Genomic DNA, 104,797 nt, shown 5'->3' with positions numbered 1-104,797 from the left:
ATGTTATCGGACATGTTTCATAGCCTCCTTTGGTTCGATTTTGTGTGGTAACTTGATTTTACCAAACGGCTATGGACACGTCCATTTTTCGTTATTTTGTTTTTGCGAAATTAATTATACGTTATCTTGTACACTATTGCGTCACTGAAACTTGAATTTCCTATGTCAAATTAGAACAAAAGCAATGACGAATTAAGGCCGCCATTGCTTTTTTATAAAACTATTCTATTTCATAAACCATTTCAGAGAATGCATCCATGTACTGACGAAACAGATCAACACTGATCGTCGATGCCCCTGAGTCGATTTGATCATACAATTTATCGGCTTCTGCAGATAGTTTATTCCATACTTCTTTAATGGCTGAGTATTCATCGTCCAATCCATTAATAAATTCATCATATTCTGGTTTCTTTTCCATGGATTTCCCCAACTGTTGTATGGTCAATTCTACATCCAGTTCTTGATCCATTGAACCTTTACCAGTTTCTAGAAAATATGAAATATCTATAAACCCATCATTCCAAAGATCTCCAATGATGTAGTTGTCGATATCATACAAGGCATAAACTGGATCTGAATCATCATCCATTTCAGCCTCACCGGAATCCTCGAAAATTGAGTCTGCATCATTCAACCCTAAACTTACTGCATTTAAAAGATCGTCATTCAACTCGGAAATATACCAAGTCTTTTCTTTCAAAATAAGTGGTAAGGTGATTGTTTTATTAGCTAAACTCTCTGTACTCGACTCTATTTTCTCCTTTAACACTTTCTCAAAAAGTTGATTTGTCTCTTCCTCTGTCATTTCAACTCCCGAAAAAAGCATTGAAAATGCCTGCATAAATACTTCTCCAATTGTTTCTTTGAAAATTGGAAGGGTGTTAACATAAGATACATCTACTGTCACGGTAGCTTTATCTTCGTTTACTTCAGTGTTTTTTATAGTGTAATCCAACTTTGAAGCATTCGTTTTCAAATAATCAATAAAATATTCAGAAGCGGGCAACGTATCTTCACTTACTTCGCCTGTTTGTAATATTTCATCCATTTGGGGCAGCTCCATCTTCGTAGCTGGATCCACGTTTTCCGCCATAGATTCTAAATCTAAGACTTTAGCTGCTTTAAAAAAATTTTCCACAGTTGAATCTGGTTTAGGTTGAGATCCACAACCAGTCATTATTAGTGCCAATACTAGAAGCAAAATCATTGCAATCGATTTTTTCATTAGAAAACCTCTTTCCTCTTTTTCTTTGAAGCATATTGGTGTCATTTTTCAAACGAATTCTACGCTTAGATACAAACACCTTCGATGTCTAAAAGAAATTTCATACTTGATATCAAACTTATACCCGTATTAATTATATCCTATTTTTTTTACATAAAAACAAAAAATGAGAATAAACTGAGTTTGTAAAAATTTAGTCCTAAATATAGAAGTATTGATTGTTGTTTTTGCATAATCCTAGCTATGTAAAAAAGCCTTATGTAAAGCACGCAGCTCCTCAAAGGATAAATCTTTCATCTTGTTAATATCCAAAGCAAAACATCCCCCTTTGCCCAATTAAATCTGCTAATCCTCGTCGTATTCCTTAGTAACGTCAATTCCAAATAACATCTGGAACTCATCGAAGAAGTTATATGGGTATGAGTTATCACCATTAAATCTTACGGGTCTCTGGCCATTATTGTATTTAAATTCCAAATCCCATTGGGTACCGTCGCATACCGTATATCCGAAGCGTTCGGTTGAATATCGTCTGCGCCACTCCCCAATGTGAAGTTCCTTAAGTGTCTCGATAAAAGTGATCTTTGTGAAGGGTTCTTCGTTATCATCATCCCATAAAGAGAGTGGTTCTTCATCTTCCCATAATTTTGTGTAGGCTTTCAATCCATCTCTTAGTTCTACAACATAGCTCCTGTAGCCGCCAAAGTAACCTCCAATACTAAAAGTAATTCTACCGATGGCATCCATATTCGCATCAAAGTCCACAGTCTTTTGTTCTGATTTTGATAAGATATAAGTTCCACCAGCTTCGTCATAGGCTTGTCTGGCTCTTTCCAGGCATTCACGAGTCCAGTGAAGTCGTGTATCTTCACTTGGATGTACGATTTCTTTAATACCATATTCCGGATTTTCCATGGTATTTTTGAGATATCCTATTTCTTGCTTAAGTCCACGAATCGCGGTCATTATCTGTTCTTTAGTTTTTCCTTTAAGATACTCTTCATAATAACTTTCTGGACTAAGCATCATATTGAGCCGCCTCCTTTAAAGTTAGCCTTCTAAATCTTTTTGTGTATTTGGGGAAATTTACCACTAATCATCTGTTATTATATGTCAAGTTTTTAATTTTTACAATGTTACAAGTTTATTCCCTGTAAAACACACTTTTATTTATTTAGGTTCTTGCTTCGTGTATATAGAAATTTTTACCATCTATGGACGCAGAATTACGAGAAATTCTTACCAACTGCAGATCTTTAAACTAACTCCAAAATAAAAAGCCGCCCCACTCATAATTATGAGTGAGAACGGGTTCTTCCAGGCTGTTTGAGCTTACAAACAATATTTGTACATCTTCATCACGAGCTTCTAGATCCAAAAGTGTTACCTCCGACAGCTTTACTGCTGATCCGTCTGTAATTCTAAAACTTCAGCTTTTTTCTGTAAAGTGAAGCGGAAATATTTTTCAAATTTATTCCCCAAAATTTCTCCAAATATCGCCCCTCCCAAAATAAATAGGGCACCTATTATCTGGGAAGGCAGCATTGATTCTCCAAGAATAAATACGGACAAAACAACTGCCGACAAAGGTTCAAGATAGCCAAATATGGATACTGTCTGGACCGGCAGATGTCCTATGGATGAAAAATACAAATAACATCCTACGCCTGTGTTTATCAAACCGAGGATCAATATAGGAAGTAGATCTTCGCTTTCTACATTGATCACCAAACCCTGCTTTATGGATACAAAGACTGCCAAAGTCAAAAAGCTTATGAACAATTGGAGCGTGGAGTTTTCAAGGCCCGTAATTCCCTTCGCTTTTTTATTGAATATGACCATAAGAGCGTATGTCACTGCAGACATCATTCCGCATATCATTCCCCATGTGTTTTTATTCTCTCCCAATGCCCCTCCGTTGATCAGAAAAATACCTGCCAAAACCACTAGAAACCCTATTACTTTTGGTCTGGTCAATTTCTCTTTAAATAGAAAGGGCGAAAGTACCATGACTATTACCGGTCCGCAGTAATAGGCCAATGATGCTATGCTCACACCTATCTGCATGTATGCCTCATATAGGAACATCCAACCTGCCCCCATTGCCACACCACTGATAACTAGAAAAAAAAGATCTTTCTTCTTGTTCCAAAATGTAAATCTATTTCGCATAAATAAAAAGATACCGATCAAAAACAAACTTCCGATCAACGTTCTAAACAGAACGATTTCGTAACTGGTCAGTGAAATGTAACTTGCCACGATTCCATTTGATCCAAAAAGCAGCAATGCAAAAATGTATTTGAAGTATGCGTTTCTCTCTTGTTTAGATTTCATGAATATTCCCCATATCTCTTGTATTTAATCTGATTGTATTATAATATAATTTTATAAATTACGATAACGAATCTTTGTCATGTTAAACATTACAAATTCAGATGCAAGAGGGTGGAAATATGGACATAAATATTCAAAAATACCTGGCTTTTATCAAGACCGTGGAATGCGAAAGTTTCACCAAAGCCGCAGAAGCATTAGATTATTCCCAGTCAGGAATCAGCAGGATGATCAAGGATTTGGAAGTGGAATGGAACGTTTCTCTCCTTGAACGAAACAGGACCGGTGTAAGATTGACATCGGACGGTCTTAAACTCTTGCCCTACGCCAAGAATGTCTACGAGGAATACAGGAAGCTGCAGATGCAGATCGATGAGTTGAACGGTCTTCAATCGGGATTGATACGGATAGGGACTTTCTCCAGCGTTGCCACACACTGGCTTCCCAACATCATTAAGGAATTCCAAAAAGATTATCCAAACATTGACTACGAACTGCTCTTGGGAGATTACACTGAAATCGAAGATTGGATACAGGAAGGCCGGGTGGATTGCGGTTTTCTCAGACTGCCCACTTTTTCAAATTTTGAAACCATCTTTCTGGAACAGGATAAATTGATGGCGATCATTCCTGAAGGACACAAATATGCAAATCATAATGAATTTCCTGTGACTGCCCTTTGCGACGAACCTTTCATGCTCCTTGAAAAGAGTTCGAAGGCAGAGATCTCAGATATATTTGAAAGAAACCACCTGGTTCCCAAAGTGCATTTTACAACCTGGGACGACTACGCCATCATGTCAATGGTCGAAAGCGGGCTTGGCATCAGCATACTGCCACAATTGATCCTAAAGCGCATACCTTACAGGATAATAGCCAAAGAACTGGATGTGTCGGCATACAGGGATATAGGAATTGCTCTAAGAGATAAAAAAACCGCTTCCCTTGCAGTCAAAAAATTTTTAGAGTACTTGCAATATAGATAGAGCTTTTTTATTCATATGGGATGTTTAAAAACATGATTTTCGAAGTGCTTTCGCTTTAAAAGAAGCTTACATTTATTTTGAATCAATCAATTCTGCTTCACAAGCTCGATAGTCTGAGAAGCCAGTTGAATCTCCTCTTCGTACTTATCCAGTTCTTCAAGAAGACGGGTAAAAATAAGATCTTTTGTGATCCTTCGTTCTTTTATGTCGACTACATAACGCAGGGAAAATTCTATCCAGTTGTCATCGAATGTCATGAATATTTGATTTTCGAGTGTGGCATCTTCCAGTCTGAATTGCCTTCGCATTTGAAACCAAGCATCTTTAGCCTGTGTTGAAACATCGCCTAAAATTTCAGCTGACACATCTTTTAAAATCTTCCTCACTAATTTGACATCGCTACCGAAATGAATGGGCAAATGTATCTCATCCCATACAAAGTTGAAGTTTGCAGAATAGTTGTAAACCGGTGATGTAAAAATAAAGCTGTTTGCAACCCGGACAATCCTGCCATTGTACTGATCACCGTCCACCCAGTCTCCCATTTCCATCAAAGTGGTTCGAAGTATGCCCAAATCGATGACATCACCTTTGATACCACCTAAAAGTACACGGTCTCCCACTTTGAAAAAGTCCCCAAAAAGTATTGCAAACCATCCGGCAAAACTCACTATTACTTCCCTAAGTGCAAAAGTGATCCCTGCACCTGCCAATCCCAAAGTAGTGTATAATCCTTGGAATCTATCGCTGAATGTAAAAATAAACATTATAAATATCACAACATAAATGGCATTCATGACTATTTTCTTCGTGAAATACCATTTGTCCTGCTCCTGCAATCTAGAATAAAACTTGTTGAGGATCCGTTTTGTGGCTATATATATTACAATGGCACTTATCGTAAACGTTAATATCCTTATATATATTGGATCGATAGAATCTATAAATTCTCTCATGGGTTCCTCCTTCAAATCAAACAAATGAAAGTTTGTGGACACGATGTTCACTAAATAAATATACTCGATTTAATCCTCTAAGCAACGTTATTGTTCTTATGTTAATTTTTCTCGTTAAACGCTAGTCTCAACAACTTTAAAAAAGTCAAAATTGCTAGGACCCCCAAAATAATAGTGATGATCTGTATCACAAAGATCAGATGCATATCGTATAACAGCCCCATAATAAAGGCACCTGACATAAGAGCCAAACCGTATGTTGCATTAAACACTCCATAACTGGTGCCTCGTTTGTAAAAAGGTGATATGTCTGAGATAGCCGATCTCATTAAAGTTTCATGTGTCCCCAATATAACACCAAAGAACACCATACCTGCCAATACTGCCTTCGGACTCTCCGATAGAGTAAGAAAAGGCAATATCATGGTCGTGACTGGGATAATTATCAACAATTTCAAGCCTCCGCTTTTATCGCCGCTAACTGATTTTGTCTTATCATACAGATGTCCCACAATTAGTGATGTTACGGCATCCACTCCCATCGCTGCTGCATAAACCATGGTGATCTCACCGTCATCCATTATCCCCATTGATTTCACATGGTAACCAGTAGTGGAAAAATTAACCAAGCCCATCGTGCATAAAAGAGTAAACAAAGTATAAATCCAAAATATTTTTGGAAGTTTCTCCTTTCGATAATCACGAACATTTATTTTTGGCATTAATTTATCATGCTGAATCTTCCTATTCGCATATACAAGAAAAAATATAAGGGCGATAAATGGAATAATCAATAATTTGTAAGCACTTTGATATTCTTCAATTCCTTTTCTCTTAGTCAATGCGAAAACCAACGTAAATATCAACGGACCCAAAAAAGCTCCCAACTGATCCAATGCCTCTTGTATTCCAAAGGCTCGGCCCACCCCTACTTGATTTTCAGCAACAGAAGATATTATCGTATCTTTTGCCGGATTACGCAGAGCTTTTCCTATTCGCTCGAGCAGAACCAATGTGACAAGCATGTTCCAACTAGTAAACAGACCCATCAATGGAACCGCCAGCAACATTCCATAGCCGACCAACATAAAGAGCCACTGCCTCCCTGATTTATCTGAAAGAACTCCAGCCAAGAGTCTCAGCCCATAACCAATAAACTCACCTATTCCAAAAGCCAGACCTACAGTAGTTGCACTGACTTCGAGAATATTAAAATACTGGCTATTGGCGCTTCTAGCCGATTCATAAACCATGTCTCCCAACATGCTGATGATACCGAAAATTATAATAACCCGGTAGGCGGCATTTTGGGATGTTTTACTAGTAATAGACTTTTTATTCATGCGCTCTTCATCCTTATCATTGAATAACTGAATTTGAGCCAGATATTTTCGTACTAAGTGTTTATGCATCTGTTTTGTTAATTACCCAATTTACAAAAACTTAAAACTGGAAGCATTGATGTTGTTATAGGATCCGTTAATGTTATAATTATTGTATAGATTGTAATTATCAATTACAATCATGAAGCAAAATGCTAGGTACATTGATTTCAATTTTGATAAAATGAGAAGAAAGGTGGGATAACATGCAGGTAGAAATTGGCAAAAAAGCTCCAGACTTTAACATTTCTGATTGGCAGGGAAAAGATTTTACCCTATCAAGTTACCTTGGAGAAAAAAACATATTCTTGATATTCAACAGAGGATTTGTTTGACCTTACTGCCGAGCGCATATGGCGCAGTTGCGTCAAGATCATTCGAAGTTTGTAGAAAAAGACACAGTCGTAGTTGCAGTAGGTCCAGAAGATACAGATACTTTTGCAAAGTATTGGGCCGAAAACGATATGCCCTTCCCCGGGATTCCCGATCCGGATCATACTATTGCAGACTTATATGAACAAAAGGTAAGCATCATAAAGCTGGGTAGAATGCCAGCCCAGGTTATCATAGACAAACAAGGTATTGTTCGCTACATCCATTACGGAAATTCAATGAAAGATATACCACACAACAAAGAAGTTTTAAAAATCTTGGATGAACTGTCTTAATTTCATTAAAAAACAACCCTGAAGCAAAAGTTACAGCATGCTTTCAGGGTTGAGTTCGCTTTGAATGAATTCAAATTAAATTTAGTTTTGCCTTGCGCTTCAAATCCGCCAATCTTTCCGAAATATCCTGGCTTCCCATAAAACTGCCACTCTTATTATTTGTTACAACGCAGGTGACTGTCATTAATGGAAATTTGTCTAATACACCCTGCCTATTATGAACTATAATGTATCCTTTTTTAATATCTCTTTCATTATAAAATTTTAGTACGTCTGTTTCAAATTGCCTTTTCAAAGTTTCAAAATCTTTCAACCCCATTAATCTATCAAATACTACTACAAAGTCGTCTCCACCAATATGTCCTACAAACTGGTCAGGAAAATATATTCCAATAGTTTCACCCAGCATCTTTATGATCAAATCACCTTTCTCAAACCCATAATAATCGTTGAATGCTTTAAAATTATCAATATCAATATAGGCAATACTTCGATTTTTGCGATCATTAAAGCATTGAGCAATCTGTTGTTCAATAATCATATTGCCCGGTAATCCTGTCAAAGGATTCTGATGTTTCGCTGATAATATCTCCAGTTCGGTTGTTTTCTGCAACAAATCTTTTATTGTGACTGTTCCATAATATTCATCGTCATAAGTTACAACAATAAAATCATAAAGCTTATTGTCCGGACGAGCCATTGCAATTGATGATACTTCTTTTACCGACATGTTTAAATCTACTTTTAGAAATTCTGTATCCATTATTTCAGAAATTTGCTTGTTCTGATAAAGTGTATAACCGAATTGACCACTTAGCTTAAGAGCCAAATCCTTTGAAGTTACGATCCCAACAGGTATACGATTTTCAACCACACACATTCCGAACTGGTTAGGATTGTTATTGAAAAGAGAATAAATCAATGATACTTTATCATTTGGATGTATGATTTCAGTCGATGTACTTAAATGCTTAATGTGGATATCGGTAGTCATCTAAAACTTCTTTCTACATATACGCAACGTGTTTAAGTGTCACTTCCAATGATTCAATTACAAACATGTCATTTTTGCAGTTCAATTTCGCTTGCGAAATAATCTTCTGTGAGATAACATGAATATATGCTCTAAGTCATATTGTTTAATTAGGAAAATTACCTTTTAAATCTATAACTATCTAGGAGGAAAAATGATAAAATTAATGGCCGATTCGACTTGCGACCTTTCTGATGAAATACTTCAGCAATACGACATCAGCATAGCGCCCCTGACAGTAACCATGAATGGTGAAACTTATAGAGACCGGATCGACATCACTGCTGACGAATTCTACAGCATGATGGAAAATCTGGAAAATCCTCCTACCACAGGAATGCCAAGTCCTGCTTCCTTTGTGGATATAATTAAGGATGCTGTAGACAAAGGTTACAGGGAGATCCTATGCATATGCATGTCCAGCGGAACAAGCGGCTCGTATCAATCGGCTGTTTTAGCTAAAGATTACTATTATGGAGAATTCCCTGATTCCCAAATCAAGATCCATGTAGTAGATTCCAAATCCATGAGCCACGGTAGCGGATGGCTCATTATGAAAAGCGCACGCCTTAGAGAAAAGGGTGCAACATTTCAGGAACTTGTAGACTTCAATGAAACATATAAAACCAACGTAAAGCATTTTCTGACTGTTGACGATTTAAATCATCTTATCAGAAGCGGAAGACTCTCAGGTGCCAGTGCCATTATAGGCAAGATGCTGAAATTGAAACCCATCATGTCCATGAAGGATGGCAAAGGCGCCATTGTGGCAAAGGAAAGAGGGCGGAGAAAAGTTCTTTCCCACTACATCAAGGAATTCAATAAGAGAAACGACGAAGCTCTGACTGATTTCGTCATCATCGGCTATACAACAGACAAGAGCTACGCAGATAATCTTAAAACCAAGATTTTGGAAGAAACTTCTTTCATTGGCGATATATACATAATGCAAATGGGTGTAGCTGTAGGAACCCATGTGGGTCCTGGTGGACTATCCATGTTCTTTATGGAATCTGGCCATCGCAAGGATAACCTGCTTGTTAATGAAGTGGAAGCACTGATGGAAATGAAAGAGAATTTCCTCAAGAAATTTTCAAATAAATAGCTATAAGCAAGAGAAAACTAACTTATAAAACCATGAGCTACTTATCCTAGATCAGTAGCTCACTTGATTTAATATTTATTTTTATAGCGATTTTACTTTACCCAAATCCTGTGGGATTTCATTTTTAATAACACCTATAAATTTAAATCAACGTACACAATTTAAGTTTAACAATTTTTCTAATCTTTGATCTTTTTGATATAAAGTTAGTGTGGAATCTCCAATTCCTTCCACTTGTGTTTCCAAGCCACTTGCCACTTCTTGAACTTTTTTGACTATTCGCTCAGCCACTTCGCTAATTGCTTCAGTTCCTTCCATTATTCCCGTAGCGTCAATATCTATATCGTCATTGATGTGATCAGAATTACCACTTATCCTTATAACTGGAGTTATGGCATTGTTAAAGCCGGCGGCACCGGTTGTCCATAATATCATATGAGCTCCAAAAGAGCTGAAATTAACACCAGAACCACCGCATAACATAGTAGCTTCCGATAGATAAAACCCAGGTTTACTAGGAACATCAATGAAATCCTTGTTTATTTGCAAAACATCAACTATTTCTTTGGTTCCAAATTTATGGAGCGCCCCAAAAGATTTTTCTTCAATAGTTGTAACTCCGCCAACACTGTTACCAACGCTCATTGTCTCAACATCTGTTCCTTCAACACTCCATCTAATTCTTTCATTTTCTATCAAAGTGTTGATTTTGTTTTTTATTTCTTCAGAATCAGTTCTTTTGATCAATGATTCTTCACAGCCTTGCAATTCAAACAACTCTCCGCCAATGCAAGTACAACCCATATCTACAAGCTGATCTACTGCAGCACCAACACTAGGATTTGAAGCAATTCCTGAACTAGTATCTGTCCCGCCGCATTTAATGCCAATTACTAACTCACTGATTGGAAACTCCTCTTTTTCTATCTTATCTATTTGTTCCTTCATGGCCTGAATCTTCGCTATACCGATTTCTATCGATTTTCTAGTTCCCCCAACTTCTTGGCTTGTCAATGTATCAACTGATCTACCTGTTTTCTTGATTTCATCTGCTATCTGACTTGGATCAATGCTGCCACATCCCATTGAAATCACAAGGGCTCCCGCAACGTTAGGATTTTTACCGTTAGCTATCATTTGATTTAGAGTTTCTTCATTTCCACCTAACATACAAGTGTACCAATTTGTCAAGACAACAACATCTTCAAATTTTTTAGCAATATTTCGAGCAATACCATCACAACACTCATCTACTGCAATGATCAATATTTTATTTCTTATACCTACTGTTCCATCTGGACGTCTATACCCTTTAAATTTCATGTTATACCTCGATCTCATGTTTAATATTCATTTGTTTTAAAATCTCTTTTTTGAAGGCTAGGGGTATATCAACCACTAAGCTCTTCACATTGTGCACATGTACTAATTCTCCAGCCTTGATGTCTTTTGTGCTTTCTCCGATAACTCCGCCATATTTGATAACTTTTTCTCCCTTTTTTATATCAACTATAGCGATTTTATTCCCAAATGGTATATCTTCAAGAACTTCAATTTCACATAACTTTTCGTTTTCCGAAGAAAATACTTGAGCTATCTCGCCTTTACTAGACACTTTAAGATTCGTAGCAACCATGTCCATTGGGTCCATAACAATAAAACGCGACATTCATAAACCTCCTTCTTTACTATTACATTCATAATTTCTTATATTTTTTTAAAAGAATCTTTAATCCCAGTTGTAGACAAGCTTCCGTAATCTTTTACCATCCACTTCATCCACCCGTAAATCAAAACCATCATAACAAATAGAATTGGTACTCCTGTTATAATTGCTGCTGTCTTTATAGTGTTTAGATTTGCACCGATAAATATCATAGTCAAAGGTACTAAAGCCAACATAACACACCAGAATAGTCGGTGAATAGGATGAGGCTCTTCATTTCCTTGTAATCCAGGAGTAGCTGTTGAAGCCATTGTGAAAGCTGCGCCATCTAATGTTGTAGCAAGGAATAATACAGATATTATACTGAAAAACACTAGGAACAATCCGCTTAAGGGCAATGTTTGAACAACTGCAACTATCGCACTTGTATCATTCCCTTCAGCTAACATGCCAACCATATCTACTAAGCCTCTGATTTGTCTGTCAATTGATAAGCTAGAAATTACACCAAAGAAGAAGAAACAACCTGCACTTCCACTAATCAAAGTATTCATAATTACTGAACGCAAAGTACGGCCTTTGGAAACTTTGGCAATAAATATTCCTGTAAATGGTGCATAAGTGATCCAATATAACCAATAAAATATTGTCCAAGATTGTGGGAAACCTGAATTACCAATTGGATCTGTAAACAGACTCATTTGAACAAAATTTTGAATCATAAGCCCAAAAGAATTTACAGTGTTTGAAACAATAAATAGCCCTGGTCCTAATATCATTATAGCGATACAAAAACCGATTACAAATTTGACATTCAAATTTGAGATCATAGCCATACCTTTTTCTATTCCGATGTATGAACTTAAAGAATAGACCACAGATATTGCTAAAATCAATATAACATTCATTCCGAAACTTGGTTCTATTCCCAAGACTGTTGATAAAACATTTGTTACCAATGGTACTGAAACTCCTAAAGTTATACTTAATCCACCAAAACATATAAAGATGAACATAACATCAATGATCCTGCTGATAATGCCGCCTCTTTTAACCCCTGTGATTTCGCAGACCATAGCACTAAGGCTCAGACCTTTGTTTTTTCTAATGTAAAAATGATAACAAATCGGCAATCCAACAAGAGCATATAAAGTCCAAGCACTAAAGCCCCAATGGAACATCGCATACGGTGTAGCCATTTCAAATGCTTGCTGAGAATTTGCCGCGATTCCTAATCCTGGAGTCCCAATATAGTAAGCCCACTCGATAAAAGCCCAATATACAGTTGCCGATCCTAGCCCACAACTAATCATCATTGCTACCCATTTAAAAGTAGAATATTGGGGTTTTTCATCGCCCAGGCGAATACTGCCGAACTTACTTGCAGCAACAAAAGTAAGTAATAATACCCCTAAAAACGTAAATACTAGAGTTACTGAACCAAACCATGTCGTTAATGTACCAAAGATTTTGTTTGCTACTGCTTCACTTTGCTCTGGCATAGCATATAAAAACCCTACTATAATGGCTACTAGGGTCATACTAAACCCAATTAATAACTTATCAATTTTTTTTGTCATAATAATCTCTCCTTTATTGTATTTAAAATATGCGATATTTCTCAATAATTTCTTCGTCCAATATTACTCCTAAACCCGGACTATCTGGAACTTCAACAAATCCATCCACCATCGCAATTTGATTTTTTACCAAATATTTGAAGATTGGACTAGTACTTTGAGAATATTCGATTAAATCTCCTTCTTTACAGGATGCTAAGAAATGAACAGTTGCAGCTAATAATATTCCTGTACTAAAACCATGAGGGACTAATTGTACTCCCGCCATCTGAGCTATCTCATAAATTTTCTTCATTTCAGTAATTCCACCACAACGAGTAATATCAGGTTGAACAATATCAGGATTACCGTATTCTATGAAGTTTTTAAATTCAAATCTAGTGCTTAATGTTTCTCCACCAGAAATTTTGGTTTTAGTGTTTCCCGTCAATTTAGAATATCCTATTAAATCATCAGATGAAACAGGTTCTTCGATCCAGTTAAGTTTAAATTCTTCTAGCTGCTTTGCCCTCGTTATTGTATTACTATAAGTTTTCCATAACGAAACTAAATCAATGGCTATCTCTACATCAGCTCCTACTGCATCTCTTACAGCTTTTATAACTTTATAATCATGCTCAGGATCAACGCCAAATTTGCCACCACCGAATTTCAAACTACTGAACCCTTTTTCTACTAATTCTTTTGCCAAAGGCCCGTTTTCTTCAGGTTTATCTACGGGAATAAAGGTTCCATAAGTTTTGATTTTATCTCTGTATTTTCCCCCTAATAATGTATGTACAGGTACTCCATAATATTGACCAGCAATATCCCATAAGGCTATATCGATTGCGCTTATGGCATGTATCCCGGCACCTCTTCTCCCAATATAATTGGATTCCTCATACATTTTATTCCACAGCCGTTCAATTTCCAATGGATCTTCTCCCAATAATATTTCTTTTAGTCCCTTACTTGAACTGTGAGATTGGGGTGTTTCAATCAATGCTTTAATAACATGTGGTGAACTATCCGTTTCTCCAATACCGGTAATACCCGTATCCGTTTTGACCTTAATGATTACTGCGTCTTCACCCCATTGACAATCTTCATTGATTTTCGGAATTCTAAGGCCAATAACTTCAATATCTGAGATTTTCATTTTACCCTCCTTCAATTAGATGTTAAATTCAGAGTAATACTTTTTCACACTTACTACCCACTCCCCTCCTTATATAAAAGCAAACTATTACCCTATACCAGATACATTGCAATTATCATGCCAATTTCCCACTCTATTTTTTCCATTAATTCAGGGATTTAATTCAGAAAAGCTATATTTTCTTAGGTTTGTAATTCTTTTTTCAAGATTTTTTGCTTCAAATATTTTTCAGAGTCATTAGCGACTCAAAGACTTTTTTACTTCTAAAAATGATAAAGCTCAAATACGCATTGAATTAATGCGTATTTATAAAAAATAGCAAGGTTGAGTTATGAATAACTCAACCTTGCCATTTTTGACTCGTATTTATATTTATTTAATGTATTTTCTTATTAATCTAGATGCTCTTGATTGACTTATACCCAGTTTTTTTGCAACTTCTCTGGTGGTTTTTAATTCATCATAAGTTTTTTTGACCATTTTTTCTTCAACAATAGATAACATTTCATCTAAATTATCAGAACTTTGTGTCATACATGAATCTATTTCAAATAATTTTTTGGGGATATGCTCCGCTCTTATAACTAGATCGTCTATTATCACAACAAGTCTTTCTATTACATGAGATAGTTCCCGTACGTTTCCTTTCCAAGAATAATTAGTTAATATATTCATAGCTTCATCCGAAATTTTACTAGCTTTGTGATAATTAGCGTTAAATCTATTTAAGAAGAAGTTCGCTAGTTCTTTAATATCTTCTGGCCTCTCCCTTAGTGGTGGTATTTCTATTTCAAATACATTTAGCCTGTAATATAGATCTTCCCTAAATTCTTTAACTTCCACCATTTTTAGTAAATTTCTATTGGTAGCTGCAATGACCTTTAAATCTACTTTGATTGGCTTTATCCCACCAACAGGATAGAATTCCTTTTCTTGAATAAATTGTAATAATTTCGATTGTAAGTTGTATGGTAATTCTGAAATTTCATCTAAAAATAATATGCCCCCATCAGCAATTTTAATGAGACCATCTTTACCACCTTTTTTTGCCCCCGTAAAAGAACCTTCAACATAGCCAAAAAGTTCTGTTTCTAACAGATCCTTATGAATTGCAGCACAATTAAGGTGAACAAATTTCTTATTATATTTTTGACTCTTCTCAAAAATATACTTTCCTATCAGAGTTTTTCCTACCCCTGTCTCCCCTAAAATCAAACATGGAGCTGGTATATCAACAATTTGATCCGATGTTTCAATGACTTTTCTCATCTTTTCGCTTTTATATATTAGAGGATCATTATTGTCCCATGACCTATATCCTTTTTCTTTCGAATTGAAAATTTCATTCAGGTAATCGATCTGCTTGTTTGAAAAATTATCTCTAACACTCATTGCAACGTATTCTATTTCTCCCTTTTTATCAAAAAGAGGAACAGCAATTGTTAAAATTTCAGAGCCCAAGTGAGTCATTTGTTTTAACATGGTCGCCTTTTTTTCTCTATAAACATATGGCAATACAGAATTATCCCAAAAACGACTCTCAAAATCCCAGAAATCATGTCCTATCATTTCTTCTTGTCCCAATCCATAATGTCTTTCACAAGCTTTATTAATATAAACTATTTTAAAGTTGTTATCATAGATAACGATCTCATCATATAGCTCATCAATTATTTTTCTAAATTTCTCTTTATCGATATTTCCAATCATAATATGGCCTCCAATCTTCAAAAATATTTTATTTACAAAATAATATTTCAGGCTACTATCATCGCTCCAGCATATTTTTGTAAAAATGATTTCATTTTCTTTATTTAAATTTTGTTTTACGATTCAAATTTGATTATAACATATTTCTGATTCCGAGCATGTAGGCTTTCAAAATTCTATCTTTTTTTCGAAAAAAAATGCGGCTATTATCCAAATTAGCCGTATTTGCATTAAATATCTCCACGTAAAAAAGCCATAGATCATCAGCATACTAATACGCCTAATATCTATGACTTTAAACTACTCACTTTGTTACAGGAATAATTTTTAGTTACTCCCACTCAATAGTGCTTGGGGGCTTGGATGTGATGTCGTAAACTATTCTGTTTACATGGTTTACTTCGTTTACTATTCTGTTGGATATTCTTTCCAATACATCGTGCGGGATCCTTGCCCAGTCCGATGTCATGCCATCGGTACTGGTTACAGCTCTAAGACCTATTGTATAGTCATAAGTTCTCTCGTCACCCATTACTCCAACGCTTCGATTTCCTGGAAGAACTGCAAAGTATTGCCAGATTTGATTGTCCAAACCGGATTTTTTGATCTCATCTCTAAATACCCAGTCTGCATCTTTAAGGATGTCCAGTTTCTCAGGCGTTATCTCACCCATGATCCTAATTGCCAGACCTGGTCCCGGGAAAGGCTGTCGCCATACCAAATCGTGTGGTATTCCTATTTCTTCACCAACAGCCCTGACTTCATCCTTGAACAAGTCTCTTAAGGGTTCTATCAGCTCAAAACCAAGGTCTTCAGGAAGCCCGCCTACATTGTGATGACTTTTTATTACAGCTGCGTCTTCTGTACCACTTTCAATAACGTCCGGATAAATTGTTCCTTGAAGAAGATAATCGATTCCCTCAAGTTTATGGGCTTCTTCTTCAAAAACTCTTATAAATTCTTCTCCGATGATTTTTCGTTTGGTTTCAGGATCAGAAACACCTTTCAGTTTTCCAAGGAATCTGTCTTGAGCATTGACCCTGATAAAGTTCATGTGGAAACGTTCCTTGAATATTTTTTCAACTTCGTCTCCTTCATTCTTTCTCAAAAGGCCGTGATCTACGAAAATACAATGAAGATTGTCACCTATTGCCTTGTGCACCAAAACTGAAGCTACTGAGGAATCTACACCTCCGCTCAATGCACAAAGCACCTTTTTGTCTCCAACCTTTTCCTTGACCGCCTGAATCTGCTCTTGTGCAAAATTTGCCATGGTCCAGTCTCCTGAGCAACCACAGATGTCATAAAGAAAATTATGAAGGATCTGTCTGCCAAACTCTGTATGCTCCACTTCCGGATGGAATTGAACCGCATAAAGTCCCTTTGAATCATTTTCCATTGCTGCCACCGGGCAGGTTTCCGTTTTTGAAGTAACCGAAAATCCTTCCGGAACTTTTTCTATATAATCGGTGTGGCTCATCCAACACGTTGAGCTCTCTCCCACGCCTTTTAAAAGCTTGCTTTCCTTTGTTATGTGAAGTTCCTTTTTTCCGTACTCTCTAATATCCGGCTTTGCAACGACTCCTCCCAACATGTTGGACATAAGCTGGGCTCCGTAACAAATTCCAAGTACCGGGATACCCAATTCAAAGATTTCCGGATCGCATTTTGGAGCCTTTTCTCCGTACACGCTCGAAGGGCCACCTGTAAATATTATACCCTTGGGATTTTTACCTTTTATTCTTTCGATGGATGCACTGTATGGCAGTATTTCGCAAAACACATTTTCTTCTCTTACCCTTCTGGCTATGAGCTGGTTGTACTGTCCACCAAAATCCAATACTATGATCAGTTCTTGACTATCCATGTTTTCCTCCTGTTTAGAATCCCGCACTATTGTAGTTTGGCGGCTCTTTTACTATTGAAATGTCGTGTGGATGGCTCTCTTTGAGTCCCGCTCCTGTTATTTTGATAAATTCGGTATTTTCTTTCAGTTCCTTGATGTTCTTGACACCACAGTATCCCATACCGGCTCTGAGGCCACCAACCATCTGGAAAACACTTTCAGACAAGGGTCCTTTATAAGGCACTTTTCCTTCTACACCTTCCGGCACAAGTTTTTTTGCGCCTTCCTGGAAATATCTGTCGGAGCTTCCGTCTTTCATTGCAGCTTCAGACCCCATACCTCTGTATGTCTTAAAACTTCTACCTTGATATATCATCATCTCCCCAGGACTTTCTTCTGTTCCTGCGAACAAACCACCGATCATTACAGTATCTGCACCTGATGCAATAGCTTTTACGATATCACCGGAATATTTTATGCCGCCATCAGCTATAACAGGAACTCCGTACTCTTTAGCGACTTCAGCACAATCCATTATTGCGGTTATTTGTGGAACTCCAATTCCAGCTATTACTCTGGTAGTACAGATAGATCCTGGTCCGATCCCTACCTTCACTGCATCTACCCCAGCTTCAATAAGATCTCTTGCTGCAGCACCTGTAGCAATGTTTCCTGCAACCAATTGAATGTTCGGAAATTTCTCCTTAATGGTTCTTACCGTCTGGATAACTCCTGCACTATGCCCGTGAGCCGTATCCAATACAATTACGTCAGCATTGGCATCAATTAGAGCTTTTGTTCTTTCAAGAGTCTCGCTATTCACGCCTACTGCCGCACCTACCAGCAATCTGCCATTTTTATCTTTGGCAGAATTAGGATATTTGATGGCTTTCTCTATGTCCTTGATGGTAATAAGTCCCTTTAAAAATCCTGATTCGTCTACGATGGGGAGTTTTTCGATTTTGTGATGTTTTAGAATTCTTTCCGCTTCCTCCAGATTTGTTCCTTCCGGAGCAGTTACAAGGTTTTCCTTTGTCATGGCATCTTTGATTTTCTTGAAGGGATCATTCTCGAATCTAAGGTCTCTATTGGTGATTATTCCGACCAATTTGCCATCTTCAGTTATAGGCACACCTGAAATTCTATATCTTTCCATTAGTTCCAGTGCATCTCCGATGATGTTTTCCGGATGAAGGAAAAACGGATCTACTATAACTCCATGTTCACTTCTCTTTACCTTGTCCACTTCCATGGCCTGATCTTTGATATCCATATTCTTGTGGATCACGCCAATGCCCCCTTGTCTGGCAATGGCAATGGCAAGCTTCGCCTCTGTGACTGTATCCATTCCAGCGCTGGCAATAGGGATATTCAGTTTTATGCCCTTTGTGAACTGTGTTCCAGTCTCAACCTGATGAGGTAGAATCTCTGACTTTGCCGGTACAAGAAGCACATCGTCAAAAGTAAGTCCCTCTCTAATCAATTTACTCATTTCTTACCTCCTGGATTAAATTTTATAACCGATCGACGCTCGGCAACTGATTGCAAAAAAGACAAATAGGCCGTTTCTATTTGTCTCTAAATAAATGTGAACTCAAACCACCTTATAGTCGTAGAATTTACGGTTCTGCGGTAGAGACTCTCAGGCCATATCCCTGATTTTATATAAGAAGGTCTTTCTCTTTATGTTATATTTTTATAAGTATAGTATTGTTGATTTTATTTGTCAACTAGATGGGATATAAATGAATATTCTGAATATTTACTTATATGATGTAAACACGAAAATTTGAATTTTATGAAGCGAAAACAGCCCCGTAAACGAGGCTGTTTTCTACATGTATGGTGAGCATCCAATACATGCTTGTTGCAATCTAGGGAAAATCATTGTCACTAAAAGGGAAATTTGTGACTATGGGATTGCCGAATATTATTCTGTCAACATTTGTCTGTATTGCATGTAATCTTCTCTTGTGTCTTTCAATAATGATATCGCATCATCTTTCAACAAATAATCAACCGGTTGCTTGTAACCATTTAACAAGTCTTTTTCATAATCTGCATCAGATGCGATTTGTTCGATTACTTCATTCATCTTTTCTATGATCTCAGCATCAGTTCCTTTTGGGAAAGCAATTATGTATGGTTTCTCCATTACCATATCTATACCTGATTCTTTAAAAGTTGGAATATCGCCTAGATTTTCATTCCTATCATTGTTGTATTGAGCTAAGATAACCAAATCACCGGTTTCTGCGTAATCTTTAACAGCTCCGTATGTAATTGCAGCCAAATCAACTCTCCCACCAAGCATATTGGTGATTTTATCTGAGGCAGAACCAATGTCAAGTATTCTTAAATCTATATCCGCCTTATCCATTAACAACAAACCCTGAAGGTGAGAATATCCTCCGAGCTCAGAAGCGTATGTAATGCTTCCTGGTTCCGCTTGCGCTTTTGCAACTAAATCTTCTACGGAAGTAATTCCTGATTCCTTGCTTGCTACAAGTACTGTGCCTTTATCTACTGCAGGAATACCAGCAATGTCAAATTCATCCATGCTGTAATCTATCAATTCTGCTACTTCATTAATGATCATTTGTCCTGTATGACAGAAAAGCATTCTATAACCGTCTGGGTTAGAATTTTTTACCTGACTGGTTGCTACACTTCCGCCGCCACCCGGATTGTTGGATACCACCATGGATTGACCGGTATACTTTTCAAAATAAGTTGCAAATGTTCTAGCATTGAAATCCGTATCTCCTCCTGCTCCTGCAGTAACGACAACTTCTATTGTCTTATTAGGCCATTCAGATTCACTAGATCCATCATTTGAAGCACCTTCTCCGCTTTCACCGCTACATCCCGCAAATAGCATTGCCAAAATTCCTGCAATCAACAATAATGCAAATAACTTCTTTTTCATCTTCCTTCTCCTCTTCATAAATATATTTAAGTTTTTAACTCACCTTACCAACGCAGGTTTTTTGGAATCAAATTTCCAACCTGGTATAACAAATTGCATTGCCATCGAATCATCCCTGTCATGGTTCTCCATTTTATTGTACAATTCGTTGGCTTTCATAACTTTATCCATATCTATGTCTATTCCCAAACCTGGCTTGTCAGGTATCTTGATTTTGCCATCCTCTATCTTCATTGCATTAGTACAAAGATCCTGCCCGTCCTGCCATATCCAGTGAGTGTCCATCGGGGTGATGTTGCCCGGAGCTGCAGCTGCACAGTGAGCAAAAATTGCCAGCGAAATATCGAAATGGTTATTTGAGTGAGACCCCCAGGTCAATCCCCAATCATTCAATACCTGTGCCATTCTGACACTGCCGTTCATTGTCCAAAAATGCGGGTCTGCCAGAACGATGTCAACTGCTTTAAGTGCAGATGCATGATAAAACTGTCGCCAATCCGTTGCTATCATGTTGGTAGCTACTTGAAATTGCGTGGCATTTTTAAATTCGCACATAACTTCTCTGCTTGAAAATCCATTTTCAGGGCCACATGGATCTTCCACATAAGTTAAGATGCCTTGTTTGTCCTTACACAGTTCTATGGCTTCCTTAAGGCTCCAGGCACCATTTGGATCAATATTTATCCTGGCATCCGGCATTTCACTCTTTAGTGCCTTTATAGCCTCCATCTCTTCAGTTCCCGGCAACACACCTGCTTTCAACTTGAAATCTTTGAATCCGTACTTCGCCTTTGCTGCTTTTGCCTGGCGAACTATGGCCTCAGGAGTCAATGCTACCTGTCTTCTTATTTTGAACCAATCGTCGCTGGAATCACTTTCATCCAGATAAGGAAGATCCACTTTGTCTTTGTCGTGTATATAGAACAGATAGCCAAGTATGGTTATTTCATCTCTTTGCTGTCCATCGCCCAAGAGCGCACAAACCGGAAGATTCATAAATTTTCCTAGAAGGTCAAGCATTGCACATTCAACGGCTGTCTCTGCATGAACTACAAATTTCAAATTTTTAAGATCAAGACTCTGCAGACCCTCTCCGTCATTGTTCGATGATGTGAAGCCCTTGTTCTTTATAGTGTTTACAACGGTTTTATAATTTCCAATTTCCTGACCCACCACGTAGTCTCTATAGCTTTCAAGAGCTTTGGCGATATCGTCTCCCCCGTGTACTTCTCCTATTCCAGTATTGCCCGTTTCATCAGTCAATATTACCAGGTTCCTTGTAAAATATGGCGCATGAGCTCCGCTTAATGTCATAAGCATGCTGTCATGACCGGCAACCGGTATCACTTTCATATCTGTGATTACGGGAGTTCCTTTTTTTATCATATTCTTCTCTCCTTGTTCCATTATTGATTTGCCATTCTTCTTCTTTGTTTGATTTCTTTTATTATAGTAACTGCTAAAAATATCGCAGTTGCAATCAAAAATGCTCCTGATATCGGATTTGTTATAAATCCAGAAAAACTATCCTGGCTCATCATCAATCCCCTTCTTAAATTTGTTTCAGCCATAGTTCCTAAAACGAACCCTATAACAAAAGGCGCCTGCGGCACTTTAAATTTAACGAAGAAATAACCTATAACTCCAAATACTACTACAGCCCACACATCAAATATTCTGCTTGAAAGCCCGAATGCTCCTACAACACAAAACACAAATACTATTGGCAATAATATATGTCTTGGAACCTTGAGTATCTTTGCAAATATTCGCATACCGTAAAATTCGACAATAAGCATCATAACTGCGGCGACAATGCACGCTATAAATATCGTATAAACAAGGTTCCCATAATTTACGAACAACAACGGCCCCGGCGCAATCCCGTGTACCATAAACGCCCCTAACAGCAAAGCAGTAACGCCATCTCCCGGTATACCCAATGTCATTAAAGGTATCAATGCTCCACCAACTGAAGCGTTGTTTGCTGACTCAGACGCTACAATCCCATCTATGCAGCCCTGACCGTATTTTTCAGGCTTTTTGCAGCTGTTTTTTGCAACTGTGTAAGATACAAGATTTGATGTCCCGGCACCGATCCCTGGAAGAATTCCAATACCCAAACCTATCAACGATGACCGCAATCCATTTGGAATTTGTTCAATAAACTCTTTAATGCTAAATCCAAACCCTTTAACTTTCATATTTACTTTCGCAACGTCTGTCTTACCTTCGAGTCTACTGGTTTCAGCAATTTTTATAACTTCCGAGACCGCAAAGAGTCCTATCATTACAGTCAGTATGTCAAAACCATCATAAAGTTCCACAGATCCAAAAGTAAATCGTCTTACTGCATCAACTGGCGCAATTCCTACAGTTGAAAACGCAAACCCTAAAACTCCTGAAAATATTCCTTTAACCATAGAACCGGTTGAAAGAGTTGCTATAAGCATTAGTGAAAAAACAGCAATGGAAAAATATTCATGTGGCCCAAATTTTATTGCAATCTTGGCAACAGACGGCGCAATAAAAATCAATGCAATTATACTTATTATCGTTCCCAAGAATGAAAACACAACTCCCACGCCTAATGCCTTGGCACCTTCATTTTTTTCCAACATCGGATGACCGTCCAAACAGGTAGCTATTGATGCAGGTGTTCCTGGAATTTTAAGAAGTATTGCAGAGATCAGTCCGCCTGAAACGGACCCTATATATAAAGCTATTAAAACTGACAAACCTTGACCCGGATCCATACCATAAGTCAGGGGCAAAAATAGTGCAATAGCCATTACTGATGACAAACCAGGCACTGCTCCGAAGATGATACCAACTATTGTACCGATCAGCATCATCACCAGAACAAACGGTGCAAATACGTTGGCTATCCCTACTGAAAAAAGTTCTAACACTCAAAACCCTCCCTTTAAATAAAAGTCACAATTCCTTGCGGCAACATAATTTTCAAGCCATATCTAAAAGACATATAAACGAGTAATGATACCAATATTGCTATGATCCCATTGATCACAAAATATTTTCTGCCTTTCATGTCATTTGGAGCTAGGATCGAAAATTGTAAAAACAAAAATATTATCGTGCTTAGTAAAAATCCAATCTTATTAAATACTGCTATATAAACAAGAATCAAAGACGACGTTTTCACGACTGTTCCCGTATCAATGGACTTCGATTCTTCTTCTTTAGATTTAAGTTTGAGAGTCTCAAAAATTTGTATCCCACCCAATAAAACCATCAAAAATCCAAGAATTTTCGGTACAGTCCTTGCGTCGACCACACCTGGTTTACTTTCTATTTGATAAGTCATAAATAAGTAAAACGCACCAAGTATAACTATGATAATTCCAAATGCTATTTCTTTTTTCTTGCTTAAACTCATAGGAAATATCCTCCTTTTCTAAATTTAGAATTTCAATTGCCTTGTATGATGATCTTGAATTTAGTATACTATCTTAAACGATAATAGACCAATTCGCAGTTTTAATCGTTGTAATCAGTTTCACTAATAGTTCTTTAAGGAGATATTATGGATGTAAGATATTTAACTTATGTAATAGAAATTGCCGAACAGGGAAACATGACGAAAGCCGCTGAGAACCTTTTTGTATCCCAATCATCCCTGAGCCAGTATCTTTCCAAATTGGAAAGCGAACTTGGAACACCGCTGTTCGACAGGATGAAGGGAGAGTTGAGGCTTACGCAGGCAGGCGAAATGTACCTGGAAGCGGCAAAATCAGTCATCAACATTCAACGGAAATTGTATCAGAATTTAAATGGTTTGTCCGATACGGGTAAGATAATACTGGGAATCACATCCCAATGGGGCCTTAAAATGATGACAGAGATAATTTCCAAATTTAAGGATAGATTCCCCAACGTCACACTTGAAATAATCGAGGACAACGTAATACCCATAACCAAGCTGATCCATTCGGAAAAAGTCGATCTTGCGCTTATGGCGGCTAATGACTGCAGTGAATTTGGCGATCAATGTGAAATACTTAGAAGAGAGGAAGTAGTATTCGCATTGCCCAATTCCCACAAATTTTGTGCATTGCATAGAGATGATTTAAAAGATATTTCTCAAAATGAATTGAAAGAACTATTTAAGGACGACAGTTTCATTTTGTCCAAACAAGGCTCAACAATACGCTTTATTGCGGACAAAATACTAAAAATGAACAATTTTGTTCCGGATACTGTTTGTGAAATGAACAGTATGGTCGCAGTCAGGGAAATGGTCTCAAAGGGTATCGGTGTTTCCTTTATCCCTTCAACCTGTGCAGAACCCAATCACAATGTGACTTACTTCTCGTTCTCTCCAAAAGTATTCAGATACAATATTATTGCCTACCGAAAAAATCTCGTTTTGAATAATCCGGAAAAATACTTGATAAACCTATTTAAAAATTATCAATTGAACACATAAGCGAAGGCACAGCCATTTGGCTGTGCCTTCCTATTATATGGGGGGTAAGTATGAATTTGTTATCTGACCAGACAAGGTCTCTTGTTGTCAAATTTCCAGCCTGGAATCAAGAATTGCATTCCAATAGCGTCATCTCTGGCTCCCAAACCTTCCTTAAGGTAGATTTCGTGCGCCTTTTGAACTTCTTCCATGTCGATCTCCAAACCGAGACCCGGCTTTGAAGGAATCGACAAATGGCCGTCCTCAATTTTGTAAGGATCTTTTGTAAGTCTTTCAATGCCTTCCTGCCAGATCCAGTGAGTATCTATTGCCGTTACATTTCCCGGTACTGCAGCGGCAACTTGCGTGAACATGGCAAGTGATATGTCGAAATGATTGTTGGAGTGCGAGCCCCATGTAAGGCCAAATTCATTGCACATCTGTCCAACCCTTACCGAACCGGACATTGTCCAGAAGTGTGGATCTGCCAAAGGTATGTCAACTGAATTCAATGCTACTGAATGCTGCATTTGTCTCCAGTCTGTAGCGATCATGTTTGTTGCTGTAGGCAGACCTGTAGCCTTTCTAAATTCTGACAGTATCTCTCTGCCTGAGAATCCTTCTTCCGCACCACATGGATCTTCGCAATATGTCAAAATTCCATGCATGTCTTTACATAGCTCTATGGCATCCTTCAACAACCAACCTCCGTTTGGATCTAAAGTGATCCTTGCTTCGGGAAATCTCTCTTTTAGCGCCTTGATGGCTTTTATCTCTTCTTTACCTTCAAGAACGCCACCTTTAAGCTTGAAATCATTAAATCCATAAAGTTCTTTGGAAGCCTCCGCCAACTTGACTATTCCTTCAGGTGTCATGGCTTCTTCATGTCTCACCTTGTACCACTCGGTCTGTGCATCTTTGTTTCTAAAGTATGGAAGGTCCGTCTTGTCTGGATTTGCTATATAGAACAAGTAGCCTAAGACCTTAACCTTTTCTCTTTGCTGTCCATCTCCCAACAGCGCCGCCACAGGAACCTCAAGGTGTTGTCCCAAAAGATCCAGCAAGGCTGATTCGATGGCGGTTACAACGTGTATGGTAGTTCTTAAGTCAAAAGTCTGCAATCCCCGTCCACCGGCATCTCTGTCGCTGAAAACCTTTTGAACTGTATTCATTATGTTTTTGTAGTTGCCTATGCTTTTTCCGACCACATGCTCTTTGGCATCTTCCAAAGTCTGTCGAATCTTTTCACCGCCAGGAACTTCACCCAGGCCGGTATTTCCATTTGTATCTCTCATTATAACTATGTTCCTGGTAAAATATGGAGCATGTGCCCCACTTAAGTTAAGGAGCATGCTATCTTTACCTGCTACAGGTATAACCTGCATTTCAACAACTGTTGGTGTGTTGCCCATATAAAATCTCCTCTCAGTGCCCTTTGATTTTCCCTAATCTCTAGTTACTTCAGCGTTTGCGATTTTTTCGTAGAACTTGACTATGCTTGAGTGGTCTTCCACGCCACAACCGTCAAGCTTTATGGCTTGCATCATTTCCATCAACAATGCCGACAACGGAAGCGGTGCTCCGACGCTTCTTGAAGTCTCCAAAACATTTGTCAAATCTTTTATATGAAGATCTATTCTAAATCCAGGATCGAAAGTTCTGTCCATCATCATAGGCGCCTTCGCATCCATTACAGTACTTCCTGCAAGTCCTCCTCTGATCGCTTTGTAAACAAGGTCAGGGCTTACTCCAGCTTTTTTTGCAAGGATCATGGCTTCTGATACTGCTGCAATATTGATTGCAACTACTGCCTGATTACAAAGTTTTGCAATATTTCCTGCTCCGATTTCTCCAACGTATACCGCTGAACCTCCCATGTTCATAAGAACATCGTAGTACTTGTCGAAAGTTTCTTTCTTTCCGCCAACCATGATGGCAATAGTTCCATCGATAGCCTTTGGTTCTCCGCCGCTAACGGGTGCGTCAAGCATGTCCATTCCCTTTGCAGCAAGACCTTCAGCTATCTCTCTGCTGGCAAGTGGAGCTATTGAGCTCATGTCGATCAGAACACAGCCTTCTTCAGCCGCCTCGATCAGTCCGTTTTCACCTAAAGCTACAGTTTTAACATGCGGTGAGTTTGGAAGCATTGTGATCACAACTTTTGTTTGCTTCAAAAGCTCAGCAGGAGTTTCAGCACTCTCAGCTCCCAGAGCTTTCAGCTCCTCCACTGAATCTTTGTTAAAATCCAAAACAACAAGCTCGTGACCTGCTTTTATCAAGTTTTTTGCCATGGGTTTTCCCATGATACCCAGTCCAATAAATCCTAATTTCATAATTGATCTCTCCTTTTTATTTATTTAAAATTTTATTTATTTATTATTTACACAAAGCCACCATAACATCATTAACATTTGTACCGGTGGCTCCGGTTATAATCAAATCTCCCCCGGCTTTCAAAGCAGTGTAAGAGTCATTCATATCCAGGTAAACTTCAGGCATGATCCCTGTCATTCTGATCCTTTCAGCGCTTTTGCCGTCAACTATCCCGCCTGCAGCATCTGTAGGTCCGTCAGTTCCGTCGGACCCCAATGAAAAGAACACGGAATCTGTTATACTTTCGATCTCGATGGCTGCCGCCAAGGCTGCTTCCTGATTTCTCCCACCTTTTCCTTTGCCCATGATCCTGACCACCGTTTCTCCGCCGGCAATGATCGCGCAAGGCAATTTGGGTGCATATTCGCTGGGTTTTTCTCTTTTGGCTTCTTTTATTATTGAAGCCATGAATCTTCCAGCATCCTTTGCTTCACAATCCAGACTTGAAGACAGAATCAGAGGTTTGTACCCTAGCCTTTTTGCGCTTTCGGCCGCTGCCTTGCAAAGGGCAGTCACACTTCCAGTGACATATGATTCACAATTATTGATTTCCTTGGGGGTTTCTATCATTATCGCCTTCTGTAAATGATCTTCGATTTGAAGACCGTATTTTTCTATGATGTCCATAGCCTGGTCCGATGTAGTACAATCCGGATAAGCCGGTCCTGATGCTATTGAATCCAAATGGTCTCCCAGTACATCTGAAAGTATTATGGAGTAAATCTTTGCATCTCCACACGCAAGTGCAAATCTTCCACCTTTGACTGCAGAAAGATGTTTTCTCACAGTGTTTATTTCCACTATGTCCGCTCCACATCCCAGCAACTGATCTGTAACATCCATAATATCTTCAAGACTCACCCCTTCCAAGGGCTTCTCAAACAAAGCGGATCCACCGCCTGATATCAAAAATATAACTTGATCTTTATCACTCAGCGTTTTCACCATATCCAGAGCCTTTTGAGCACCCATGGCTGAATTTTCGTCCGGGATTGGATGACCTGCCTCTATTATCTCGAATTTTTCAATATCTCCTTTGGAGTGATCGTACTTGGTTATGATCAAACCTTTTACGATTTTGTTCCCCAAGGCATCGCTTGTCGCTTTAGCCATGTTCCAGGCAGCTTTACCGATGGCTATAACGTATACGTTTGTGTTGAATTCCTTGTCATCAAGGGCTCTCCTTACTGCCACGTCGGGTAGTACGGCCTTTATGGATTCTTGTATTACCGTCATTGCATCTTCACGAACATTTGCCATATTATCACCTTTAATCATGGCCGTTAGATTAAATCTAAGTCAGCCAATACCTTTTTTAACTCTGCCATTTTTTCTTCACTGCAATGATCGATGGGCTTGATGGGATGACCTACGTTTAATCCCATCAAATTCAGGCAATCTTTCATCACGACAGGAAAACTTCCATAAGAATATGTTTTTCTCAGAGGCACCAAATCGTATTGTGCTTTCAATGCGCCCTGATAGTCGCCTTCGGCAAATTTGTTGTAGATGTCGGAAACAAGTTTTGGTGCAACATTTGCAGTGCCCGCCACACAACCGACTCCACCATACATTAGAGTTGCATATATGTAGTAGTCAGTGCCACTTAGCACGTAAAAGCTATCGTTGTCCTGCGTTGCATAAATGAATTCCACAGTCTGTGAAAAATCCAGAGAAGTATTTTTGATCCCGATTATATTTTCTATTTCAGCAAGTCTCTTGAGCAAACCGACAGAGATGTTGTTAGTTGTCTTCCCTGGATTGTTGTACAAAATTATGGGCAACTTAGTTGATTTAGCTATTGTCTCAAAATGAGCGTACATTTCCTTTTCATTGGGATTGATAAACATTGGTGTCAATACGCTTAAAGCATCAGCTCCTGCATCTTCCGCCATCTTGGCATTTTTTACGCAATCTCTGGTAGTAATGTCGCCTACTCCGGCATAAACAGGAACCCTGCCGGCAACATGATTTACAGTTGCCACAACAGCCGTCTTTTGATTTTTATTGTCCAGACCATAAAACTCACCATTGCTGCCCAGCACGAACACACCGTGGACCCCACCGTCTACAACGTGATCGATGACTCTTTCAAGAGCTTCTATATCTACATTTTCATTGTCGTCCACCGGGGTAACAATTGGGGGGATGACACCTTTCAAATCTTCTATTTTCATATTTTCCTCCTTTTCAAACCCTATATTATTTATGATTTTTAAGTTACCGGAGCCGGGTTGAAGAGGCACAGGGCATTTTCAATGCCCCAATGATCTGCCCAGGTCTTTTTATTTCCACTGGCGACCTCTAAGATAAGCTCAAAAATCTGTTGACCGACTTCTTCAATGGTTGCTTCACCGGTTGCTATTATTCCCGCATCCACATCTATAATATCCTGCCACTTGTTTTTCAGGACCGATCTACTGGAAACTTTTATGACAGGAGCCATCTTGAGACCGTAGGGCGTTCCTCTGCCTGTCGTAAAAACCTGAACTGTTATTCCAGATGCCAGTTGCAATGTTCCACAAACAAAATCGCTGGCAGGTGTAGCAGCGTATATCAAACCTTTTTTTGTAGCTTTTTCTCCAGGTGATAAAACATCCACTATGGCGCTGGTTCCAGATTTTGCAATGGATCCCAAGGATTTCTCCACGATATTTGCCAATCCGCCTTTTTTATTGCCGGGAGCCGGATTTGCATCTCTATCTACCTTGCCCATATCCAGATAGTTATCATACCAAGCCATTTCATCTTTTAATTTTTGACCGACTTCTTCATCTATTGTCCTGGGCGTCAACAAATGGACCCCGTCTCTCACTTCCGAAACTTCGGAAAATAGAACGGTCCCGCCTGCCCTTACCAACAGATCTGCTGCATAACCAACTGCAGGATTTGATGTTACCCCCGAGAACGCATCGCTTCCACCACACTGCAGTCCTACTACCAGCTCCGATGCCGGGCACTCGACACGTTTTCTTTTGTTCAATATTTCGAGTTTCTCCCTGCTTTTCTCAACTATGCGCTTTATCATTTCTTCAAATCCGGTTTCGTCCTGAAGCATTATCACACTTTTACTGTCAACTACATCAAAAAGCACTTCCGGTTGAAGTTTTTCACATCCCAAGGCTACAATGACAAGTTCGCCGCCGAAATTTGGATGGTCGGCCAGGTTCTTCAAAGTCCTTATTGGGATCTTTGCTTCAGGAGCATTGATAGCCACCCCGCAACCGTAATTGTGATTTATGGGCATTATCCCATCCACATTTGGATAGTTTGGAAGCAACTCCTTCTCAATTATCTCCACAGCCTTGTTGAGTACTCCCTCAACGCATTGCACACAGGTCATTATCCCTAATAAATTCTTTGTTCCAACACTTCCGTTGGGGTTTCTATACCCCATGAAAGTATAATCCTCCAGCGGAGGCAATTTCTCGGGGATCTTCGTAGCCACGGGCAATTCCTGCAGAGGCGGTGCACTTGGCAGATCCACTTTATGCTCGTCTATCCAACTGCCCTTTGCAATAAAATCTTTGGCATATCCGATGATTTCGCCATATCTAATGACTTTTCCACCTTTTTCTATGTCTGAAAGGGCGATTTTATGACCTTGCGGAATATCTTCCACAGAAATCAAGTCCTCTCGGATGATCGTTCCCTTTTTGATTCCATCATCATTAACTGCAATTTCTACATTGTCTATGGGGTTTACCTTGATCAATAATGGTTTTTCCATACTTACTCCTTAATTGGATTATATTAGATTTTTTAAATTCTTCAAATGTCATTACTGTATTAAAAACTACCTTAAGCTTGTATAATGGGTACAAATCACTTTTATCAAATCTTCAATTCAGGTATAAGGTTTTCTGGAAGATGCCCGCTCAACGCTGAAACCGTATCCTTTGCAGCACACATGGCCATGTCGAATCTGGTCTTGTGAGTGGCTGATCCTATATGCGGAAGCAAAACTACATTTTTCATTTCCAATAATGGATTCTCTTTTGGAATCGGTTCCTTATCGTAAACATCCAGACCGGCTCCTAATATCGTACCTGTCTTCAAAGCTTCAACCAGATCATTTTCATCCACGACTTCACCTCTGGAAGCGTTGATGAAAATCGCTGTTCTCTTCATTTTTTTGAACATTTCTTTATTGAACATTCTATAAGTACTTTCATTGCTGGGAGTCATAATCACTACATAATCGCTTTTGGCCAACAAATCATCCATATCGGCATATTTGACTCCCAAACTCTCTTCAGCCTTTATTTTTCTGTTTCTGTTATGATACAAGACTTCCATGTCGAATCCCATTCTTGCCCGTTTGGCCACTGCTTCTCCAATGTTGCCCATGCCGATTATCCCCAAAACGGCATGGCTCACATCAACACCGAATAAACTCTCTACGTCTGTTGGTTTCCATTTATTGTTCCGGACGTATGCATCCAGTTCGGGAATCCTTCTTGCAGTAGCCAGCATAAGACCCATGATCAAATCTGCCACTGTTTCGTCAAGGACTTTTGGAGTGTGGGTAGCGATAATTTTTCTATTTCTAATTTCATCTACGTCAAAATTGTCGTATCCAGCCGAGATGTTGCTTACAACTTTGAGATTTTTTCCGTGTTGGAAAAACGTTTGATCAACTGGTATTTTTGTCAGCAGTACTCCGTCTTTATCTGCGATTTTTTTATAAAACAAATCCATAGGTATCTGCTCATCCCTGTCCCAGATTTCGTAATCGCAGTGATCGGAGATATACTCTTCGACCTCTTTTGGAATTTTCTTGGCTATGAATACCTTCTTTTTTCTCAAATGAAGCACTCCCCCGCTTGTAATTATTTTTTATGCAGTTTTTGCGGATTTTCTGTTGTCATACAATGCGTAGATAATGGAAATTGCAATCAGCACCCATATCACGTTTCCAATAGGTCTGCTGAAAAACACTCCCAAAGATCCACCGGCTCCCTTTAACGAGTCGATAAAGTATTTCTCCAAATCTCCACCCAAAATAAATCCTATGAGGTACGGTGGGATCGGCAACTTTATTTTTCCGAACAAATATCCAACCAAACCAAAGAGCAACAATGTCCAAACATCAAACATTACACCGGAATTAATAGCATATGCACCAACTACGCACATAAGGATTATTATTGGATACAATCTGCAGTTAGGAACCGTAATAAGCTTTGATATCAGCTTTATCGGGAAGAACATGGCAAAGAACATCAAAAAGTTGCAAATCAACAATGCCAGCAATATGGTGTTCCATATCCCAGGATTTTGAGTGATAAACAGAGGCCCAACCTGAATACCCTGAAGCATGAATGCTCCTATCAGTATTGCTGTTGTAGAGTCACCGGGAATCCCCAATGAAAGCAACGGCACAAGCGCTCCACCCGTAAGTCCGTTGTTTGCAGATTCACTTGATATAAGACCTTCAGTTGCTCCCTTGCCCAACTCTTCAGGTTTTTTTGAGAAGTTCTTGGTTTGAGCATAAGCCAGGATAGAAGCTGCACTTCCACCTACACCGGGAAGGATTCCCATGAAAGTTCCTATTGCACTTGATCTGATTATGTTTATAAAGTTCCCTTTGAAATCCTTGAAGGAAAACTTTCTTACCTTGTTTCCAAGCAGCGATCCCGTGACCCGATTGGAGAGCATACACGCCTCGGCTTCTTCAAACACCTGGGAGATGGCAAACAATCCTATAAGAACAGGCAACAATGAAAATCCGTAAATAAGTTCCACCCTCAAAAATTCAGGAACCAGCCTGATCATGTTGTTGTCATTGAAAGTTCCGACCAATGCAGTCAATACGCCTAAAAAACCTGCAAAGATACCTCTCGACATATTACCTTTGGAGAGAGCTGCAATTACAGTCATGGCAAAAACAATTATCAGAAATTTTTCAACCGCTGAAAATTTTATGGCCATTCTCGCCAATGGAGGTGTAAACAGCCACAAAACAGCCAAACTGAAAAGTCCACCCAATAACGATGATGTGATACCAATTCTTAAAGCTCTTTCGCCTTCACCTCTTTGAGCCATTGGATATCCGTCAAATGTGGTGGTTATCGATGATGGCGTGCCCGGTATATTGATAAGTATCGCAGGTATCAATCCACCGCTGATCCCACCTACGTAAAGTCCTAGAAGCAAATATAATGACACATGAAGATCATAGGCATAAGTCAAAGGCAAGAAAATCGCCAAAGCCATGGTTGCCGTCATTCCGGGTATAGCACCAAAAATTATTCCTATTACAACACCCAGCAGCGCTACTGCCAAATGAAGCATTCCAAATTCAAACATTTATCTTTCACCTTCTTTCAATCAAACTATGGAAGCGTAATGTTAAATACTATTCCAAAAATGTACCAGACAAGCGTCGGGGTCACTATGGAAATAATCGCAGAAACGATTATTGATTTTTTCGAATGCCATCCCGCATACAGCAGGTTGAACAACATCATGAACACGATGCTGGCAGGCAGGAAACTAAACCATTCCATTGCGAAAATATAGCCTATAAACAGGGCCAAGGTCCCGAAAAGCTTGAGCTTGTCAAATCCTTCCATAAAAAAACACTCTTTATCCTTCGCTTTACATTCTTTTTTCTTTTTAAACTCCTGGATCCCAATTGTCACTGCCAAAATCGCCAATATTCCAAGAACGATTTTTGGAAACAACATATGTGATGTGGAGTATGTGATATTGATTTTAAATAAATCAGACACGAGGTCCTCCTCCTACTTATTTAATAAAGATTCCGCATGGCGAACCACGCGAAATCTTCAAGTAATTTGTTTTAATGTTATTCAGCTGTCAGCTCATCCAAGCTTGGAGAGTTGTTGATCATTTCCATCAAGCTGTCTCTCTTTTGATACATATGTTCTTGGTTGTCTTCAGTTGACAAATATCCTGCTCTGAATCCCATACTTTCAAGATCTTCGATGTATGCCGGATCTTCAGCAATTTCAGCTATTGCAGCATCAACTTCGTCTATGATCGACTGAGGCATGTCAGCTGGGTAGAATACGCTGTATTCTTTGTCGAATACGAATGGTTCTCCACCAAGAGTGATGCCTTGCTCTGCAAATGTTTTGTAGTCTTTACCAGGGATCCTTTCGCCTGAAGTGATACCAACGATCTTCATTCTGATCTGTGCATCTACATCTTCAGAAACGTACTGCTCAAGTGCTGTAACATCACCAAACATTACATCACAGTTTCCATCCCAAAGCGCCTGAGCCTTCTCATCAGTAGATCCTGAAATAAATGCTCTTACTCTGCTTGAAACTTCGTCGCCGTATGTTTCATCGACCCAGCTGTAATAGCTGTTGAATACCAATTGAGATACTCCACCAGCCTCGATAGCGATCTTAACAACTTCATTTGGATTTGCTTCCAAATATTCGGCAAGTTCTGCCAAATCGTTGTATGGAGCGTCAGCTGATGCAGCCAAGCAAGACAATTGACTGTATGCAAATCTTGGTCCTACTATGAAGTTTTCAAGAGCGTATCTGTCTTCATAAGCTCCGAAAGCTACTCCAAGGTAAGTCATGTCGTGGAACATCATGATGGTTTCTCCATTAGGTTCTGTAGTTACGATTTCCTCCAATGCTCTGGAAGCGCCTATGGCATCTACTTTACCGTTGAAGTCCAATTTTTCAGATAAATATCTTGTAACTGTGTCGGATGTAAGATAAGTGTCTCCTCCAGTTGAAGTAGAACCAATTACAACTCTTACACGCTGCCCTGTCAGACTGGCTTCAGCTTCACCATTGTCACCATTGCTTCCATTGTCACCGTTTGAAGTACATCCAGTTAGAAACAAACTTGCGACTAGTGCCAGTGCCAATACTAACTTAACGATTTTCCCTTTTTTGCTCATTCTTTTCCCTCCTATTAATTAAAAAATATATTTCGGACTACGTCCGATTCTCAACACAGGGTTTTCTGTGCCGATAACTAAAATAGGTTGCCCTCTTCGTCAAAAACAAAATATTCGGGCTCTGATTTGATTTCCAGCATGGGATTCATCTTGGCTTCTACATAATATTCTTCAGACAACCAGATGTGCTCAACATCCAAACTGTTGGAAATCCTAATGATCCTTGGAGCTTTTTTATTTATTTCATTACAGGTCCTAATACAAACCTGTATTGCTTCCTTATCGTTTTTCATTACCATCGGTATCCTGACATTATCCACTACAGTAGACGTTATGGCATTTGGATATGTCATCTCAAAATCCATTTTGTCGAAAAATCTTCTTGTAGTCGCGTGGGACGAACCGATGCCGTTGCCGTTACCATGACTTTCGTCACTCAGATCCAAAACTGCAACCTTTTGCGACTTTAGCCCCCCGGATGCATATGGTGTCACGAATGTCCCCGTAATGTTGGGGTCCATGCCACCGCCACTGTAATTCTTGCCTATTTTATCGCAAACAAGCACGTCGCATTCTTCAAATAAGATTTTGGGCATCATTGATTTGGCCTCTTCCAAAAGTTCAGGTTCCCGTTTCTCAATCTCTTGAGGATCAAGGACCTCTATTTTACAAGTCTCATCAAAAGCGTTTTCCATTAATGCTATTCCGCAAATTATTGGAGTGTTTTCAAGTATGACTTTGCCAAACATAGGTATGTATTTTGCCATATGTTTGAATCCTGCTTCATGGCACACCTCTGCACCTGCCTGTTTGCCCAAACCAATAGTCATCATTTTCATGAGTCCGCTTTCATATGGGCCTCTAAAGCAAGTGTGCGGCTTGATCCGGTTGCAGACTATGATGCCATCGGCTTCACTGGCAAATTTGTCGATCAATACGTCCATTCCCTCTTCATTGACGCCGATTTTAACTACTTCCATGGAAGATTTGATTTTGCACTCCAGGTATTCTTCCGTCAACCCATAACTTTCCAGAACTGATTTTTGTCCTGAGGCTGTTGCACCACCGTGGCTTCCCATGGTTGGAATTACAAAGGGTTCTGCCCCTTTGGACTTGACAGCTTCAACGATCGTCTTGGTGACAAGGGCTATATTTGCCACTCCCCTGCTACCTGCGGTTATTGCAATCTTCATTCCCGGCTTTATACCGCCTGTGATATTTTCTTTCAATAATCCGTCAGTGATCCTTGACTTGATCTCCTCATCGGCCAAAAAAGGCCTTTCAAAAATTTGTTTCACTTTGAACATTCGAGGTATGTATACGTCTTTGACCAAGTCTGAAACTATGTTGCTCAACTGTCCACCTGCTCTCAATAATACGATTACAATGATAAATCCATCACAATTAGTTGTTACAATATAAATGTTTCTTGTGAACTTGCTTTTATTTTAGATCATATAACACAATTTTAACATGTCACCAATGCATTGATTTAAGCATTTTCGTTGTACTAATTGTACAAATGAAATTGTTTTCATTTTTTTATTCTACTAAAAAAAGAGTGGGTAAACTCCACTCTTTTAGCTAAGGCTCATAATACTCAATTATCATTTATTTTTTTTAACATGCAATCTCTTTAAAATTCAATATCATTGATAATATTTTATCTTTAGTTTTTTTGTGGCACCAAACCTTGATCCCTTTTTTTTGGCATGCGACCTTGCGCCCCTCCGCCTCCGAAATTTCCTGCTGCAGAAGAACCGTAAACTGTTGTAATGTCGGAAACCTCTATCGAAGCCAGTACATCTCCCGGGATATATGTTGACTCTGTGTATAAACCGTTTGATTCATTTCCCTCTGCACTGCCACCGGAATAAATTTTATAGATCGTTCCGTTCTTAATTTCAGCCGAAGAATATACCAGTGAAGAAAAATCCTTCTCTGCCTTGAACGTCAACAATTGATCTCCATCTTCCGATTCAATATGTATCAAACTTCCTTCGCTTTGTTGCTCTAAATTCAGCATAAGACTTAATTGTTCCGAATTTGTTCCAGGTGCTTGCGCCATGCCCGAACTTCCCACGGCAACAAGGGTCCCTCCATTCATTGAGAAATCACCGTCGTAATCCAGCGCACCGTTTCTGGAATCTACAGGTCCGCTTACAATTACCACACCACCGTTCATTGCCATACTGCCGTTTACGTCTATGCCGTCTCCCACCGAAGATATGTAAACATTTCCCCCATTGATGGCAAGAGAATTATCACTTTCTTCAGAAAAACTATTTTGTCCAGGTCTTCCGTTCTGAGATGATCCGTCGACCTCGCCGGCAACGTTTATCCCGTCATCTTCAGCTACCAGATGAAGTTCGCCTCCATTTATGGTTATGGAAGCACTTTCAACCGCTTCATAGCTTTTTTCCACCTCGATTTCTCCATCATCGATAACCAGGGATTCGTCAGCGTGAATGCCACTATCACCCGATACAATGTCAAAACTTCCTCCTTCGATGCCGATACTGCCATTGGAATGGATTGCATCGTCAGATGTCTCTAAAATAAATTTCCCTCCCCTGATCAAAATATCTTCCACTGCCTTGATGCCTTTAGCACTGACGTCTTCAGAGTCGGATTCAGTAGCTATGGCAAAATCTCCACCCTCCACTAAAATGCTTGTCTGGGCCTGTATGCCGTCAGAACCGGATGTTATGCCAAATGTTCCGTCTTTTATGTAAATATAACCCTTTGAGGAATCTTCGTCATTATTCGACTGAATACCGTCACCGACAGATGTAAGCGTGAAATTCCCATCGTATATGGCCACCATATCCCTGCCGCGAATAGCGTCATTATTTGCTGTTACCGTCAGATTTCCCCCAATTATTTTCAATTCATCCTTGCTCACAATGCCGTTTTGACAATTTCCTGCAACATCCAGGAATCCCTCTCCATTGATCACAAGGTTTTCCTTGCTGAATAGTGCTCCATACGGCTCGTATTCCTCCTCGGTTATAGAGTAACTATCCCCATCCGAGATGAAATTTTTCGTATTTTCCGGAAGAGTCACTACAACTTTTTCAGCCTTTTTTATGTATATGGCTGAAGAGCTGCTCGAAATGGAAACACCGTTTAAAACCAGTTGCACACTCTGCGAATCTTGTGAATCGACTATTAACTGCCCGTCATCAATTTCCCCTTCCAAAACGTAGGTGCCTCCTTGGGTTATGGTAATAATGCCGCCAACTATGCTAACACCCTTTCCACCATCAAATGTTGCTCCTGCGTCATTTAGCGTAATTTTCACCGACTGATCTTCATCCCAAGTGGAATCAAGCTCTTCCTGAGTTAATTCCACATTTATTTCTGAAGCTGAAAGTGCAGCCATCTCCGCTGTGTCAACACTTTCCACTATCTCCTGATTTGCTGTATCATTCTGATCGCCACTGCATCCTGTTGCCTGCATCAATGCGACCAACAGAGCGATCATTATAGCCATCTTTTTCATATTCATTTCCTTTCTTTATCAAACTGCGTATTCTCCATTGTAACTTACGAGAGAAGTATTTTTTACACCAGTAATGTTAGCCAGTTCATTGGCGATTCCGGTCTCCCCATTTTTCAATCTGAGCTCGTATATCAATTCTATCCGACCGTTGCCGACTGTCTTGGACTTCAATTTCATCCTGCTGATCCTTTTTCTTATTATCTCGCTTGCGGTTATTTCAGTATTTTCACTGTCAACATCCATCATCAGGATGTAGGGGGCTTCTTTGACAACCTTAGCCTGAAACGATGTCAAAACCCCTCCTATCATCACACACCCCAGTATTGCCAGCGGCAAAAGACCTGCCCCCAGTATAATTCCCGTCCCCAATGACCAAAACAGGAATACCAGATCCAGGGGATCTTTTATGGCGGTTCTAAATCTGACAATCGAAAGCGCCCCAACCATGCCAAGTGACAACACTACATTTGTAGTCACTGCCAGTATTATGAAAGTAGTCAACATCGTTAACAGGACCAAAGAAGTATTAAATGGTTTTGAATACATCACACCGTTGAAGGTCCTTTTGTAAACCCAGTAAATAAACATGCCCAAGACATAGGCTCCCAGCAAGGCTATAAAAGAATCTACAAAAGAAAATTCACCTATCTTTTCCAAAAAACTTGATTTTAAAATATCATTAAATGTCATTTCAGTTACTCCTATCTCTGCTTATTTATCAAAACATCAACGCTCTTCCGCTTACGTATTTTGAATTTGCGGTAGTTGTCGTTTCTTCTATTTGAACCAGATCTCTAATGATATCCGGGATATACTGATCAAATTTCACCTCAAGCACGCATTTGTTAATCTCAGTCGTCATCAACACTTTATCTTCGCAGAAAAAATCATCCGGCATCATACTGCTTTTTATGTTGAAATCCAAAGTAACCCTAGTGTTTCCAGGTCTGAATATATACGCCTCTCTCTCGTATGCAATCACGACTTTTGGTTTGATCAACTTTATTCTGTTTTTTATGTAGAATTCTCTCAGCAGATCCTCATTTGAGTATTTTAAAAACTCCAAATCTCCCCTGATTATTTTTTCGGCTTCATCTTCTTCCAATTTAGCTGATAACTTGTAACCCTTGTTATAGAACTTAACCTTTTTTTCGAGTCTTAAGAATTTTATATCGTTATTGTAAAACCTTATCCTAAATTTCTCCCTGGTAGGATCCCCGCTAAGTTTTTCATTGAGTGCTTCGTCATACACAGTATCAAAGTAAAGACTTTTGACTAGATATGTATCACCAGAGGCATGTTCATCTTTTTTTAAAATTCTACTCAGCCTCGAACTTAACATGGCTTTAGCCACCTGGGAAATTATATGCTTTTTTTCATTTCGATATTGCCTTTCCTCCATTTTTATCATCCCTTCGATTTTTGTTTCTCCAATCACCTTGCACATTTATTTTAACTTCTTGTGAGAATCACATCTCCGAAAAACTCCATCATAATTAACGCAAATTTAACGCAAAAAATTCAAAAAAAAATAAGAAGCCCTAAGGCTTCATGTAACTGATCCATATCAAGTTTTATCGAATATTATTGTAAACGCAGCGCCTTCATCACCAGTTTTGACTTCTATTCTTCCTCCATGCGAATAGACAACTGATTGAACTATGGACAATCCGATCCCATGAACACCTTTTTCTCCTTTGTAAAATCTGTTGAATATATTGGGCAAGTCTTCTTCGGATATTCCGTGACCATCGTCTGAGATACTAATAAGTATTCTTCCTTCAGTCAACTTGCAAGCTACGCTAACCTTTGACTTGGCGTATCTCAATGCATTAGACGTTAGATTTACAAATGCCCTTTCGAGTGATTTTTCTTCGCAGGCGAACCAAACCGGTTCCTCGCTAAAATCATAAATCACACGTATCCCTTTTCTTTCGAAAATATTCCTGAATCTTTCCAATGTGTAGGACAAAATCTCTCTCATGTCATTTTCCGTGAATACCATGTCCTTTGATCCTGATTCCAGTCTCGAAAGATATATCATATCTTCTACCAGTTCTCCCAAATGATCAGTTTCGTCTTTAATTATTTCAGTCGCTTTTTTGCTGTCCAACAATCCATATCCAATACCTTCAGCGTTATTTTTTATTATTTGCAAAGGAGTTCTAAGCTCGTGTGAAACATTTTGAAAAAAAACTTTTTGATCCTCATCGTATTTTTCCAGTTTTTTTGTCGTCTCATTCAATGAAGATTTTAATTGATCCAGTTCTAAATCACTGAAGTCTTCTTCGATGCTTTTATACTTGCCCTCTCCAATAAGCTTGGCATGTCTTGAAATGGTTTTTATAGGTTCAGTAATTCTCAGTGATATTATCGAAGTTAAAAATACGGTAGCAACTAACGCTATAAGAAGTACTGCCCAAAGTATTCTACTCAGATTCTTTTGAAAGATAAACAAATTTGTCATGTTTATAAAAAACACACCGTACCCTTCATCAAATCCGCTTATCTTGATAGAAGTGTAATAATAGAGATTTTCTCCCGTCTCGATCCTTTCGATTTGGTCGCTGGCAAGTTCTCCATTTTCATCCTTTAACCCTTCAACAAATACTTCAAGATCAGATTCGCCGTTAAAACCAGAAGGGATCCACTCAGGGAATAAAATGCGATAGTCTTCTGTCAGTATAACAGTTTCAGATTTTCCCGCAGGATTTCTGTCCGGTTTATCGCTGCCGGATGTCGCCATTTGCCTGGCCTGAGTCAAAACTTCTGTGGCATTGGATTCTATATATTTGGTGATCAAAATATTAAATGTTATTGAAACCATGACAAAAACAAATAGTATGAGTCCTGTAACCAGCACCATCAATCGAAATCTGATGCTTTTCTTGGTGTTTTTCAAGGGGTTTCCTCCTTAAGTTTGAAACCAAATCCCCAGACAGTTTCTATCCTGACAGTTGTATGAGTTATCTTTTTTCTCAATCTTCTGACCGTATCATCGCATGCCCTGGTCTCTATGTCTTTGCCATAACCCCATATATTGTCTAAAAGTTCGTCTCTTGAAACGGCTCTGTCCGAATTGTCAAAAAGGTAAACCATAAGGCTATATTCCGTAGGGGTCAATTCTATATTCTTGCCCTCGCTTGATACAACCATGCCTTTTTTGTCAATGACCATGTTTCCGTACACCACATCCGAGTCAGGTGTTTCAACGACATTTTGTCTGTCAAGCATGACTCTTCTTAGCATTGCCTTGACTCTCATTACCAGTGACATGGCACTGAAAGGTTTGGTAAAGTAATCATCGCTGCCAAGATTTATTCCTGTAGCATAATCTATCTCGCTATCTCTGGCTGTAAGTATTATAATGGGAACCGTACTTGAAGCCCTGATTTTTTTTGTTATTTCAAAACCTGAAGAACCAGGCATCATGACGTCTAATATCACCAGGTCGCAGGCACTTTGTAAAAATTCTTCATACAACAGATCTCCGTTGCTGAAATCTTTGACTTTGTAACCTTCACTTTCCAAAAAAGCTTTTACTGCATCCCTGATATTATCTTCATCTTCAGCTATATATATCAATTCTTCCACTCGCATCACCCCTAAATCAGTATATCAGAAATCAACCTGAAAGTTGTCAAAAACGTGGAGTCAGTTTGTTTCTTCTCCAAGTTTTACGGATAATTCCATCTCCGCTCCGTCTCTAAGCACCTTGATTTTCAACGCATCTCCTACCGAATGGTCTTCCACAAGATTATTAACCTGATTGATGCTCTCAATTTCATCTCCATTTATCTCAACAAGCAGATCTCCAGCCTTAAGCTCAGTTTCTTCTTCTACTTTAGCCACATATACTCCCAAGGCATCAACACGATACGCCATGGCCGTCCTGGTGTCCGAAATTTCCACCAACTCCACCCCTAAATCAGCCCTGCCGGTAACATAACCATTTTCAATAATTTCTACAATCACCTCTTTTGCCGTGTTTGACGGTATTGCAAAACCTAATCCTTCAATGTTGGATCCACTCGATTTTGCATTTACAACGCCTATGAGTTCTCCCTTAGAATTAAAAAGACCGCCGCCAGAATTACCCGGATTTATTGCAGCAGATGTCTGCAACAGATTCATGGATTCATTATCTATGACTATGTCCCTGTCCAAGGCTGATATTATACCTTCAGTCAAAGTACCGCCCAACTCTCCCAACGGATTTCCTATTGCCAACGCAAGCTCTCCTACCACAAGAGCATCGGAATCGCCGAAAATTACCGGAACCAAACCTTCTTTGTGGATTTTTAGAACAGCCATATCCGTCTTGGAATCAAAACCGATCACACTTGCCGAGTTACTCGTTCCATCAGACAGTATCACCGTTATTTTGCCGGCACCCTCGATAACATGATAATTTGTTGCGATATAGCCATCTTTCGAAACCACCACACCGCTACCGGCTCCAGAGGACACATATTGACCCATTCTTCCATCGGATTCCACCGTTTCGGTAGTGATCTCTACAACACTTTCTTTAGAAGCCGTATATATCTGGGGAATCGTCATTTCTTCTGAAGATGAAACTTCCGTATATACAACTGACACCGCATCCCCTTGCGAATTTTCAAGAATCGAAACCTGATCCACATTCTTATCAACAGAAATGTCCTCAAAATCGCCGGCACATGACCCTGATAAAATAACCACCGAAACAATCAGTCCAATCATTGCAAGTTTTACTTTCTTTCGCATATTCTTCGACATCATAACCGCCTCCTGGTCTATTTACAGCTTAATTATATTCCAGATGATTTTAATAATCTCCGAAAAGCTGTAGCGCTTTTGATGCAAAACATGTGCGAAAAGCAGTTTTTCCTTTAAAAAAATAAAAAGCGGTTTTTGACCGCTTCGAAGGAGAATATTCAGATCATGCCCAAGGTCCTGAATACAAATATAAAACCTGTCATGGTTATTACAGACAGCAAAGTTGTTGCCATTATTATACTTGATGCCAATTCTCCGTCGCCTTTCATGCTTACGGCAATTATATACGATACCGTAGCAGTCGGAACACCAAACAACACGTATACCAAAATGATGTCTGCAGATCCAAAACCAAAAGCAGCTGCTGCCAATATAGCCAGTACAGGTATGACGATCAACTTTAATGCACTCGCCTGTAAAGCAGGTACCAGATTTTTTGAAAGTGCGCCAACATCAACAGATGCTCCTATGGACAACAGGGCCAAAGGTGTAGCGAGAACTTCCAGATAACTTGCTGTCTTTAAAGGAAGTGAAGGTACTTCGAGATCAACAAGTGCTGCTATAAATCCGGCAACAATACCTATTACCATTGGATTTTTCACCAATTCCAAGATACTGTCCTTTACACTTACTTTTACCTCTCTATCCGGATTGTTAAAAGAAAAAATTATTACAGCCAAAATATTGTACCAGGGCATAGTCATAGCCAGCATCATTGGCGCTTTAGCTCCCAGTGTCCCGGTAATATTTTCTATGAGAGAAAATCCAACATATAAAAAATTGCCTCTGAATGATCCTTGTATAAAAGAGCCTCTGAGGCTTTGATCCTTGATCAGAAAAAAAGATACCATCCATGCAAAAACCACACTCAGAATTACTCCTGCCATAATAAACAAATAAAATCCAAAGTCCAGCATCTCACTTAAATCCACAGCCCTAACGTCATTAAACAATTTGATGGGCAGAGCGATATAAAATATGAGCCTGTTGGCTGTTTTCACAAAATGTTCATCGATCCAACCGGTTTTTTTCAATATGTAACCTGTTAGCATAACCAAAAATATCGGTGCAGCTACTCCTAAACTGAAAATAAGATTGTCCAACATAATAGTATTACTCCTCGCATTAAGTCATCTGCATTCCATTTTATATTAACAGTCCACCATTAAAAATGTAATCCATGCATTAAAAAAAACATATTATTTGTATGTTTTGCACAATGACCGAAACAGTAACACGGGTCGTGTCATCATTTAACAAGTAAAATTTAAAAAGGTGAGACTCAAAGTTGAGTATCACCCAGATATTTTTCCATTAAACTAAATGTCCAATTTAAGATCACCATCTTTTATCCAACCAAGCTTTCCAAGCAATCCTGAAATTGCAAGAGTCAAGATTGCCGGAAGTACGAAGTGCAACAATATTATCCCGACCCAAACATTTACTCCTGCACCCATGGCCTCTATTGTTCCAAATTGCCCTACCAACCCGCTGGTTCCCATTCCCGAACCATAGGGAACATTCTCCATCTTAAAAAAAGTAGTCGCTATAGGCCCCAGTATAATAGAAGATGCTATCGGCGGTATCCAGACCCTCGGATTTTTTACGATATTAGGCATCTGCAACATTGAAGTACCCAAGCCCTGGGCAAAGAAACCTCCCATACCGTTTTCCTTGTAACTCATGACCGCAAATCCGATCATTTGACACGAACAACCTACGGTAGCAGCACCAGCAGCCAGCCCACTTAATCCGAGCATCAATCCTATGGCAGCGGAACTGATGGGCAAAGTCAGTGCTATTCCCATCAATGAAGAAATTATCATGCCCATTGGTACTGGTTGTTGTTCGGTAGCCCACATAATAACCTGACCAAATCCGGCCATAAAAGCAGCAATTGCAGGACCTACAAAGTACGCAGCGGCGCCACCGGTGATTATAGTTGTTGCCGGGGTTACAATGATATCGACTTTAGTCTCCTTTGATACCAATTTGCCGAACTCTCCACCTACTATACCTGCTATCAAAGCGGAAACCGGATCGCCTCCGATTGCTCCGTTAATTGCCGATGCAAAAATAACGAGGGGTGGTGCTTTAAGTGCATATGCTACTGCCACAGCGATGGCGGGTGCAGTCATGGTTCTGGCCGCCGGCCATACCACCTCTGTTAAAAAACCAATTTTCAATAAAGAGCCGACCTGATTTAGAATACTTCCGATGATCAGTGTGGCAAAAAGAGCGTAAGCCATGAAACTGAGTGTATCGATGAGATATCTTTTAATGGTGAATTCGATATCCTTCTTCGCCAAAAATTCCTTGATGTTCTTCATTTTAAGTCTTCCTTTCCGGTAATTTAAACTTCATCATTTAAGTTTACACCATGGCACTTTTCATGTCAATGCAGCTGTATATACACTTATATCGATCGTAAAAAAAATTCCGGATCGATCGATATCCGGAATTTTTAAAGTTTTACTGAAAGTCCTGTTAAAGACTTACATCATTGGCATGCCGCCCATTCCACCACCTGGCATCGCAGGCTCGTCTTTTGGAATTTCAACAACTGCCACTTCAGTTGTCAAGAACATGGCTGAAACGCTGGCTGCATTTTGAATTGCTGACCTCGTAACTTTTGTCGGATCTATGATACCAGCTTGGAACATGTCAACATATTGTCCCTTTGCAGCATCAAAGCCCATGCCGTCTTCCTTGTTTTTTAGATTTTCTACTACAACAGATCCCTCTAAACCTGCATTGGCTGCGATTTGTCTGATGGGTTCTTCTATTGCTCTTCTTATAATGGAAGCACCAGTCTTTTCGTCTCCTTCAAGTTGCTCGATCAAAGCTTCAACTGGCTTGATAATGTTGATGTAGGCAGTACCTCCACCACTTACCACTCCTTCTTCTACAGCAGCTCTAGTAGCGTTTAGTGCATCTTCGATTCTGTATTTTGCTTCTTTCATTTCAGTTTCAGTAGCAGCACCAACTTTGATCACTGCAACTCCTCCTGCCAGTTTGGCAAGTCTTTCCTGAAGTTTTTCCTTGTCGTACTCGGAATCTGTTTGAGGAATCTGTTTCTTGATTTGGTTGATTCTTTCTTCAACAGCCTCTTTGTTTCCTTCACCTTCTACTATGATGGTGTTTTCCTTGTCGACTTTTACTTGTCTTGCTCTTCCCAATTGGTCTATAGTTACAGATTTAAGATCCAAACCAACTTCTTCGCTAACTACCTGACCGCCTGTTACAGCAGCTATATCAGCAAGCATGGCCTTTCTTCTGTCTCCGAATCCGGGAGATTTTACTGCCACACAGTTGAATGTGCCTCTAAGCTTGTTTACAACCAATGTTGCAAGCGCCTCGCCTTCAACATCTTCAGCAATTATAAGAAGTTTTCCGCCTTGCTGTACGATTTGCTCCAATACAGGCAAGATCTCTTGTATGTTATTAATTTTCTTATCGGTGATCAGGATATAAGGATTATCCAATACAGCTTCCATCTTGTCAGTATCTGTTACCATGTACGAAGACAAATATCCTCTGTCGAATTGCATTCCTTCTGTGAACTCAAGTTCGATTTCCATGGACTTTCCTTCTTCAACAGTTATTACACCGTCATTTCCCACTTTGTCCATAGCATCGGAAATCAGTTGTCCGATTTTTCCGTCAGCTGCTGAAATTGAAGCTACCTGAGTGATCTCATCTTTATTTTCAACTTTTTTGCTTTTTGACTTTAATTCTTCTACAACTACATCTACCGCTTTTTCAATACCTTTTTTAAGACCCATTGGATTTGCTCCTGCAGCCAGGTTCTTAAGTCCTTCTCTGATGATTGCCTGTGCAAGCAATGTTGCTGTAGTAGTTCCGTCACCGGCAACGTCATTGGTTTTTGTCGCTACTTCCTTTACCAGTTGCGCTCCCATATTTTCAAAAGGGTCTTCCAATTCGATTTCTTTTGCGATCGTTACCCCGTCATTTGTTATGATAGGTGAACCAAAACTTCTGGATAGAACTACATTTCTACCTTTTGGTCCAAGTGTTATTTTTACAGTGTTAGCCAACTTGTCAACTCCGTTGACAAGGGCAGTTCTAGCTTCTGATGAAAATTTTAAATCTTTTGCCATTTATTTCTCCTCCTAAACTTTATGTGATATTTATTCTACGATTGCCAATATATCGCTTTGTCGCACTATCAAGTACTCTTCTGCGTCAACCTTGATTTCTGTGCCCGAGTATTTGGAAAATACGACTTTGTCGCCTACCTTGACTTCCAATTCGATTTTTTTGCCGTCCACAACTTCTCCGCTACCTACAGCAACAACTTCACCTTCCTGTGGCTTTTCCTTGGCACTTCCCGGAAGTACAATACCGCTTGCAGTAGTTGCCTCTTCTTCTTTAACTTTTAATACGACTCTGTCTCCTAATGGTTTCAACATTCTAAAATAACCTCCTTATGCGATAAAGTTCATTTTTTAATTGTTAGCACTCACCAATATCGAGTGCTAATGACACTTATTATAATATAAAACAATAAGAAAAAAGTCAACACATAATGTTGACATTTTTCTTATAAATTTATTACAACGTATAAAAAATATTTATTATGATAGGTATGAAAACTGCTGGCAGCATGTTGCCCAATTTCAGGTGCTTGATTTTAAGCATTGTGATCCCTATGGCAAAAATCAGCACTCCTCCAACCGCTGTCATTTCCACTACTACGTTCGCAGCCAAAAATGGTTTTAGCAATCCTGACATCAATATGATGATTCCCTGATACGCAAAAACAGACCCTGCAGCAAGCAAAACTCCTACCCCGAGTGCAGATGCAAAAATTACTGACATGACTCCGTCAAGAAAAGATTTTGCGTATAATATTTCGTGATTTCCCTGAAGTCCGCTTTGAAGTCCTCCCATGATAGCCATGGCTCCTACACAAAACAGCAGCGAAGCTGTTACAAAACCCTGAGTGACATTTGTAGAATTTTTCATTCTGTTTTGAAAGTAATCTCCAAGATCATTCAATTTCTTTTCGATATCGATCATCTCGCCTATCAATGCCCCAATAGCTATGCTGGCAAACAATACGAGCGGATTCTGTGTAGTGATCCCCTGACTGATGCCATACACCATAATAGCCAGAGCCAGAGCCTCAACCATTATATTGCTGAATCTTTCAGCTATCTTTTTTTTGAAAGCCAAACCCAGAAGGCCTCCAATTAGAATTGCCGCAGTGTTTACTATATTTCCCGTCATTATACTTCTCCCGCCTCCAATTGATTTTCTCGTGCATAATAAAACAGATACTGCTGGGCAAATCCGGCATCCCCACCCCACATTTCATCAGCAAACTTCTTGATGTCAGCCGGTTTTGTTTCCTTCTTGATATACAAAGCCTCCGTGACTCTTTTGACCCAGACATCCACAGGGTAGCTTTCATGCTTTCCACCTGAGTACAACAGAACACAATCTGCGACTTTGGGTCCCACCCCTTTGATTTTCAAAAGTTCTTTCACGCCTTCTTCATAACTCATTTCTCGTATTTTTGAAATATTCACTACTCCGTCATTAACTTTTTTTACGGCATCCAGAATATAATCAGCCCTGTAACCGCACCTTATTTCACCCAAATCGCCACATGTTATTTCAGATATTTCATCTGGCTTGGGAAAAGCATGCAACTTGATCCCCTTGTAATCAATTTCTCTTCCAAAAAGGTTTGAAAAGCTTTCAACGATTTTTTTAATTCTTTTAATGTTGTTGTTTGCTGATATTATAAAAGAAATCAATGTTTCCCATTCTTCTTGCAGCAATATTCTAATACCGCTCCCATACTCGGTGGCCTTTGTCATATTAGGTTCTACAGAAATTTTTTCAATTATTTGTGCATAGTCTCTCTTAAGATCAAGGTAATCCATCCAGTAATTTTCAAATGTTTTCATGTCTGTTCCCCTGAAGACAAACCTGTCTTTTATCTGCTCGATCTCCAGAACATTGCCCTTGGAAATGCCCAGGTAAGTGCCTTCCCTGATTTTGTTCCATCGGAAACACTGACCGCATTCAAATGTCTGTATCAAATCGAAGTTGTCGATTTTTGCATGTATATCTCCTTGAGCCAAGTAATAATCTTTGATCAACAAATGTACCCCTTTCCAATTCAAACAGGCCATAAGCCGGTTTTTGTGATATAATATTCGCGAAAGCGGATTAGGCCGCAGAAAATATGGGATTTTCCGTGCTTGCATGAGAAAATTTTAGATTTTCTATGGCTGAGCGCATACGACCGACGATGCTGCAAGCATTGGAGGTTTATCCGCGTGCTTTACTTTCACACTCATTATCTTTTTAGAATAATACTTTGATAGAGGAGTTTCAAGATGTTAACTGAAAATAACTCAAAAACATTTCTCAAAAGTGCGCTGCATGGATTTTTACTTGTTTTTTTGATACTCATCAATTACATTGAATTTTTAAACTTTTTCGCCGTTTCAAACAACAATACTTTTTTTAATTTGCCAATGGAAGCAGCGGTGATTTTTGAATTTTTCGTTACAATGCTCATTGCGTTGCCGGTGTTTGCAGTAAGCTTGTATTTATTGAAAACAAAAAAAAGCAGTCTCACCTCAGAATATTTTGTCTGTTCCTTGGTGATAGCTTTAAATTTATTTAAACTGGCATTTTATATCCCCAATATCAACATTCATCAAGAATTCCTGTGGTACGTTTTAAAACAACTGCTGACCACCATCTTCGGCTTGGGCATTCTCTTAATGGCTTTATTGAGGTTCAGTGATATAAAATATCGTAAATACCAATAAAAAATGAAGCCACCAAAAGCGGGTGGTTTCATTTGTATTTGTTTATAATGGCCTGAGCCAAGATTTCGATGGAAACCTTTTTTTCCATGCTGGTTTTTCTCAGATAGCCGTACGCATCTTCTTCGGAACATGACTTCATTTCCATTATTATCCCCTTGGCCTTTTCTATGGTCTTTCTGTCGGCAAGTGTCTTTTTCAATTTTAGGACTTCATTCTCCAGATCTAACAGTTTTTTACCAAATACCATTGCCGCCGATACTGCTTTTCCAAATTCCATGATTTCAATATTTTGGTGAATGTAATTAAAAATCCAACCCTTTTGGATCCAGGAAATATAATCCGTTCGAGGTTGAGCAGTGACCAAAATAACTGGGCTGATTTTTTCATTCTGAAAAACATTGACGATGTCTATGGTTCTAAGACCCTTCATTTCTTCGTCTATTATCAACAAGTCTACATTTCTTGATCTTGCAGCTCTGATAAGTGAGTTTCCCTCATCGAACGATATTACTTGATAGCCGCTTTTTTTTAAATGTGCTACCAAAGTACCTTCAATTTTTTTATTGGTTATTCCGGTGATCACATTTCCTGAAATCATCTACTCTCCCCCCTCGCTGAAAAATTATGAGTACATACGACCAACGATGCGCTTGCATCGGAGGTGAATCCTCCTTGTTTGTGATATAATGATTTGGTAATAATAAAAATTTGAAAATATTTTAATCGGAGCGTACATTTATGTTTAAAAAAATACTGTTCTTTTTAATTATGATAATTTCCATCACCGGTTGTTCACAGGAATATGTGAACAACGGCGAAGGACAAGTTCTCCTTGACGAAAATCCTTATCTTTACAAAGACGGAAAGTATTACGGCACTTATTCCCATACCAACAATGAAGGTTATCGTCCAGAGATGCATCTCACCATAAACGGTGGGTTAATAACCGAAGTCAATTACAGGGAAGTGTCAGTTGAGGGAAAAGACAAGATAACCGATACGAAGTACTACGAATCTTTCAAGGTTGCACACAATCTAGATCTAAAAGTCATATACGGCAGACTCTACAACAGCTTGATAAAAAATCAAAACCCTGTAAATCTTCCAAGTACCGGAGATTTTCCCGACATAAACAATTATTTCAAACAATTGGCGGAGAGCATCCTTAACAAAGCATCAATGGGTGATCTTGAAGAAATCCTCCTACCAATGAACGACACGTACGTATCCATGGGAGAACCCGACGCCAACGGTTATCGACCAATATTGAGAATAACCTTCTTAGGCGACAGGATCACAGCCGTTCATTACAGCGAAACCAACGATTCCGGTATAGACAAATATGCCAGCCAGGAAATTTCCGAGAATTACAAGGAATTTTATGGAATGGAACTCAAAGACGTTTTTGACAACTATTCGAATCAAGTTTTGGAAAACAGAAGCCTCGACCCTGTGGATTCCATATCCGGAGCCACAAATTCATTCAACAATATCAACAATCTTCTGATTGACATCAGATCAAGGAGACTTCCTTTTAAAGAACCTGAAAAAGCCGAGTGATCGGCTTTTTATATTGTAGTCAAATACATGTCAAGTTCCCATTGAGAAACTTTTGTTCTATAACTGTCCCATTCCTGCAATTTGTTTTCGATATACTTCACTCTTGCGTGAGGCCCTAATACATCCATCAACAAATCATCCTTTTGAAGCTCCTCGATTGCCTCGATCAAAGTTCCCGGCAAAGAATCTATGCAGCATTCGATTTTTTCTTCAGCTGACATCTCATAAACATTTGAATATACTGGATCCGGCGCTTTCAAGTTATTCTTTATTCCATCCAGTCCCGCACCAAGATTCGCAGCAAGTGCAAGATAAGGATTGGCAGAAGGATCCGGATTTCTCATTTCAACTCTCGTGGAAGCTCCTCTTTTTGCTGGAATTCTGATCAACGGGCTTCTATTTTTTGGAGACCATGCAATGTATACGGGAGCCTCATAACCGGGAACCAATCTTTTGTATGAATTTACCGTTGGATTAGTCAATGCAGCCATTGGTCTGGCATGCTTTATCAAACCAGCTATATATTGATACGCTTCTTCACTAAGTTCATCTGCACCATTCGGATCATAGAAGGCATTTTTACCATTTTTAAACAAAGATTGATTAAGATGCATACCTGATCCCGCAATGCCGAAAATTGGTTTGGGCATGAATGTAGCGTGTAGTCCATGCCTTTGGGCTATAATTCTTACGACCATTTTAAATGTCATGATATCATCGGCTGCTTCCAGGGCATCACAGTATTTAAAATCTATCTCGTGTTGACCCGGTGCCACCTCATGATGGGAAGCTTCGATCTCAAATCCCATTTCCTTTAATGTCGTAACCATGTCCCGCCTTGCGCTTTCGCCCAGATCTACAGGTGCAAGATCAAAGTATCCAGCATTGTCATGAGTCACCAATGTTGGATTGTTGTTTTCATCCACTTCAAACAGGAAGAATTCACATTCAGGACCAACATACATTGTATAACCTAATTTTTGAGCCTCGGCTATTTGTCTTTTTAGTATATTCCTGGGACATCCTGCAAAAGGTGTACCGTCTGAATTGTATATGTCACAAATCAATCTGGCTTCTCTTCCAACCTGCGGTTTCCATGGAAATACGACAAAAGTGTTTAAATCGGGTTTTAAATACATGTCAGATTCTTCTATCCTGACAAATCCGTCTATTGATGAGCCGTCAAACATTATTTCTCCGTCTAGAGCTTTTTCCAATTGCTCATACGTTACGGAAAGATTTTTCATAACTCCGTTCAAGTCTGTAAATTGAAGATGAATAAATTCTACATCCAGATCTTTGGCACTCTGCATGATTTGTTCTTTAGTCGTTGTCATAATTTGTTCCTCCCTTTAAAATCATATTAAAAATAAATAAAAAACGTCCGCTATGAGTATATTATACTCTTAGCAAGACGTCTTTGTCTAAATTATTTACCTGTACTATGCTTATTGAGATCTATATGTCCAAATTACTCTCATTCATCAAGTAAGTAAGAGTGTACAAGCTTTCGCTTATTGCTACATTTTCAATTACAACGTTGTCCCTAACTTCAACATCTGCAGGAGCAAAGTTCCAGATTGCCTTGACTCCGTTGTCCATAAGCGTGTCTGCTACAGATTGACTCTGTTCTTTAGGAACGCAAATTATACCAAGCTGAACATCGTTGTCTTTTACATATTCACCAAGATCCATGATATCAAGTATCTTTATGTCCCTTATTGTATTTCCTATCAACCTTGGATTTACATCGAACATGGCTTTTAGTATAAAGCCTTCCCTGCGGAAACCTTCGTAATTTGCAATTGCCTGTCCCAGATTACCCGCTCCTACAATTACACAGCTATAGGTTTTGTTAAGACCCAGTATATTTCCTATTTCCTTTTGCAGCTCCTCAACGTTATAACCATAACCTTGCTGTCCGAAGCCTCCAAAGCAATTTAGATCTTGTCTGATCTGCGATGCAGTCAGCCCCATTAACTTTCCTAGCTCCTTTGATGATATTCTTGTAATGTCGTTATGAAGTAAATCCCCAAGATATCTATAGTATTTCGGCAGCCTTCTAACCACTGCCATTGAAACCTTCACTGAGTGCCTTTGCATGTCGTTCTCCTTTCAACCCCTATTAACTCTATAAACTTAATGATAATTATAGCAATGAGAAAAAAGATTGTCAATTTTTTGTTATTGTATTTTCATTTTTTTTTACTAATTATCCATCTTAAGCTGTCGATTGAATTAACATTTATACTGTAGTAATATAATAACATGAATAACAGACAATCGGAGGATGAAAAAATGCTGCTTGGCGCAACAGAATTGAGTAAAAGTTATGGAGTAGATACCATACTTTCAAATATGAGTTTCTTTGTTGAAGAAGATTCTAAAATAGGCATAGTTGGAAAAAACGGCACGGGAAAAAGTACACTCCTTAAAATCATCGCAGGCGTGCTGGCGGTTGATGGCGGTAAATTGGATTACTCCAAAGACATAACAATCGGCTACCTTTCCCAGGAATCAAACATAAACACAAATCAGACAATTTATGAAGAAGTTCTTTCTGTTTTTAGCGATATCGTCGCCATGGAAAAATCCATGAGATCTCTCGAAAAGGAAATAGCCGTATCGGACGGTACTAAAACCGAGTCACTTCTGAAAAAGTACTCGGATCTTACGGAAAAATTCGAATCCATGTCAGGCTACGAATATGAAAGTAGAGCCAAGGGCATATTGATTGGATTGGGTTTTCCCCAAACCAGTTTTGAAAAAAGCACATCCAGTCTCAGCGGTGGCGAAAAGACCCGCATTTCTTTAGCAAAAATAATCCTCAAAAATCCTGACTTGCTGCTTTTGGATGAGCCTACCAACTTTTTGGACATCGAAACGATCCAGTGGCTTGAAACTTACTTAAAGAGCTATAAAGGTGCATATATAATAATTTCACACGACAGGTATTTTCTGGATGCCCTTGTAAATACTATTTTTGAAATCGAAAATAAAACCTTGAACAGGTTCAACGGGAATTACAGCGAGTACGTTAGACGAAAAGAAGAACAATTTGAATCTGAAATGCATCAATTCAAGGTGGAACAGAAGGAGATCCGCAGACAGGAAGAAATCATCAAACGTTTCAGACAGTTCAATCGTGAAAAAAGTATAAAAAAGGCTAAAAGCCGAGAAAAAATGCTGGATAAAATGCCTAAAACCGACAGACCCTTTTCTGACAACAAAAGGGTATCCCTCAAATTCGAACCAAAAGTCCAAAGCTCCAAACTGATTTTAGAGGCAAAAAGTTTGTCAAAGTCTTATGACAAACATCTTTTCGAAAATGTAAGTTTCGATATATATCGCGGAGATAAAATAGGCTTGATAGGAGTAAACGGAAGCGGCAAAAGCACCCTGCTCAAGATAATAAACGGCGAAGTTACCCCGGATACAGGTAATTTATCCTGGGGACAAAAGGTCATCCCCGCATACTTCAAACAGGACAACCAGGGGCTTGATCCCAATTCCACTCCTTTGGATGAAGTCTGGGATGCCAAACCTCTTGCCGGAGAGGGCGAAATCCGTAATATTCTCTCATACTTCCGATTTTATGGCGAAGACGTATTCAAGGAAATCGGAGTCTTGTCCGGCGGTGAATTAAGCAGGATATCCCTTGCAAAAACCATGTTGTCAGATGCAAATTTTATAATGATGGATGAGCCTACCAACCATTTGGACATGTCCACTGTAGATGTGTTGGAACAAGCATTGAATGACTATACTGGAACACTATTCATTGTTTCCCATGACAGGTATTTTTTAAACAAGACTGTTAATAGACTATTCGTACTTAAAGATGAAAAATTGGAAATATTTAACGGTAATTATGATTATTATATGCAAAAAATGCAGGAAAAAAATCTTTTGGATGCCTTGGAAAGCGAAGGTCCTGTACTTACTAAAACAGAAGCCGTACAAATAAAAAAGTTGAAAAACAGACAGAAAAAAGAAATTGCCCAACTTAAAAAAGAGATCGCTGAAATTGAAACCGAAATACTGACTAAAGAGGCAAAAATCTCTGAATTGGAGCAAATCATCTGTTCAACGGGATTTTACGATGATTTTGACTACTCTTGTAAAATCAACCGTCAATATGAAGAAATGAAGAGCGCCTTGTCACAATTGATGGAAATATGGACCGACAAACAAACTGAATTGGAAGACAACATCTAGTTCAAATCAGAAATTTCCAATTGTGAAATTTCTGATTTGTTTTGCAAAAATATTTTTCTTGACAGCTGAAAGCCTTTATTCCCAAGGTTTTTAAATCTGCTATTATTTATTCATTTTCATGCTTTTACAATAGTTATGAACATTTCTCACAGTTATCCACGTGTTTATCCACAGATCCGACGTTTATCCACCCTGTTATTCTGGGTTTTTTAAGACTTATCCACATTTTCGGAATTGCTAACATGGACTTTACAAACAATTTTTAAGTATGCTTAGTAGTTTATCCACAGTACGTCATATTTTTAAATTTGGCTTTGCAGTAAGATCTCCAGGTGCAAAATCCTTTTTGACAAACTTGTAATATCCTGCACTTGCCACCATTGCGCCGTTGTCCGTACACAAGGATATTTCGGGATATGAAAGTTTATAATTCTTTTCTTGGCACCTTTGTTTCATAATTTTTCTAAGTAGAGAATTACAGGCAACACCACCCGACAAACAAATGTTTTGAATGCTATATTTTTCAGCGGCACTTAAAGTCTTTTCCACTAGTACTTCAACAACGGCCATTTGAAAACTGGCTGCAATATCTTCTGGTCTGTATGTCTCACCTTTCATTTTCATGGAATTAAGGTAATTGAGAACTGCAGATTTAAGTCCGCTGAAGCTGAAGTCAAAACTGTCTTCTTCCAGATACGCCCGTGGAAACTCTACGAAATGCGGATCGCCAAGCAAAGCCGCCTTGTCAATTGCCGGGCCTCCCGGATAACCTAATCCCAGGGTCCTTGAAATTTTGTCAAATGCCTCACCGGCAGCATCATCCCTGGTTTGACCCAAAACCGTATAATCGTCGTAATCCTTCACCAATATCAAATGGGAGTGTCCTCCAGATGCAACCAGTGTTAAAAACGGGGGTTTTACATCGTCGTTACCTATGTAATTTGCACATATATGACCATCAATGTGATTTATGCCTATCAAAGGTTTTTGAGCTGCATAAGCAAAGGATTTGGCATATGAGAGGCCTACGAGCAGGCTGCCCACCAAACCGGGTCCGTACGTAACTGCAACACCGTCTATATCTGAGTAATTCAATTTAGCCTCCTTAAATGCCATATCGACGATGGAGCTTATTTTTTTAACATGGTTTCTGGAAGCTATTTCCGGAACGACTCCGCCGTACGGTTGATGAATGTCGATTTGCGAATATATTATATTCGACAAGACTTCCCTGCCGTTTCTCACCAAGGCTGCCGATGTTTCATCACATGATGATTCAATTCCTAAAATTACGATATCTTTCATGATTACCTCCAAACTTAAACCTTATTTCAAATGCCAGGGGAGTCGCCAGTATCAAAATAGTTGTGACAAGCAGTATCTTCCTTACTATACTCATAAAAAAATTCAATGGAACCATATTTATCAAAATGCTGTCTCTGGGATCCAATATCCAATAATCATTGGAAAAAAAGATTTCGTGGAAAAGATTGAAATACTTGTTGAAATCAACGTAGAGCATCCCGCCCAAAATCGCTCCTACTGCAAAGTACAACGCCACACTTAAGAGAAATGCCTTAAAAATCCATCTTTTTCTTTTGACTATTCCATAAGCTGCGGCCAGCAGAACGACAATCGCTCCCATATTTCTAAACAAAATCCCTTTTTCGAACAAAACTTTTACGTCTTCCATGTGTATGATCTCTCTTTGATTAAAAACCTTGGTTTCTTCGCCGTTTATAAATGCCGTTATCTCAAGATCGTCCCTTTTCCCGAAAAGATAATCCTGGATGGAATCTGTGACATTCATTAAATTATCAAGATCCATCCCCGTATTTTGGGGAACATCATTTTTTTGAAATTGTTCGTAAAAGAAATCATCCCCTTTTGTTGCAATCTCTACGCCTGTAAGAAGCGCAGTTATGGGGACTGTTAAAACCAACACCAATATCAAAATTTTTCTAATCATTTTTCCTCCACATTATGATTGCGTCTTCATTGTTGTCGCTATAATAGTTTTTTCTGATCCCTGCCTTTTCAAATCCACAAGACCTATACAAGGCCAGTGCTCCAGTATTTCCCACTCTTACCTCTAGTGTAAATTCTGAAACTCCCTCTTTTTTACTCTCATCTACCATATGTTCCAACAATACCTTGCCCAGTCCAATTTTTCTATAGTTGGGATGAATTGCAACATTGGTGATATGCCCTTCGTCAAATATCAACCAGATCCCACCATACCCTGCAATTTGTGAGTCGACCCACAATACAAAATATCTGGCCAGAGGATTCTTAAGCTCCTCTTCAAACATATTCCTTGTCCAAGGGATGGTGAAAGATCTGTTTTCAAGCAGAATTATTTCATCCAGATCATGGAGCTTCATTCGTGTTATTTCGATTACTTTTTTACTGGTCATTGAACGTCTCCATTGTAAATCTGCATCTTGCTCATAGTGTTCGAACGCGATTTTTTGAGTCTATCCAAAAGTTCTCCTGTAAAATCACCTGATTCTAAAGCTTCTGAAACAGGGAGGATCTGATATTTGAATTTTCCTGAAGATTCATATCTGTACACCCAGGTCGGCGTGTATGAAACCGATGCAATTACAGTTTTGTTTTTACCGGGATCCTTTTCCAGGGAAATATGGACTATTACTCCGTCTTCAGTGTAATTTCGATTTTCGATGGACGGAAGAGTCTCTCTTCTTTGGTTGGATAGAAAATTCCCCTGGGAATAAATTACGTATTTGATTTCACCATCTATTTCCATGACTTCAGACATTTGAATAACATGTGGATGGCTTCCAAGGATTATGTCGGCTCCCCATCCAAAGATTTTTTCAGCCAGCTTCTTGGTTTCTTCGGTCGGTGACATCTGATATTCATTCCCCCAATGTATGATAACAACAATGGCATCGCATCCCTGGGTTTGTGCCTTGGCGATATCAGATCGGATCTTGTCCTCGTCTATTATGTTGACCATATAGTCAAGTTCTTCCGTTGTCAAATATCCATCCAAGCCATTCAATCCATAAGTGTATGCCAAAATCCCCATTTTAATGCCCTGGGCTTCCATCACTGTTATATCTGCTTCGGGGGCGGCAAAAGTCCCGGTTGAGTTAATGTCCCTGTTTTGTATCTCAGCAAGAGTATTCAGCAACCCCTTTTTCCCCTGATCCAAAGTATGATTATTTGCAGTACCCAACATGTTGAATCCGGCGTTTTTGATGGCATCCAGAATTGCAGGCGGCGAATTGAACACCGGGTATCCCTGCGGTGCTCCCCCCGATGTAACTGTTTCAAAATTGGCTACTGAGATATCCGAAGCCTTAAAATATTTGGCAACGTGCATGAAGTTTTCGTCAAATTCGTATTCTCCCGTAGCACTGTTGTAAGCTCCTGCAATCTGAGTACCATGGGTCATTATGTCTCCTGCGGAAGATATTCTTATAGAGGACTTGGATTTAGTTACACCTTCATTTGCAAATGCGAAGAATGACTCTCTCAAATCAGATGCAGGAATGGTTGCTTCAAAATTTGGTATTTCCCCGGAAATATTCTTTTCAAAGTTGGTGATTCCGTAAATGCCCACAAATAACACTATGGCCACAATGAACGCTCTGAGGTAGTTTAGTTTGTTTTTCATATCTATACCTTTCTATGTGAAAGAACTCAAATTTTTCTTTTTTTGGGCAGTTCGACTATGAAGTTACTACCCTCGTTCAGCTGACTTTCAACACTGATTTTTCCTTTATGTTCATCTACGATCCATTTTGCAATACTCAAACCCAGACCGGCTCCACCTTCCTCTCTAAACCTGGCCTTATCGACTCTGTAAAATCTTTCAAAGATTCTTTCCCGATCCTCTTCAGTCATTCCGATACCGGTGTCCTTGACAGAGATGATCGCTTTTTCCGCAGTGTTCATCAGCGACAGAGTTATTTTCCCGCTTTTGGGAGTGTATTTTATTCCGTTGTCCAGAAGGATCACAATAAGTTGATTGAGCTTGTCCTTGTCGCCATAAATGTTTACATTATCAGAAATTATGCTTTCAAGTTCAAGACCCTTTTCTTTTGCAATCAGTTGAAACTTCTCACCCGCTTCGTATGCCAACTTGCTCAGATCCACCCTTGCCATTTCAACCGGTATCTGCTTGTTGTCAGCCTGAGCAAGAGTAAGGAGATTTTCTATCAACTTGCTCATATTCTCTGTTTCTACGGAAATGTTGTCTATCCATTTGAGATTGTCCTTGATTTTTTCGTCTTCCTTCATTGTCAAAAGTTCTGCCGAAGTCCTTATGATCGTAAGCGGAGTCCTTAATTCGTGCGAAGCGTCAGCAATGAATTCTTTTTGTCTCTCGTATGTTTGTCTTACAGGTTCCAGTGATTTTTTCGCCAGGTGAGCACTTATGAAAATCAAGACGATAAGGCTTACTATGCCTATTCCCATAACGACCACAAAAATTTGTCTGGTGATCAAGTCGTCGATCACTCTGGATTGAAATACTTGAATTATATAAGGGGATCCCGACTTTGTCAGTGCATATACGTTATATATCCTGTACTTAACTCCTGAAAGAGTCATGGAGGAATAATATGAATTCCGATTTTCCAAGGCATTTTTTGCCTGAATAAATGTGACATCCAAGAGATTTTCTCTCAGATTGCTCAAATTGACAAGATCAAGATTCTCATTCCAAAGAATGTATTCAATTCGACTGTAAGAATTTTCTATATCGATCCCGGAACCGATCCCTTCATTAGGCAATGTAAAGTCAAAAGTTCCGTAAGTATCCACAATATTTTTTATCTTCTCCGACTGTTCAAATAAAGATCTTTTAGCGGATGAATCAAAGGTCGAATTCGTAAATCCTACTATTGAATAAGAAAATATTAAAAGAAATGCTATCAAGATAAGTGCGTTCATCAATGTTAGACGCCTGTACAGTTCCTTGAACATTAATCCATCACCTTTAACTTATACCCTATACTCCTGAGTGTCTCAATTTTTATCCGGGTCCCTTTGAGCTTCTTTCTCAAATTATGAATATAAATCTCAATATTGTTTTCATTTACGTCTGCATCAAACCCCCAAACCCTGTCCAGGATCTGTTCCCTGCTAAACACCTGCTCCGGCCTCTTGATCAGCATTTCAAGAAGCATACCTTCTTTATATGAAAGTTTGATAGGCTGATCATCGATGGTAGCTGTATAGTTTTCCAGATCAAATTTAAAATTACCTATGGTTATTGAATTGTCAATATAGTCTGAATCGACTCTTCTTCCGAGGGCCCTTAGACGCGCAAACAACTCCTTTGCAGAAAAAGGTTTTACCAGATAGTCGTCTGCCCCTGAGTCCAATCCTTTCACCTTGTCTTCCACAGTGTCCTTTGCCGTCAACATCAATACGGGAGTTTTATTTCCATTTGCCCTTAGTTCCTGCAAGATTTCTATACCGCTTTTTCTGGGCAACATGATGTCCAATACAATAACATCGTATATCTGATTTAATGCATACAACATGCCCTCGTCGCCATCATTGGCTACGTCACATTGTATGTTTTGCATTTTACATAATTCTTTCAAAGCTTCCGTAACTTTTTTCTCATCTTCGACAAATAAAATTTTCAACGGAATGACTCCTTTCGGGGTTTATTGATAAGTTTTTAGACCATATCTGGATGGCTTAAAATGTGAAAGATTGCAGAAACATTATTTTTTTAATGGGGTGACCCGGTCGATCACAGCACCACCCAAACATTCGTCACCGTCATATAGGACTACTTGCTGTCCGGGAGTCACGGCCTTTTGCGGCTCTTCAAATTTAACTTCTATGCTACCGTCATCCAATACGTCGACTTCAACATCCTGGTCAGGCTGTCTATATCTAAATTTTGCCTTTAGTTTGATGCCTTTGCCTTGAAGTGGTTCACATGTCCAGTTCACATTTGTGCCTGTCAACGATGTGGAATATAGAAGTGGATCTTTTTCGCCCTGTACAACGTACAAAGTGTTAGTTGTCAAATCCTTTTTATATACAAACCAGGGTTCTCCTGTTCCTTGACCGCCAATTCCCAAACCTTTTCTTTGACCGAGAGTATAATACATCAATCCATTATGGGTTCCTTTTAAATTGCCGTTTTTATCTAAAATTTTTCCTTTTTTTGCCGGGAGATATCTGCTCAAAAATTTATTAAAATCCCTTTCTCCTATGAAACAAATTCCCGTAGAATCTTTTTTTCCGGCAGTAAGAAGTCCGTTATCCGCAGCAATTTTTCTTACTTCTTCCTTAGGCAAATCAGCCAAAGGAAAGAGCGCCTTTGAAAGTTGAAACTGATTCAACTGACATAGGAAATACGTTTGATCCTTGTTTTTATCCGAGGCTTTCATCAATCTGGAGCAGCCATCTTTTTCTTCTATTTTGGCGTAATGACCGGTTGCTATGTAATCTGCTCCTGCAACATTCAGTGCATAATCCAAAAATGCTTTGAATTTGATTTCCTTGTTGCACAATATATCAGGATTTGGCGTTCTTCCCTTTTTGTATTCTTCAAGGAAATAACTAAAAACCCTGTCCCAATATTCCTTACTGAAATTTACCGTATAATAGGGTATTTCCAAAGTGTCGCACACCCTTCTCACATCGTCAAAATCTTCCGCTGCAGTGCAAACACCATCTTCACTGTTGTCGTCTTCCTCCCAGTTTTTCATGAAGATCCCTATTACGTTATATCCCTGCTCTTTTAATAACAAGGCTGCAACTGAAGAATCTACTCCTCCCGACATACCCACGACTACTGTTTTTCTTTTTGATTCCATTTATATTTAATTCCTTTCCAGGTTATCTGTACTCTTCAATCAATTTTTCCAGCAATTCTGCCCCTCTAATCATAACGGGGGCACATTTTTCGACTTCATCCCTGTGAGACTTCTTGATGTCAGAACACTCGGTGGTTCCAAATTCTTCATGAAATATCTCCACCCACTTTTTTACGATTTCCTTTAACTTGTTATTCTCAGTGGGTCTTTCTTCTGCAAAGATCATGCCTAGAGCGGCAATGCCACCAGTTAAAACGCCGCAAGTTCGTTCACAGTGAAACCCACCTCCAAATCCGGTCATCATCTTTAATTCTTTTGTACCGATACCAAGCATATATTCGTCATTACAGCTGTTTAACAATGTTTCCGCACAGTTGTAATGATATAGTTTATGGTCATCTCCATATGCAAATTCACTTTTTATATATTTTTTCACATGATCTATCAGCATTTGATTCACTCCACTTCATCGAGATCGATAGTATTAAATTCAATATTCATGTCTTTCAACATACTGGTTTCTCTTCTTTGAGATGAAAACAACAATATTTGTTTGTTATTGCATTGCTCCACCAAAAACTTCAAAGCTTTTTCCATCCTGCCGTCGTCATATTGAGTAAACGATTCATCCAATATGAGCGGAAATTTCTCTAATTTCAACATTTCAATCATACCCAACCTGAAAGAAAAATACAATTGGTCCATTGCACCTGAACTCAGACCTTCTCCCTGTATCATTTTATTTGTTTCAGGGTCTTCCAAGGTTATCCTTGCTTTATCAGAAACTTTAAGATTTTCATATTTTCCGGTTATCGACTTCATGACCTGACCCAGGCGTGTATTTAATCTTGGAGCAATTTCCCTGTGCATGTCTCGAGATACTTTTTCAATAACATCATAAGCTTTTTCTACTGCTCGAGATTTTTCCATTTGTTCATTTTTGAGTTCATATAGATACGACAATTCCTCTTTTATGTCGTTAAAATCGTTTGATTCCTTTTCAATCGCAAGTATTTCCCCTTCCGTCTTATCCAGGTCGGTTCTTGTACTTTTAATTGTGTCGTGCAACTTCTGTATTTCTTCCTTGATCGTATTAGGGTCTTCCTTATACTCTCCTATTGAACCTTTTCCCTTAAAAAAATTATCGAATCTGGCAAAGTCTTCCGGTGCCATGATCATTTCCATGGTTCTTTCGATTTCTTCGATCCGCCTTCCCAACCGTCTTAGATTCTTTTGCCTTTCAAATATCTTTGCCAATCCTTCAAAATCATATACGTTCCAATCTTTAAATATTTGATCAAGACGTGATTCATTCCCCCTAAGTTTCGAATACAGGATTTCTTCTTTTTCGACTACATAGGCAACTCGGCTTCTCAATACATTTATCCTATCAAACTCTTCTTTAAATTTGCTTTTTGTTGTAATTATTTCTTTCCATCGTTCTCTGAGATCTACAAAATTATTCACTCCATATTCTTTCAGTATGTCTTCTATCTTTTCATTGATTTCTTTGATCTCGGACAACAGACTTTCTTCCTCAAGTTTGTAAGGGTTTTTGAAGTTTTTTATCGTATTTGTAACTGAGTATATTGAAAATAAAATAAAGAGTCCTGCAACGATCAAAATGTAAGGATTATTATAGGTAAACCCAGCATAGATTGTAAGGGCTCCTATAAGGAATGCAAATATTCCGGGCAACAAGGATTTTTTTTGATCCTTCTTTTTCAATAATTTCAGCTTCCCGGCCAAGAACTCTTTTTCTTCGTTCAGTTCAAATAGCCTGTCTCTGTCTTCATCCATGTTTTCATATTCAGATCCTTCAAATCCCATGTTGGTTTCATGGGAAATCCTCATGATCTCAAAATTCAATTTTTCTACGTATTCTTTTGACTCATAGATTTCATCGGTAAGTCGCTTGATCTCCTGATCGGCAAGCAAGGCATCTCTGAATATCTCCTCTTCCATGTATTCGTACTTGTAATCATTCAGTTGCGATTCAAGTTGTTCTTTTTCGATCAATAATTCTTTATAAGACAAATATTTCTTGTGAACATTCTTGATTTCCAGATTTTCCAGGCTGTTTTCCTTAGACTTTAACGCTTCTTTCAACTGTTCCAAATCTTTGTAAAGATTTTTCTTTCTAGATGACAGCTCCAGTATTTTAGCTCTTGATCTTTCGGATGATTTCAACTTGTCTTCCAGGATCTTGATTTCTTCTACCAATTTGTTCAATTCAGTTCCTTTTCTTCTTTCAGTCCCTATGCAGTCATTTTTTCGCTTCAAAAGATGCAAGGCTTTAGAAACTGAAACATCTGTTCCTGAATGACTGAAATTATAGAAATTTTCCTTGAGTTCCTTGCCTAATTCATCATCAGTCTTGACCTTCAACTGTGCGACACTTACGGTGTTTCTAAACAAATTCCTATTTAAAATTTTAGGATCTGTAAAGTAGTACATCCTTGTTCCACTGTCATAATAAAATTCGCCCGTAACATCCCTTCCGGTGATCTCATCAAAGATCCTCAGGTCGTCCCGACCTTTTAAAAAATTTCTTTCCAGTCTGAATCTTCTGCCTTCATCTTCAATTATCATTGAGCCATGGTACTCCGACCCTTTTAAAGGCAAGTATCTGTCATAATCTTCGCTGTAAACTTTTCGTGACCACGAATCCTTGAAGAATCCAAACAACATGCCTTCGATGAATTTGTGTAGCGTCGATTTCCCAGACTCGTTGCATCCCAGAATTATATTGATTCCTTCATCGAATCTTATCTTTTTATTATGAAATTTTCCAAATCCTGAAAGTCCGAGTTCTTTAATGATCATTGCTGTCTCTCCTGTAACAAAGCTTCCAAACCGTAGTAAAGAGCATGTCTGTTTATGTTGTTTTCCAGATTTTCCTTAGCCATTTCCTTGATGAATTTTCCTATTATATTGTCTTTGTTTTCGTTGTAAATGACTTCCAAATCATAGTCAAGTATATAATTGTCAATAAATTCTACGTGATAAAAATACTCTTCAGCCAATTCTTTGATTTGATCGATTTCTATATCCCTGCCTATAATTCCCTTTAAATCGATTTTGACTAAATGGCCTGACCAATTAGTCGACAGTATTTTCAACTTTCTGCATATTTCTGTAAAATCATCCCGAGGATCAAATTCAAAATCCAATTCTACAAATTTTCTATAGTCCAAGCTTGTAAATTCGACCATTATCCGACCCTTTTCCACGTCTCCCTTTATGTACCCTCTGCTTCCTTTGTCTTTAAAACTCATAGCTATGGGAGCCCCGCTATATGAAACCTTTTCGCCTGTGGTGGTGGGTTTGTGGATATGTCCCATGGCGACGTAATCAAATTGGTCCAAAAGATAAAAGTGTTCTTTCATGGGCAAATAATCCGATTCTGAATCCAAAACGTCACCGTGAGCCAACAAAATATTTGTTTTTAGCGGATCCAATTGGGGTTCCTTACCTAAATCCATGCCCGAAACGGAATTGTTTTCCCAACCAAATCCCCAGATCGACAACCATTCGTTAATTGATACTTCTTCGAAAATTTGTTTGGAAAATATTTTTACATTTGAAGGCCATTCCAACATATCATATGTCATATCTCCATTCATCGGGTCATGGTTTCCAGGAGCTATATATACCCTGGTATTTTCTATAGTCTTAAAATAGGATTCCAATGTTTTAAGATCCGACATCCTGACCTTGTCATGTTCAAACAAATCCCCGCTTATAAACAAAAAATCGATTTTCTTTGATAAACATTCTTCAATTATGCTGCGAAAAGATTTCCATATATCCATTTTCAATTCTTTTCTAATGGGGGACGGCAGGCTGGATTTTTCAAAACCTGTACCTATATGGACATCTGAAATGTGGATGAATTTAAACCTGTTCATGCTTATTGTCCTTCCTGGCTTCCATCTGCAATTCGGCCTGGGATTTTCTGAAATAATCAGGTTCAAACTCCTCCCATGAGTATATGTCTTTTTCATTATTGATTTTATCCTGTGCACTCGAACAAATCATAGATGCTCTAGGGATCCCGTAAAATGAGTCAAGTAACCGAATATTTTTTAACGACTTTATTTCATCCGTCAATTTTTTGATTCCATCCCCCAAAATCAATATATTCTCACTTGATTCACTACAGTATTCTTCAAGTTCCTTTATTGAAATTACTCGATCATCACCAATGCTTTTCAAGCCGTCAACTTCCCATTTGTAGAATCCCGCGTACAAATTGTCTCTTTGTGCATCGATTATCGAACAAATAATTCCGTTACATCCAACTGTATTTCTCGCTAAAAGCTCCAACAACGACACACCAATTATTTTCTTGTCGAAAAATTGTGCCATTCCCTTTACTGAAGCAGCTCCTATCCTAAGTCCCGTGAAAGATCCCGGACCGTTGGTGCACGCATAATAATCAACATTTTCCAACTTTAAATCAGCAATTTTCAACACTTCATCGATCAAATATACCAACTTTTCCGAGTGAGTCTGCCTGTAATTTGCTATAATTTCACCGACCAGGATACCATTTACTGATACAGCTACAGATGTTGATCCTGTTGCGGTATCCAATCCTAAAATTATCATATTAAAATTCTCCTTTTATAGAATCGATCTTTTGAATAAAATCGCAGGGACCTGAAATTTTAATGTTTCTTTCGTCGATTTTGTCCCCTTTTTCCAAGTAAATGTCAATTATGTTTCCATTTAGCTCGCTTCTTATGATCGAAGCCCATTCGATTATGAGGATCGAGTCTTTCAGGTACTCTTCAAATCCTATGTCATACAAATCATCGATGCTTTCCAACCTGTAGACATCGAAATGAAAAATCTTGACATTATTGTCTTTTGTCTCGTATTCATTTACCAAGCTGTACGTAGGGCTTGTGATATACCCTTCGACTCCCAGCCCTCGCAGCAACCCTTGACTCATGGCCGTTTTACCCGCGCCCATTTCACCATCAAGGCACACGATACAGCCTGATTTCAACATTTCTCCCAATTGTTTGCCTATATATTGTGTTTCTTCAGCCGAAACTGTTTTAACGACTTTGCTGCAAATTTTCATGACTTCCTCCTGAAACTCAAACTAACTTATTTAACTCCGCAATCAATTCTTCTACGCTGCATGCACAGGCGACATTGTCTTGGATTTTCAAATTCATTCTTGAAAGGTTCCCTCCCAAAACAACTGGAAGATTTGGATGTAAATCTCTTATGGTTTTAATGCATTCTTCAATTTCAGAATCGCTTGAGTCCAATCCTGCAGAAATCAATATCCCTCGAAGGTTTACGCGTTCATCAATTATCTTATCTTGATCATCGAAAAATGCTATCGTGAAAGGTATAAATCCCATGGAATAGGCCACCGCTTTCGAAATTTCTTTTCCTATGGAAATACGATCATTGACTTGTACAAGCATCAACGAACCCATATTCGAATAATGTCCGTCACTTATAGACTCAGGACTTTCAAACAGCTCGATTACAGTATTAATACAGCCTGTAAACTCAGGATAAAAAATCTCACCTTTTTTAAACAGTCTCTCCGCTTTTATCATTACTCCAAGGAGTTCATCGGCAGATAGAGTTTTATATTCTAGAATATGATTTTTTGCCCCCAAGGTGTCTGCTCTTAAGATCAAATTTCCCAGAACCGATAAATCTGGTTCATCTTCTCTATACCCGTTAAATTTTTCGAGATAATCCTTTGACAAATGATCTAAATTCAAAATACTTTTAGCAGCGGTCAAGGTATTCATAATTTCCAAATTTTCAATGTCCACAATTGCTGCATTCAATCCTCTTCCCAGTCCCATAGCCAAATAAGTGCTGTTCAACAAAGGTCTGTTTGGCATTTTATAGGATATGTTTCCGATGCCCATCAAGGTTTTTGCTTCCAGTCGCGAATGAATTTCCGAAACGGCATAAACTGCCTCCATTGCCATGGCCTGGCTTGTGGAAACCGGCAAAACCACGGTATCAAAAATCAAATCCTTTTTATCGATACCATATTTCTTTGCCTCACAAATTATTCTTTCAGCAATTTCCACTCTTTTCTGGCAATCCGATGGTACTCCGCTTTCATCTAGAGTCAGTGCTATAGCCACAGCCCCGTATTTCTTTATTAATGGGAATATTTCTTTCATGGATTTCTCTGTGCCATCCACGCTGTTGATCACAGCTTTCCCGTTATAATTTCTGAGAGCGGCCTCTATAACATCCGGATCTTTACTATCTATTTGTATGGGGATATCAAGCATTTTTTGTATTCCCTTTATTAAGTTCACCATAACAGATTTTTCGTCTTTTCCTTTTACTGCAGCGTAAACATCTACAATATCGGCACCTTTGTTCATGATGGATCTTACCCTGGATGCTATTTTCCTGTAGTTTTCCTTTTCAAACATTTCTTTTATTTCAGGATTGCCAAATGGTATCAAATTTTCGCTTATAATTGTTACTTTGTCGTCAAAAACGATATTCTTTCTAAATGATGATGTTATAGTATGTTTCTTTTTAACAAGGGGCAAGGGTTTGGCATCCTTTAATCCATTCATGACTTTCTCCATATAGGAAACAGTTGTTCCGCAGCATCCACCCAAGATTCGGACACCTATTTTAGCCATTCTTATAAGAGCCTCTGCAAATTGCTCCTCTGTAATATCATAATGAGTCTCGTTGTCTTTAAAAATGGGCAACCCTGCATTGGGTTGAACTATTACGGGTATGCTGGCGTATTTTTGAATTTCCATTACAGTATCAAATAATTTATCCGGACCCAATGAACAGTTTACTCCCAGGGCATCAACACCTAAACCTTCGAATACTGCAACCATGGATATGGGGTCGGTACCAGTGAATGTTTTTCCGGTTTCTTCAAAAGTCATTGTACATATTACAGGTAAATTCGTATTTTCCTTAACTGCCAGTATTGCACATTTTGCTTCGTAAATATCGCTCATTGTTTCAATTATTACCAGGTCGCACCCGTATTTTTCACCTGCGATCGCCTGTCTTTTAAAGGATTCATACGCTTTCTCGAAAGTAAGTTTTCCGGTTGGTTCCATCATTTTTCCCAAAGGCCCGATATCCAATGCTACCCATTTGTCACCGGCAGCATTTCTGGCACACTTGATGGCAGCCTCTATAACCTCTTCCGGTTCAAGACCTACAGTCGACAGCTTGAGTTCGTTGGCACCAAAAGTGTTGGTAGTTATGACATCGACTCCAGCCTCTGCGTACATTCTGTGGATTTTTTCCAGCACTTCGGGATATTTGATGTTGACTACTTCAGGCAATATTTTTTCTTTTATTTCATTTTGAAGGAGTGTACCCATTGCGCCATCGAAAAAAATGAATCTATCTTGGTCTAATGAAAATTTTGACATAAAATCACCTCCGGAAATTTTTTAATTGATATTTCATTATATCAAAAAAAGCCCGAAATGTGAATTTCGGGCTTTTTTTCGATTACCTGTGCAGTACGGGGGATACTTTCTTGTAAATCAAGGCAGTCAAAAGTGATATAACAGCCGTCTTGAAAATATTAAAAGGTGTAATTCCCAACAGTATCAATGATTCTACACTGACGATTGCAGGATTGATAGCCGAACCCGTAGCGATTATTGCCTCAATTGGCATGAATTTGGAATATAGTGGTATCATGACGAAATAATTTGCTACTGCAGCCACCACTATCATGGTCACGGCACCTACTGCCATCCCTTTGATCGCATTTTTCTTGCTTTTTTCATGTTTGTATATAATTCCTACGGGAATCATCCAGGCTGCGCTGATGACAAAGTTTGCGATCTCTCCGACACCACCTGTAGAAGATCCTTTGATCAGATAGATCAGAACGTTTTTAATAAACACGATAACGACCCCAGCCAAAGGTCCCATTGAAAAAGTGCCCAGCAATGCTGGAACTTCGCTAAAGTCAAACTTTAAAAATGATGGAAATAATACCGCAATTGGAAAATCAATGTACATGAGCACAAATGCAATGGCACTGAGCACACCCACTCTGGTCAAAAATTTTGTTTTGTTGTTTTTCATTTTGTCCTCCTTCTTTTATCAAGGCCGCAGAGATCAAACTTATAATTAAAAAAGCTCTCCAAAATAGGAGAGCTTGCAAGCTTTGATTTGATCCTCTCCCATCCAGACTTTACTGTCGGTTTTGGAATCGCACCAAATCAGCCTTTCGGCTCGCGGACTTTAACCGCCGGTCGGGAATTTCACCCTGCCCTGAAGAAATATTTATTTATTTTCATGCTAATAATAGCATAAAACATTTTTTAAATCAATATTTTTGCAAGATATTTTCATAGCTTTTTCAATGTTGTAAATCAAGTTATATCTTTCATAGTCAGTGAAATCCTATTTCTTTTGAGATCTACATCCATTACTTTGACAGAGACTATGTCGCCTACGGATACAACATCCATTGGGTTTTTCACATAACTGTTACTCAATTGAGAAATGTGCACCAAACCGTCTTGATGGACACCTATATCAACAAAAACTCCAAAGTCTATGACATTTCTGACCGTTCCGCTTAAAATCATTCCAGGTTTCAGGTGTGTGATGTCCATTACTTCAGATTTGAAAATAGGTTTTTGAAAACTTTCTCTCGGATCTCTACCGGGCTTTTTTAGCTCCTTAACTATATCTTCCAATGTGATCACACCGACCTGCAATTGTTCCGCCTTCCGGTCAATTTGAATTTTATCGAGCTCTAATGCAATTTCCTTGTGTTTGTCGATCAGATCTTTCGATTTGTACCCCAAGTCTTTCAATATTTTTTCTGCAATGTCATAAGATTCGGGATGTAATGACGTATTGTCAAAGGGATTGTCTCCGCCGGCGATCCTCAAGAATCCAGCGCATTGCTCGAAGGCTTTATTCCCTATTTTACCCACCTTGAGTATTTGTTTTCTATTTAGAAATGGTCCGTTTTCCCTTCTGAATCCAACGATATTTCCAGCAGTAGTCTTATTCAATCCAGAGATATAAGTCATAAGATAGGCTGAAGCGGTATTTATATCCACTCCTACGGCATTAACTGCATCTTCAACTACACCATCAAGAGCCTTGGCCAATTCCTTTTGATCTACATCGTGCTGATACTGTCCAACACCTATATGCTTTGGATCGATTTTAACCAATTCGGCCAAAGGATCCTGTATCCTTCGTCCGATAGATACAGCTCCTCTAATTGAAACATTCAAATCCGGAAACTCTTCGTTGCCTATTACTGAAGCAGAATAAACAGAGGCACCTGCCTCATTTACCACTATATACTCGGTATCCAATTTGTACTCCGATATCATATCCGATACTATGGCTTCAGATTCCCTGCTGGCTGTTCCATTTCCTATGGCAATTAGGTCTACACCATATTTCTTGATCATGCCCACAAGTTTTGATTTTGCCTCTGCCACTTTGTTTTGCGGTTCAGTGGGATACACCGTATCAAAAGCCAATAACTCACCAAAACTGTCTACGACTGCAATTTTACAACCTGTTCTGAATGCAGGGTCGAACCCCATCACAGTCTTTCCTTTGACCGGTGGTTGCATCAGGTATTTATTGAGGTTCACTGCAAAAACCTTGATAGCCGATTTGTCGGCTTTTTCTGTCAGAGTGCTTCTTACCTCCCTTTCAATTGAAGGCAATATCAACCTCTTTAGAGAATCCCTGATTGCATCACTAACGTAACCACATGGCAATCTATCCTTTTGTTTGATCCTTTTTTCAATAAAATCCGCCAACTTGTCTTCATCGACATTGATTTTTACAGATAAAAACTTTTTCTTCTCACCCCTGTTGATAGCCAAAACTCTATGATTGGCTATTTGAGACACCTTTTCCGTGAAATTGAAATACATCCTGAAATCTTCGGCTTTTTCATCTTCCGTCTTGGATTTTGCCGTTTCTATCAAGCCATTTTGAAAATAATTTTCCCTGATATATTTTCTATATACCGCATTGTCTGAAATATCTTCGGCAAGTATGTCCATAGCACCTGAAATGGCGTCACTTTCATTTTCCACGCCTTTTTCCAAATCTACAAACTCTCCAGCTTTAACGTATGCCTTTTCATTATCGTCCGCTAGAAGCATGTATGCGGCAAGAGGTTCCAAACCTTTCTCCCTTGCAACTGAAGCTCTGGTCTTTCTCTTTTGCTTGTAGGGCAGATAGAGATCCTCCACTTCCTGCAAGACCTTGGCATTTTCTATTTGAAGCTTTAATTCAGGAGTCAGTTTTTCTTGTTCTTCAATGATCCTGATGACTTCTCCTTTTCGTTTTTCCAAGTTTCTGAGATATGACAACCTGTCGTCCAATTCTCTTAAAACTACGTCATCCAGATTTCCGGTGGCTTCTTTACGATACCTGGCAATAAAAGGTATGGTGTTGCCGTCGTCTATAAGCTCAAGAGTTGTTTTGACCTGACCTTGCCTGATTTTGAATTCTTCAGCCAGGATTTTAATTATTGATTCACTCATTTGATGTCTCCTAACTTAAATATGATCTATAAAATAATTAAAAATTTTCTGGGATTTTTCATCTCTCATTTCTTCCGGGTGCCACTGCACTCCAAAAACATTGTCTTTCGTACCGTGGACTACTGCTTCGATCAACCTATCTTTTGACCAAGCTACGGCTTCCAGACCGTCTGCAAGATTTTTGATAGCCTGGTGATGAAAAGAATTTACAAATGATTTTTCAGCGCAAATATGCGATAAAAAGGAATTGCTGTCCACATGGATCGAGTGTATTCCAGAACCGTCGCCTGATTTTTGCATATGCTGGATATGATCGTCTATTTCCGTATCAATATTTTGATATAGATTCCCACCCATTGCCACATTCAGCAGCTGCATTCCTCTACAAATGCCAAAGATCGGGATTCCCAGTTCCAGTGCATTTTCCACTAAGGCAATTTCAAAACTGTCCCTGATCACATCTACATATCCCAAATCTTTTACAGGCTCCTCCCCGTAATAATTCGGGTGCAAGTCTACCCCACCAGCCAAAACTAATCCGTCCATCTTGGTGAGGATCCTCGTGATATCGTCATTTAATTGCGGCCTTGCAGGAATCAACAGCGGAATTCCACCGGCTAAATGAATTTTTCTGGTATATTTTGTTCCAAGGCTGTTAACATCACCTTTTTTAAAAACTCCGTCGTAGGAAGTTACTATTCCGATTATCGGTTTTTGAGTGTCCGCCATCGTCAATTTCCTCCAAGTGAAAGATTTTTTAAATATTCGTTTATGAAAGGATCTATCTCTCCGTCCATAACACTTTGAATATTGCCAATTTCAACACCGGTCCTGTGATCCTTTACCATATTGTAAGGGTGGAAAACGTAAGATCTTATTTGATTTCCCCAAGCAATCTGTCCGTATTCGCCTTGAAGATCCTCTATTTTTTCCTTATGCTCCCTTTCCTTAAGTTCAACCAGTTTTCCATAGAGCATTTTCATGGCCATATCCTTGTTTTTGTGCTGGCTTCTTTCGTTTTGACACTGTACCACTATTCCTGTAGGAATGTGAGTAATCCTTATGGCTGAGTCCGTTGTGTTAACGTGCTGGCCTCCGGCACCGCTGGCTCTATATGTATCTATCCTTAAATCTTCCTGATTTATGTCGATTTCCACGTCGTCATCTATTTCCGGTGCAATATCAACAGACGCAAATGAGGTGTGCCTTCTTCCTGAAGAGTCGAAAGGTGAGATTCTTACCAGTCTGTGAACTCCCTTTTCACTCTTTAGAAATCCATAGGCATTTGGCCCCTCTATGGCCAATGCTGCACTTTTAATACCGGCTTCGTCCCCTGGTTGAAGCTCCAATATCCTGACTTTGTATTTCTTCTTTTCAGCCCATCTTGTATACATTCTCAAGAGAAGCTGAGCCCAATCCTGTGATTCGGTTCCTCCTGCCCCCGGATGGAGTGACAATACTGCGCTATTCCCATCGTATTCTCCGCTGAGAAGGACCTCAAGATTATATTCTTCCAACTCTTTGGAGAGAGTTTTTACGCTTTCAACAAGTTCCTTTTCCAGTTCGCCATCAGGTCCTTCACCCAACATTTCGATCAAGGTTTCACAATGCTCGACCTTTTCGTTAAAATCAGCATGTCTGGACAACTTGTTTTTGATAAAATTCAATTTTTTCAGAATAGACTGAGCTCTCTCCTGGTCATTCCAAAAATTTTCATCATTGACTTTTTCGCTTAATTCTTCAACTTCTTTCTCTAATTTTGAGAGGTCAAAGTGAATCCCCGATTTCTTTTAAATTCTCCTTTAATTCAGCTGTTTGTTTGTTGTATTCCTGTAACTCCAACACATTAATCACCTCAGTCATTCAATTTTTTATTCATTTCTGCCACAACATTTTTTGTATTTTTTCCCACTGCCGCACGGACATGGGTCATTTCTGCCTGGTTTGTCTTTTTTAACGACAGGATCTCTTTTTAAGCTTTCATCTTTGTTTGTAACTACGTTTTCAAGTACGTTGGCCTTTTCCTGTACAGGTTCTTTTCTTACCTCCATGTTAAAAAGATATTTGACCGTATCTTCCTGTATATTGTGGGTCATTTCTTCAAACATGTCAAACCCTTCATTTGTATAAGCGACCACCGGATCTATCTGGCCGTACGCTCTAAGACCGATCCCTTGTTTCAACTGCTCCATATCGTCAATGTGGTCCATCCATTTTCTGTCGACTACTCTGAGCATGACCACTCTTTCCAAGTCTCTAAAGCGCTCCTTGCCGATATCTTCTTCCTTGTTGTCGATTATCTCCATTGCCTTTTTATTGATCATGTTTTTGATTTCATCTCTATTAAGTCCCGATCGATCCCAATTGATATCAAATTCGTCTGAAAGCAATAGTCTGAGATGTTCCTTCAATCCATCCAAGTCCCACTCCTCAAAGTGCTCGCTGAAACCGGTGTATAAATTCAGGGATTCATCAATGAGACCATCCAACATCTTAAGGATCTGATCGTGGATGTCTCCGCCCTCAAGAACAGTTTTTCTTTGAGCGTAAATGATCTCCCTCTGTTTATTCATTACGTTATCGTACTGAAGAACATGTTTTCTTATGTCGAAGTTTCTGCCCTCTACCTTCTTCTGGGCATTTTCGATCCCTTTGCTCAACATTTTATTTTCTATCGGCACATCTTCAGGCAATCCCAAAGTGTCCACCAGGCCTATTATCTTGTCTGAGCCGAACAATCTCATAAGTTCGTCTTCCAAAGATATGAAAAATTGTGAAGAACCCGGATCTCCCTGTCTTCCCGATCTTCCTCTCAGCTGGTTGTCGATCCGGCGCGATTCATGCCTTTCGGTTCCGAGTATGTGCAAACCGCCTACTTCCTTGACACCTTCACCCAGGACTATGTCCGTACCTCTTCCCGCCATGTTCGTTGATATGGTCACTGCGTCCTTTTGCCCTGCCATGCTGATAATTTCAGCTTCTTTTTCGTGGTATTTGGCGTTGAGTACTTGATGTGTAACTCCTTCTTTTTTGAGCATTTTACTTAAAACTTCGGATCTTTCAATAGATATTGTTCCCACCAAAACAGGCTGGCCAATTTCATGTCTTCGTTTTATTTCCTGAACTATTGCTTGAAATTTCCCCATTTCAGTTTTGTATACTGCATCCACCATATCTTCTCTTATCATTGGTTTATTAGTGGGTATCGAGAGCACGTCCATATTGTATATGGCTTTAAATTCTTCTTCCTCAGTTTTTGCCGTTCCTGTCATCCCAGACAATTTTTTATACATCCTGAAATAATTTTGAAAAGTTATTGTTGCCAGAGTTTTAGATTCTCTTTCGACCTTGACATTTTCCTTAGCTTCTATTGCTTGGTGCAAACCATTGCTGTAACGTCTTCCCGGCATCAATCTGCCGGTAAATTCGTCTACAATTACTACCTGTCCGTTATTGACTACGTAATCCTTATCCCTTTTCATCAAAAAATTTGCTCTAAGAGCCTGATTGATGTGATGTGATAACTCCATGTTTTCCATATCAGCCAAATTATCAATGCCAAAAGCCTTTTCTGTCTTAACCAACCCGCCTTCATCGGTCAGAACAACGCTATTGGCCTTTTCATCGATGGTGAAATCTATTTCCGCCTTCAACTTTTTGACAAAATTGTCAACGAGATTATACAACTTGGTACTCTTGTCACCACTGCCAGATATAATAAGAGGAGTTCTTGCTTCATCTATCAATATACTGTCGACCTCGTCGATTATAGCATAATTCAAGGGTCTTTGAACTCTTTGCTCCATTCTGATTACCATGTTGTCCCTAAGGTAATCAAAGCCGTATTCGTTGTTGGTTCCATATGTAATATCCGAATTATACGCATTTTGCTTTTCTCCAAAATCCAAACCATGCACGACCAAACCTACTGTCAATCCAAGAAACTCATAGACCCTGCCCATATTTTCGCTGTCTCTTTTAGCCAGGTAGTCATTTACTGTAACAACGTGGACTCCTTCACCCTTGAGTGCGTTCAGATATGCCGGAAGAGTAGCAACCAGAGTTTTTCCTTCTCCTGTCTTCATTTCAGCGATCCTTCCCTGGTGCAATACGATACCACCAAGAAGCTGAACAGGAAAATGCTTCATTCCTACGGACCTCCATGCTGCTTCCCGCACAACCGCAAATGCTTCTACAAGAATATCATCTTCAGTTTCGCCGGCTGACAACCTATTGCGAAATTCATCGGTTTTATTTTTCAATTCCTGATCGGAAAGGATTTCTATTTGCGGCTCCAAGTCTTCAATCTTTTGTACTGTTTTCATTAATTTTTTTATTTCTTTATCGTCCAAGTCTCCAAATATCTTTTTTAATATAGACAATTTTTTCACCTCAAGTTTTTTGATAAATTTCATGGATTTAATTATAACACAGTTGGCTTAACAGATGCTTTTGAGTCAACTATTTAATTTCAACAAAAAAGACTTGTAATTACAAGTCTTTTTTCCAAAAACTGATGGTTTTATCTCCAACCTTAACCTGTACAAGGCTATAACCCTTTTCTTTACGCTCTTTCATTTTCTTCATTAGTTCGATCCTGTCATCGTCAGTCAATCTTAAAAGTATATTGCCGCTCTCCTTTTCGGGTTCACTTTCATCAATACCGGACAACTCTTCAGTTTCAATAACCGAGTCTTCTTCAAACATTTCGAAGCTATCTTCATTACTGGAATCCATTTCGGTTTCTATATCTTCTTCAGCAGTCAAAAGTTCGTCCGTCAAAGGCTTTTCAATCGCTTCCATTGTTGCGGGTTTCTGTACTCTTTTATAGTAATTTGGATTTTCTATTATCCTTCCATCAACTATGATAAATTGGTGCTGTGTATCGATAATGGTCGTCTCTTCGTCCTTTGTATCGTACTCTATTGTCGATGGTTCCATATCGGTTTCGATTTCTTCGGCTTCCTCTGAAGTTGTAAATTCCTCAATGCCTCGCGGTTCCAAATCTATGATCATTCTCTCATGAAGCGGTCTGGTGTAGTACTTCCTGTTGGATTTTTCTTTTTCTATATCTGATTTAACCGTCTCCCCCTGTGATGTTGACGTTTCAATATTTTCTTTTGAGTCATCCAGTTCGTACTTTTCACCGGCAATTATCTGATTTTCCAACTGCGAGGTTCCAAGTATGCCGGATATATTGTAGTCCTTGTCTTCTATTTCGAATTCATATTCATTTTCATCAGATCTTTCAGTCTGTTGACTTACAGTTTCTTCCGTGGCAGATTCTTTATTGCCGACATTCAATGGATTCGATTCGGTTTGATTTGTGAAATCTGACTGGAGCTCAATATCACTTTCGGAAGCTGTTTCAAAAGGACTTTCTTCATCTTTCAAGTCCAAATAAATCTTTCTTGTCTCCTGTTCAAGGGTTTCTTCCCTTTTTTTCCGCAATTCGGCCAGGTTTTTTTCATCGTCTTCATCTATGTTGTCGAAGAAAAAATCTTCAGGGTTTGGCATTGGCTCCAAGTCATCTTCTTCAAGTTCATCTGAATACCCGTGAGGTTCTTTCATCAGCATGGCTGATTGCACGACTCCCATGGCTCCAAGGTATATGACAAAATCTCCGATACTGTAAATATTGTTGAAGTAGGACATGATCCCGGGATATGAAAACGGAATTACATCCGCCAAAAAGCTTAAGAGCATTCCATCCGTCAAAGGCTGGTGAGTTCCCGCTCTTTTTAGAAACATCAAGTCAAGGCTGCTTCCCAAACCTATTGCTTCCGCCGCATCTACTGAAACAGGCATTTTGCCGCCGTTTAAAAATATAACTAAAAAGTTTAAAATCATTCCTGTAGTAAGTAAAATGAACCATTTGTTTTCAAAGTTGCTCATTAATGCGGCAAACAACATTATATAGCTTATAAAATGCAAAAGTATGTCATAATCCATAACAAAAGCTACCTCATATGTGTAGCCTGCGTAAATTCCAGCTTGTATCAAAAATGCCAATACCATCAATGGCGTCAACCTGATTTTCAAATTTGCAAGGTTTGATATCCTGCCTTTTCTGACATATCCAATTATTATGGCCAACAATAGCAACACTATGATCATTATATCAACCTGCCTTCGTTGTGAAGTTTTATAAATTTGTCCACTATAGCGGGATCAAGCTTTGTGCCGGATTCTCTCCTAAGGATTTCTATGGCTTCCTCGTCCGTCATTGCTTTTCGGTATGGTCTGTCTGTAGTTACTGCATCAAAAATATCCACTACTGTGATTATTTTTGATTCCAGGGGTATTTCTTCTTGTTTAAGTCCCTGAGGATAACCGGTACCATCGCAATATTCATGATGGGCGCCTATTATTTTAGTTGCCTTTTTTAGGAAACCTACATTTCCCAGAATGTTCATGCCTTTGGAAGGGTGTTGCTTTATTTGCTCATACTCCTCATCTGAGAGTTTTCCGGGTTTGTTCAGGATAGAATCGTTGATTCCGATTTTTCCTATATCGTGAAATATGGCTGCATATTGCAGCTGTTGAAAGTCTATTTTTGTGTTCAATTCCTTTGCCAGTATTGCAGAGTATTTTTCCACTCTTTCAGAATGACCCTTTGTGTATGGATCTTTTTCTTCCAAAGCGGAAGACAGTGCCTTGATCGTATTAAGATATGCCTGCTTCATGTCGAATACCAATTGAAACGAATACCTTATGAGAAGGTATGGAAAAAACAGTACTATTATGGATTCTACGCCAAAATTCAAATATGACAATGTAATGATTATGCTGACGGCACTGACCCCCAGCACATTCGGGATCAATCCACTGAAATTTTCAAGCCAGATTTCCTTGACGTTGTTATTTACCATAAAAGATAGAAAAAGATTAGTTATGGCAATGTTAACAACAACATAAACAAGTGCTGAAGCCATCATATACAGCATCGAAGTGTAGATGTTTTGGACCCCTACGCTGCCGTTTACCATAATGTAAAAATATGAACAAGCAGCGCTACTGATCATGTAATTTGCCGTGTTTACTGCCGTCTTGTAAAATTCTATATTAAATAAATGTTTGAACTTTCCATCCATTTTGTATACGGACAATAGATTTCCAAGGGCACCGCAAAGAATTGCGCTGCTTGGACCAAAAAGAACGGCCACAGGCAAAATTACCCCGAAACTCAAAGTCACCCCGCCGTGATTTGGGGTGAATATAACAAGGGATTCCGCAATTATGGTGAAAATGATCAAAATAATCAGATCCTTGGAAAGATCGATATCATATCTGCTTATACTGACGTAAAAAACAACTGCGGTGATAAAAATCAAGAGGCTCAAATATTTTTTAGTGTTCTTCGTCAATAAAAATCCCATGGTTTATTCCTTCCAAAAATATTTATAACAAGACCGGCGCATTTGCTACCTTTTAATATTAAACGATTTTGAAGCTTGCTCCTGCAGCCATAAGCAATGTAACCAATACCATAAGTACTTGGATTAATTTAGCTTTCATGTGAACGCCCCCCTATTATTTGTTTGATAATAATATGGGACTGTTTTCGCTAATAAACAATCTTAATCCGCTCCGCTAATGAAACTTTGATATTAATTTTACGCCGGTCTTATTGGCAGTTATTAAGATATTTCCAGTGTTCTATTGATCGCATCCAATACAGATCTTGTGATCGCACTGTTAACATCATTTTCAACGACGCACTTGCCTATCAGCAGTCTTTCAGAATTCTTTTGAATCAGAGTGACTGCGGAAACAACAACTTCCTTTCCGGAAATCATTACAGTTTTAACTTCTTCAACCACAAAGCGCCTCATACCTTGAACAAAGGCCTCCACGGCATTTATGGTGCTTTGGGCAACTATTTTATGAATTTGACTTGAAGTGCGAATTCCTTGATACTGCCCTTCGTAGGTCTGCCCGTTGCATTCCAATATCACTTTCGCCTTTCCTTCAAGACCTTCGGTAGTAAATTCTACGGATTTTATGGTTAATCTGGGAACATTGATGCTTTCTTCTTCGTCGTATACCTGAGCAATGCTTATGACTTTATGGTCGATGGCCATATCAAAACATGTGATCAAGGCCGACTGGATGTCTCTGATGATTTGCTTGGCAGACCGCTGACTGTTGGCCAGTATGTGTATCTCGATTATCTGGTCAGAACCGCCTATCACAACTCTGGAATTTATTACGCTGTGAATCTTGTTTATCAGCTCTTCCATTTCGTTTACCCTTGAATGCATTTCCAAGAAAATCATCCCCCCGACAATTTAAAATATAAAATTTTCAATATGACAATTATACCACAATTGAATGATAAACTAAAAAAATATTTGCTGCGTGACATTTTAAAAGCCCTCCCTCAAAATGAGGAAGGGCAAATTTTTAAATGTTCGTATTTCAGGACTATACAGTTGGTTCGATCAAACCGTAGTTTCCGTCTTTTCTTTTGTAGACCACGTTGACTTCATCGCTCTCGCTATTAAGAAATACAAAGAAATTATGTCCTAAAAGATCCATTTGCAATGAAGCTTCATCAGCAGACATGGGTTTTATGGGAAACCTTTTTGTTTTTACCACTGAGGGCTCTTCAGATTTTTTCTCTTCGGTAAAGCTGGAAAAATCGACCCTGATGGTAGAGTGGTCTTTCAATTTTTTCTCAAGTTTGGTCTTGTGTTTCCTTAGTTGGCCTTCCAATTTATCTACAGCCAAATCAATGGATGCATACATATCTTCGGTTGACTCCTCCGCTCTTAGTATTGTACCGTTGATCGGTATTGTCACTTCCAAAATGTGCTTTCCTTTCTGTGTGCTCATAGTTGCTGTTGCCTCTACCTCCGGTGTAAAGTACTTGTCAAGCTTTGACAGCTTTTTATCCAAAGCACTTTTCATCCCTTCAGTCAAATCCACGTTTTTTCCATACACTATTACACGCATAAATAACAACTCCTTTAGCTTTATGTTTGTAGTTGCTCTATTCAGTTTCTTCTATTATACCCTTGAATATGGATTCAAAACATAAAGATAAAATCAAGTTTTCTCAAAATAAACAAACGCAGAAGAAATTCTTTCATCATGTGAAATATCTTCTGCGTTCTCCTTCAGCTGACCTGGTTTTTGCCCCCACACTCGCCGTCTGGAGGTTTAGCTCGGGGTTGCCTCACAACTCCCTCTCTCAGTCATGGACTGGACGGACTTACATCTAGGCCGCACCATGATCGGCATTCACATTTTGGATTGCCTTACGTGGATCGTTTCGCCTGCGACTGGCATCGATTTTCAACCACAGACCTGAAGTACACTTTATTATATGTACAATCCAGTCAATAGTCAACACCAGTATTCTCAAGATCAAGAAGCCACTTTTTTATTTGAAGTCCTCCAGCATATCCCACAAGCTTTCCGTCGGAACCAATGACCCGGTGGCAAGGAATTATTATCGGCAAACAATTTTTGTTGTTGGCTCCGCCTACAGCTCGGGACCCTTTGGGACTTCCGATGGATCTGGCAATTTCCCCATAACTCCTTGTTTGTCCATACGGTATTTTTAAAAGCTCATTGTAAACCTTCTTTTGATAATCCGTGCCGGGCAGCGAAAAAGGGATATCGAATTTTCTTCTGCTACCTTCAAAATATTCTAGCAATTGCTTTTGAACTTCCTTCAAAAGCAAATCGTCACTGCTTTCAAAATTCAAATTTAAAGCAGTTCCACCAAATTCAATGGACAAAAGTTCATTTGAATTTGCGGTTAAAACTATATTGCCCACAGGGGACTCAAATCTTCTTTTGATCAACACGACCCTCACCCTTTCCTTAAAACAGGTTGATTCTAAGTATAACTATTCGCCTTTCAACATTCAACAACCTGCAAACCTTTACAGAAAATTATGTAGAAATATGCACTTGAATACGGTATACTGAACCTGTAAGATCGTTGGAATTATAAATTTAAATATAGGAGGTTTTTACTGATGGCATTAGTAAATTCAATCGAAATGTTCAAAAAAGCTTATGAAGGCGGCTACGCCGTAGGTGCTTTCAACGTCAACAACATGGAAATCATCCAAGGTATAGTTTCTGCTGCCCAGGAAGAGAATGCACCGCTTATACTTCAAGTTTCTGCAGGCGCAAGAAAATATGCTAGTCCAATTTATCTCAAGAAATTAGTGGAAGCGGCTATCGAGGAAACAGGTCTTGATATCGTATTGCACCTTGATCACGGTGAAGATTTTGAAATTTGCAAGGCATGTATCGACGACGGTTTTTCTTCCGTAATGATCGACGGTTCCAAGTATCCTTTTGAAGAGAATATTGCGTTGACAAAAAAGGTAGTGGAATATGCCAAAGACCATGGTGTAACAGTTGAGGCAGAGTTGGGTAAATTGGCAGGTGTTGAAGATGCTGTCAAAGTAGCTGCTAAAGATGCCACTTACACTGATCCTGACGAAGCAGTGGAATTTGTCGAGAGGACTGGAGTAGATTCTTTGGCCATAGCAATCGGAACCAGCCATGGTGCTTATAAATTCAAGGGTGATCCAAGCCTTGATTTTGAAAGATTGGATACCATCAGCAAATTGCTTCCAAACTTCCCACTAGTTCTACATGGAGCCAGCAGCGTTCCGCAGGAATTTGTTGAGCTGTGCAACAAGTACGGCGGCAAGATCCCAGGAGCACAAGGTGTGCCTGAGGCTATGCTTAGACAGGCAGCACAATCGGGTGTTTGCAAAATCAACATAGACACAGACCTTAGACTTGCTCTTACAGCATCTATCAGACAGACCTTCACTGAGAATCCGTCTGAATTCGATCCGAGAAAATATTTGGGACCGGGAAGAGATGCAATCAAAAAAATGGTTCAGCACAAAATCAAAGACGTTTTGGGATGCAGCGGAAAGAGATAATATCTAAATTTAAATTTACTTGAGTAAGGGGCATACAAATATGTCCCTTATTTTTAATTTTTATATGAAAGGATCGATTTTCGTGGAAATTTACGCTTTGCGACACGGTCACACCCTTTGGAATCAAGACAACAAAATTCAAGGAATAACGGACATTCCGCTCAGCCCTCAAGGGATACTTCAAGCCCGATCCAAAATCCTTGAAATAAAATCGTTGCCTGTAGAAAAAATACTGACAAGTCCTCTTAAAAGAGCTTGGGACACTGCAAAAATAATCAATTCAGACAGAAAACTTCCCATAGAATCCGAACCGAGTTTAAGGGAAGTTTCTTTTGGTAAATGGGAAGGTCTGACTTGGGAGGAAGTCAAAAAAAACTACTCACCGCTTTTTATTAATAATACAACAGGTTACGTAAATCCACCTGGTGGCGAATCGTTCGAAGATGCTCAGATTCGAATTTCGAAATTTCTCAAGGAATTGATGAACACTCAAATTAATCACCTTTTAGTCAGTCATAAAGCTACAATCAGATTTATGATATACAGTTTGACAAAAAAAACACCGGCTCAAACCGGTGCAATAGAAATACCAAATCTTTCAATAATTAAATTCTTAATTGAGGATGACAAACTTAAATCCTGGGAATTTATTTGATTTCCGTCTTAGGCAGGTTTCTCACTGCCTTTCCACCCAGGTAGTCAAAATATTTCCCCTGATAAAGCGACTCAGCTTCCAAGTGAGCATCTATCATATCTTTTATGACCCACCAGCTTCTGTTCCAATTTACAAACAGAGTATTCTCTTCAGGGGCTCTGCCTATAAGCCTGTGTATAACGATATCTGGAGAAAGGTATGCCAAAAATTTTCCCACCCGTTCGATATATTCCTCAAGTGAAATCATTTTGAATTCACCAGCCGTAAACTGTTGAGCCATTTTTGTTTTCTCTTCCAGATAAAGGGCATGCAATTTCACTCCGTCCACTTTTAAGGCTGATAATATCTTTGCACCCTCGATACAATCTTCCATATCGTCCCAGGGAAGATTTAAAATCATATGTGCGCATATGTCAAATTCGAACTCTTTGATCATCCTGACACAATCTATAAATTCCGCCAGGGTGTGACCCCGGTTTATTTTCTTTAATGTCTTGTAGTTTACGCTTTGAAGTCCCAATTCGATATATATGTCGATGTTGTGCTTTTCCTTTATTTCTTTCAATACTTGAAGATGTTCAATTCCAATGCAGTCAGGCCTTGTGGAAATTGAAATTCCAACAACATCTGTAACACATGCTTGGACGATTTTTTCCTTGAATTCTTCGGCATCCATATACGTATTGGTGAAATCTTGAAAATACGGTATGAATTTTTTCGCATTGTACTTTCTTTTGATATATTCACTGTTTTGATCAAATTGTTTTAAAACAGGTATGCTACTTGACAGCGTCTCGTGCCCCGCTCCTTCTTCGCCGCAAAATGTGCATCCTCCAACAGATAAGTTGCCGTCCCGGTTGGGGCAAGTCCCGCTTATACTAATGGGGATCTTGTATACCTTTTCCCCGTAGCGACGCTTTAAAAAGTCGGAATAACTGTAATATTTACGGCTTAAAGTCATAATTGAATTCCCACCAGACATATATCGTCATCTTGAGACATTGAGCTCCTGAAATCCTTTGCTGCCTTTACTATAGCCCTGCATACGGATTCAACCGTTTCGTGCTCCGGAGATTTTATTATGTCTATCATTCTGTTGATGTTGAAAAAATCACCCTTTATGTTTCTTACTTCAGGTATTCCGTCAGTGTAAAGATAGAGTTGATCTCCCGGTTCGAAAAGGACAGAATTCGAAACAAAATTTTCTGCCGGCATATACTTATGCAGTCCAACCAATGGCAGATTTGCTTTAAGTGACTGAACCAGATTTTGATTTTTTCTATACAGTATGGGAGTGGGGTGCCCTGCATTGCTGTATGTTATAGATCGATTGTTGGTATCTATCAACATGTAAATCATGCTAAAATAAGCATCCGGCAATACATCGCTCATATCCCTTTCCACATATTTCATGACTCTTTCCGGGCTTAGAAGCACTCCTTCGGAAAGGGAGCAATGCCTTAGTATAAGTTTTACCATGCTCGTTATCATTGCAGCATCTATTCCGTGGCCGGCCATGTCGGCAATGGCAACTCCCAGTTTTCCATCCCCCAGGTTGAAAAGATCGTAGAAATCTCCTCCCACCTTCCTAAAGGGCTTTAGATACGCATAAATTCCTATGTCCCCAGAGTCGAATTTGCTTGTGTCTGGAATTATGCTCTTTTGAATGTGCTGCGCAAACTCCAACTGCTTGTTGAATATATCATTTTTATATTGTAGTTCCTTATTTAGTTCTATTGCCATTGAGGCTTTTGATGCAAGTGTGGCTATCATGTCAACTGTGTTTACCTGCAATCCGTCATTTTTAAGCGTGCCCTTGGGCATTATTTCAGCTTCGAATCTACAAACTCTATCGCCCAGACCCCAACATTTTGTTTCGATGACAAGAACATCCTTGTTTAACATTTTGCTTAACCCACCTGCGATAAAACCACATTCGAAAGAACACAAAGCCTCCCCAATATCCGGCATCCCTGAACATACGGCGCATTCGTCTTCTTCAAATACCATTTTTGTCTCTGAACTTTCAACCAATCTAGTTTTGCCCACCATGAGTTGATTGAGATAATCGGTCATTTCATCGATTTCGTTGATGTTGAATGTAGATAGTGCAATGCTCTTTCCGGCCTGATAAAGGATGGATGCAGACAGCTTGCCTCCGTATGTTTCTCTTAAGGCGAGGCGGATGATCCTCATATACAATAGATTTATGTTGTCCCCAAGATCTTCACGCACAGGGCAGTTTATGTCGTCTATAGAAAGTTGTACCTGATTTTCCATTTCCTGAAGTTGATGGTTTATTACTTTTTTAAAATCCTTAAGAAAAGATTCGTTCAAGTTCAACCCTCCTAACAAGTCTTAGAAATATTATATTATAACATATGTTATTTTTCCATGTTTAAATTTGTTTTTGATTTTATAATGATGGCAATGTATACAATATAATTGAATTCTTTGTTTGAATTCCTGCACAATTAGCTATATAATAAAAGAAAAGCGAAAGAGGTGTCTAAAATGGTTAGAATCGTCTCAGGTCCAAAGGGAAGCGGAAAGACTAAAAGAATGATCGATTATGCCAACGACAGCAATATTTCACATGAAGGTGAAATCGTTTTTATCAACGACAGGGAAAAATATCGTGTTAAGCTGGACAATCAAATCCGATACGTTAACGTCGAAGATTTTTTCATTACGAACAAAGATGTTTTCTTTGGTTTTTTAAATGGGCTCATTGCAGAAAATTATGATATAACTACCGTGTATATAGATAATGTCCTGAGAATCACAGGCCTTGAAAGTATCAATGATCTTGAAGAATTGTTTTCTGAATTAAGAAAACTGGAAGATAAATATAATCTCGAATTTGTACTAAGTGTCTGCGCCGAAGATTCAGAAATACCTGCCTTTATGAAACCGGCAGTATGCTGATAGGATACAGGATGCTTTTTTTGTCTGAAAATTAGGAGTGCCCCAGGCACTCCTTTTTAATATGCATCGTAATGAATTTTATCAAAATCCATGTCTTTTTCCGTATATGGGATTTTTATTTCATCTGGATGCCCCAATGTTATTATACATTCTACTGAAAATTTTTCAGGTATGCCTAGAATGTCCTTAACCCTATCTTCAGATGAAGATCCTTCTTTGGTCTTTCGCAGTCTCGTTTGGATCCAACAAGTCCCCAAGCCGTAGCTTCTTGCACAAACTTGAATATTGTAGGCTGCTATGGAACAATCTTCTACCCATACATCGGATCTGGCAGGATCAGCGATGATCACTACGGCAACAGGCGCTTCTTTTATAAATGCAGATCCGCTGGCTTTGGACAAAGACAGATCTTTCAATTTTTCAGTGTCCTTGACCACAATAAATTCCCAAGGCCTGTTACTTCTGGAAGACGGAGAAATCAGTGCAGCTGACATCACTTTGTTAAGTAGTTCATCATCGACTGGTAGATTTTTATATTTTCTTATACTTCTGAATCTTTTAAAATTTTCCAACATGTTATCTATCCTCGCTTTCTTTCAACGACCTGACAACCATTTTATATATGTCGCTTTTTATATCGCCATTCTTGATCATTATATCAAAATTTCTTTCAAAGAGCAGGTAGTGTCCGTAAGAAAACAAGGCATTCTTGATCACCATTCTCTTGTAAAAAACACTGTCTGTTTTCAGCATGTATTTTTCTCTTTCTCCCGCCTCTACTATCAAATCGATTATTTCTTCCACAGCTTTTAATTCAGTAAAACAATTGTCTTCATGGTGAATATTTTTCGGAAAAAATTCCTTGAACCAGTTTCCATTGGACATCAAATTAAAGGCTGAAAACTTGTTTTTAAGATTTTCCGAAACACTTGACATGGCTATCTCGAGCCTGTCTACAAACGTCTCAGCTTCAATTAACTTTCTTTTTACCGAATTCATTTCTGTGTGTATGCAAAAAACGATGCTGTTGTATAGCACTTCTTCCTTGGATTTGAAGTACTCATAGACGGTCCCCTTCCCGACACCGGCCAGTTCCGCAATCTCGCTGACCTTTACGCTGTATGGATTGGTACCCTGACTCAAGATCTTGACTGTGCTTTCAAGAATTGCCTTTTCCTTTTCCGAATACTCTCTATTTTTTGTTTTTGATATCATATCTTAGTCTCCTGATTCTTTACCTTGCTTTTTTTGTTGAAAATGTCGTACATGACAGGAACTACATACAAAGTAAGTAACGTGGCATAAGTCAATCCTCCGATAGCTGTTATCGCCAGTGGTTGAAGCATTTCGGCTCCCATGCCCATTCCAATGGACAATGTGGAAAGTCCCAGTATTGTTGTGATAGCAGTCATTAGTATGGGTCTTATCCTTACCTTTCCGGTTTCAATCAACGCCTCTGTCCTGGTAAAACCCTTATCCATTAACTGATTTGTGTAGTCCACAAACACTATACCGTTATTAACCACCACTCCACTCAAGACCAAAAATCCCAGCATGGATATGACGCTGATCTCGCTACCAGTGAGAAACAATGCCAGAAATCCTCCTGTAAATGCCAAAGGTATGGTAAACATTACAATAAGTGGAGAAAGCAAGGATTGGAACTGAGCCACCATGATCAAATACACAAAAATTATTGCCAGGGAAATCATTTTAATCAAATCCCCCAAAGTTTCATTTATGGTTTCAGTCTCTCCGGCAATTTTTACATCGTAACCCTCAGGAACTTCATAATCATTCAATTTTTCTTCAAACTCTCTACTCACCAGGCCTATGTTGTGATCGGGACCCACTTCACCGGTAACTGATACGTATCTTTCCTGAGCATCTCTGCTTATGGACGAAAGCCCCTGAGTTTCCTCGATGATGGATATGTCCCCCAAAAGAATGATCTCTTTCTCTCCGTCTATTTCCACTTGTATCTCCAGGTTCTCAATGTTTTCTCTGGTGATAGTCTCGCTTTTGTCATCGACTACGATTACCGGGTAATCCTTGTTCTCTATATTTAAAGAAGTGGATCTCTGTCCTTCTGATATACTTTTGCTCACGGCTGCAAAAACCTGGGCTACGGTCAGGCCCTTTTCCATGGCATTTTCCTTATCGACTGCCACTCTGATTTCCATGGCATTTTCTTCAAATCCGGTTTCAACACTGATCATTCCCTCTGTCTCTTCCAAAAGCTTCTCGATGTCTAAAGAAATTTCTTTTAAAGTGTCAATTTCTCTGCCTTTTATTATTACTTCCATGCCATTGCCTGCGATGGCGCCCAAATTCATATTTGAAGTTGATACGCTTATCTCAACGTTCAGATCCTCGGTGTTTTTCATTATATCAGCTGAAATCTGGTTGTTGGATCTTGTTTTATTTTCATCCAGTAATATATATAAGGACATGCTGTTGGCCGATCCACCCATTCCCATCATTCCTCCGCTTCCGGAAGAAAAAGCTCCAATTGTTTCAATCCCTTCGATGCCGGCGATCCTATCCACTACCTCATCAGAAATTTGAGATCGTTCTTCAAAAGTGAGATCCTTGTCCATCTCTAAAGTCACAGACATTTCTGTTCCATCCATTTCCGGTATGAAAGCAGTTCCCATGGAAGCTGCTGCATATACGCTAACACCCAACATTCCCAATACCAGAATTATAACCAAAGCCTTCTTTTTCAACGCTCCCTTTAAAGTCTTTGCATATACATCGACAAATTTTTTGAAAAATTTATGATCTTTTTCCTGGAGATTTTTAAAAATACCGGAAGACATGACCGGGACCAAAGTCAAGGCTATGATCAAACTGGCAATCAAAGAATATCCAATTGTCAGTCCCATATCGGTAAATATTTGCCTTGAAATCCCTTGAGTGAATACAACTGGCAAAAATACAGCTGTTGTTGTCAGGGTTGAGGCCGTTAAGGCACCGGAAACCTGTTTGGCTCCTTCAATCGAGGCCTTGAATGAAGACATCCCTTCGTTTTTTAGCCTGTAGACATTTTCAATTACTACAACTGAATTGTCAACAAGCATGCCGACCCCCAAAGCCAGTCCTCCTAAAGATATTATGTTTATTGTCACCCCGGTAAAGTACATCATGGCTATTGCAAAAACCAAGCTTATCGGGATAGATAATGCAACTATTATCGTAGGTTTTATATCCCTTAAAAAAACAAGCAAAACTATTATCGCCAGCAAACTACCGTATAAAAGATTGTTTAAAACAGAATCAATTACAATATCGATATATATTCCCTGATCCATCAGAGGTGTTATCGTTGTGTTTTCACGTGATTCTTCAACCTCATTGATCCTGTCTCTTATCGCAGATGCTACAATTGCCGTAGAGTAATTGCTCTGCTTTTGAAAAGTCAGGATGACGGCATCTTTTCCGTTGACTTTGGCATATAGCTCTCCTGAATTGTCCACATATTCCACTTTTGCCACATCTTGCAAATAAATTTTACCGATATCATCTGTTTTAGTGTCAAAAAGCAGCAAGCTTTTCATTTCTTCCACATCTGTTATGTCATCACCGATTTTCACAAGATAATCACCTGTCTCACCGGATACATATCCTGCAGGCATTGAGAAATTCTGCGCCGTCAAAATACCAGAAATCATGTCTACAGTGATCATTGAACCCAGATCCGAACTTTCGAAGGCTTTTTCCTTGGAGTCTTCCAATTCTTCGAGCCCCGATTCTATCTGCTTCAATCCTTCCTCCAATTGCGATTTGGCATCGTTTATTTCAACATTCATAGTAATTCTACCTTGAGTAAGCTGATCCTGTTGAGCGTCTATTTCCTCTTTTCCGGCGTTCAAGGCTGTCAACTGTCCTTCTATTTCTTCAAGTCCCAGATTCAGTTGCAGCAAAGTGTTTTCCAGTTCTGTTTTTCGTGTTTGAGTCTCCTCAAGAGTATTGCGCAACAATTCCAAGGATCCAAGCTGTTCCTCAGTAGGAGATTCTACCGCTTCCAACTGAGAAATTTGTTCCAATATTTCAATTTCCGCCAAGTTCGCTCCATCTAAAAGAAGTTGAGACTGGCTTATTTGCGTACTTAATTGAGCTTTTGCCGATATCAAGGCATTTTCGCCTTCTTCAAGCTCGTTTTTCGCATCGTTAATTGCAGTTTGTCCTTGATTCAACTGAGAAAGTTGTTTTTCATATTCCGAATTCAACGCTGTCAATGCTGATTCCATTTCTTTCTTTGCCTTGATCATGTCATCTTCCGCACTGGATAATTCCCTGTCTATATTGCTCAACAGGCTTTTATTTATTTCATCTATGTTTTCCTGAAGAATTTTTACTTGGATTTTTTCCTCCACCAAACCTGTTCCTTCTACCGATGCAACGCCCTCTATGCTTTCAAGTTCGGGAATAAGTGTGTCACTGGTAAATCTGGAAACTTCAGAAATATCCATGCCCTCCACGTCCACTGCTGCTATCATAATTGGAAGCATATCCGGATTCATCTTGACAACTGTCGGCGAACCCACCTCATCACTCCAATTTCCCTTTATGAGGTCGAGATTCCCGTTGACTTCTATCATTACAGAATCCATATTCGCTCCACCGTTGAATTCCAGAATAATCATGGATGAATTTTCGTTGGATACCGAACTGACATTTTTTATATTTGTCGTTGTGGCCAGTACTTGTTCCAAAGGCCGTGTAACTATCGTTTCAACTTCTTCAGGACTGGCTCCAGGGTAAGGAGTCAAAACCACGACATACGGCAATTCCAAGCTTGGTAAAAGGTCTGTTTGCAGATTCATAAAAGATATGGTTCCCAACAATAATATTAATACAACTGCTACAAATACAGTATATGGTTTTTTAACGCTGAATTTAGATAACATGTTTACCCTCCTGATTTCGACTGACCGGTCGGTCAGTTTTATATTATGACACATGATATCTCATGTCAAGTTAAAGTTGATATACAAAAACACAATAAAAAAACCTTCCTGAAAGGAAGGTTGCAATATCTTGGTTGCGGGGACAGGATTCGAACCTGCGACCTCCGGGTTATGAGCCCGACGAGCTTCCAGCTGCTCCACCCCGCGTTAATATATTAAGTGTAACACATAATCCTGCACAATGCAAATTTTACTTATAATTAAATATACCGCTTTTCTTTTCTTATATTGAGAAGAAAATCGTAATCGTACTTACTTTTCAGATAAAGATTGATACTGGTGCGCATATTTTCAATGCTTCCTTCGAATTTTTCAGGAAACACCAAATCAAAAATTACTACATTTTCATCCTCCAAAATCCTAAAATCATGAATGTCGACTTCTTGGCCGTATCCTAAAAGATATTTCTCCAATCCATCCTTGATTGTGGCACTGGTAGCACACTCTTTCTCTACAGGATCTATATGGACCACCAATGATATGCCCATATCGTTGTATATGTTTCTTTCTATCTGATCCACTATTTCATGTGCCACTACAAGACTGTAGTCGGCAGATATTTCCACATGGGCACTAACCATTTTTGAGACAGGACCATAATCATGAACTATTATGTCATGAAGACTGATCACCCCATCATAACTCTGTATATAATCATAAATTTTTTCAATCAGACCATCATCGGGTTGTACCCCTATGAGAGTATTCATGGATTCTCCGATAAACTGGAATCCATTATAAATTATGAAACATGCTACAAGCAAGCCTATATATCCATCAATGTTCAAACCTGTCAAGCCAAATGCTGCAAAGGAAATCAACACTGTTCCGGTTGCCAAAACATCATTTCTGCTGTCAACTGACGCCGCTTCCAAAGCGTGGGAATCGATTTTTACAGACAACCTTTTGTAAAAAAACGACAGCCAAATTTTCACCAACACGGTAAGTGAAATTATAGAAATATTGATAAAATTTGTTTTTAAATCTACCGGATGAAGGATTCTTTCAAAAGAACTCTTGAACAATTCGTATCCTAGCAGAAGAATAATGAAAGATACTGAAAAAGAAGAAATGTATTCTGTTCTACCGTGACCAAAAGGGTGTTCCCTGTCTGCAGGTTTTGCAGACATTTTAAAACCCACCAGTGTAACGATATTGGTCCCTACATCGGATAAATTGTTCACGCTGTCCGCTAAAAGTGATATGCTACCGGACAAGAGGCCTAAAGTCAATTTCACGATAAATAGAACTATGTTGCATAATATTCCGACGACACTGCCGGCTATTCCGTAACTTTCCCTTGTTTTTACCCAGTCCATATCCTTTTTTTCGATTTTTTTCTCTATGTATTTTTCAATCAACAAGGGACTCACCCTCCATTTGTTCATCTATTTGTTCATCAATTTGTTCTTCAGAAAGCTCGTTATCTTCTTCAAGTTTTTCCAAAGCTTCCTTTTCCAGTCTTTCTTCATAGGTCATGTTGTCATAGAAATATGTATCCAGAACCTTTCTGGCGACCGGAACCGTATTCGAACTTGTTTTCCCCTGTATGATCAAGACAACAATTGCTATCTCAGGTTCTTCATAAGGAGCAAACCCTACAAACCATGCAGTATTGTCAACTGTTTTTGAACCATACTGAGCGGTTCCAGTCTTGCCTCCAACACCTATTCCAGAATGATCAAATCCTGCAAATGCAGATCTGGCAGTACCATTTGTAGTTACCAATTTCATACCCTGTTTGACAGCATCCAGATTTTTATCATTTATTTCTATGGTTTCCAATACCTTTGGAGTCTTTTCATATACAATTTCTCCGCTGTTGTCTACCACACTGTCTACCAAATACGTTTCCATCCTGTTTCCGCCATTCACAAGTGTTGCGATGTAATTTGCCAATTGAATAGGCGTGAAAGAATTTCCACCTTGGCCTATCGATGCATTTATTGTGTCGGAAACAACCCATCTGCCCGCCAGCAAATACTCGGTGATCCTATGTAAATACTTCGTTTCCTTAATATTATATTTTTCCAGTACTTCCGCTGATTTTCGATAAACATCTCCGTAAGAAGAATATTCCTCATCCACTTCTTCAAATAGTTCCTTGGCAATGGCATATGATTTGTATACCAGCTGCTCATTCCCTTCACTATTGATTATAGTTGCAGTTCCTTCTATACCAATGGTATTTCGTATATAATCGGATGTGGAATACGTCCATATTTGTTTTTTGTCGGCTTTAGTAGCAAGGTATCCTGATGATTCGGCTATTTCCAGACCGGTTTTCTTACCCAATCCAAAAGAAGCGGCGTAGTACTCTATTTTGTCAACACCCAGTCTATAGCCCGTCTCATAAAAGTACACGTTACAGGAATCTCTTATAGCTTCGACCACATTTTCACTTCCATGAACGGAAAGACAGCTGAATTGTGTGAAAATAGGGTGCACTCCCCTGCAATAAATCGTGCTGGTAGTTGTTATTTTACCTTCTTCCAGACCTGCTATGGCCATCATTGGCTTGAACGTCGATCCAGGTTGAAGCGCCGTCAAAGTAGCATTATTATATAATGGCTTTGGATAGAGTGGGTCATCAACCATTATATTCAGTTTCTGCCAATCTTCGGTACTGATTCCGGTTGCAAAAAGATTGGGGTCGTAGTCCGGATAACTCGCCAAAGCGAGAACTCCGCCAGTTTTCACATCGATCGCGACTACGGCACCAGAACTGGCCTGGGGTGCTCTGTTGTTTTCTCTGATGGCTTTTATTTGATCTACCAAGGCTGCTTCAGCAGTTTTCTGCAAATCGTAGTCTATTGTCGTAATGACATCAGATCCCGGTATGGGATCGATGGATTCTTCTATGCCGCTATTCTGGGGCCGTCCCAAATAATCTGTTATGGCAAGGCTAATACCGTCTTCTCCCTTTAGATATTCTTCGTAAGAATACTCAATTCCCGATATTCCCTTCATATCATTTAACTTATACCCATTTTCAACATCTGCTTCGCCCACTTTACCAATATAACCGATCACATGGGAAGCTAAATTGGCATAGGGATAATCCCTGATAGGTTTTGCTGTTACACTGACTCCCGGCAAGTTATGTATGTTCTCATCGATTTGGAGAACCGTCTTTAAATCTATGTCTCTTGTTATCTCCACTGGTTCCCAGGATCTAAAACCCTGGTTTTTTAGCATCTGTCTGAAAACCATGATTTTTCTAGCATCTTCATTGGTATAACTTTCATCGATCCCAAAACTTGATCTGAGTTTTTCAAAAGATTCAGCAGCAGTAAAATCGTACTCTTCCTCCTTAAAGCCATAAGATTTTTTCCACGACTTTTCCTGAGAGGAAAATCTAAATATTAAATCTTCATCCTGATTTATTATTGGAAGACTTTTATCCAGATGCACTTTCTCGATTGCTTCCAGAGCAACCGTGTCATTGACCTCTGCTTTTACGTTATATCGTTCTCTCAAAACCTGCAATGTTTCATGAGCATTTGCATCTACCGGTATATCATTTTCAATTTTCCAGTTTTTTTCGTCTATTTCGTATGTAAAAACAAACCTTCCTTCTTCAATTACAATGGGAAATTCATCCGCAAATTTTTCTTCATTGCTTTCCAGAATGTCAAATAAAGTTAGAAACACGTTGTTCCTGACTTCTTCATCCATGCTTGCATATGTAAGGTTCACGGAATAACCTATTCTGTTTTTTGCCACCACGTAACCGTCATCAGTAAGGATGTTTCCTCTTGGTGCAGATTCACTGATTTTTTGAAGCATTTTATTGTCCGCTACCTTACTGTAATAATCTCCCTCAACAATTTGCAGTTGTGCCAGTCTGAACAAAAAAAGGGTCATTACAAGCAGCAGTACGCCATAAATAAATGGAAATCTTATTTTTTTTTCATTTACGATCATTCAATCACCTTGACCCAAGTCAAATTCTTGTTTTATCCAGCAGATATCCCCGTTTTCTCAGCATGTTAAACAAAGTATATACAATTAAAGTTCCAACCAAGTTGACCGCCAAGTAAACAGGTCCTCTTGCAGCCACAAATTCGCTAAATGCGATTCCTTTACCCAATAGATAGTTTATCAAAAACAGCAATAAGTTGGATACCAGTATCCCTACAGGAAACAGTATCAAGGGTGCGACCAGACTTTCCTTGAACATGCTTTTGCCTATCCAGCTTATTATTATCACTACAACAAAGTAAAGCAAGGAATAGACACCAAAAACTATGCCAAAAAACACATCCTTAAGTATCCCTATGATCAACCCGTATTTCCATGATTCCTCTTTTTCAAAATATATCCCTATGACTATCAGGGTAACCAAAACAAAGTCGGGGGAGTGTCCATTGATGTTGAAAAATTGAAAAAAAGTGGCCTGTAAAACCAATTCCATTATTAAAACCAAAGTTATTCCTATTGTTCTCAAGCCATCACCCGCTATTTTATAATGAGCACATTTTTAATCATTTCCATGTCAACTGCCGGAAGGATTTTGATGTGTTTTTCCAATTTTCCCTGGGGAGTTTCAACTTCCAATGCCTCTCCAATAACCAGGTCTTTTTTAAAACTCCCTGTTAGTCCCGATGTTATAAATATGTCTCCCGGAATTATGTCGGCATCCATATCCATAAATCCTTTGATCGTGTAATCTTCGTCTCCAGTCAGCCTTATATATTCGCCTGTCCTGACACAAATGCCGTTGAACATGCTGTTGCGATCGGTGACGGCAATCACCTTTGATGTGAACATGGATGTTTCTACTATCCTGCCTACCAGGCCTTCTTTAATGACAACACTCATATTATTTTGAACTCCGTCATTACTTCCTCTGTTTAGTACAAAAACATTAAAACCATAATCCGGATCTATTGAAACTACTGAAGCTGTGATATATTCGTATTGAAAATTTTCTTCCTTAAACTCCAGCAAGCTTTTCAACTCCAGGTTTTCATTTTTCATTCGTTCATAATCGGTCAGCCTGTTTTTATAATCACTGTTGAGTTCTTTAAGATTTTCATTTTCATCTCTTAATTCACTCAGATCAGTCACAAAGGAATAGAACTCTCTAACGTAACTTGACCCATTGTAAAATAAACCGCTTACTGTTCCGAAACCGGCACTTGCCAAACCTTCAGGCAAAGTAGTGTCTTCGCGTCCATTGGCGGTTATGCCCATTCCTGTTATCAGCATTCCCAATACCAGGGCGGCAATTATGAAGAACTTGTTTTTTTCAAAAAATTTCAATTGCAAACCCTCCTAATGAATCAGGCTTGAGAAAAAATAATATTCATGTATCCTTGCTCCAAAACCATTTCCGTTCCTTTTGCCACACAATCCAAAGGGTCATTGGCAACATAACACTCCACTCCGGTTTCTTGAGAAATCAACTCATCCAATCCGGATAAAAATGCTCCACCGCCAGTCAAGGCAATTCCACCGTTCAATATGTCAGACAAAAGTTCCGGTGGTGTCTTTTCCAAGACGCTCTTTACTTTATCTATGATGCTGAAAATGGTAGGTCTGATAGCCTCATAAACTTGCCTTTCATCTAAAACTACCGTCTTTGGAAGCCCTGAAACCAAATCTCTCCCCTTTATTTCCATGGTATTGTCCTCATTTATACCGCTTGCAGAAGCTATGCTGATTTTTATCATTTCAGCGGTTCTATCTCCAATCATGAGATTGTGCTTGTTCTTAATGTATTGTATGATCGCTTCATCAAAGTCATCTCCGCCTATCCTGACGGAATTTGACACTACCATTCCTCCCAGACTTATGACGGCTATGTCTGTCGTTCCACCACCTATATCCACAACCATGCTACCGGTGGGTTCATTTACCGGAAGTCCTGCTCCTATGGCGGTAGCCAAAGCTTCCTCTATGAGTCCCACTTCTTTTGCTCCAGACATTTGGGCTGCCTCGATCACAGCTTTTCTTTCAACTTCAGTTATGTCGGAAGGTATGCCAATCAAAACTCTGGGCTTTGACAAATTAAAACCCTTCATGGCCTTTCCCATAAAATACTTCAACATTTTTTGTGTTATATTAAAATCTGCTATGACGCCTTCCTTCAAAGGCCTGACTGCAACTATATTCCCAGGTGTTTTTCCTATCATTCGCTTGGCTTCTATCCCTACTGCAATGACCTCTTTCTTGTTCTTGTCAATAGCAACTACTGAAGGCTCTCTGATTATTATTCCTTTTCCTTTAACTGCAACCAGCGTATTAGCTGTTCCTAGATCTATGCCTATATACGATTTACTAAAAATTCCCAAAACTATTTCTCCTCTCGATCTAACAAAACTCAACATCATTTTAAAATACGAATATTTATTATAACTTAAAACACATGGGTTTGTAACTGTTTTTTTCTTGCTAGTACAGTATATCAATATTCAGATTTTATAACAATATGACTTGGGGCGTAAACAAAATTAATGACATTTATTCTATTTCATTTGTTTGATAAAATAAAACCTATATTCTGATAATATCCAGAAATAGGCCTCTAAATTTTCTTATTCGTTTTTAAATTGCTTTTCTCATCTATTTTCAATATTTTCGAGCGATTAACAATTTTTACACTGCATTTCTCAAATTTATGATCAACTGCACAATTTCATCTATTTTTATATCTGTATGTGGATTCTTCAAGACTTCCAGAATTGCGTCTTGATTTCTTGGAGAGTAAACAGATTTGGTCAGTTTTTTAAATTTTGAAATAATATCCTCAATCGTGATGTTGTCACTCGGTTCACCGATGGGTTGACACAATCCAGAATTATATTTTGAATCATCTTTTAAAATTATTTCCACCTCGCACAAACGCTTTGCTGGAAATGCCTCTTCAAACTCATCTTTTACAACAAAATTCATCTTGTCCATTAATTCCAAAACATCAAGATCATGTATCTTGTCATCTAAAACTTGTTCCGGTCCCACTTCTCCATGAACTATTGCAGCTGCAATTGGATAAGAAACATTGTACTGCGCTTCTTCAGTATCAACAGGTTTGCCCTTGTACAAGGCTTCTGCAGCTTTGAAGGTTAAAATGTTTACTTCTTTGATATTTTTATAATCGATATGATTCTTTTCCATCAGTTCAATACTTCCGACTATGGGTGCGTGAGCCCATCGACAACATGTGAAAAATTTGAAATATAAATCTAAAAACTGGTATTCTTCTCCTAAACTATCAACTAACTCAGCATATTTTTTTTCATGTAGAATATATCTTCTTGCTGTTGTTCCCTCTTGTGCCATTATAATTGCCGCTGCACCAATCATACTGCCCCCATAAACTCCATCTTTACCCATTGCAGGGGTTTGGACGGACCTCATTACGGGCGTTAAAGGTGCATTGAAATCAGCTATCCCAAGTGCTTCTCTGATTTCATCTTCTGACATGCCCAATATCCTGCCCATTCCGGCAGCTGTGCCAAAAGCTGCCCACGATCCTGAACCATGATAATAACCGTAATGGTCTTGGACTGCTATCCCATGTCGTATTGACGTTTCGTAACCTATCACCAGTGCTGTTAAAAATTCTTTATATCCCAACTTTTTGTATTCGCCTGCCGCAAGAATGCCTGCAAATATTCCGCATCCAGGATGACCTTTTACCATGCTGTACCCATCATCTATATCCAATGCATTTGCCACCATGCCATTGGCCAAGGCCGCCCCGGTAATGCTGGTTTTTTCTCCTGTCACAAGCAAAGTAGCTTCATCACCTGAAAATAATCTTTTAGCACTATTTGTCATTATTAAGGATGAAGAAGTTTTGTATCCTACTGATACTGCTCCTATGAGATCGATCATACATTTTATCGCTTGTTTTTGTACATCTTCTGATAAATTTTCCCACTTTTCACTCATAATATATTTTTCGATGTTTTTATACATTTTGAACACCACTTTCTTTAAATCGAATTTAATTTAAATATTTTATACTGTATAATATGTTTCCAATGTCTTAATTATGTTATAATTGATATTATCTATGGAGGTACACTATGGCATATAAAAAAAGCAAAGAAACTAGAGATAAAATTCTCACCGTAGCAAAAAAACTTTTTGCTACTCAAGGATTTACGAAAACCTCAGTACGCCAAATTTGCAAAGAGGCAGATATCAATCATTCCTTGATTTATTATTACTTTGAAAATGGAAAATACGGTATCGGTCATTATCTTGTAAACGAACATATCCGGAGGAGTCTTCGAGCAATATCAACATTTTATCCTTATAAAAGCAATTACTTTCTTTTTAACCTATTATTGATTCGATTTATATTCCGAGAAATAAAGCAAGATCCCATAGATCTCGAATGCTATATCGCTACGTGGGATGAAGAAAACATTTACCGTCCATTTTTTGTGGAAACATATTCTATCGCTAAAGAATTAAATCTGGATGTAGATAACAAAATGGTAAGGACAGCTGTTTTAATGAGCGATTATGTCTGGCGTGGCCTGTATGCTGCAAAGAATAAAGGCGACATCGATCTATCAGATAAAGAAATCAGAGATTTGACGGATTGTACCCGTTGGACAAATTTAGGATTAGATAAAGCGATCCTTATGGCTGAAATAGAAAAAGCTGAAAAAATTCTTGCTGAAATTCCCATTCAGAATGTTCGTCTAATCAATCAATGATTCTAATTATCAGGCTGGTATGCTTAAAAGCATACCAGCCTGGATCATTTTATATAATTTCTAGATTCAATGCACTGGATTTCACCATGTTTAACTTCGCACTACAATATGAAAGGTTTTAAATTCTTTCTTTTCTAACAGCCGCATTGTACTTTCTTGTGTGCTTGTCTCTTCCAAGCAATGCTTCAGTTGCAAATATGGAACCCATTATCTCCTTGTTTAGAGGATCCATTATGGCAGAATCCATGCCTTCATAAATTGCCAGGGTCATGAAATTCTGATTGATGATTTTTCTCTTTGGCATCCCGAAAGATATGTTGCTTAGTCCTGAGGTGAATTTTACTGTGGGATAAATGGCCTTTACCTGCTTCATGGACTCTACAAAGTTCAGCAAGGAATTGTTGTCTGTTGAAAGCGCCATTACCAATGGATCTATGTGTATCTTGTCTGGGGTGATACCAAATGTTGCGGCTTTCTCAATGATCTTCTTTGAAATCTCCACTCTGGTCTCAACGTCTCTTGGAGTTCCGTTCTCGCTGTCGCAAGTAAGGGCTATTACCTCCCACTCTGTTCCCTCAACCAAGGGGAAGAGCACGTCGCACTTGTCCTGGTCTGATCCTTCGATCTTCTCCAAGTTGACAGAATTTATTAGTCCCGGTTTCTTGATGAAAGGAAGTACTTCTTTCAAGAAAAACGGATCCGGACTGTCGATGCAGATGGGAGTGTCCACTGCATCTTGTACTATGTCTATAAGCCATTTAAGGGTCTCAACTTCCACATCAGGTGCAGTTGAAGCGCATACGTCTATGAAGTCCGCTCCCGCTTCCGCTTGTTTTATTGCTCTGTCTCTTATGAAATCAGCGTCCTTTTCCTGAATGGCCTTCTTGACCGCTGGAATTGCTCCGTTGATTTTTTCTCCTATTATGATCAATGTAATACCTCCAAACTTCTATTCATAAAACTATTATGCAGACCAGCCTTGGATGATTTTTACCCCTTCAGCTGCGTTTGTAGTAAATGCGTCTGCACCTATGTGGTCACAAGCTTCTTTAGTTACAGGGTTTCCGCCGATAATTATCTTGACGTCATCTCTAAGTCCTGCTTCCTTGATTTCTTCTACTGTATCCTTCATGGATTCTAAAGCTAGAGTAAGAACTCCGCTCATTCCGACGATTTGTGCATTTGTTTCTTTGACCTTGTCTATGAAAGCCTGGGCAGGAGTATCAATACCTAGATCGTATACTTCAAATCCTGCAGCTTCAGCCATACTCTTGAAAATGTTCTTTCCTATGTCGTGAAGATCTCCATGTACTGTAGCGATAACCATGCTGCCTACTTTTTTTGCTTCTCCTGAACCAAGTACCGGCTTTAGGATATCTATGGCTTCAGTCAAAAGTTCTCCTGCAAAGATCAGATCTCCTACGAAGTATTCTCCTGATTCAAACAAATCACCAACAAGAGCCATTCCCTTTTGACACGCCGCGACCGCTTTATTAGCTTCTTCTTCGCTTGGGTTTGTAGCAACAAATTCTTTTAAAAGCTCCAACGCCTTTTCATCTTCCAGTTCTCCTACTGCCTGTGTCAGCATTTCAAAATTCATTGATTTCATCCTCTCAATATTTTATTATTTTATTTGAATTCTGCCGGAATAAACTTATCCAACAATTTTTCTTGCTCTGGAGAGTTAATAGGATCAATGCAATTCTCTAATCTTTCAAGATAGATCTTATGTGCATTTTCCTCTACTGTAGGTGATCCACTTTCAATCCAGTTATTGGTGTTGCTATTATTGAAAGTAGGATTGAGGTAAATGTCTTTTCGGTAATATTTTGATGTTCTTCGATTAATAAAGTTCCCACCTGCTCCAACTTTTTCAATATCTTTCATCAAGAAGCTATCCTCATCAACTGTTAAATCACTTATTTGATTTTTTATGCCCTTTATCAAATACTCATCCAAAATAAACTTTTCTGTGCCCACAGCATTGATCGTGTCCAAAATACCCGCACCCATGATAAAGAAGTCACTACCTGAGACAAGCGATGCAAATAAATTTGAGTAAGTTTCTGCACCTGCCTGATAATCTACCTGCTTAGCATCATTTACACTACCTCCAGAACGACTTGGAAGACCATAAAAGTCTGCGATCGCTTTTGTTAAATAAATCGACTTGGCGGTCGCCAAATTTCCATACGCCTTAGTGATCTGAGTTAAATTCGAACTACTTCCTTGACAACCATATATTATAGGATTCCCTGGATTTATTAGCTGAATCAAAACTATGCCTGCCAATGTTGCAGCATTATTTATAGCAAATGAACCCAACAAGCTAGAAGGTGTAGACAAACCAAGAATTCCACCTGCAGTCAACAATATTCCTTGATTTTCTTTTGCGTACTCCATCAGAGATTCGATCATGTCAGTCGCATACCTTAGTGGATCTATGGCATTGACAAGTCCGAGCAAAACAACTCTGTCGTCGACACCGTAAAACTCCTTGGCCATTTTGATCGCGTCTCTTGAAGATTCTGCACCTGCTGTCATGCCCATTACCGGCTTGGTATGATACTTCAAAGTAGTAGCCATTCGATAGTTGCCTCGTATATCAGAAGGAACTTCCCAGGGTTCCAATATGTATGGTGTTCCGCCATCGATCACGTCACTCGATTCATGAAGTCGATGAAAATTCTTATAGTCATTTATATCTGGTTTTCTCATAACATCATTTTCAATCACATAATTCGGACCATATGAAGGGAAAACCAGACTTTCACCACCGCCGACTGTAACAGAGTTGCCACGGCCATACCAATCAAATTTACTTTTACAAGATTTTAAAGCGTCATCAAGCATTTTTCTGGAAACAAATACTTTCTCTCCATCAACTTTAGCACCGTTTCGTTTGAAAATTTCACATGCTTCCTTACTCTGCATAATGACACCGATATTTTCTAAAATATACACAGATTTTTCGTGAATCATTTCAATGCTTTCTTGATCAGCGAATGTAACTTTAATTTTCATAACGACACCCCTCGTATTATAAGAGTATAGCTAATAATCACAGCTATATTCTTATTTATTTTTGTTAAAGAATATCCTAATGCTACAATAACCATATAGGTTGTTAGCGAAGGTTTGAGCTTACGCTCCTTGCAAA

At 39.0% G+C, this 104,797-nt stretch carries 89 protein-coding genes, 1 tRNA gene, 1 pseudogene and 2 riboswitches; of the genes and pseudogenes, 11 read left to right on the top strand and 80 right to left on the bottom strand.

Going from position 1 to position 104,797, the window contains the following annotated elements; genetic code table 11:
• Positions 1–220: 220 nt before the first annotated feature.
• The 3 genes from IWB18_RS05845 to IWB18_RS05835 form a co-directional block, all read right to left on the bottom strand.
• The gene (locus IWB18_RS05845; protein ID WP_195682678.1) at positions 221–1,228 is read right to left on the bottom strand and encodes a DUF4878 domain-containing protein; all 1,008 of its coding nucleotides are present in this window, start codon (positions 1,226–1,228) and stop codon (positions 221–223) included.
• Positions 1,229–1,573: 345 nt separating this feature from the next.
• A complete protein-coding gene (locus IWB18_RS05840) occupies positions 1,574–2,257 on the bottom strand; it encodes a hypothetical protein (protein ID WP_195682677.1) in 684 nt (227 codons plus the stop codon).
• A gap of 369 nt (positions 2,258–2,626) precedes the next feature.
• Positions 2,627–3,565: a DMT family transporter gene (locus tag IWB18_RS05835; RefSeq protein ID WP_195682676.1), complete on the bottom strand. Its 939-nt coding sequence runs from the start codon at positions 3,563–3,565 to the stop codon at positions 2,627–2,629.
• A 119-nt stretch (positions 3,566–3,684) separates the two neighbouring features.
• Here IWB18_RS05835 and IWB18_RS05830 point away from each other — a divergent pair, with 119 nt between their 5' ends.
• Complete coding sequence (locus tag IWB18_RS05830; RefSeq protein WP_195682675.1) at positions 3,685–4,551, top strand: LysR family transcriptional regulator; 867 nt, start codon at positions 3,685–3,687, stop codon at positions 4,549–4,551.
• A gap of 86 nt (positions 4,552–4,637) precedes the next feature.
• On the opposite strand, the gene IWB18_RS05825 is transcribed toward IWB18_RS05830, so the two are convergent.
• Both IWB18_RS05825 and IWB18_RS05820 read right to left on the bottom strand, forming a co-directional pair.
• Positions 4,638–5,507: a mechanosensitive ion channel family protein gene (locus IWB18_RS05825; protein WP_195682674.1), complete on the bottom strand. Its 870-nt coding sequence runs from the start codon at positions 5,505–5,507 to the stop codon at positions 4,638–4,640.
• 101 nt (positions 5,508–5,608) lie between these two features.
• A complete protein-coding gene (locus tag IWB18_RS05820) occupies positions 5,609–6,850 on the bottom strand; it encodes an MFS transporter (RefSeq protein ID WP_195682673.1) in 1,242 nt (413 codons plus the stop codon).
• A gap of 245 nt (positions 6,851–7,095) precedes the next feature.
• Here IWB18_RS05820 and IWB18_RS12695 point away from each other — a divergent pair, with 245 nt between their 5' ends.
• Together IWB18_RS12695 and IWB18_RS05810 are read left to right on the top strand one after the other, a co-directional pair.
• On the top strand, positions 7,096–7,224 hold the full coding sequence (locus IWB18_RS12695) for a thioredoxin domain-containing protein (protein ID WP_195682672.1): 129 nt from the start codon (positions 7,096–7,098) through the stop codon (positions 7,222–7,224).
• A gap of 12 nt (positions 7,225–7,236) precedes the next feature.
• Positions 7,237–7,557, top strand: a pseudogene (locus IWB18_RS05810) (peroxiredoxin family protein); the annotation flags it as partial.
• Positions 7,558–7,627: 70 nt separating this feature from the next.
• On the opposite strand, the gene IWB18_RS05805 reads toward IWB18_RS05810, so the two are convergent.
• A complete protein-coding gene (locus tag IWB18_RS05805) occupies positions 7,628–8,551 on the bottom strand; it encodes a GGDEF domain-containing protein (protein ID WP_195682670.1) in 924 nt (307 codons plus the stop codon).
• Positions 8,552–8,744: 193 nt separating this feature from the next.
• On the opposite strand from IWB18_RS05805, the gene IWB18_RS05800 reads away from it, so the two are divergent.
• Positions 8,745–9,695 (top strand): DegV family protein, encoded by a 951-nt coding sequence (locus tag IWB18_RS05800; protein ID WP_195682669.1) that lies wholly within the window; start codon positions 8,745–8,747, stop codon positions 9,693–9,695.
• Positions 9,696–9,842: 147 nt separating this feature from the next.
• Here the strand turns inward: IWB18_RS05800 and IWB18_RS05795 are convergent, their stop codons facing one another.
• The 11 genes from IWB18_RS05795 to IWB18_RS05745 form a co-directional block, all read right to left on the bottom strand.
• Entirely contained in the window at positions 9,843–11,018 is a 1,176-nt protein-coding gene (locus IWB18_RS05795) for a UxaA family hydrolase (RefSeq protein ID WP_195682668.1), read from the bottom strand.
• Position 11,019: 1 nt separating this feature from the next.
• Complete coding sequence (locus tag IWB18_RS05790; protein WP_195682667.1) at positions 11,020–11,364, bottom strand: UxaA family hydrolase; 345 nt, start codon at positions 11,362–11,364, stop codon at positions 11,020–11,022.
• 38 nt (positions 11,365–11,402) lie between these two features.
• Entirely contained in the window at positions 11,403–12,941 is a 1,539-nt protein-coding gene (locus IWB18_RS05785) for a BCCT family transporter (RefSeq protein WP_195682666.1), read from the bottom strand.
• 22 nt (positions 12,942–12,963) lie between these two features.
• Positions 12,964–14,082, bottom strand: a complete 1,119-nt coding sequence (locus IWB18_RS05780; protein WP_195682665.1) for a mandelate racemase/muconate lactonizing enzyme family protein — start codon at positions 14,080–14,082, stop codon at positions 12,964–12,966.
• A gap of 372 nt (positions 14,083–14,454) precedes the next feature.
• Complete coding sequence (locus IWB18_RS05775; RefSeq protein ID WP_195682664.1) at positions 14,455–15,792, bottom strand: sigma-54 interaction domain-containing protein; 1,338 nt, start codon at positions 15,790–15,792, stop codon at positions 14,455–14,457.
• Between the two features lie 331 nt (positions 15,793–16,123).
• A complete protein-coding gene (guaA, locus tag IWB18_RS05770) occupies positions 16,124–17,659 on the bottom strand; it encodes a glutamine-hydrolyzing GMP synthase (RefSeq protein WP_195682663.1) in 1,536 nt (511 codons plus the stop codon).
• A 13-nt stretch (positions 17,660–17,672) separates the two neighbouring features.
• Positions 17,673–19,130 (bottom strand): IMP dehydrogenase, encoded by a 1,458-nt coding sequence (gene guaB / locus IWB18_RS05765; RefSeq protein WP_195682662.1) that lies wholly within the window; start codon positions 19,128–19,130, stop codon positions 17,673–17,675.
• A gap of 95 nt (positions 19,131–19,225) precedes the next feature.
• Positions 19,226–19,327, bottom strand: a riboswitch (purine riboswitch).
• 241 nt (positions 19,328–19,568) lie between these two features.
• Positions 19,569–20,567, bottom strand: coding sequence for a tripartite tricarboxylate transporter substrate binding protein (locus IWB18_RS05760; protein ID WP_195682661.1), 999 nt, complete (start codon positions 20,565–20,567; stop codon positions 19,569–19,571).
• A 39-nt stretch (positions 20,568–20,606) separates the two neighbouring features.
• A complete protein-coding gene (locus IWB18_RS05755) occupies positions 20,607–21,953 on the bottom strand; it encodes an enolase C-terminal domain-like protein (protein ID WP_195682660.1) in 1,347 nt (448 codons plus the stop codon).
• Positions 21,954–21,973: 20 nt separating this feature from the next.
• A complete protein-coding gene (locus IWB18_RS05750; RefSeq protein ID WP_332310666.1) occupies positions 21,974–23,479 on the bottom strand; it encodes a tripartite tricarboxylate transporter permease in 1,506 nt (501 codons plus the stop codon).
• 14 nt (positions 23,480–23,493) lie between these two features.
• A complete protein-coding gene (locus IWB18_RS05745; RefSeq protein WP_195682659.1) occupies positions 23,494–23,967 on the bottom strand; it encodes a tripartite tricarboxylate transporter TctB family protein in 474 nt (157 codons plus the stop codon).
• Between the two features lie 147 nt (positions 23,968–24,114).
• Between IWB18_RS05745 and IWB18_RS05740 the strand changes: the two genes are divergently transcribed.
• Complete coding sequence (locus IWB18_RS05740) at positions 24,115–25,017, top strand: LysR family transcriptional regulator (protein ID WP_195682658.1); 903 nt, start codon at positions 24,115–24,117, stop codon at positions 25,015–25,017.
• 59 nt (positions 25,018–25,076) lie between these two features.
• On the opposite strand, the gene IWB18_RS05735 is transcribed toward IWB18_RS05740, so the two are convergent.
• The 23 genes from IWB18_RS05735 to IWB18_RS05625 all read right to left on the bottom strand — a co-directional run bounded on the left by IWB18_RS05735 (position 25,077) and on the right by IWB18_RS05625 (position 50,942).
• Positions 25,077–26,408: an enolase C-terminal domain-like protein gene (locus tag IWB18_RS05735; protein ID WP_195682657.1), complete on the bottom strand. Its 1,332-nt coding sequence runs from the start codon at positions 26,406–26,408 to the stop codon at positions 25,077–25,079.
• 33 nt (positions 26,409–26,441) lie between these two features.
• Positions 26,442–27,329: a 2-hydroxy-3-oxopropionate reductase gene (gene garR, locus IWB18_RS05730; protein WP_195682656.1), complete on the bottom strand. Its 888-nt coding sequence runs from the start codon at positions 27,327–27,329 to the stop codon at positions 26,442–26,444.
• 43 nt (positions 27,330–27,372) lie between these two features.
• A complete protein-coding gene (locus IWB18_RS05725) occupies positions 27,373–28,629 on the bottom strand; it encodes a glycerate kinase type-2 family protein (RefSeq protein WP_195682655.1) in 1,257 nt (418 codons plus the stop codon).
• Positions 28,630–28,652: 23 nt separating this feature from the next.
• Entirely contained in the window at positions 28,653–29,546 is an 894-nt protein-coding gene (dapA, locus tag IWB18_RS05720) for a 4-hydroxy-tetrahydrodipicolinate synthase (RefSeq protein ID WP_195682654.1), read from the bottom strand.
• 38 nt (positions 29,547–29,584) lie between these two features.
• The gene (gene garD / locus IWB18_RS05715) at positions 29,585–31,099 is read right to left on the bottom strand and encodes a galactarate dehydratase (protein ID WP_195682653.1); all 1,515 of its coding nucleotides are present in this window, start codon (positions 31,097–31,099) and stop codon (positions 29,585–29,587) included.
• A 104-nt stretch (positions 31,100–31,203) separates the two neighbouring features.
• Complete coding sequence (locus tag IWB18_RS05710; protein WP_332310665.1) at positions 31,204–32,187, bottom strand: 2-hydroxyacid dehydrogenase; 984 nt, start codon at positions 32,185–32,187, stop codon at positions 31,204–31,206.
• 21 nt (positions 32,188–32,208) lie between these two features.
• Entirely contained in the window at positions 32,209–33,681 is a 1,473-nt protein-coding gene (locus tag IWB18_RS05705) for a tripartite tricarboxylate transporter permease (protein ID WP_195682651.1), read from the bottom strand.
• 26 nt (positions 33,682–33,707) lie between these two features.
• Complete coding sequence (locus IWB18_RS05700; RefSeq protein ID WP_207740757.1) at positions 33,708–34,106, bottom strand: tripartite tricarboxylate transporter TctB family protein; 399 nt, start codon at positions 34,104–34,106, stop codon at positions 33,708–33,710.
• A 77-nt stretch (positions 34,107–34,183) separates the two neighbouring features.
• The gene (locus tag IWB18_RS05695; protein WP_195682650.1) at positions 34,184–35,263 is read right to left on the bottom strand and encodes a tripartite tricarboxylate transporter substrate-binding protein; all 1,080 of its coding nucleotides are present in this window, start codon (positions 35,261–35,263) and stop codon (positions 34,184–34,186) included.
• 77 nt (positions 35,264–35,340) lie between these two features.
• Positions 35,341–36,636 (bottom strand): nickel pincer cofactor-dependent isomerase, group 22, encoded by a 1,296-nt coding sequence (locus IWB18_RS05690; protein WP_408626606.1) that lies wholly within the window; start codon positions 36,634–36,636, stop codon positions 35,341–35,343.
• Positions 36,637–36,932: 296 nt separating this feature from the next.
• On the bottom strand, positions 36,933–38,768 hold the full coding sequence (locus IWB18_RS05685; RefSeq protein WP_195682649.1) for a carbohydrate-binding domain-containing protein: 1,836 nt from the start codon (positions 38,766–38,768) through the stop codon (positions 36,933–36,935).
• 18 nt (positions 38,769–38,786) lie between these two features.
• Positions 38,787–39,458: a DUF4956 domain-containing protein gene (locus IWB18_RS05680; RefSeq protein WP_195682648.1), complete on the bottom strand. Its 672-nt coding sequence runs from the start codon at positions 39,456–39,458 to the stop codon at positions 38,787–38,789.
• A 28-nt stretch (positions 39,459–39,486) separates the two neighbouring features.
• Positions 39,487–40,215, bottom strand: coding sequence for a polyphosphate polymerase domain-containing protein (locus IWB18_RS05675; RefSeq protein WP_225877776.1), 729 nt, complete (start codon positions 40,213–40,215; stop codon positions 39,487–39,489).
• Positions 40,216–40,335: 120 nt separating this feature from the next.
• Positions 40,336–41,670 carry a sensor histidine kinase gene (locus tag IWB18_RS05670; RefSeq protein WP_195682647.1) on the bottom strand — a complete coding sequence of 445 codons (1,335 nt, stop codon included), beginning with the start codon at positions 41,668–41,670 and terminating at the stop codon, positions 40,336–40,338.
• On the bottom strand, positions 41,667–42,362 hold the full coding sequence (locus IWB18_RS05665) for a response regulator transcription factor (protein WP_195682646.1): 696 nt from the start codon (positions 42,360–42,362) through the stop codon (positions 41,667–41,669). Before IWB18_RS05665 ends, IWB18_RS05670 begins: the two co-directional genes overlap by 4 nt.
• Positions 42,363–42,422: 60 nt before the next feature.
• Positions 42,423–43,532 carry a S1C family serine protease gene (locus IWB18_RS05660; RefSeq protein ID WP_195682645.1) on the bottom strand — a complete coding sequence of 370 codons (1,110 nt, stop codon included), beginning with the start codon at positions 43,530–43,532 and terminating at the stop codon, positions 42,423–42,425.
• 155 nt (positions 43,533–43,687) lie between these two features.
• Positions 43,688–44,635 (bottom strand): AEC family transporter, encoded by a 948-nt coding sequence (locus IWB18_RS05655; RefSeq protein WP_195682644.1) that lies wholly within the window; start codon positions 44,633–44,635, stop codon positions 43,688–43,690.
• Between the two features lie 213 nt (positions 44,636–44,848).
• The gene (locus tag IWB18_RS05650; RefSeq protein WP_195682643.1) at positions 44,849–45,859 is read right to left on the bottom strand and encodes a PTS transporter subunit IIC; all 1,011 of its coding nucleotides are present in this window, start codon (positions 45,857–45,859) and stop codon (positions 44,849–44,851) included.
• Positions 45,860–46,024: 165 nt separating this feature from the next.
• Complete coding sequence (groL, locus tag IWB18_RS05645; RefSeq protein WP_195682642.1) at positions 46,025–47,650, bottom strand: chaperonin GroEL; 1,626 nt, start codon at positions 47,648–47,650, stop codon at positions 46,025–46,027.
• A 30-nt stretch (positions 47,651–47,680) separates the two neighbouring features.
• On the bottom strand, positions 47,681–47,962 hold the full coding sequence (groES, locus tag IWB18_RS05640; RefSeq protein ID WP_195682641.1) for a co-chaperone GroES: 282 nt from the start codon (positions 47,960–47,962) through the stop codon (positions 47,681–47,683).
• 142 nt (positions 47,963–48,104) lie between these two features.
• A complete protein-coding gene (locus tag IWB18_RS05635) occupies positions 48,105–48,782 on the bottom strand; it encodes a DUF554 domain-containing protein (RefSeq protein WP_195682640.1) in 678 nt (225 codons plus the stop codon).
• Positions 48,782–49,663 (bottom strand): DNA-3-methyladenine glycosylase family protein, encoded by an 882-nt coding sequence (locus IWB18_RS05630; protein WP_195682639.1) that lies wholly within the window; start codon positions 49,661–49,663, stop codon positions 48,782–48,784. The genes IWB18_RS05635 and IWB18_RS05630 overlap by 1 nt, the downstream gene beginning before the upstream one ends.
• A gap of 709 nt (positions 49,664–50,372) precedes the next feature.
• Positions 50,373–50,942, bottom strand: a complete 570-nt coding sequence (locus IWB18_RS05625; protein WP_195682638.1) for an ANTAR domain-containing response regulator — start codon at positions 50,940–50,942, stop codon at positions 50,373–50,375.
• Between the two features lie 140 nt (positions 50,943–51,082).
• Between IWB18_RS05625 and IWB18_RS05620 the strand changes: the two genes are divergently transcribed.
• Positions 51,083–51,904 (top strand): hypothetical protein, encoded by an 822-nt coding sequence (locus IWB18_RS05620; protein ID WP_195682637.1) that lies wholly within the window; start codon positions 51,083–51,085, stop codon positions 51,902–51,904.
• An 8-nt stretch (positions 51,905–51,912) separates the two neighbouring features.
• On the opposite strand, the gene glnA is transcribed toward IWB18_RS05620, so the two are convergent.
• Positions 51,913–53,241 carry a type I glutamate--ammonia ligase gene (gene glnA / locus IWB18_RS05615; protein ID WP_195682636.1) on the bottom strand — a complete coding sequence of 443 codons (1,329 nt, stop codon included), beginning with the start codon at positions 53,239–53,241 and terminating at the stop codon, positions 51,913–51,915.
• A gap of 121 nt (positions 53,242–53,362) precedes the next feature.
• A complete protein-coding gene (locus IWB18_RS05610; RefSeq protein ID WP_195682635.1) occupies positions 53,363–54,007 on the bottom strand; it encodes a redox-sensing transcriptional repressor Rex in 645 nt (214 codons plus the stop codon).
• Positions 54,008–54,172: 165 nt separating this feature from the next.
• On the opposite strand from IWB18_RS05610, the gene IWB18_RS05605 reads away from it, so the two are divergent.
• Positions 54,173–56,122 carry an ABC-F family ATP-binding cassette domain-containing protein gene (locus IWB18_RS05605; RefSeq protein WP_195682634.1) on the top strand — a complete coding sequence of 650 codons (1,950 nt, stop codon included), beginning with the start codon at positions 54,173–54,175 and terminating at the stop codon, positions 56,120–56,122.
• Positions 56,123–56,416: 294 nt separating this feature from the next.
• On the opposite strand, the gene tsaD is transcribed toward IWB18_RS05605, so the two are convergent.
• The 23 genes from tsaD to IWB18_RS05490 all read right to left on the bottom strand — a co-directional run bounded on the left by tsaD (position 56,417) and on the right by IWB18_RS05490 (position 83,293).
• Positions 56,417–57,427 (bottom strand): tRNA (adenosine(37)-N6)-threonylcarbamoyltransferase complex transferase subunit TsaD, encoded by a 1,011-nt coding sequence (gene tsaD, locus IWB18_RS05600; RefSeq protein ID WP_195682633.1) that lies wholly within the window; start codon positions 57,425–57,427, stop codon positions 56,417–56,419.
• Entirely contained in the window at positions 57,399–58,091 is a 693-nt protein-coding gene (locus IWB18_RS05595; RefSeq protein ID WP_195682632.1) for a TIGR01906 family membrane protein, read from the bottom strand. The genes tsaD and IWB18_RS05595 overlap by 29 nt, the downstream gene beginning before the upstream one ends.
• Positions 58,084–58,539, bottom strand: a complete 456-nt coding sequence (gene rimI, locus IWB18_RS05590; protein WP_195682631.1) for a ribosomal protein S18-alanine N-acetyltransferase — start codon at positions 58,537–58,539, stop codon at positions 58,084–58,086. Before rimI ends, IWB18_RS05595 begins: the two co-directional genes overlap by 8 nt.
• Positions 58,536–59,768: a CapA family protein gene (locus tag IWB18_RS05585; protein ID WP_195682630.1), complete on the bottom strand. Its 1,233-nt coding sequence runs from the start codon at positions 59,766–59,768 to the stop codon at positions 58,536–58,538. The genes rimI and IWB18_RS05585 overlap by 4 nt, the downstream gene beginning before the upstream one ends.
• Before the next feature lie 26 nt (positions 59,769–59,794).
• Positions 59,795–61,081, bottom strand: a complete 1,287-nt coding sequence (locus IWB18_RS05580) for a sensor histidine kinase (protein WP_195682629.1) — start codon at positions 61,079–61,081, stop codon at positions 59,795–59,797.
• Complete coding sequence (locus IWB18_RS05575; RefSeq protein WP_195682628.1) at positions 61,081–61,752, bottom strand: response regulator transcription factor; 672 nt, start codon at positions 61,750–61,752, stop codon at positions 61,081–61,083. The genes IWB18_RS05580 and IWB18_RS05575 overlap by 1 nt, the downstream gene beginning before the upstream one ends.
• Positions 61,753–61,833: 81 nt before the next feature.
• A complete protein-coding gene (gene mnmA / locus IWB18_RS05570; RefSeq protein ID WP_195682627.1) occupies positions 61,834–62,940 on the bottom strand; it encodes a tRNA 2-thiouridine(34) synthase MnmA in 1,107 nt (368 codons plus the stop codon).
• A gap of 22 nt (positions 62,941–62,962) precedes the next feature.
• Positions 62,963–63,391: a C-GCAxxG-C-C family protein gene (locus IWB18_RS05565; RefSeq protein WP_195682626.1), complete on the bottom strand. Its 429-nt coding sequence runs from the start codon at positions 63,389–63,391 to the stop codon at positions 62,963–62,965.
• A gap of 5 nt (positions 63,392–63,396) precedes the next feature.
• The gene (locus IWB18_RS05560; RefSeq protein WP_195682625.1) at positions 63,397–65,766 is read right to left on the bottom strand and encodes an ATP-binding protein; all 2,370 of its coding nucleotides are present in this window, start codon (positions 65,764–65,766) and stop codon (positions 63,397–63,399) included.
• Positions 65,763–66,851, bottom strand: a complete 1,089-nt coding sequence (locus tag IWB18_RS05555) for a metallophosphoesterase family protein (protein ID WP_195682624.1) — start codon at positions 66,849–66,851, stop codon at positions 65,763–65,765. The genes IWB18_RS05560 and IWB18_RS05555 overlap by 4 nt, the downstream gene beginning before the upstream one ends.
• Positions 66,838–67,554: a tRNA (adenosine(37)-N6)-threonylcarbamoyltransferase complex dimerization subunit type 1 TsaB gene (gene tsaB / locus IWB18_RS05550; RefSeq protein WP_195682623.1), complete on the bottom strand. Its 717-nt coding sequence runs from the start codon at positions 67,552–67,554 to the stop codon at positions 66,838–66,840. The genes IWB18_RS05555 and tsaB overlap by 14 nt, the downstream gene beginning before the upstream one ends.
• A 1-nt stretch (position 67,555) precedes the next feature.
• Positions 67,556–68,035, bottom strand: a complete 480-nt coding sequence (tsaE, locus tag IWB18_RS05545; RefSeq protein WP_195682622.1) for a tRNA (adenosine(37)-N6)-threonylcarbamoyltransferase complex ATPase subunit type 1 TsaE — start codon at positions 68,033–68,035, stop codon at positions 67,556–67,558.
• A gap of 16 nt (positions 68,036–68,051) precedes the next feature.
• A complete protein-coding gene (locus IWB18_RS05540) occupies positions 68,052–70,358 on the bottom strand; it encodes a homocysteine S-methyltransferase family protein (protein WP_195682621.1) in 2,307 nt (768 codons plus the stop codon).
• Positions 70,359–70,440: 82 nt separating this feature from the next.
• On the bottom strand, positions 70,441–71,028 hold the full coding sequence (locus IWB18_RS05535) for an ECF transporter S component (RefSeq protein WP_195682620.1): 588 nt from the start codon (positions 71,026–71,028) through the stop codon (positions 70,441–70,443).
• Positions 71,029–71,114: 86 nt separating this feature from the next.
• Positions 71,115–71,229, bottom strand: a riboswitch (FMN riboswitch).
• Positions 71,230–71,318: 89 nt separating this feature from the next.
• Positions 71,319–73,478, bottom strand: a complete 2,160-nt coding sequence (locus tag IWB18_RS05530) for a Tex family protein (protein ID WP_195682619.1) — start codon at positions 73,476–73,478, stop codon at positions 71,319–71,321.
• Between the two features lie 15 nt (positions 73,479–73,493).
• A complete protein-coding gene (locus IWB18_RS05525; protein WP_195682618.1) occupies positions 73,494–74,207 on the bottom strand; it encodes a gamma-glutamyl-gamma-aminobutyrate hydrolase family protein in 714 nt (237 codons plus the stop codon).
• Positions 74,208–74,209: 2 nt separating this feature from the next.
• Positions 74,210–75,323 (bottom strand): peptide chain release factor 2 gene (gene prfB / locus IWB18_RS05520; protein WP_195682617.1). Its coding sequence is split into 2 segments (ribosomal slippage): positions 74,210–75,247 and positions 75,249–75,323, totalling 1,113 coding nucleotides; the frame shifts between segments, so codons are not numbered across the junction.
• A gap of 26 nt (positions 75,324–75,349) precedes the next feature.
• Positions 75,350–77,893, bottom strand: a complete 2,544-nt coding sequence (gene secA / locus IWB18_RS05515) for a preprotein translocase subunit SecA (RefSeq protein ID WP_195682616.1) — start codon at positions 77,891–77,893, stop codon at positions 75,350–75,352.
• Between the two features lie 76 nt (positions 77,894–77,969).
• On the bottom strand, positions 77,970–79,595 hold the full coding sequence (locus tag IWB18_RS05510) for a DUF5317 domain-containing protein (protein ID WP_195682615.1): 1,626 nt from the start codon (positions 79,593–79,595) through the stop codon (positions 77,970–77,972).
• Complete coding sequence (locus IWB18_RS05505) at positions 79,595–80,857, bottom strand: HD-GYP domain-containing protein (protein WP_195682614.1); 1,263 nt, start codon at positions 80,855–80,857, stop codon at positions 79,595–79,597. The genes IWB18_RS05510 and IWB18_RS05505 overlap by 1 nt, the downstream gene beginning before the upstream one ends.
• Before the next feature lie 261 nt (positions 80,858–81,118).
• Positions 81,119–81,748 (bottom strand): hypothetical protein, encoded by a 630-nt coding sequence (locus tag IWB18_RS05500; protein WP_195682613.1) that lies wholly within the window; start codon positions 81,746–81,748, stop codon positions 81,119–81,121.
• Between the two features lie 157 nt (positions 81,749–81,905).
• A complete protein-coding gene (gene hpf, locus IWB18_RS05495; protein ID WP_195682612.1) occupies positions 81,906–82,436 on the bottom strand; it encodes a ribosome hibernation-promoting factor, HPF/YfiA family in 531 nt (176 codons plus the stop codon).
• A 386-nt stretch (positions 82,437–82,822) separates the two neighbouring features.
• Entirely contained in the window at positions 82,823–83,293 is a 471-nt protein-coding gene (locus IWB18_RS05490) for a methylated-DNA--[protein]-cysteine S-methyltransferase (protein WP_195682611.1), read from the bottom strand.
• Between the two features lie 177 nt (positions 83,294–83,470).
• Here IWB18_RS05490 and fba point away from each other — a divergent pair, with 177 nt between their 5' ends.
• Both fba and IWB18_RS05480 read left to right on the top strand, forming a co-directional pair.
• Positions 83,471–84,400, top strand: coding sequence for a class II fructose-1,6-bisphosphate aldolase (gene fba / locus IWB18_RS05485; RefSeq protein ID WP_195682610.1), 930 nt, complete (start codon positions 83,471–83,473; stop codon positions 84,398–84,400).
• Positions 84,401–84,464: 64 nt separating this feature from the next.
• Positions 84,465–85,055 (top strand): histidine phosphatase family protein, encoded by a 591-nt coding sequence (locus IWB18_RS05480; RefSeq protein WP_195682609.1) that lies wholly within the window; start codon positions 84,465–84,467, stop codon positions 85,053–85,055.
• On the opposite strand, the gene IWB18_RS05475 is transcribed toward IWB18_RS05480, so the two are convergent.
• On the bottom strand, positions 85,048–86,016 hold the full coding sequence (locus IWB18_RS05475; protein ID WP_195682608.1) for a TIGR01212 family radical SAM protein: 969 nt from the start codon (positions 86,014–86,016) through the stop codon (positions 85,048–85,050). The genes IWB18_RS05480 and IWB18_RS05475 overlap by 8 nt on opposite strands.
• Positions 86,013–87,392, bottom strand: coding sequence for a DUF2507 domain-containing protein (locus IWB18_RS05470; RefSeq protein WP_195682607.1), 1,380 nt, complete (start codon positions 87,390–87,392; stop codon positions 86,013–86,015). Before IWB18_RS05470 ends, IWB18_RS05475 begins: the two co-directional genes overlap by 4 nt.
• Positions 87,393–87,569: 177 nt before the next feature.
• On the opposite strand from IWB18_RS05470, the gene IWB18_RS05465 reads away from it, so the two are divergent.
• Positions 87,570–87,983, top strand: a complete 414-nt coding sequence (locus IWB18_RS05465; protein ID WP_195682606.1) for a hypothetical protein — start codon at positions 87,570–87,572, stop codon at positions 87,981–87,983.
• Positions 87,984–88,039: 56 nt separating this feature from the next.
• Here the strand turns inward: IWB18_RS05465 and IWB18_RS05460 are convergent, their stop codons facing one another.
• The 10 genes from IWB18_RS05460 to IWB18_RS05415 form a co-directional block, all read right to left on the bottom strand.
• The gene (locus IWB18_RS05460; RefSeq protein ID WP_195682605.1) at positions 88,040–88,558 is read right to left on the bottom strand and encodes a nitroreductase family protein; all 519 of its coding nucleotides are present in this window, start codon (positions 88,556–88,558) and stop codon (positions 88,040–88,042) included.
• A gap of 1 nt (position 88,559) precedes the next feature.
• The gene (locus IWB18_RS05455) at positions 88,560–89,198 is read right to left on the bottom strand and encodes a TetR/AcrR family transcriptional regulator (RefSeq protein WP_195682604.1); all 639 of its coding nucleotides are present in this window, start codon (positions 89,196–89,198) and stop codon (positions 88,560–88,562) included.
• Entirely contained in the window at positions 89,195–92,896 is a 3,702-nt protein-coding gene (locus IWB18_RS05450) for an efflux RND transporter permease subunit (RefSeq protein ID WP_195682603.1), read from the bottom strand. Before IWB18_RS05450 ends, IWB18_RS05455 begins: the two co-directional genes overlap by 4 nt.
• A 131-nt stretch (positions 92,897–93,027) precedes the next feature.
• A tRNA-Met gene (locus tag IWB18_RS05445) sits at positions 93,028–93,103 on the bottom strand.
• Positions 93,104–93,156: 53 nt separating this feature from the next.
• On the bottom strand, positions 93,157–94,320 hold the full coding sequence (locus IWB18_RS05440) for a cation diffusion facilitator family transporter (RefSeq protein ID WP_195682602.1): 1,164 nt from the start codon (positions 94,318–94,320) through the stop codon (positions 93,157–93,159).
• A complete protein-coding gene (locus IWB18_RS05435) occupies positions 94,310–96,883 on the bottom strand; it encodes a penicillin-binding transpeptidase domain-containing protein (RefSeq protein WP_195682601.1) in 2,574 nt (857 codons plus the stop codon). Before IWB18_RS05435 ends, IWB18_RS05440 begins: the two co-directional genes overlap by 11 nt.
• 19 nt (positions 96,884–96,902) lie before the next feature.
• Positions 96,903–97,406 carry a rod shape-determining protein MreD gene (gene mreD, locus IWB18_RS05430; RefSeq protein ID WP_195682600.1) on the bottom strand — a complete coding sequence of 168 codons (504 nt, stop codon included), beginning with the start codon at positions 97,404–97,406 and terminating at the stop codon, positions 96,903–96,905.
• An 11-nt stretch (positions 97,407–97,417) separates the two neighbouring features.
• A complete protein-coding gene (gene mreC / locus IWB18_RS05425; protein ID WP_195682599.1) occupies positions 97,418–98,224 on the bottom strand; it encodes a rod shape-determining protein MreC in 807 nt (268 codons plus the stop codon).
• A gap of 20 nt (positions 98,225–98,244) precedes the next feature.
• Complete coding sequence (mreB, locus tag IWB18_RS05420) at positions 98,245–99,255, bottom strand: rod shape-determining protein (RefSeq protein ID WP_269747908.1); 1,011 nt, start codon at positions 99,253–99,255, stop codon at positions 98,245–98,247.
• Between the two features lie 304 nt (positions 99,256–99,559).
• Positions 99,560–100,885 (bottom strand): MmgE/PrpD family protein, encoded by a 1,326-nt coding sequence (locus tag IWB18_RS05415; RefSeq protein ID WP_225877774.1) that lies wholly within the window; start codon positions 100,883–100,885, stop codon positions 99,560–99,562.
• Between the two features lie 110 nt (positions 100,886–100,995).
• Between IWB18_RS05415 and IWB18_RS05410 the strand changes: the two genes are divergently transcribed.
• Positions 100,996–101,637, top strand: coding sequence for a TetR/AcrR family transcriptional regulator (locus IWB18_RS05410; RefSeq protein WP_195682596.1), 642 nt, complete (start codon positions 100,996–100,998; stop codon positions 101,635–101,637).
• A 118-nt stretch (positions 101,638–101,755) separates the two neighbouring features.
• Here the strand turns inward: IWB18_RS05410 and IWB18_RS05405 are convergent, their stop codons facing one another.
• The 3 genes from IWB18_RS05405 to IWB18_RS05395 are packed head-to-tail and all read right to left on the bottom strand — an operon-like array spanning position 101,756 to position 104,661.
• Positions 101,756–102,568, bottom strand: a complete 813-nt coding sequence (locus tag IWB18_RS05405; RefSeq protein WP_195681694.1) for a methyltetrahydrofolate cobalamin methyltransferase — start codon at positions 102,566–102,568, stop codon at positions 101,756–101,758.
• 33 nt (positions 102,569–102,601) lie between these two features.
• Entirely contained in the window at positions 102,602–103,237 is a 636-nt protein-coding gene (locus IWB18_RS05400) for a cobalamin B12-binding domain-containing protein (RefSeq protein WP_408626599.1), read from the bottom strand.
• Positions 103,238–103,266: 29 nt separating this feature from the next.
• A complete protein-coding gene (locus IWB18_RS05395) occupies positions 103,267–104,661 on the bottom strand; it encodes a trimethylamine methyltransferase family protein (protein ID WP_195682594.1) in 1,395 nt (464 codons plus the stop codon).
• Positions 104,662–104,797 lie beyond the last annotated feature (136 nt).

The organism is Alkalibacter mobilis (assembly GCF_015594845.1).
Classification (GTDB): domain Bacteria; phylum Bacillota; class Clostridia; order Eubacteriales; family Alkalibacteraceae; genus Alkalibacter; species Alkalibacter mobilis.
The sequence above is the reverse complement of the archived record's forward strand: the minus strand, read 5'-3'. Positions and strand labels throughout refer to the sequence as shown.

Bases quoted from the DNA above. Each gene is read 5' to 3' on its own strand.
- groES (WP_195682641.1), bottom strand. From the start codon at position 47,962: ATGTTGAAACCATTAGGAGACAGAGTCGTATTAAAAGTTAAAGAAGAA.
- dapA (WP_195682654.1), bottom strand. From the start codon at position 29,546: ATGAAAATAGAAGATTTGAAAGGTGTCATCCCCCCAATTGTTACCCCG.
- IWB18_RS05505 (WP_195682614.1), bottom strand. From the start codon at position 80,857: ATGGGATTTTTATTGACGAAGAACACTAAAAAATATTTGAGCCTCTTG.
- IWB18_RS05535 (WP_195682620.1), bottom strand. From the start codon at position 71,028: ATGAAAAACAACAAAACAAAATTTTTGACCAGAGTGGGTGTGCTCAGT.
- IWB18_RS05675 (WP_225877776.1), bottom strand. From the start codon at position 40,215: ATGTGCAAGGTGATTGGAGAAACAAAAATCGAAGGGATGATAAAAATG.
- IWB18_RS05460 (WP_195682605.1), bottom strand. From the start codon at position 88,558: ATGTTGGAAAATTTTAAAAGATTCAGAAGTATAAGAAAATATAAAAAT.
- IWB18_RS05825 (WP_195682674.1), bottom strand. From the start codon at position 5,507: ATGAGAGAATTTATAGATTCTATCGATCCAATATATATAAGGATATTA.
- hpf (WP_195682612.1), bottom strand. From the start codon at position 82,436: ATGCGTGTAATAGTGTATGGAAAAAACGTGGATTTGACTGAAGGGATG.
- IWB18_RS05580 (WP_195682629.1), bottom strand. From the start codon at position 61,081: ATGTTCAAGGAACTGTACAGGCGTCTAACATTGATGAACGCACTTATC.
- IWB18_RS05620 (WP_195682637.1), top strand. From the start codon at position 51,083: ATGTTTAAAAAAATACTGTTCTTTTTAATTATGATAATTTCCATCACC.
- glnA (WP_195682636.1), bottom strand. From the start codon at position 53,241: ATGACAACGACTAAAGAACAAATCATGCAGAGTGCCAAAGATCTGGAT.
- IWB18_RS05780 (WP_195682665.1), bottom strand. From the start codon at position 14,082: ATGAAAATCTCAGATATTGAAGTTATTGGCCTTAGAATTCCGAAAATC.
- IWB18_RS05625 (WP_195682638.1), bottom strand. From the start codon at position 50,942: ATGATTTCAGGAAATGTGATCACCGGAATAACCAATAAAAAAATTGAA.
- IWB18_RS05685 (WP_195682649.1), bottom strand. From the start codon at position 38,768: ATGAAAAAGATGGCTATAATGATCGCTCTGTTGGTCGCATTGATGCAG.
- IWB18_RS05655 (WP_195682644.1), bottom strand. From the start codon at position 44,635: ATGTTGGACAATCTTATTTTCAGTTTAGGAGTAGCTGCACCGATATTT.
- IWB18_RS05660 (WP_195682645.1), bottom strand. From the start codon at position 43,532: ATGATGTCGAAGAATATGCGAAAGAAAGTAAAACTTGCAATGATTGGA.
- tsaD (WP_195682633.1), bottom strand. From the start codon at position 57,427: ATGAAAGATATCGTAATTTTAGGAATTGAATCATCATGTGATGAAACA.
- IWB18_RS05760 (WP_195682661.1), bottom strand. From the start codon at position 20,567: ATGAAAAAGAAGTTATTTGCATTATTGTTGATTGCAGGAATTTTGGCA.
- fba (WP_195682610.1), top strand. From the start codon at position 83,471: ATGGCATTAGTAAATTCAATCGAAATGTTCAAAAAAGCTTATGAAGGC.
- IWB18_RS05565 (WP_195682626.1), bottom strand. From the start codon at position 63,391: ATGCTGATAGATCATGTGAAAAAATATATAAAAAGTGAATTTGCATAT.
- groL (WP_195682642.1), bottom strand. From the start codon at position 47,650: ATGGCAAAAGATTTAAAATTTTCATCAGAAGCTAGAACTGCCCTTGTC.
- IWB18_RS05790 (WP_195682667.1), bottom strand. From the start codon at position 11,364: ATGTCGCGTTTTATTGTTATGGACCCAATGGACATGGTTGCTACGAAT.
- IWB18_RS05695 (WP_195682650.1), bottom strand. From the start codon at position 35,263: ATGAGCAAAAAAGGGAAAATCGTTAAGTTAGTATTGGCACTGGCACTA.
- IWB18_RS05775 (WP_195682664.1), bottom strand. From the start codon at position 15,792: ATGATTGGAAATATCGATAAAGAGAAATTTAGAAAAATAATTGATGAG.
- IWB18_RS05735 (WP_195682657.1), bottom strand. From the start codon at position 26,408: ATGGGCAACACACCAACAGTTGTTGAAATGCAGGTTATACCTGTAGCA.
- IWB18_RS05525 (WP_195682618.1), bottom strand. From the start codon at position 74,207: ATGGCGGACACTCAAAAACCGATAATCGGAATAGTAACTTCCTACGAC.
- IWB18_RS05610 (WP_195682635.1), bottom strand. From the start codon at position 54,007: ATGCAAAGGCACTCAGTGAAGGTTTCAATGGCAGTGGTTAGAAGGCTG.
- IWB18_RS05540 (WP_195682621.1), bottom strand. From the start codon at position 70,358: ATGTCAAAATTTTCATTAGACCAAGATAGATTCATTTTTTTCGATGGC.
- IWB18_RS05450 (WP_195682603.1), bottom strand. From the start codon at position 92,896: ATGTTATCTAAATTCAGCGTTAAAAAACCATATACTGTATTTGTAGCA.
- IWB18_RS05605 (WP_195682634.1), top strand. From the start codon at position 54,173: ATGAATAACAGACAATCGGAGGATGAAAAAATGCTGCTTGGCGCAACA.
- tsaE (WP_195682622.1), bottom strand. From the start codon at position 68,035: ATGAAAATTTGCAGCAAAGTCGTTAAAACAGTTTCGGCTGAAGAAACA.
- IWB18_RS05745 (WP_195682659.1), bottom strand. From the start codon at position 23,967: ATGAGTTTAAGCAAGAAAAAAGAAATAGCATTTGGAATTATCATAGTT.
- IWB18_RS05435 (WP_195682601.1), bottom strand. From the start codon at position 96,883: ATGATCGTAAATGAAAAAAAAATAAGATTTCCATTTATTTATGGCGTA.
- IWB18_RS05595 (WP_195682632.1), bottom strand. From the start codon at position 58,091: ATGATTAGAAAAATTTTGATATTGGTGTTGGTTTTAACAGTCCCCATA.
- garR (WP_195682656.1), bottom strand. From the start codon at position 27,329: ATGAAATTAGGATTTATTGGACTGGGTATCATGGGAAAACCCATGGCA.
- IWB18_RS05840 (WP_195682677.1), bottom strand. From the start codon at position 2,257: ATGATGCTTAGTCCAGAAAGTTATTATGAAGAGTATCTTAAAGGAAAA.
- IWB18_RS05455 (WP_195682604.1), bottom strand. From the start codon at position 89,198: ATGATATCAAAAACAAAAAATAGAGAGTATTCGGAAAAGGAAAAGGCA.
- garD (WP_195682653.1), bottom strand. From the start codon at position 31,099: ATGGAAAAACCATTATTGATCAAGGTAAACCCCATAGACAATGTAGAA.
- IWB18_RS05465 (WP_195682606.1), top strand. From the start codon at position 87,570: ATGGTTAGAATCGTCTCAGGTCCAAAGGGAAGCGGAAAGACTAAAAGA.
- IWB18_RS05835 (WP_195682676.1), bottom strand. From the start codon at position 3,565: ATGAAATCTAAACAAGAGAGAAACGCATACTTCAAATACATTTTTGCA.
- IWB18_RS05680 (WP_195682648.1), bottom strand. From the start codon at position 39,458: ATGACATTTAATGATATTTTAAAATCAAGTTTTTTGGAAAAGATAGGT.
- IWB18_RS05820 (WP_195682673.1), bottom strand. From the start codon at position 6,850: ATGAATAAAAAGTCTATTACTAGTAAAACATCCCAAAATGCCGCCTAC.
- tsaB (WP_195682623.1), bottom strand. From the start codon at position 67,554: ATGATAATTTTAGGATTGGATACCGCAACAGGATCAACATCTGTAGCT.
- guaB (WP_195682662.1), bottom strand. From the start codon at position 19,130: ATGAGTAAATTGATTAGAGAGGGACTTACTTTTGACGATGTGCTTCTT.
- IWB18_RS05635 (WP_195682640.1), bottom strand. From the start codon at position 48,782: ATGACGGGAAATATAGTAAACACTGCGGCAATTCTAATTGGAGGCCTT.
- IWB18_RS05480 (WP_195682609.1), top strand. From the start codon at position 84,465: ATGAAAGGATCGATTTTCGTGGAAATTTACGCTTTGCGACACGGTCAC.
- IWB18_RS05755 (WP_195682660.1), bottom strand. From the start codon at position 21,953: ATGATAAAAAAAGGAACTCCCGTAATCACAGATATGAAAGTGATACCG.
- IWB18_RS05475 (WP_195682608.1), bottom strand. From the start codon at position 86,016: ATGACTTTAAGCCGTAAATATTACAGTTATTCCGACTTTTTAAAGCGT.
- IWB18_RS05400 (WP_408626599.1), bottom strand. From the start codon at position 103,237: ATGAATTTTGAAATGCTGACACAGGCAGTAGGAGAACTGGAAGATGAA.
- IWB18_RS05410 (WP_195682596.1), top strand. From the start codon at position 100,996: ATGGCATATAAAAAAAGCAAAGAAACTAGAGATAAAATTCTCACCGTA.
- IWB18_RS05530 (WP_195682619.1), bottom strand. From the start codon at position 73,478: ATGAGTGAATCAATAATTAAAATCCTGGCTGAAGAATTCAAAATCAGG.
- IWB18_RS05805 (WP_195682670.1), bottom strand. From the start codon at position 8,551: ATGACTACCGATATCCACATTAAGCATTTAAGTACATCGACTGAAATC.
- IWB18_RS05510 (WP_195682615.1), bottom strand. From the start codon at position 79,595: ATGATCATAGTGTTGCTATTGTTGGCCATAATAATTGGATATGTCAGA.
- rimI (WP_195682631.1), bottom strand. From the start codon at position 58,539: ATGACCAGTAAAAAAGTAATCGAAATAACACGAATGAAGCTCCATGAT.
- IWB18_RS05800 (WP_195682669.1), top strand. From the start codon at position 8,745: ATGATAAAATTAATGGCCGATTCGACTTGCGACCTTTCTGATGAAATA.
- IWB18_RS05560 (WP_195682625.1), bottom strand. From the start codon at position 65,766: ATGATCATTAAAGAACTCGGACTTTCAGGATTTGGAAAATTTCATAAT.
- IWB18_RS05740 (WP_195682658.1), top strand. From the start codon at position 24,115: ATGGATGTAAGATATTTAACTTATGTAATAGAAATTGCCGAACAGGGA.
- IWB18_RS12695 (WP_195682672.1), top strand. From the start codon at position 7,096: ATGCAGGTAGAAATTGGCAAAAAAGCTCCAGACTTTAACATTTCTGAT.
- IWB18_RS05705 (WP_195682651.1), bottom strand. From the start codon at position 33,681: ATGTTTGAATTTGGAATGCTTCATTTGGCAGTAGCGCTGCTGGGTGTT.
- IWB18_RS05845 (WP_195682678.1), bottom strand. From the start codon at position 1,228: ATGAAAAAATCGATTGCAATGATTTTGCTTCTAGTATTGGCACTAATA.
- IWB18_RS05830 (WP_195682675.1), top strand. From the start codon at position 3,685: ATGGACATAAATATTCAAAAATACCTGGCTTTTATCAAGACCGTGGAA.
- IWB18_RS05585 (WP_195682630.1), bottom strand. From the start codon at position 59,768: ATGAAAAACAAACTAAACTACCTCAGAGCGTTCATTGTGGCCATAGTG.
- mnmA (WP_195682627.1), bottom strand. From the start codon at position 62,940: ATGGAATCAAAAAGAAAAACAGTAGTCGTGGGTATGTCGGGAGGAGTA.
- IWB18_RS05395 (WP_195682594.1), bottom strand. From the start codon at position 104,661: ATGAAAATTAAAGTTACATTCGCTGATCAAGAAAGCATTGAAATGATT.
- secA (WP_195682616.1), bottom strand. From the start codon at position 77,893: ATGAAATTTATCAAAAAACTTGAGGTGAAAAAATTGTCTATATTAAAA.
- IWB18_RS05415 (WP_225877774.1), bottom strand. From the start codon at position 100,885: ATGTATAAAAACATCGAAAAATATATTATGAGTGAAAAGTGGGAAAAT.
- IWB18_RS05795 (WP_195682668.1), bottom strand. From the start codon at position 11,018: ATGAAATTTAAAGGGTATAGACGTCCAGATGGAACAGTAGGTATAAGA.
- guaA (WP_195682663.1), bottom strand. From the start codon at position 17,659: ATGGATAGTCAAGAACTGATCATAGTATTGGATTTTGGTGGACAGTAC.
- IWB18_RS05785 (WP_195682666.1), bottom strand. From the start codon at position 12,941: ATGACAAAAAAAATTGATAAGTTATTAATTGGGTTTAGTATGACCCTA.
- IWB18_RS05555 (WP_195682624.1), bottom strand. From the start codon at position 66,851: ATGAACAGGTTTAAATTCATCCACATTTCAGATGTCCATATAGGTACA.
- IWB18_RS05650 (WP_195682643.1), bottom strand. From the start codon at position 45,859: ATGAAGAACATCAAGGAATTTTTGGCGAAGAAGGATATCGAATTCACC.
- IWB18_RS05725 (WP_195682655.1), bottom strand. From the start codon at position 28,629: ATGGCAAATGTTCGTGAAGATGCAATGACGGTAATACAAGAATCCATA.